The 114131-nt window shown below is 71.9% G+C and carries 98 protein-coding genes (2 of these 98 running past the window's edge); 56 read left to right on the plus strand and 42 right to left on the minus strand.

Features of this window, described 5'->3' with window-relative positions; translation table 11 throughout:
* The 6 genes from ABZ860_RS01315 to ABZ860_RS01340 all read left to right on the plus strand — a co-directional run.
* A protein-coding gene (locus ABZ860_RS01315; protein WP_357213368.1) for an acyltransferase family protein crosses the window boundary here: on the plus strand, window positions 1–140 show its 3' end. Its footprint begins 910 nt before the window's first position; only the last 140 of its 1050 coding nucleotides appear in the window; the start codon falls outside the window, past its left edge; its stop codon occupies window positions 138–140.
* A 160-nt stretch (window positions 141–300) separates the two neighbouring features.
* Entirely contained in the window at window positions 301–1236 is a 936-nt protein-coding gene (locus tag ABZ860_RS01320) for a M23 family metallopeptidase (RefSeq protein ID WP_357213372.1), read from the plus strand.
* 287 nt (window positions 1237–1523) lie between these two features.
* On the plus strand, window positions 1524–1724 hold the full coding sequence (locus ABZ860_RS01325) for a hypothetical protein (RefSeq protein WP_357213375.1): 201 nt from the start codon (window positions 1524–1526) through the stop codon (window positions 1722–1724).
* A 41-nt stretch (window positions 1725–1765) separates the two neighbouring features.
* Window positions 1766–3268: an SPFH domain-containing protein gene (locus ABZ860_RS01330; protein ID WP_357213378.1), complete on the plus strand. Its 1503-nt coding sequence runs from the start codon at window positions 1766–1768 to the stop codon at window positions 3266–3268.
* A gap of 192 nt (window positions 3269–3460) precedes the next feature.
* Window positions 3461–4657 carry an FAD-dependent oxidoreductase gene (locus ABZ860_RS01335; RefSeq protein ID WP_357213381.1) on the plus strand — a complete coding sequence of 399 codons (1197 nt, stop codon included), beginning with the start codon at window positions 3461–3463 and terminating at the stop codon, window positions 4655–4657.
* The gene (locus ABZ860_RS01340) at window positions 4657–5550 is read left to right on the plus strand and encodes an RNA polymerase sigma-70 factor (RefSeq protein WP_357213384.1); all 894 of its coding nucleotides are present in this window, start codon (window positions 4657–4659) and stop codon (window positions 5548–5550) included. The genes ABZ860_RS01335 and ABZ860_RS01340 overlap by 1 nt, the downstream gene beginning before the upstream one ends.
* Window positions 5551–5621: 71 nt before the next feature.
* Here ABZ860_RS01340 and ABZ860_RS01345 read toward each other — a convergent pair whose 3' ends face one another.
* The 4 genes from ABZ860_RS01345 to ABZ860_RS01360 all read right to left on the minus strand — a co-directional run bounded on the left by ABZ860_RS01345 (window position 5622) and on the right by ABZ860_RS01360 (window position 11293).
* Entirely contained in the window at window positions 5622–6410 is a 789-nt protein-coding gene (locus tag ABZ860_RS01345) for a hypothetical protein (RefSeq protein ID WP_357213386.1), read from the minus strand.
* Window positions 6411–6590: 180 nt separating this feature from the next.
* Window positions 6591–8123 (minus strand): MDR family MFS transporter, encoded by a 1533-nt coding sequence (locus ABZ860_RS01350; RefSeq protein WP_357213389.1) that lies wholly within the window; start codon window positions 8121–8123, stop codon window positions 6591–6593.
* 118 nt (window positions 8124–8241) lie between these two features.
* The gene (locus ABZ860_RS01355) at window positions 8242–10320 is read right to left on the minus strand and encodes a glycosyltransferase (protein ID WP_357213392.1); all 2079 of its coding nucleotides are present in this window, start codon (window positions 10318–10320) and stop codon (window positions 8242–8244) included.
* A gap of 67 nt (window positions 10321–10387) precedes the next feature.
* Window positions 10388–11293: a LysR family transcriptional regulator gene (locus ABZ860_RS01360; RefSeq protein ID WP_357213395.1), complete on the minus strand. Its 906-nt coding sequence runs from the start codon at window positions 11291–11293 to the stop codon at window positions 10388–10390.
* Window positions 11294–11408: 115 nt separating this feature from the next.
* Here ABZ860_RS01360 and ABZ860_RS01365 point away from each other — a divergent pair, with 115 nt between their 5' ends.
* Window positions 11409–11810 carry a carboxymuconolactone decarboxylase family protein gene (locus ABZ860_RS01365; protein WP_357213398.1) on the plus strand — a complete coding sequence of 134 codons (402 nt, stop codon included), beginning with the start codon at window positions 11409–11411 and terminating at the stop codon, window positions 11808–11810.
* A gap of 3 nt (window positions 11811–11813) precedes the next feature.
* Here the strand turns inward: ABZ860_RS01365 and wecB are convergent, their stop codons facing one another.
* On the minus strand, window positions 11814–12941 hold the full coding sequence (gene wecB / locus ABZ860_RS01370; protein ID WP_357213401.1) for a UDP-N-acetylglucosamine 2-epimerase (non-hydrolyzing): 1128 nt from the start codon (window positions 12939–12941) through the stop codon (window positions 11814–11816).
* Window positions 12942–13052: 111 nt separating this feature from the next.
* Between wecB and ABZ860_RS01375 the strand changes: the two genes are divergently transcribed.
* The 7 genes from ABZ860_RS01375 (at window position 13053) to ABZ860_RS01405 (ending at window position 22204) form a co-directional block, all read left to right on the plus strand.
* Entirely contained in the window at window positions 13053–14720 is a 1668-nt protein-coding gene (locus tag ABZ860_RS01375; protein WP_357213404.1) for a glycosyltransferase family 4 protein, read from the plus strand.
* A gap of 110 nt (window positions 14721–14830) precedes the next feature.
* Complete coding sequence (locus ABZ860_RS01380; RefSeq protein ID WP_357213407.1) at window positions 14831–16093, plus strand: nucleotide sugar dehydrogenase; 1263 nt, start codon at window positions 14831–14833, stop codon at window positions 16091–16093.
* Between the two features lie 14 nt (window positions 16094–16107).
* The gene (locus ABZ860_RS01385) at window positions 16108–17196 is read left to right on the plus strand and encodes a glycosyltransferase (RefSeq protein ID WP_357213410.1); all 1089 of its coding nucleotides are present in this window, start codon (window positions 16108–16110) and stop codon (window positions 17194–17196) included.
* A 112-nt stretch (window positions 17197–17308) separates the two neighbouring features.
* Entirely contained in the window at window positions 17309–19135 is a 1827-nt protein-coding gene (locus ABZ860_RS01390; protein ID WP_357213413.1) for a DUF4434 domain-containing protein, read from the plus strand.
* Between the two features lie 304 nt (window positions 19136–19439).
* Window positions 19440–20024, plus strand: coding sequence for a hypothetical protein (locus ABZ860_RS01395; RefSeq protein WP_357213415.1), 585 nt, complete (start codon window positions 19440–19442; stop codon window positions 20022–20024).
* Window positions 20025–20208: 184 nt separating this feature from the next.
* Window positions 20209–20865: an NUDIX domain-containing protein gene (locus ABZ860_RS01400; RefSeq protein WP_357036544.1), complete on the plus strand. Its 657-nt coding sequence runs from the start codon at window positions 20209–20211 to the stop codon at window positions 20863–20865.
* A gap of 109 nt (window positions 20866–20974) precedes the next feature.
* Entirely contained in the window at window positions 20975–22204 is a 1230-nt protein-coding gene (locus ABZ860_RS01405) for an acyltransferase (protein ID WP_357213418.1), read from the plus strand.
* On the opposite strand, the gene ABZ860_RS01410 is transcribed toward ABZ860_RS01405, so the two are convergent.
* Both ABZ860_RS01410 and ABZ860_RS01415 read right to left on the minus strand, forming a co-directional pair.
* On the minus strand, window positions 22183–22995 hold the full coding sequence (locus ABZ860_RS01410; protein WP_357213421.1) for a polysaccharide deacetylase family protein: 813 nt from the start codon (window positions 22993–22995) through the stop codon (window positions 22183–22185). The genes ABZ860_RS01405 and ABZ860_RS01410 overlap by 22 nt on opposite strands.
* A gap of 36 nt (window positions 22996–23031) precedes the next feature.
* Window positions 23032–25119 carry a glycoside hydrolase family 6 protein gene (locus ABZ860_RS01415; RefSeq protein ID WP_357213424.1) on the minus strand — a complete coding sequence of 696 codons (2088 nt, stop codon included), beginning with the start codon at window positions 25117–25119 and terminating at the stop codon, window positions 23032–23034.
* Between the two features lie 159 nt (window positions 25120–25278).
* Here ABZ860_RS01415 and ABZ860_RS01420 point away from each other — a divergent pair, with 159 nt between their 5' ends.
* Complete coding sequence (locus ABZ860_RS01420) at window positions 25279–25755, plus strand: hypothetical protein (protein ID WP_357213426.1); 477 nt, start codon at window positions 25279–25281, stop codon at window positions 25753–25755.
* 75 nt (window positions 25756–25830) lie between these two features.
* Complete coding sequence (gene hisC, locus ABZ860_RS01425; RefSeq protein ID WP_357213429.1) at window positions 25831–26895, plus strand: histidinol-phosphate transaminase; 1065 nt, start codon at window positions 25831–25833, stop codon at window positions 26893–26895.
* Between the two features lie 37 nt (window positions 26896–26932).
* Here the strand turns inward: hisC and ABZ860_RS01430 are convergent, their stop codons facing one another.
* The 7 genes from ABZ860_RS01430 to ABZ860_RS01460 all read right to left on the minus strand — a co-directional run bounded on the left by ABZ860_RS01430 (window position 26933) and on the right by ABZ860_RS01460 (window position 34164).
* Window positions 26933–27385, minus strand: coding sequence for a Clp protease N-terminal domain-containing protein (locus ABZ860_RS01430; protein WP_357213432.1), 453 nt, complete (start codon window positions 27383–27385; stop codon window positions 26933–26935).
* A gap of 224 nt (window positions 27386–27609) precedes the next feature.
* Window positions 27610–28611: an EamA family transporter gene (locus tag ABZ860_RS01435; RefSeq protein ID WP_357213435.1), complete on the minus strand. Its 1002-nt coding sequence runs from the start codon at window positions 28609–28611 to the stop codon at window positions 27610–27612.
* Window positions 28612–28647: 36 nt separating this feature from the next.
* A complete protein-coding gene (locus ABZ860_RS01440; RefSeq protein WP_357214711.1) occupies window positions 28648–29877 on the minus strand; it encodes a transcriptional regulator in 1230 nt (409 codons plus the stop codon).
* 277 nt (window positions 29878–30154) lie between these two features.
* Complete coding sequence (gene murA, locus ABZ860_RS01445; protein WP_357213437.1) at window positions 30155–31432, minus strand: UDP-N-acetylglucosamine 1-carboxyvinyltransferase; 1278 nt, start codon at window positions 31430–31432, stop codon at window positions 30155–30157.
* A gap of 172 nt (window positions 31433–31604) precedes the next feature.
* Entirely contained in the window at window positions 31605–32453 is an 849-nt protein-coding gene (locus ABZ860_RS01450; protein ID WP_357213439.1) for a phosphoribosylaminoimidazolesuccinocarboxamide synthase, read from the minus strand.
* 73 nt (window positions 32454–32526) lie between these two features.
* A complete protein-coding gene (gene purD / locus ABZ860_RS01455; RefSeq protein WP_357213442.1) occupies window positions 32527–33768 on the minus strand; it encodes a phosphoribosylamine--glycine ligase in 1242 nt (413 codons plus the stop codon).
* Window positions 33769–33804: 36 nt separating this feature from the next.
* Window positions 33805–34164 carry a MerR family transcriptional regulator gene (locus tag ABZ860_RS01460; RefSeq protein ID WP_357213444.1) on the minus strand — a complete coding sequence of 120 codons (360 nt, stop codon included), beginning with the start codon at window positions 34162–34164 and terminating at the stop codon, window positions 33805–33807.
* Window positions 34165–34228: 64 nt separating this feature from the next.
* On the opposite strand from ABZ860_RS01460, the gene ABZ860_RS01465 reads away from it, so the two are divergent.
* The 4 genes from ABZ860_RS01465 to ABZ860_RS01480 all read left to right on the plus strand — a co-directional run bounded on the left by ABZ860_RS01465 (window position 34229) and on the right by ABZ860_RS01480 (window position 37677).
* The gene (locus ABZ860_RS01465) at window positions 34229–34570 is read left to right on the plus strand and encodes a putative quinol monooxygenase (RefSeq protein ID WP_357213446.1); all 342 of its coding nucleotides are present in this window, start codon (window positions 34229–34231) and stop codon (window positions 34568–34570) included.
* 336 nt (window positions 34571–34906) lie between these two features.
* Entirely contained in the window at window positions 34907–36025 is a 1119-nt protein-coding gene (gene corA, locus ABZ860_RS01470; protein WP_357213449.1) for a magnesium/cobalt transporter CorA, read from the plus strand.
* 241 nt (window positions 36026–36266) lie between these two features.
* Complete coding sequence (locus ABZ860_RS01475; protein WP_357213452.1) at window positions 36267–37463, plus strand: cytochrome P450; 1197 nt, start codon at window positions 36267–36269, stop codon at window positions 37461–37463.
* 19 nt (window positions 37464–37482) lie between these two features.
* Window positions 37483–37677, plus strand: a complete 195-nt coding sequence (locus ABZ860_RS01480) for a (4Fe-4S)-binding protein (protein ID WP_357213455.1) — start codon at window positions 37483–37485, stop codon at window positions 37675–37677.
* Window positions 37678–37857: 180 nt separating this feature from the next.
* Here ABZ860_RS01480 and ABZ860_RS01485 read toward each other — a convergent pair whose 3' ends face one another.
* The 4 genes from ABZ860_RS01485 to fbaA form a co-directional block, all read right to left on the minus strand.
* On the minus strand, window positions 37858–38784 hold the full coding sequence (locus ABZ860_RS01485) for a glycerophosphodiester phosphodiesterase family protein (RefSeq protein WP_357213457.1): 927 nt from the start codon (window positions 38782–38784) through the stop codon (window positions 37858–37860).
* A 73-nt stretch (window positions 38785–38857) separates the two neighbouring features.
* Window positions 38858–40141, minus strand: coding sequence for an adenylosuccinate synthase (locus tag ABZ860_RS01490; RefSeq protein ID WP_139573839.1), 1284 nt, complete (start codon window positions 40139–40141; stop codon window positions 38858–38860).
* A gap of 168 nt (window positions 40142–40309) precedes the next feature.
* Window positions 40310–40732 (minus strand): DUF3151 domain-containing protein, encoded by a 423-nt coding sequence (locus tag ABZ860_RS01495; RefSeq protein WP_193202056.1) that lies wholly within the window; start codon window positions 40730–40732, stop codon window positions 40310–40312.
* Between the two features lie 104 nt (window positions 40733–40836).
* On the minus strand, window positions 40837–41859 hold the full coding sequence (gene fbaA / locus ABZ860_RS01500) for a class II fructose-bisphosphate aldolase (protein WP_357213460.1): 1023 nt from the start codon (window positions 41857–41859) through the stop codon (window positions 40837–40839).
* A gap of 180 nt (window positions 41860–42039) precedes the next feature.
* On the opposite strand from fbaA, the gene ABZ860_RS01505 reads away from it, so the two are divergent.
* Window positions 42040–42720: a DedA family protein gene (locus tag ABZ860_RS01505; protein ID WP_357213463.1), complete on the plus strand. Its 681-nt coding sequence runs from the start codon at window positions 42040–42042 to the stop codon at window positions 42718–42720.
* A gap of 144 nt (window positions 42721–42864) precedes the next feature.
* Entirely contained in the window at window positions 42865–43314 is a 450-nt protein-coding gene (locus ABZ860_RS01510; protein WP_357213466.1) for a hypothetical protein, read from the plus strand.
* Here ABZ860_RS01510 and pyrE read toward each other — a convergent pair.
* The gene (pyrE, locus tag ABZ860_RS01515) at window positions 43304–43858 is read right to left on the minus strand and encodes an orotate phosphoribosyltransferase (RefSeq protein ID WP_357213469.1); all 555 of its coding nucleotides are present in this window, start codon (window positions 43856–43858) and stop codon (window positions 43304–43306) included. The two genes, ABZ860_RS01510 and pyrE, sit on opposite strands and share 11 nt — an antisense overlap.
* A gap of 188 nt (window positions 43859–44046) precedes the next feature.
* Here pyrE and ABZ860_RS01520 point away from each other — a divergent pair, with 188 nt between their 5' ends.
* The gene (locus ABZ860_RS01520; protein WP_357213472.1) at window positions 44047–47859 is read left to right on the plus strand and encodes a hypothetical protein; all 3813 of its coding nucleotides are present in this window, start codon (window positions 44047–44049) and stop codon (window positions 47857–47859) included.
* A 273-nt stretch (window positions 47860–48132) separates the two neighbouring features.
* Window positions 48133–49779 carry an NYN domain-containing protein gene (locus ABZ860_RS01525; RefSeq protein WP_357213475.1) on the plus strand — a complete coding sequence of 549 codons (1647 nt, stop codon included), beginning with the start codon at window positions 48133–48135 and terminating at the stop codon, window positions 49777–49779.
* Window positions 49780–49896: 117 nt separating this feature from the next.
* Here ABZ860_RS01525 and ABZ860_RS01530 read toward each other — a convergent pair whose 3' ends face one another.
* A complete protein-coding gene (locus tag ABZ860_RS01530; RefSeq protein ID WP_357213478.1) occupies window positions 49897–50523 on the minus strand; it encodes a response regulator in 627 nt (208 codons plus the stop codon).
* 3 nt (window positions 50524–50526) lie between these two features.
* Entirely contained in the window at window positions 50527–54738 is a 4212-nt protein-coding gene (locus ABZ860_RS01535) for a HAMP domain-containing protein (protein ID WP_357213481.1), read from the minus strand.
* 225 nt (window positions 54739–54963) lie between these two features.
* On the opposite strand from ABZ860_RS01535, the gene ABZ860_RS01540 reads away from it, so the two are divergent.
* Window positions 54964–56430: a GAF domain-containing SpoIIE family protein phosphatase gene (locus tag ABZ860_RS01540; RefSeq protein WP_357213484.1), complete on the plus strand. Its 1467-nt coding sequence runs from the start codon at window positions 54964–54966 to the stop codon at window positions 56428–56430.
* 270 nt (window positions 56431–56700) lie between these two features.
* On the opposite strand, the gene ABZ860_RS01545 is transcribed toward ABZ860_RS01540, so the two are convergent.
* Window positions 56701–58515 (minus strand): prolyl oligopeptidase family serine peptidase, encoded by a 1815-nt coding sequence (locus tag ABZ860_RS01545; protein ID WP_357213487.1) that lies wholly within the window; start codon window positions 58513–58515, stop codon window positions 56701–56703.
* A gap of 109 nt (window positions 58516–58624) precedes the next feature.
* Window positions 58625–61354, minus strand: coding sequence for an AAA family ATPase (locus ABZ860_RS01550; RefSeq protein ID WP_357213490.1), 2730 nt, complete (start codon window positions 61352–61354; stop codon window positions 58625–58627).
* A 273-nt stretch (window positions 61355–61627) separates the two neighbouring features.
* Between ABZ860_RS01550 and ABZ860_RS01555 the strand changes: the two genes are divergently transcribed.
* Complete coding sequence (locus tag ABZ860_RS01555; protein WP_357213492.1) at window positions 61628–62356, plus strand: ABC transporter ATP-binding protein; 729 nt, start codon at window positions 61628–61630, stop codon at window positions 62354–62356.
* Entirely contained in the window at window positions 62350–64812 is a 2463-nt protein-coding gene (locus tag ABZ860_RS01560) for an FtsX-like permease family protein (RefSeq protein WP_357213495.1), read from the plus strand. The genes ABZ860_RS01555 and ABZ860_RS01560 overlap by 7 nt, the downstream gene beginning before the upstream one ends.
* A 95-nt stretch (window positions 64813–64907) precedes the next feature.
* Here the strand turns inward: ABZ860_RS01560 and ABZ860_RS01565 are convergent, their stop codons facing one another.
* Window positions 64908–65090 (minus strand): hypothetical protein, encoded by a 183-nt coding sequence (locus ABZ860_RS01565; protein WP_357213498.1) that lies wholly within the window; start codon window positions 65088–65090, stop codon window positions 64908–64910.
* A gap of 28 nt (window positions 65091–65118) precedes the next feature.
* A complete protein-coding gene (locus ABZ860_RS01570) occupies window positions 65119–65937 on the minus strand; it encodes a putative RNA methyltransferase (protein WP_357213501.1) in 819 nt (272 codons plus the stop codon).
* A gap of 118 nt (window positions 65938–66055) precedes the next feature.
* Here ABZ860_RS01570 and ABZ860_RS01575 point away from each other — a divergent pair, with 118 nt between their 5' ends.
* The 4 genes from ABZ860_RS01575 (at window position 66056) to ABZ860_RS01590 (ending at window position 67895) form a co-directional block, all read left to right on the plus strand.
* Entirely contained in the window at window positions 66056–66199 is a 144-nt protein-coding gene (locus tag ABZ860_RS01575; RefSeq protein ID WP_357213503.1) for a hypothetical protein, read from the plus strand.
* Between the two features lie 30 nt (window positions 66200–66229).
* Window positions 66230–66958 (plus strand): MBL fold metallo-hydrolase, encoded by a 729-nt coding sequence (locus ABZ860_RS01580; protein ID WP_357213506.1) that lies wholly within the window; start codon window positions 66230–66232, stop codon window positions 66956–66958.
* Window positions 66959–67032: 74 nt separating this feature from the next.
* Complete coding sequence (locus tag ABZ860_RS01585; RefSeq protein WP_357213509.1) at window positions 67033–67308, plus strand: DUF1778 domain-containing protein; 276 nt, start codon at window positions 67033–67035, stop codon at window positions 67306–67308.
* Window positions 67305–67895, plus strand: coding sequence for a GNAT family N-acetyltransferase (locus tag ABZ860_RS01590; protein ID WP_357213512.1), 591 nt, complete (start codon window positions 67305–67307; stop codon window positions 67893–67895). Before ABZ860_RS01585 ends, ABZ860_RS01590 begins: the two co-directional genes overlap by 4 nt.
* A gap of 30 nt (window positions 67896–67925) precedes the next feature.
* On the opposite strand, the gene ABZ860_RS01595 is transcribed toward ABZ860_RS01590, so the two are convergent.
* Together ABZ860_RS01595 and ABZ860_RS01600 are read right to left on the minus strand one after the other, a co-directional pair.
* Window positions 67926–69155: an MFS transporter gene (locus ABZ860_RS01595; RefSeq protein WP_357213515.1), complete on the minus strand. Its 1230-nt coding sequence runs from the start codon at window positions 69153–69155 to the stop codon at window positions 67926–67928.
* Window positions 69156–69252: 97 nt separating this feature from the next.
* Window positions 69253–69660 (minus strand): helix-turn-helix domain-containing protein, encoded by a 408-nt coding sequence (locus ABZ860_RS01600; protein ID WP_357213518.1) that lies wholly within the window; start codon window positions 69658–69660, stop codon window positions 69253–69255.
* A 110-nt stretch (window positions 69661–69770) separates the two neighbouring features.
* Here ABZ860_RS01600 and ABZ860_RS01605 point away from each other — a divergent pair, with 110 nt between their 5' ends.
* Entirely contained in the window at window positions 69771–70553 is a 783-nt protein-coding gene (locus ABZ860_RS01605) for an SDR family oxidoreductase (protein WP_357213521.1), read from the plus strand.
* Window positions 70554–70738: 185 nt separating this feature from the next.
* Here ABZ860_RS01605 and ABZ860_RS01610 read toward each other — a convergent pair whose 3' ends face one another.
* A complete protein-coding gene (locus ABZ860_RS01610) occupies window positions 70739–72982 on the minus strand; it encodes an MMPL family transporter (protein WP_357213524.1) in 2244 nt (747 codons plus the stop codon).
* A gap of 233 nt (window positions 72983–73215) precedes the next feature.
* Between ABZ860_RS01610 and ABZ860_RS01615 the strand changes: the two genes are divergently transcribed.
* The 4 genes from ABZ860_RS01615 (at window position 73216) to ABZ860_RS01630 (ending at window position 77629) form a co-directional block, all read left to right on the plus strand.
* Entirely contained in the window at window positions 73216–74163 is a 948-nt protein-coding gene (locus tag ABZ860_RS01615; RefSeq protein WP_357213527.1) for an aldo/keto reductase, read from the plus strand.
* A gap of 67 nt (window positions 74164–74230) precedes the next feature.
* Window positions 74231–74704 (plus strand): NUDIX hydrolase, encoded by a 474-nt coding sequence (locus ABZ860_RS01620; RefSeq protein ID WP_357213530.1) that lies wholly within the window; start codon window positions 74231–74233, stop codon window positions 74702–74704.
* A gap of 73 nt (window positions 74705–74777) precedes the next feature.
* Window positions 74778–75002, plus strand: a complete 225-nt coding sequence (locus ABZ860_RS01625) for a hypothetical protein (RefSeq protein WP_357213533.1) — start codon at window positions 74778–74780, stop codon at window positions 75000–75002.
* A gap of 185 nt (window positions 75003–75187) precedes the next feature.
* Window positions 75188–77629 carry a LuxR C-terminal-related transcriptional regulator gene (locus ABZ860_RS01630; protein ID WP_357213535.1) on the plus strand — a complete coding sequence of 814 codons (2442 nt, stop codon included), beginning with the start codon at window positions 75188–75190 and terminating at the stop codon, window positions 77627–77629.
* Here ABZ860_RS01630 and ABZ860_RS01635 read toward each other — a convergent pair.
* The 3 genes from ABZ860_RS01635 to ABZ860_RS01645 all read right to left on the minus strand — a co-directional run bounded on the left by ABZ860_RS01635 (window position 77592) and on the right by ABZ860_RS01645 (window position 79595).
* The gene (locus tag ABZ860_RS01635; RefSeq protein WP_357213538.1) at window positions 77592–78140 is read right to left on the minus strand and encodes an ATP-binding protein; all 549 of its coding nucleotides are present in this window, start codon (window positions 78138–78140) and stop codon (window positions 77592–77594) included. The genes ABZ860_RS01630 and ABZ860_RS01635 overlap by 38 nt on opposite strands.
* Window positions 78137–78328, minus strand: coding sequence for a DUF5999 family protein (locus ABZ860_RS01640; protein WP_142615988.1), 192 nt, complete (start codon window positions 78326–78328; stop codon window positions 78137–78139). The genes ABZ860_RS01635 and ABZ860_RS01640 overlap by 4 nt, the downstream gene beginning before the upstream one ends.
* Window positions 78329–78491: 163 nt before the next feature.
* The gene (locus tag ABZ860_RS01645; protein ID WP_357213541.1) at window positions 78492–79595 is read right to left on the minus strand and encodes an FAD-dependent monooxygenase; all 1104 of its coding nucleotides are present in this window, start codon (window positions 79593–79595) and stop codon (window positions 78492–78494) included.
* A gap of 136 nt (window positions 79596–79731) precedes the next feature.
* Here ABZ860_RS01645 and ABZ860_RS01650 point away from each other — a divergent pair, with 136 nt between their 5' ends.
* Together ABZ860_RS01650 and ABZ860_RS01655 are read left to right on the plus strand one after the other, a co-directional pair.
* Window positions 79732–80742, plus strand: coding sequence for a GntR family transcriptional regulator (locus ABZ860_RS01650; protein ID WP_357213544.1), 1011 nt, complete (start codon window positions 79732–79734; stop codon window positions 80740–80742).
* A gap of 167 nt (window positions 80743–80909) precedes the next feature.
* On the plus strand, window positions 80910–81371 hold the full coding sequence (locus ABZ860_RS01655; protein ID WP_357213547.1) for a PPOX class F420-dependent oxidoreductase: 462 nt from the start codon (window positions 80910–80912) through the stop codon (window positions 81369–81371).
* A 21-nt stretch (window positions 81372–81392) separates the two neighbouring features.
* On the opposite strand, the gene ABZ860_RS01660 is transcribed toward ABZ860_RS01655, so the two are convergent.
* Complete coding sequence (locus ABZ860_RS01660; protein WP_357213550.1) at window positions 81393–82220, minus strand: AraC family transcriptional regulator; 828 nt, start codon at window positions 82218–82220, stop codon at window positions 81393–81395.
* 74 nt (window positions 82221–82294) lie between these two features.
* Between ABZ860_RS01660 and ABZ860_RS01665 the strand changes: the two genes are divergently transcribed.
* Window positions 82295–82705, plus strand: a complete 411-nt coding sequence (locus ABZ860_RS01665) for a DUF2000 domain-containing protein (protein ID WP_357213553.1) — start codon at window positions 82295–82297, stop codon at window positions 82703–82705.
* Here the strand turns inward: ABZ860_RS01665 and ABZ860_RS01670 are convergent.
* Window positions 82680–83342, minus strand: coding sequence for a GNAT family protein (locus ABZ860_RS01670; protein WP_357213556.1), 663 nt, complete (start codon window positions 83340–83342; stop codon window positions 82680–82682). The genes ABZ860_RS01665 and ABZ860_RS01670 overlap by 26 nt on opposite strands.
* Window positions 83343–83486: 144 nt before the next feature.
* Between ABZ860_RS01670 and ABZ860_RS01675 the strand changes: the two genes are divergently transcribed.
* The 8 genes from ABZ860_RS01675 to ABZ860_RS01710 all read left to right on the plus strand — a co-directional run bounded on the left by ABZ860_RS01675 (window position 83487) and on the right by ABZ860_RS01710 (window position 93729).
* Complete coding sequence (locus ABZ860_RS01675; RefSeq protein ID WP_357213558.1) at window positions 83487–84347, plus strand: GNAT family N-acetyltransferase; 861 nt, start codon at window positions 83487–83489, stop codon at window positions 84345–84347.
* Window positions 84348–84530: 183 nt separating this feature from the next.
* Entirely contained in the window at window positions 84531–86165 is a 1635-nt protein-coding gene (locus tag ABZ860_RS01680) for an AMP-binding protein (protein ID WP_357213560.1), read from the plus strand.
* A gap of 65 nt (window positions 86166–86230) precedes the next feature.
* Window positions 86231–87799: an NAD(P)-binding domain-containing protein gene (locus tag ABZ860_RS01685; RefSeq protein WP_357213563.1), complete on the plus strand. Its 1569-nt coding sequence runs from the start codon at window positions 86231–86233 to the stop codon at window positions 87797–87799.
* A complete protein-coding gene (locus ABZ860_RS01690) occupies window positions 87796–88848 on the plus strand; it encodes an alpha-hydroxy acid oxidase (protein ID WP_357213566.1) in 1053 nt (350 codons plus the stop codon). Before ABZ860_RS01685 ends, ABZ860_RS01690 begins: the two co-directional genes overlap by 4 nt.
* Window positions 88842–90197: a cytochrome P450 gene (locus ABZ860_RS01695; protein WP_357213569.1), complete on the plus strand. Its 1356-nt coding sequence runs from the start codon at window positions 88842–88844 to the stop codon at window positions 90195–90197. Before ABZ860_RS01690 ends, ABZ860_RS01695 begins: the two co-directional genes overlap by 7 nt.
* A 46-nt stretch (window positions 90198–90243) precedes the next feature.
* Complete coding sequence (locus ABZ860_RS01700; RefSeq protein WP_357213572.1) at window positions 90244–91623, plus strand: cation:proton antiporter; 1380 nt, start codon at window positions 90244–90246, stop codon at window positions 91621–91623.
* Between the two features lie 100 nt (window positions 91624–91723).
* The gene (locus tag ABZ860_RS01705; protein WP_357213575.1) at window positions 91724–92413 is read left to right on the plus strand and encodes a response regulator transcription factor; all 690 of its coding nucleotides are present in this window, start codon (window positions 91724–91726) and stop codon (window positions 92411–92413) included.
* Complete coding sequence (locus ABZ860_RS01710; RefSeq protein ID WP_357213578.1) at window positions 92410–93729, plus strand: HAMP domain-containing sensor histidine kinase; 1320 nt, start codon at window positions 92410–92412, stop codon at window positions 93727–93729. Before ABZ860_RS01705 ends, ABZ860_RS01710 begins: the two co-directional genes overlap by 4 nt.
* Before the next feature lie 16 nt (window positions 93730–93745).
* Here ABZ860_RS01710 and ABZ860_RS01715 read toward each other — a convergent pair whose 3' ends face one another.
* Window positions 93746–94369, minus strand: coding sequence for a helix-turn-helix domain-containing protein (locus tag ABZ860_RS01715; RefSeq protein ID WP_357213581.1), 624 nt, complete (start codon window positions 94367–94369; stop codon window positions 93746–93748).
* Window positions 94370–94453: 84 nt separating this feature from the next.
* On the opposite strand from ABZ860_RS01715, the gene ABZ860_RS01720 reads away from it, so the two are divergent.
* A complete protein-coding gene (locus ABZ860_RS01720) occupies window positions 94454–94912 on the plus strand; it encodes a nuclear transport factor 2 family protein (protein ID WP_357213585.1) in 459 nt (152 codons plus the stop codon).
* Window positions 94913–94936: 24 nt separating this feature from the next.
* Here ABZ860_RS01720 and ABZ860_RS01725 read toward each other — a convergent pair whose 3' ends face one another.
* Window positions 94937–96025, minus strand: a complete 1089-nt coding sequence (locus ABZ860_RS01725; RefSeq protein WP_357213588.1) for a ThiF family adenylyltransferase — start codon at window positions 96023–96025, stop codon at window positions 94937–94939.
* A 211-nt stretch (window positions 96026–96236) separates the two neighbouring features.
* Here ABZ860_RS01725 and ABZ860_RS01730 point away from each other — a divergent pair, with 211 nt between their 5' ends.
* From ABZ860_RS01730 to ABZ860_RS01750, 5 genes are read left to right on the plus strand one after another with little or no spacing between them, the layout of a single operon-like run.
* On the plus strand, window positions 96237–96740 hold the full coding sequence (locus tag ABZ860_RS01730) for a hypothetical protein (protein WP_357213591.1): 504 nt from the start codon (window positions 96237–96239) through the stop codon (window positions 96738–96740).
* Complete coding sequence (locus ABZ860_RS01735) at window positions 96740–98221, plus strand: hypothetical protein (protein WP_357213593.1); 1482 nt, start codon at window positions 96740–96742, stop codon at window positions 98219–98221. Before ABZ860_RS01730 ends, ABZ860_RS01735 begins: the two co-directional genes overlap by 1 nt.
* Window positions 98218–99675 (plus strand): VWA domain-containing protein, encoded by a 1458-nt coding sequence (locus ABZ860_RS01740; protein WP_357213596.1) that lies wholly within the window; start codon window positions 98218–98220, stop codon window positions 99673–99675. Before ABZ860_RS01735 ends, ABZ860_RS01740 begins: the two co-directional genes overlap by 4 nt.
* Before the next feature lie 13 nt (window positions 99676–99688).
* Window positions 99689–100804 (plus strand): AAA family ATPase, encoded by a 1116-nt coding sequence (locus ABZ860_RS01745; protein WP_357213599.1) that lies wholly within the window; start codon window positions 99689–99691, stop codon window positions 100802–100804.
* Window positions 100801–103623, plus strand: coding sequence for a DUF5682 family protein (locus tag ABZ860_RS01750; protein ID WP_357213602.1), 2823 nt, complete (start codon window positions 100801–100803; stop codon window positions 103621–103623). Before ABZ860_RS01745 ends, ABZ860_RS01750 begins: the two co-directional genes overlap by 4 nt.
* Before the next feature lie 29 nt (window positions 103624–103652).
* Here the strand turns inward: ABZ860_RS01750 and ABZ860_RS01755 are convergent, their stop codons facing one another.
* The 3 genes from ABZ860_RS01755 to ABZ860_RS01765 all read right to left on the minus strand — a co-directional run bounded on the left by ABZ860_RS01755 (window position 103653) and on the right by ABZ860_RS01765 (window position 106583).
* Entirely contained in the window at window positions 103653–104561 is a 909-nt protein-coding gene (locus tag ABZ860_RS01755; RefSeq protein ID WP_357213605.1) for an arginase family protein, read from the minus strand.
* 201 nt (window positions 104562–104762) lie between these two features.
* Entirely contained in the window at window positions 104763–105242 is a 480-nt protein-coding gene (locus ABZ860_RS01760; protein ID WP_357213608.1) for a hypothetical protein, read from the minus strand.
* A gap of 411 nt (window positions 105243–105653) precedes the next feature.
* Entirely contained in the window at window positions 105654–106583 is a 930-nt protein-coding gene (locus ABZ860_RS01765) for a hypothetical protein (protein ID WP_357213611.1), read from the minus strand.
* A gap of 655 nt (window positions 106584–107238) precedes the next feature.
* On the opposite strand from ABZ860_RS01765, the gene ABZ860_RS01770 reads away from it, so the two are divergent.
* A complete protein-coding gene (locus ABZ860_RS01770; RefSeq protein WP_357213614.1) occupies window positions 107239–107712 on the plus strand; it encodes a hypothetical protein in 474 nt (157 codons plus the stop codon).
* Between the two features lie 136 nt (window positions 107713–107848).
* Complete coding sequence (locus tag ABZ860_RS01775; RefSeq protein ID WP_357213617.1) at window positions 107849–108217, plus strand: hypothetical protein; 369 nt, start codon at window positions 107849–107851, stop codon at window positions 108215–108217.
* A gap of 946 nt (window positions 108218–109163) precedes the next feature.
* Here the strand turns inward: ABZ860_RS01775 and ABZ860_RS01780 are convergent.
* From ABZ860_RS01780 to ABZ860_RS01790, 3 genes are all read right to left on the minus strand, one after another.
* Window positions 109164–109502: a hypothetical protein gene (locus ABZ860_RS01780; protein ID WP_357213620.1), complete on the minus strand. Its 339-nt coding sequence runs from the start codon at window positions 109500–109502 to the stop codon at window positions 109164–109166.
* A 228-nt stretch (window positions 109503–109730) separates the two neighbouring features.
* Complete coding sequence (locus ABZ860_RS01785) at window positions 109731–110744, minus strand: sporulation protein (protein ID WP_357213622.1); 1014 nt, start codon at window positions 110742–110744, stop codon at window positions 109731–109733.
* Between the two features lie 102 nt (window positions 110745–110846).
* Window positions 110847–112343 (minus strand): MFS transporter, encoded by a 1497-nt coding sequence (locus ABZ860_RS01790; RefSeq protein WP_357213625.1) that lies wholly within the window; start codon window positions 112341–112343, stop codon window positions 110847–110849.
* 247 nt (window positions 112344–112590) lie between these two features.
* On the opposite strand from ABZ860_RS01790, the gene ABZ860_RS01795 reads away from it, so the two are divergent.
* Window positions 112591–114039, plus strand: coding sequence for an MFS transporter (locus tag ABZ860_RS01795; protein ID WP_357213627.1), 1449 nt, complete (start codon window positions 112591–112593; stop codon window positions 114037–114039).
* 61 nt (window positions 114040–114100) lie between these two features.
* Here ABZ860_RS01795 and ABZ860_RS01800 read toward each other — a convergent pair whose 3' ends face one another.
* A protein-coding gene (locus tag ABZ860_RS01800; protein ID WP_357213629.1) for a DedA family protein crosses the window boundary here: on the minus strand, window positions 114101–114131 show its 3' portion. The gene runs 632 nt beyond the window's last position; the window shows 31 of its 663 coding nt (coding positions 633–663); the start codon falls outside the window, past its right edge — the gene reads right to left on this strand; its stop codon occupies window positions 114101–114103.

The following is a 114131-nucleotide window of genomic DNA, read 5'->3' on the forward strand; positions in this document are numbered from 1 at the left end:
TCGGAGCCGTCCTCGCGGCCCTGCTCTGCACGTCCCCGGTGCGCAGGGCGTTCCGGTGGGCGGTGGAGCCCGACGTCTCCTGGGCCTTCACCAGACTCCGCCGGCCCGTGAAGAGGGAGCCCGCCGCGCCGGCGCGATAGCCGTACGCGCGCGGGGCTGCCGCATCGATCGGGACCGCTCACGGCACCCGGGATTGTTTCGTTGGTGCGATCTGTGCCGCGGCCGGTGCGCACCAACGATCGTGCTCCTACAACCGGAACTCAGCCCACAGGAGGCGCACAGGAAGCAGAAAGGACTGCGATGAAAGCTTCGTCAGCAGCGGCGAGGAGCCTGATCCTGCTCGCCGCGCTGGTCGCCGGCGTGCTCGGGATCGCCGTTCCCGCACAGGCGGCCACCTACCACGTGACGGGCGCCGACGCCCAGGGCCTCGCCATCCAGAGCGAGCCCCACGTCAACCATGTGATCCGCTACGTGCCCAACGGCACCGCCCTGAACGTGAGCTGCCAGATCAACAACGGGGACCAGGTCGACGGACGGGTCCAGTACGGCCGGCCGTTCCGCACCTGGGACCGGCTCGCGGACGGAACATGGGTGTACGACTGGTACATGGACACCCCGACGGTGGCCACCGACGGCTACTCACCGGGGATCGCGCACTGCGACTCGGGATCGCTGCCGGCACTGGCGAGCGGCTGCGTCGACTGGCCGAGCTCGAAGTTCCTGCAGACCCCGCTGACCTCGGCGGCCAACGGAGGAAGCGGGTCCGTCGTCGCCAATCCGCACTACGGCACCGACTACCACGTCAACTGCGACACCACCGATCGCATGAACCAGTACTACGCGGTCGACCTGGGCATGCGGGCGGGTGACCCGGTGCTGTCCCCCGGCGGCGCCGGCACGGTCAAGTACGCCGGGTGGGCGCCTTCCGGGTGGGAGAGCTGCGGCCAGTACATCGTCGTGGACCACGGCGGCGGGTGGTGGAGCGTCGTGTGTCACCTCAGCGCCGTCCACGTCAGGACCGGCCAGACCATCACGAACAACACGATCATCGGCGCGGTCGGGGCCACCGGCACGTCCGAGGCGCACCTGCACTTCTCTCTGGTGAAGAACGCCTCCATCACCGCGGCGGGCGGGGTGTACGGCGGGCAGAGCGCGCGCCCCCGGCACCTCTACCACCTGGGCTGTGGTGGCGGCTACTACGACTGGATCTCCCAGGGCATGCAGGTCTGCTACTGACCTCCGCCGTCGCTCCGGACCGCCACCGGGCCGCCACCGAACCGTCACCGGGCCGGGCCCCGTCCAGGCCCCGGCCCGGTGGTCGCGTGCGGATCGTCACGCGTACGGCATGGCGCGGAACTTCCGGTATTACCTCCCCGTTCTTCCAAGTGATGGTGCAGAGTAGGGCGAATCGCGCGGCCGTCGGGGCTGGGTACGGAAAACGGCTCTGTCACGGCAGGGTGATACGGGGTAACCTGCGCATTCGCGGTGCAGCCAGGAGCGGTGAAAACGACGGGGTGGCGCGGGTGGTCGGCAGACAGGGCAGGGTCACGGGCAGGATCGGCCCCGGCCTTGTCGGCGAGGTGATGGTGCCCATCCGCGGGGGTGTCGAGGCGTTCTACGCCTATCCGAGCATTCCGGACGAGGAGATCTCAGTGGGGTCCATCGTCGTCGTCGTGGAGTACTCGCCCCCGCGCACCGTCTACGTCGCTCGCGCGGTCGTCTGACTCGCTCCCTCCTCCTTTCCCCCCACTACGCGGAGGCTCCCATGTCACCGGAGATCCTGGTCGTGGGCGGTGTGGCCATCGTCGCCGTCATCGTCCTCATCCTCCTGTTCAAGGCCATCTGGCGGGTGGCCGAGCCCAACGAGGCGCTGATCATCTCGGGCCTCGGCGCCCACACGAAGAACGAGCTGGCCGACAGCCTCGGCTTCAAGATCGTGACGGGCAAGGGCACGGCCGTGCTGCCCGGCTTCCAGACCGCCCGGCGGCTGCGGCTCGACAGCCGGGCCACGAACCTGCAGGTCAACTGCGTGACCCAGCAGGGCATCCCGGTCCAGGTGCGCGGCGTGATCATCTACAAGGTGGGCGACGACTTCACCAGCATCGCGAACGCCGCCCGGCGCTTCCTCGACCAGCAGGACTCGATGAACGGCGCCATCCACGAGCTGTTCACCGGCCACCTGCGCTCGATCATCGGCAACCTGACCGTCGAGGACCTCATCCTCAACCGCGAGCGGCTCACCAGCGAGACCCGCAGCTCGGCTGCCGACGAGATGAGCAAGCTCGGCCTGGTGGTCGACTCGCTGCAGATCCAGGAGATCGAGGACGAGACCGGCTACATCACGAACCTGGGCAAGCCGCACGCCGCGAAGATCGCCGCGGCGGCGCGCATCGCGGAGGCACAGCGCGATCAGGAGGCCACCGAGGCCGAGCAGGTCGCGGCCGCCAAGAAGGCCTCGGCCATCCGCGAGTCGCAGATCCAGCAGGCCGGCTACCAGGCGGAGGTGGACCAGGCGGCCGCCAAGGCCCGGCAGGCCGGCCCGCTATCGGAGGCCACCGCGCGCCAGGAGGTCGTCGTCCAGGAGACCAGGGCAGCGGAGCTGGAGGCCCAGCTCGCCGAGCAGCGGCTCCAGTCGCAGGTTCGCAAGCCCGCCGACGCCAAGGCGTACGAGACCGTCACGCTGTCCCAGGCTGAGCGCGACGCGCGCATCGCCCAGGCCGAGGCGGAGGCCAGGGAGACCGAGCTGCGCGCCGCCGCCCAGGCGTCCCAGGTGAAGCAGGCGGCGGCGGCCGACGCCGAGTCGGTGCGGGTGCGCGGCGAGGCGGCCGCGGCGGCGACCAAGGCGACGGGTCTGGGCGAGGCGGAGGCCGCCAAGGCGCGGGGTCTCGCGGAGGCCGAGGCGGCCAAGGCCAAGGGTCTGGCGGAGGCCGAGGCGGCCAAGGCCAAGGGTCTGGCCGAGGCCGAGGCGATCAGGGCGCGGTCGGAGGCGCTGCGGGAGAACCAGGAGGCCGTCATCGCCCAGCAGCTCGCCGAGAACTGGCCGCAGATCGTGGAGGCCGGCGCCAAGGCGTTCGGCAACGTCGACCACATGGTGGTGCTCAACGGCGCGCAGGGCATCGAGGAGATGCTGGCCAAGGCGCTCACGCTGGGCGGCACCGGGCTGGGCCTGGCCCGCTCCCTGCTGGCCGGCGGCACCCCGGCCGTGCCCAGTGTGAACGGCGCCGTTCCCCCGGCCGAGCCCCCGGCCAAGAGCCTCAAGGAGTCCTGACGGTCATCGGGGCCGGCCCGCTCATCCGCGGGCCGGCCCCGAGTGCCGGTGAGCCTGCCGCGGGACCGCCGGCGGATGTGATGTGGATCACATGGGCGAGGTGTCACGGACGGGCGGAGTCGTTTGTCCCATGGGCGTCAACCGGCCTCCGCATGGGAGCCGGACGGGAAACGACCGCAGGAGTGAGAAGCGATGAGCACCACCCAGCGCAGCATCGGGCACCGCGTCGTCGTGGTGGGCGGCGGCTACACCGGCATGCTGGCGGCGATCCGGCTGGCCCACCGCACCCGCCGAGCCGATGTGCGGATCACACTCGTCAACCCCTCGCCGCGCTTCGTCGAACGGCTGCGGCTGCACCAGACCGCGGCCGGGCAGCGGTTGGCCGAGCACCGCATCCCCGATCTGCTGGCCGGGACCGGTGTGACCTTTGTGCAGGGCACGGCGACCGCTTTGGACCCCGAGCGCCGCGTCGTGGTGCTGGACGAGGGCGCGGCCCGGCTGGACTACGACACCCTGGTGTACGCGCTGGGCAGCACGACCGACGTCAGCCGGGTCCCCGGCGCCGACCTGCATGCCTTCACCCTCGACGGCCCGCGATCCGCCGGTCTCACCGCCCGGTTGCGGCAGGTCGCCGCGGACGGCGGAACCGTGGCGGTATGCGGCGGCGGACTGACCGCCGTCGAGGCCGCGACCGAGATCGCCGAGACCCACCCCGGCGCTCAGGTCACGCTGATCAGCCGCGGCGAGCCCGCCGCGATGATGGGAGCCAAGGCCCGGGCCCACATGCACCGGGCCCTGGACCGTCTCGGCGTCACCGTGCGTACGGGGGCAGGGGTGGCCAAAGTGCTGCCCGACGGCGTCGAACTGGACGACGGCGAAGTCGTCGCCGTGGACGCGTGCCTGTGGACCACCGGCGTGAAGGTCCCGCCGCTCGCCGCCGACGCCGGTATCGCGGTGGACGAGCGCGGTCTGATCCTGGTGGACGCGACCCTGCGGTCGATCTCGCATCCCGAGATCCACGCGATCGGCGACGCGGCGGCGGTCCACATGCCCTGGGGGCTGATCCACGGGACCTGCCAGAGCGGGCTGCCCACCGCCCAGTACACCGCCGACACCATCGCTCGGCTGGTGCGCGGCAAGCCGGTCAAGCCGTTCCGGTTCGGCTACTTTCACCAGCCGGTCAGCCTCGGCCGCCGTGACGCGGTCATCCAGTTCACCCACGCCGACGACACCCCCGGCCGCTGGTACCTCACCGGCCGGCTCGCCGTCGCGTACAAGGAGATGATCAGCAGCAGCCCCCTCACGACGTACCGCCTCAGCAAGCGGATGAACGTCACCACGATCGTCTCGAAGGGCGGCCGCGCCACCCGCACACGTGAGATGCGGTGATGATGATGGGGAACCCCGAACCGGACCCCTACCTGGAGCATCGGCGGCTGCTGTTCGCCACCGCCTACCGCATGCTCGGCAGCGTCGCCGACGCCGAGGACGTCCTTCAGGACGCCTGGCTGAGCTGGAACGCCGCCGATCGCACCGAGATCCGCAACCCGCGGGCCTACCTGGTGCGCACGGTCACCAACCTGGCGCTGAACCGGCTCACCTCCGCCCGCGCCACCCGCGAGACCTATGTCGGCCCCTGGCTGCCCGAGCCGTTGCTGACCTCCCCGGACACCGCCCAGGAGACCGAGTTGGCCGACACCGTGTCCACCGCCATGCTGGTGATACTGGAAACCCTCAGCCCCGCCGAACGCGCGGTGTTCGTCCTGCGCGAGGTCTTCGGCTACACCCACGCCGAGATCGCCGAGGCCCTCGACCGGCCCGAACCCGCCGTCCGCCAGATCGCCCGCCGTGCCCGCGCCCACGTCCACGCCCGCCGCCCCCGCTTCGACACCGACCCCGGCCAGCGCGAGAAGCTCACCACGCAGTTCATCGCGGCCTGCTCGGGCGGCGACCTGAACGCCGTCATGCGGCTCCTCGCCCCGGACGTCACCGTCTGGTCCGACGGTGGCGGCAAGGTCTCCGCCGCCCGCCGTCCCCTGCACGGCCCCGACCACGTCGCCCGCTGGTTCCTCGGCGTCCTCGCCAAGCCCGTCTCCGCCGGCGTCGCCCTGCGGCCGGCCACCATCAACGGCGAACTCGGCATCCTGGTCACCGTCGGCGACCAACCTGTCGGCGCCCTGACCTACGACCTGGTCGAGAACCGCATCCAGAACCTGCGCTTGCAAATCAACCCGGACAAACTCACCGGCCTGCGCCCCGACACCGATCTCGCCGGCCCATAGGAAGCGCGGTGGACGGCGTCGCGGTGCTCGGGCGTCGAAGGATCATTCGCTGTAGAGGTCGGCGAGATCGATCAAATGCACGTCGTCCCTCCGCCCCGCTTCCGCGAGCAGGTCAGCCGCGAAGCCCGATTCGCTGAAGACCGCGTACTGCGCGGCCGAGACATCGATTTTGCTGATGGAGCGCATGCGGTCTCTGATCTTCTCGAGTCGTCGCAGGTCTTGTCCACTACGCGGCTCCGCGGTGCACTCGGCCTCGCCGACCTCTTCATGCTTCGCGCGTCGCGCCCCAGCGCGGCGGCGATCTTGCCGGGTTTGGTCACGCCCTGGGCGATCTGCCGGAGCACTCCCTGGTAGAGAGCTCGATGGGTGATCCGGGGGTCCTCCCGCAGCAGTCGGTCATGCTCCTGGAACAGCATGGACGCTGGGTTGAGCACAGTCGCGATCACCCACTCGTCCAGGTCGCTCGGAGAGTGGAATCCCGAGGTGGGATGCACGGCTTCGGACAGCATCCGATAACCGGGCACTCCTCCCACGATGGCGTGCAGTCGCAGGGCTGTGGGGCGATGCGTGGCGTTCCAGAACCGGGCGGCGACACGGTGGTCGAAAGGCCGGATGAGTCTGCTCAGCGCTGCTCTTCCGTACAGCGGCTTGTCACCGGCGAGCAGGTTGGCCATCAGGGAGAAGGCGGACCCGCACAGCACGATGCGGACGGTGCCATGCCGGTCGCGTTTGTATCGATCGAAGGTGTTCTGGATGTAGGACGACAGGGCAGGTGTTCCGGAGACCAGGTACGAGTACTCGTCGATCACCATGAGCGCCGGCCTGCCGGTCTCAACGGAACGCCGGGTCATCTGCTCCACGGCGGCCTCGATCGCGGAGCTTCCAGTCCTCGAACCTCAGCGGCACGGCCAGGCCGAGCTACTCGGCCAAAGATGAGGCGAAACTGTCCAGTGCCGTACGCGGATCATCCTCCGCGGCCACGTGATAAAGCCCGCTGTACCGCCTGGCCAGGTGGTCGAGGAGAAAGCTCGTGGGACCGGTCAGTCGAACGTCAGCTCGGTCGTACGGCGGGGCATCAGCAGCAGCGCGGCGACGCTGAGCACGGCCACGACGACGAGCGCGATGAAGATGTGGTGGACGGCGTCGTAGAGCGCGCCCCGGACGAAGGAGGCGGTGGCCGAGTGCGCCGCCGCGCCCTGGGCCCTCAGCACCAGGCTCGTGGCGTCGAGGCTGTCCGGCAGCCGTCCAGCGACGTCGGCGGGCGGGTGGGCGAAGCGGTCCGACAGCGTCGCGTTGGAGATGGCGCCGAGCACCGCGGCCCCGACCGTGCTGCCGATCGAGCGGCAGAACATGTTCGTCGCGGTGACCACGCCGCGGCGTTCCCAGCCGACGACCGACTGCACGGCGACCATCGTGGGGCTGGCCGAAAGCCCGAGGCCGACGCCGACGACGAAACAGGCGGCCGCGACCTGCCAGACCATCGCGTCCTGCCCGAGCAGCGCGCACAGCACGGTGCCGGCCACCACCACGACGATGCCGATCAGCGCGGTGTCGCGGAATCCGATGCGCATGTAGAAGCGGCCGGAGAACGTCGCCGCGAGGGGCCAGCCGACGGTGAGGGCGGCCAGGGCGAAGCCCGCCACCAGCGCGCCGGTGCCCAGCACCCCCTGCGCGTACGTCGGGACGTACGAGGTGAGCCCGATGGTGAGGGCGCCGATGCCGAGGGAGGTCAGGTTGCCGCCGGTCAGCGTGCGGCGGCGGAACACCCACAGGGGCAGCACCGGCTCGGCCGCGCGGCGCTCCACGAGCGCGAAGGCGACGATCAGGAGGAGGCCCGCCGCGAAGATCAGCAGGCTGGGCGCCGAGTTCCAGTCCCAGGCGACGCCGCCCTCCAGCAGGCCGAGGATGAGCAGCGAAGAGCCGCCGGTGAGCAGCGCGGCGCCCGTGTAGTCGATCCGGTGGGAGCCCCGCTTCACCTGCTCCTTGAAGCGCCGGGCGAGCATCCAGGCGGCCACCGCGCCGAGCGGCAGGTTGATGAAGAAAATCCAGCGCCAGGAGACGTACTCGGAGAACACGCCGCCGAGCGTCGGGCCGACCACCGCCGAGATGCCCCACACGCTGGCGAGGTAGCCCTGGACGCGGGCCCGCTCCTCGACCGTGTACAGGTCGCCCGCCATCGTCATGCTGATCGGCTGCACCGCCCCGGCCCCGATGCCCTGGATCGCGCGGAAGGCGATCAGCGCCGGCATGCTCCAGGCCACCCCGCACAGCACCGACCCGAGCAGGAACGCCCCGATGCCGAAGAACATCACCGGCTTGCGCCCGAACACGTCGGCGAGCTTGCCGTAGATGGGCACGGTCACGGCCTGCGTGAGCAGGTAGATCGAAAACAGCCAGGGGAACTGGGAGAACCCGCCGAGGTCGCTGACGACGGAGGGCACCGCCGTGGCGATGATCGTGCTGTCCAGCGCCACCAGAGCCGTGCAGAGCATGATGGCGGCGAGCACGGGACCGCGTTCCGACCGTAGCCCGATGCCTTTCGATGTCGTCGTGGTGGTCGACTTCGTGGTCACGTGTGGGGCTCCCCTGTCCGGCGTGCACGTACACGGGACCCGCCCGCCCGAAGGCGGGAGGGTCCCGGAACAGGGCAACCGTGGCACCGCCCCGGACATTCCGGGCGGTATGGCGATTTCAGATGAGTACGTGCGGCTCGGGGTTGCCGGCGAAGCAGAACTGGGCGTTGCGGGTCAGCTTGTAGTCGGCCGCCTGCCAGGTGTGGGCGGTGGCGTCCGAGCCGCGCATGTAGATGAAGTTGTACCGGTCGGCCGAGTAGATCCGGACGCCCTCCTCCTTGCAGCGCCGCACGAGACGGGTGTCCTCGCCCGCGTTGACCGCCTCGAACGGGAACGCCCGCAGCAGGTCGGTCTTGGCCAGGATTGTCGCCCCCTGGATGAGGTGGGCGTAGCGGTGCTCCAGCCCGGGCAGGCGGAAGATCGTGACGTTCTGGTCCGGGAAGTACGTGTAGTGGGCGCCCTTGCCGACCATCTCGGCGTCGGCGTAGTCGAAGGCGCGGACCAGGTCCGACAGGTAGTGCTCGCCGTAGATGTTGTCGTCGTCCATCTTGGAGATCAGCTCGCCCTCGGCGTGGGCGATGCCGTGGTTGAGCACCTCGCCCAGCGTCCAGGACGGGTCGGCGGTCAGCACCTTCACGGCCGGGATGCCCGCCGCGAGGGCCTTGTCGCGCACCACCGCCGGGTCCTCCGACAGGCCGTGCATCACCAGCACGAGCTCCAGGTTGCGGTGCCGCTGCCTGGCCACCTGGCTGATCGCGTGTTCGAGCTGGCCGGCCCGGTTGGTCGGCAGCACCACGGAGATCGACCGCGACCGCGCGACGACCGGCAGGCCGAGGTCGGTGAGGATCTGGTCGACGCGGTGGGAGAACAGGTGCTTGTCGAACACCTCGCGCATCGCCAGATGGCCCTGACGCGCCCGCAGCTCCGGGCTGTTGATCAGGTAGATCGCCCGGTTGTACGCCTCCTCCTGCGAGTGCGCGACCGGGATGAGCGGGCCGAACGTCTCCTCGATGGCCCGCGACCACCCCGACAGCACCGTGGTCGAGCAGGCGGACAGCTCGAAGACCCGGCGCGCGCACATGGTCGGCGAGTCGATCACCGAGTTCACGTTCAGGAAGACCTTGTACATCTTGTACGCGGCCAGCATCTGCTCGTACGGCAGCTCGCCCACGATGTGGGGGCGGTACTCCTCCGGCCAGGCGTACTTGTCGGCCACGGAGGCGTTCCTGGCGTAGATGTGCAGGCCGAGCGGGCGCACGGGCGCGAGGATCGTCTCCATCTGCTCGCGCCGTTCGGGGTGCTTGTCGCGGAAGTACATCCCCGCGAAGACCACGTCGTACGGCCGGCCCTGCTTGGTCTGGATCGGGTTGTGGATCCGGGGCTGGGCGGCGAACTGCAGCACGCCGACGCGGTCATGACCCAGCATCTCGCGATATTTCGGGATCATGTCGCCGTCGCACGTGTACACGTAGTCGAACAGCTTGGCCGTGTCGATGAAGAAGTCGAAGTTGGGCGGGTCCTCCTTGTTCCAGAAGACCGTGGGGATGCCCTCCTCGCGGCACCAGGCGATCAGGTCGCGCAGCTCCTGCTTCGGCGCGTTGGTCCCGGTCATCTGGTAGCGCCAGCGGCCCTGGTTGCCGTGCCAGGCCGACTCGCAGAACAGCATCTCCGGCCGCTTCTCCGCGAAGATCTCGCGCCAGTCCTGCAGGCCGAACTCGATCTGGTCCCACTCGTACTTGAACGCCATGCGGGAGAAGTCGTCGAGGATCACCGCGACCCGCAGGTCCGGCCGTACGACCGGGCCATCCGGCCACTTGAGGCCCGGGATCTTGACCTCGGGACCCCGCGCCTCGGCGGCGGCGGCGACCTCGATGGCGGAGGGCGGCGCCTTCGGCGCCTTCTTGCCGTCCTTCATGGCCTTGCTGAGGTCGCGGGGCAGCCGGACGATCTTCTTCGGCTTCGCCGCGTTCGTCAGCACCTGCGCGACCCGGTAGGGCTTCTGGGTCTGGGTGGCCTGGAGCCTCCAGAGGGCGTAGTCGGCACGGGCCTCCTGGTAGGCGAGCCGGTTCTCCAGGTCGCGGATCCGCTGCTCGTACTGCTCGACGTGCTTGCGCTCCTCGGGCAGCCAGTTCACCGGCCCCAGCCGCTGGAAACGCGGGCCTTCCGAAGTCTCAGGAGTCTCGTCGCTCTCAGCCATGCCTCTCCCCCTTACGGACAAGCCATCGTAAAGGGGCTGCAGGGACCTTTGTGCCGATATAGGGGTTTCAATGGGCCGGGCCGGCGGGATCGCTCATGGCGAGGGTGGTCAGCACCGAGCGGAAGCGCTCGACGAGGGGATTCCCGTCGTTCGCCCGCCAGACCATGTGGAGGGTCGTGGAGGTGCCCTCCAGAGGCCGGGCGCGGACGCCGACGCGGCGGAGCGCGCGATGGGAGTCCGACATCACGGCCGCGCCGAAACCGGCCGCGACCAGGGCCAGCACCGTCTGCACGCTCCGGCCCTCCGCGCCGATACGGGGTGTCACGCCGGCGTGGTCGCACAGTGCGATGATCTCGTCGTAGGAGTGCGGGGAGACCTCCCGCGGCCACACGACGAGCGGCACCTGGCCGAGCGCGGTCAGGGGCGCGGCGCCGGCCCCGTGCGCCAGCGGATGCGCCGCGGGCAGGAACAGGCTGAGCGGCTCGCGCCACCAGGAGCGCGCCACCAGACGCGGGTCACGGGTGGGCAGGCGCTGGACGGCGATGTCGAAGCGGCCGTCCAGGACGCCGCCGGACATCTCGGTGTCGTTGAAGCTCTCCACCAGGCGCAGCTCGACGCGGGGCATCTCCCGGCGCAACCGGCCGAGCGCGCCGCCCAGCGGGCCGTTGATCCCCGAGCCGGCGAACGTCACCGTCAGCTGTCCGGCCAGCCCCTCGGCCGCCAGCCGGACGTCGTCCAGCGCGGCCCGCGCCTCGGCCAGGACCGTGGTGGCCCGGGCGACCAGCGCACGGCCCGCCGACGTCGGGACCATCCCCCTGCCCTCGCGTTCGAACAGCGGCGTCCCGAGCCGCCGTTCCAGCTCGTGCACCTGACGGCTGAGCGTCGGCTGCGTCACGTGCAGGCGCCGCGCCGCCGCACTGATGCTCCCCTCCTCGCAGATCGCCACCACGTACTCGAGCAGTCTCAGGTTCATCCATACCTCCGAGGCATAGGAGATGCAGATTCCCACGCCTGCCGAGCGGGACAGGAGGCGGGAGGGGCGAGGCTGGTCGCAGCGGAGAGGCTTCCGCCAGGAAGAAGGAGAACCGATGAACCGCGAAGAGCGCTACGAGTACGGCCTCAAGGTGCTGAACGAGGTCGACGGCGAGGCCGGGCAGCGTGTCGTCGCGTCCCTCGCCGACGTCTCGCCCGAGCTCGGCCACCAGGTGGTGGCGTGGGCGTTCGGCGACATGTACGCCCGCCCCGAGCTGTCACCGCGGGACCGGCAGCTCGTCACCCTCGGCGTCCTGACGGCCCTCGGGGGCTGCGAGATCGAGCTCGACGTGCACCTCAACGCCGCGCTGAACGTAGGACTCACCGCCACCGAGATCGCCGAGGCGCTCCTGCACTCGGCGGTCTACGCGGGCATGCCGAGGGCGGTCAACGCCACGCTGGTGGCGAAGAAGGTCTTCGCCGAGCGCGGTCTTCCCCCCGTCCAGAACCTGTCCTGAGCCCTAGCGCAGGACGCCCTTCGCGGCGGGGGAGAGGTTGTCGCCGCGGAGCCAGGCCTCGATGACGCGGGCGATCCGCGGGCCTGCGGCGCCGTCCCACAGCGGCGGGAGCTCGCCGCTCGGGGTGACCGCGCCGTCCGCGAGCGCCTTGGACGCCGCGGCGGGGAGCGCGGCGGGGGTGACGAGCCGGTTGGTGCCGTGGGTCACGGTGATCGGCCGCTCGGTGTTGGGCCGGACGGTCAGGCAGGGGACGCCCAGCATGGTCGTCTCCTCCTGGACGCCGCCGGAGTCGGTCACCACCAGGGCGGCGCCACGCACCAGGGACAGGAAGTCCACGTAGCCGAGCGGGTCCACGATCTTCAGATGCGGCCGGTCCACGAGACCGGCCTCCGCCAGCCGCTGCCGGCCGCGGGGGTGCAGGGGCACGACGACCGGCACCTGCTCGGCCACCCCGAGCACGGCGTCGACCAGTTCGCGGGCCGCCTCCGGGTCGTCCACGTTCGCCGGGCGGTGCAGCGTGGCCACGGCGTACCTGCCGTCGATCCCGAGGCGCTCCTGGACGGGCGCGGGGTCGAGCTTCGGCAGCGCGGCGAACAGGCTGTCGATCATCGGGTTGCCGACGAGGTGCACCTTCGCCGGGTCCACGCCCTCGTTGGCCAGGTGCGACAGCGCCTCCGGCGAGGTGGCGAACAGCAGGTCCGACAGCGCGTCGGTGACGACCCGGTTGACCTCCTCCGGCATCTCCCGGTCGAAGGAGCGCAGGCCCGCCTCGACGTGCGCGGTCGGCACGTGCAGCTTGGCGCAGACGAGGATCGCCGCGAGCGTCGAGTTCACGTCGCCGTAGACCACCACGAGCGCCGGGCGGTGTTCGAGCACGACGTCCTCCAGCCCCGTGAGCAGGGCGGCCGTCTGCCGGGCGTGGGTCCCGCTGCCGACGCCCAGGTTGGCGATCGGCTCGGGCAGCCCGAGGTCGGCGAAGAACACGTCGGACATCAGCGCGTCGTAGTGCTGGCCCGTGTGGACGATGCCCTGCCGGATCCCGAGCTCGGCCAACCCCCTGACGACCGGGGCCGCCTTGACGAAGTTGGGCCGGGCGCCCAGTACGTGCAGGACGAGGGGATTGTCTCTCATCTACCTCGCCTTTCTTCCGGACCCCTGGTCGTGCTCAAAAGCCATGCCCTACTACGGGCAGCGCGTTTTCGCACTCCCTTGGGCAAACGTTGCCTATGGTACGGTCGCGCCGTGGAAACCGAGGCCAACAAGCCCGCAAAGGCCGTGTCCGCCGCGTCCGCGAAGGCCGGCCTCGGCGGCTTCCTCCGGGGGTTCGCGAGGAACCCGGTCCTCGTCTCCCGGATCTTCGTGAGCAAGGTCAAGTCCGACCCGATGCGGGTCGCCCAGGCCGCCGCCGACGCGATGCCCGCCGGGGTGCGCCCGGTCGTCGGACGCGTCGCCTGGCCCGCGGCCCGGTTCGTCAAGGTCAGGACCCGCAAGATCCTGCAGCGTGCGGCCAAGGGCCCGCTGCGGGACGCCAAGGCCCACTTCGACGCCGGCCGGATGTCCGACGCGGTCAGGGCGCTCCAGCCGCACGCCCGGTGGCCGTTCGTCCGCCGGAGGATGGCCTACTACGAGGGTGAGAAGGCAGCGCTCGGGCCGAACCCGATCCCGCCCAAGCCGAAGATCATCATGGGCGAGCGGGTGCCCGGCCGGGTGCTCCACATGGTCACCAACGCCCTGCCGTACACGCAGGCCGGCTACACCGTGCGCACCCACCGCATCGTCACCGCGCAGAAGGCGGCCGGGCTCGACCCCCACGTCGTGACGAGCTGGGGCTGGCCCATGCTCCAGGGCCACACCGACGCCGAGCCGTACGAGGAGATCGACGGCATCCCCTACTACCGGCTGCTGCCCAAGGACGAGGTGCCGTTCGAGAGCCAGGGGCGGATGATCCGCGGCGCCGCGGACGTCTCCGAGCTGGTCAGGACCCTCCGCCCGCAGGTCCTGCACGCGGCGACCGACCACCGCAACGGCTCGGTCGCGCTCGCCGTGCGCGAGCGGACGAACACGCCCTTCGTGTACGAGGTGCGCGGCTTCCTTGAGGAGACCTGGGTCTCCCGCGACCCCGCCAGGATCGGCAGCGAGCGGCACACGTTGCAGCGTGAGCGCGAGGCGCAGATCATGCGCGAGGCCGACGCGGTCGTCACGCTCGCCGAGACGATGGCCGCCGAGATCGTCGAGCGCGGCGTGCCCAGGGAGCGCATCTTCCTCGCGCCCAACGCCGTGGACGACTCCCTGCTGACGGCCGACTACGACGGCGAGGCGTTCCGCGACCGGTTCGGCATCGGCCGGGACGAGATCGTCGTGGGCTCGGTGTCGAGCATCGTCGCCTACGAGGGCTTCGCCACGCTGCTGAGCGCCGCCGCGCTGCTGCGCGAGGCGGGAACGCCGGTGAAGGTCCTGCTGGTCGGAGACGGGGCCGAGCGGCCCGCGCTGCTCGAACAGGTCGAACGGCTCGGCCTGAAGGAGGCGATCCTGCCCGGCCGGGTGGGCCCGGACGAGGCGTTGCAGGCGCAGGCGGCCATCGACATCTTCGTGTGCCCGCGCGAGGACCTGCGGGTGTGCCGCCTCGTCACCCCGCTGAAGCCGGTCGAGGCGATGGCGCTCGGCAAGCCCGTCGTGCTGAGCGACCTGCCCGCGCTGTCGGAACTCGTCGGCGGCGAGGGCGCCGGTCTGCTCGTGCCGCCCGGCGATCCGGCCGCGCTGGCGAAGGCGCTCGCCGCGCTGCGCGACGATCCGGAGCGCCGGCGCGTCATGGGCGAGGCCGGTAAGGCCGAGGTCGCCGCGCACCGGACCTGGAGCAGCCTGGCCCGCACCTACCAAGGGATCTACCAGTCGTTGACCGAAAGCCGATAAACAGCAGAAAGTCGGATGTGTTGCATCAGGCATGCTTGGTTCCGAGTTGAGATAACCTTTGCCACCATGAAGTGTTGTTTCCGCCCCCAGGTTCCCCCCAAGGCCTCGTCGTGACAGCCTTCGATCTCACGATCATCGGGCTGGGATACGTGGGCATGCCGCTGGCCAAGGAGGCCACGGCGGCGGGCCTGCGGGTGGCTGGTCTGGACGTCGACCCCCGCAAGGTCGAGGCCCTGAACGCCGGCCGCTCCTACATCGACGACCTGACCGACGCCGACCTCGACGCGATGATCAACGGCGGCTTCACGGCCACGCTGGACGCGTCCGTGCTGTCGAGGTCGCGCACGATCGTCATCTGCGTCCCGACGCCGCTGGACGAGGACCACCGTCCGGACCTGTCCGCCGTCGAGGGCGCCACCCGGGCCGTCGCAGAGCACCTCCAGGCGGGCACGCTCGTCGTGCTGGAGTCCACCACGTGGCCCGGCACCACCGACGAGCTGGCGCGGCCGATCCTGGAGCAGTCCGGCCTGGTGGCCGGCGAGGACTTCCACCTGGCGTTCTCGCCGGAGCGGATCGACCCGGGCAACCCCAAGTTCGGCCTGCGCAACACCCCCAAGGTCGTCGGCGGCTTCACCCCCGCCTGCAAGGAGCGGGCCGTCGCCTTCTACTCCCAGTTCGTCGAGCGGGTCGTGCCGGTCAGCGGCACCCGCGAGGCGGAGATGGCCAAGCTGCTGGAGAACACGTACCGGCACGTCAACATCGCCCTCGTCAACGAGATGGCGATCTTCTGCGACGAGCTCGGCGTGAACCTGTGGGAGGCCATCGAGGCGGCCTCCACCAAGCCCTTCGGCTTCCAGAAGTTCCTGCCGGGTCCCGGCGTCGGCGGGCACTGCATCCCCGTCGACCCGTCGTACCTGTCCTACACGGTGCGCAAGCTCGGCTATCCCTTCCGGTTCGTCGAGCTGGCCCAGGAGATCAACGAGCGGATGCCGTCGTACGTGGTGGCCCGCGTGCAGCGCCTGCTCAACCGGGCCCGCAAGCCCGTGAACGGCTCGCGCGTGCTGCTCCTCGGCGTGACGTACAAGCCGGACATCGCCGACGAGCGGGAGACGCCGGCCATCCCCGTGGCCGAGGCGCTCCTGGAGCTCGGCGCCGATCTGTCCTTCTGCGATCCGTACGTGAAGGAGTGGGCGGTCGAGGGCACGCGGATCCCCCGCGAGGAGGACCTGGCCGAGGCCGTGGCCGCCGCCGACGTGGTGGTCCTGCTCCAGCAGCACTCCGCCTTCGACCTCGACGTCGTGGAGGAGCGAGCCCCTCTCGTCCTGGACACTCGCGGCGTGCTGGCCACGAGCGAACGCGTCGAGCGGTTGTAGGAAGGGTTTCGCGCGTGCACGTGCTCGTCATGACGGTGGTGCATCACCCCGAGGACGCCCGGATCCTGCACCGGCAGATTCGGGCGCTCGTCGACGCCGGTCATGAGGTCACGTACGCCGCGCCGTACACCGCGCGGGGGGTCGTGCCGCGTTCGTGGGTGACGGGCGTGGACCTGCCCAGGGCCGCCGAGCGGCGCCGCCTGGCGGCGGTGCGGGCGGCCCGCAAGCTTTTCAAGAGCATGCGCGGCAAGGTCGACCTGGCCCTGATCCACGACCCCGAGCTGCTGTTCGCGGTCGCCGGGGTGCGCGGCCGCCCGCCGGTCGTCTGGGACGTCCACGAGGACACCCCCGCGACGCTGTCGCTCAAGCCGTGGCTGCCGGCGTTCCTGCGTCCGCCGATGCGCTTCCTCGCCCGGCTCCTCGAAACCACCGCCGAGCGCCGGCTGCACCTGCTGCTGGCCGAGGCGGCGTACGCGGGCCGGTTCAAGCAGCAGCACCTCGTGGTGCCGAACGAGACGTGGGTGCCCGACCGGGTCAGCCCGCCCGGCGACGACCGCGTCGTCTACCTCGGCTGGCTGTCGGAGGCCCGGGGCGTCCAGGAGGCCGTCGAGGTGGCCCGCCTGCTCCAGCCGCACCGGGTGGCCGTGGAGCTCATCGGCTACGCAGACCCGCAGAGCCGCCCCCTGCTGAACGAGGCCGTCGCCCAGGGCGTGCTGGAGTGGCGCGACTTCATGCCGAACGACGAGGCGCTCAAGCGGCTCGACGGCGCGCTCGCCGGGCTCTCGCTGCTGCACGACGAGCCCAACTACCGCCACTCGATGCCCACGAAGATCGTGGAGTACATGGCGCACGGCATCCCGGTCATCACCACCCCGTCGCCGCGGGCCGTGGAGCTCGTGGAGCGCTACCAGTGCGGTCTCGTCGTCCCCTGGCAGGACCCCCAGGCGGTGGCGCGGGCGGTGCTCCAGCTCAGGGACAACCCCTTCGAGCGGATCGGCACCGGCGGACGCGGCTACGCGGCCGCGCGGACCCACCACCACTGGCCCAACTCCGCACGCCGGTTCGTCACCCAGTTAGAGGCGTGGGCGGGCGTCAAGAGCTGAACGCGCGATGAACACTGCCGCAGGCGGCTCGTGACGCCGCCGGGCAGTGTGAACATCCGGGTAGTCTGGGCGCGGCAAGATCATTTGAACGACGGGCGGTAGTGTCCTGAAAGTGCGCTGGCTCACTCTGATCCTGGGCGTGGCGATTCTCGCCGGCGTCGCGTCAGTGGTGATCGTTCTCCGTGACGGGAGCACCGGCTCCGGCACCGCCAGCGCCGGGCAGACCGCCCCCTCGACCCCCGTGGTCGGGTCGCCGACGCACAGTGAGTTCACCGACCCCTGCGGGACGTTCGAGACCGCGGCGACCACGCCGTACGCCGTGAGCGGCTACTGGCTGATCCCGACCTCCGATCCCTGCACCTGGCGGCGTCAGCTGGAGGCCATCCACCGCCTCGGCGGCGACACGGTCGTGCGCCTCGGCTTCGGCCTGTCGCCGCGCGAGACCGACGACGAGGGCCAAGTCCTGGAGGCGTCGACCCCCGAGGGGAAGGACCCCAAGCCCGACGCCAGGTACGCCCGCTGCGTCGAGAACGGGCTGTCCTGCATGAAGGCGGCGGAAAAGGAGCTCCAGGCGGCCAACGCGGGCAACAGCATCACGAGGACGTACGTCTACCGCACCGACGAGCGGTTCGGCCCCGGCATCTTCCGCTGCCCGCAGATGGAGCACGAAATCGTCGTGGGGGACGCCGTCTTCTTCCGGCTCATCGCGCCCGAGGACGGCTCCGACGACCCCACCTGCGACTTCACCCGGGAGGGGCGCGGCTACCACCTGATCCTCGTCTCGGCGGGCGCCAAGGACAGCCTCAGCGAGCTGCTCGGCCTCGGCGACCGGTTCGGCATCAAGGTCTTCCCCGCCCTGCCGCTCGCGCCGCGCGACCCCGAGGAGTCGACCCGGGCCGACCCCCGCCACATCGGCACGCTCACCACGCTGACCCGGCGGATCCTGCAGGACTACGGCGACCGCTTCAAGGGCCGCGAGTCGCTGGGCGGCGTCTATCAGCCGTTCGAGCTGCAGCTACGAGACTGGCCCGACCCGAGCAAGGTCCAGACGCTCCAGGTGTACGCCGAGCAGCACCTGATCGTCGAACAGGAACTGCCGGACAAGCCGATCCTCGTGAGCCCGTACATCGACAGCCGCAGACGGGTGAAGTACACCTCCACGCCCAACCAGGTGGCCGAGGGCTTCAAGGCCCTCGCGCGCACCGGAGTGGAGATCATCGCGCCGCAGGACGGCCGGGGCACGGGCAAGGTCGGCCTGTTCTGGCCCAACTGGAAGAACAAGCCGGTGGACGACAGCCTCAAGCCGGTGGTCGGCGAGAGCACGTACGCCACGGCCTACTACGGCGGCACCCGCGACTACTACCGTGCGATGTCGCTGGCCCGCCAGGAGCTGGTCCAGGAGGGCGTCCAGGTGGAGCTGTGGGCCAACGTCGAGGCGTTCGAGCCGTCCACCTCCACCGAGGCCTGCGGCCGTCAGGGCACGCGCGGGCGCACCGACAAGCCCAGGCTGGACACGCAGGTGACGCTCGCCGCGCCGTACGTGTCGAAGATCATCTCGTACATGTGGAGCGACTTCTTCACCTGCGGCTCGCCGTCGCTGTCGGAGGAGATCGCGGCGGACTGGGACCGCCCGATCCCGATCGAGGCGCAGCGGCGCGCGCGGCAGATTCAGGACGGCCTGGAGATCCGCGGCTACTACCTCGACGCGGCCAAGGTCACGCTGAGCTGGCCGGGCCTGGACACGCCGCGGGTCGTCGACTCGGCCACGGTGGGCTGGCACGACACCACGCCGATCCAGGGGCTGCCGGCGGGCACGGAGAAGATCTGGATCCCGGTGGACTGGGCCACGGTCCCCGGCGACGTCTGGATACGGGTGGAGGTCACCTCCGCCGACGGCAGGAAGTCCGCCGAGCCGGTCTACTACCGCAACACCGGCTGACCGTCCCCGGATCGAGCCGCTCCGTGTCCCCGGACCGTCGCGGTCCCCGGGTCGTCGCGGTCCCCGGGCCGTCGCTGTTCCCGCGCCGTCGCTGCTCCCGGGCCGTCGGGCGATGCGCACGGCCGGGGCAATGTCCGCGCAAGGAACGGGCAATGCCGCGGCGGGGCGTCCGTCCGGCCTGTCCCGCCCGCTGATCTCCTTTGCCTGCTCCGCCGCCGAAGGCGGAGTGACGGTTGACCCCGTCCACGCCGGCATCGAGATGCCCGCCGCACAGGGCATCCGACGATCGACAAGGAGACCGCCCATGAACCGACTCCGTCACCTGCCCGCCGGTCTCGCGGCGGGCGCGCTGGTGGCCGCGACGGCCCTGGCCGTCCCGGCCGCCACCGCCGCCCAGGCCGCGAGCGAGCGTGCGTACGTCGTCACCGCGCTCGACTACAACAGCACGGGCTGGACCTACCGCCAGGTGCCCGCCACGACCCAGGTGCCGGGCTTCGCCCAGCCGGGATTCGACGACAGCGCCTGGCCGACGGGACAGGCGGGCTTCGGCACCACCAACGGCACCTGCTCGTGGAACAACCAGGCCAGCGTCAAGACCCCGTGGGCGGTCAACACCGACATCCTGGTGCGCCACTGGCTGCACCTGCCGCGGGACGCGCAGGCGGTGCGCATCCAGGGCACGGTGGACAACGACGCGCAGGTCTACTTCAACGGCCAGCTCGTGCAGAGCGTCAAGAGCGGCAAGTGCGCCGCCGGGGCGATCGACGTCGTCGTTCCCGCCACCTACCTCGACTGCTGCAACCTGCTCGCCGTACGCGGCCACGACGCCGGCGTGGCGGCCTACCTGAACCTCCGGGTGACCTACGTGAAGCCCACGCAGGCGCTCTGACGATCCCTGTGGTGCGTCGCCCGGCACCGGCCGCGCTGTATCCGTCGGGCCGTGCCGGGCGACGTCCGGGGACGCGCATTCCCGGTTACGGAGATGTGGAGCGACGGTGAAGCTCCCGCACGCGGCCGGGCCGGCTGACTCCGGACGGCCCGAGCCGCGGCCCGCGTCCTGTAGCGTGCTGGACATGATCCCGCGCATCCCGGTCAGCGTGGATCTGGTCGTGCTCACCGTCAGGTCCCAGCAGCTCAGCGCCCTCGTCTGGCGGCGCGACCGGCCGCCGTACGAGGGCCGGTGGGCGCTCTCCGGCGGCTTCATCAAGCTGGAGGAGGACCTTCCCGCCGCGGCGGCCCGCGTGCTGGCCGAACGGGCCGGCCTTCCCGGGGCTCCGGTCCACCTGGAGCAGCTCCAGACCTACGGCTATCCGGACCGCGATCCGCGCCAGCGGGTCGTCAGCGTGGCCTACCTGGGCCTCGCCCCCGATCTGCCCGCGTCCACCGAGGCCCACATGAGCTGGCAGCCGGTGGCCGAGCTGACGCAGATGGCCTTCGACCACCGCAGGATCATGCTCGACGGCGTGGAGCGGGCCAGGGGCAAGCTCGAATACACCTCGCTCGGCGCCGCCTTCTGCCCGCCCGAGTTCACCGTCGCGGAGCTGCGCCGCGTCTACGAGATCGTCTGGGGACGCCCGCTCGACCCGCGCAACTTCCACAGGAAGGTCACCAAGACGGAGGGCTTCCTGGTGCCCACCGGGCGCACCACGACCCGGGACGGCGGCCGTCCCGCCATGCTCTACCGCCGGGGCCCCGCCGTGCTGCTGCACCCGCCCATGCTGCGCACCTGACCGGCCGCCCCCGTTGGGGACGGGTCCTTGACCGGGGAGACGCACGCTCCACAACCAGCGCGGGTGAATGCCCCGACTCACAGGGATCTTTCAGGATATATTCCGGCCTATGCTGGCTGCGGCCCCCCGCATCACCGATGCGCCGGCCATTCCTCCCGGACCGTCCCGGCTGCGCGTGCTCGACCTTCTGCGGTTCTGCGCGGCCCTCGGCGTCGTCCTCTTCCACTTCGGCGAGACGCGGGCCTGGGGCACGCCCAACGCCTTCCCCGGGCTGAGCACGGTGACCGTGTTCGGCGTGTACGGCGTGCGCCTGTTCTTCCTGATCAGCGGATTCGTGATCCTGATGAGCGCCTGGGGCCGCACGCCCGGCCACTTCGCGGCGTCGCGGATCGCCCGGCTGTTCCCGGCGTACTGGGCGAGCGTGCTCGTCCTGGGGGGCCTGGCCGTCGGCGGGCTGATCACCGACCACCGGCCGAGCCTCACCGAACTGCTGGCCAACATGACGATGCTCCAGCACGGCTTCGCCGTACGCGACCTGGAGATCGTCTACTGGACGCTGTGGCAGGAACTGGTCTTCTACGCCCTCATCGCGTGTCTCGCGGCCGTGGGGATCACCTACCGCCGATGCCTGGCGTTCATGGGGGCGTGGGTGCTGCTGCTGGCGATCGCCCACCGGGTGAACGCCGACCTGCTGCAGGCGGTGCTCGTCCCGTTCAGCGCGCCGTACTTCATCGCGGGGATGGCCCTGTTCCTCGTCCACCGCTTCGGCGGGTCGCTGTTCCCCTGGTTGTTCGTGGGCGTGGGCTGGACGCTCGCGCTCTACACGGAGCTGGACATGGAGACGACGGCGTCCCGGAGGTACGGGCAGGCGCTGTGGTCGGCACTCGTGGTGGGCGTCATCTCGCTGATCTTCCTGGTGATGATCTTCGTGGCGGTCGGCGCGTTCGACCGGATCGACTGGCGGTGGCTCACCTTCCTCGGCGCGCTGACCTACCCGCTCTACCTCTTCCACCACCACGTCGGGTTCCTGCTCATCCAGTGGCTCCACCCGGTGCTGGGCAACCGCCTCACGCTCCCGCTGGCCGTGGCCGCCGCGCTCGTGGTCGCGTACGGCGTGCACCGGCTGGTCGAGCGGCCCCTGCAGCCCCGGATGCGCGCGGCCCTGGAACGCTCGCTCACGGCCGACGCCGGCCGCGTCCCCCTGACGGAGACGGCGGTCGTCTCTCCCGTGTCCTCGATACCCGCGCCGGCGCCCGCGGCGGTCCCCCTGCCGCCGGGGGCGCCGGCGCCGTACGCGGAGACGACGCCCGGGGCCGGTTACTTGCCGCGGGGCGGGTAGATCTCGCCGGGGCGCAGTTTGCGGCCCTGCAGCAGGGTCGTCAGCGTGACGAACTTGTAGTGCTGCTTCTCCAGCGCGGTGAGCACGCCGGGCATGGCCTTGACCGTCTCGGGGACGATGTCGTGCAGCAGGATCACGCCGTTGCGCTTGGCGAGCTTCAGCGTGCGCTGGGCGATCACCTTGGTGTCGCGGGCCTGCCAGTCGAGCGTCGACCCCGTCCACAGGATCTGCGGCAGCCCCAGATCGGCCATGAGACTGGCGACCCTGGAGTTGGTCGCGCCGTTCGGCGGGCGCATGTAGTCCGGCCTCTTGCCGATCGTCTGATTGATGATGTCCGACGTGCTCGAGACCTCTTCGAGCACCTCACCGTCGGACAGCGTGGTGAGCGAGGGGTGGGTCCAGGTGTGGTTGCCGATGTCGTGCCCCTCCTCGTAGATCCGCCGGGTGAGCTCGGGGCGGTACGCCACCTTCCTGCCGAGCAGGAAGAAGGTGGCCTTCGCCTTGTGCTTCTTCAGCGTGTCGAGGAGCGCCGGGGTGTAGGGCCACGGGCCGTCGTCGAAGGTGAGGGCGATGCACTTGTATCGGGCGCAGTAGGGCTCGTCCTTCTTCTCCGCCGAGGCGGGGGTCCTCTTCGCCGAGGCGGGGGCCCCGGCCTTCGCGGTCAGGGCCTTCGCGGTCACGGCCGTCGCCTCGGGGGTCGCGGCGGTCGCGGGTACGGCCGCGGGGGGGACGACGCACACGCCGGCTGCCGCGCAGGCGCCGGCCATCACGATTCTTGCTTTCCGCCACATGTCGCGGGATCTTAGTGAAACCCGGCGAGATGGTCATCAGAGCGGCGGAACGGCGTCCTTGGCCCGCTGGAGGGCGAGCTCGGGCCACCACGCGCCGCCGTAGGGCGGGACGACGCCGTACACCGGGTCCGTGGGGCCGCCCTCGCCGCGGTCGCACCGGTCGTCGGACATGCCGGCCGGCCGCACCCACAGGTACGCGTCGACGAGCGCGTTGCCGGTGCGGGTGGTCGGCCGTACGCCGGCGCCGCGTCCCGGCGGGTTGCACCAGTCCTGGGGGTCCTTGTACCTGCCCTCCGGAGGGGTCCACTCGCCCCTGCCGTTCCTGCTCGTGTCGATCACGAAGTGGGGGAGCCCGGCCGTCCCCGTGTCCGTGCCGGCGTCGGCGCAGGCGCGGCCGCGGTCCGACGACTTCATCTTCACGCAGGCGGCGAGGCGGCCGCCGTACGCGACGAGCTGGTCGGTCTTCTGGAATCCGGACACGTTGAGATAGAAGCCGTCCGCGCCGGAGATCCCGGCGTCGACCAGCCGGGTCGCGGCGACCTCCGGCGACGGCCAGCCGTCCAGGCTGCCGTCGAGGTAGACCGCGGTGTTCGGCAGCGCGCCGAGCCGCTTGGCCGCCGAGGCGAGCATGCGCAGCCTGGCGCGCTGGTCGGCGGCGTCGCCCAGCGAGCAGTCCGGCGAGCCCGGCAACTCCGCCAGGCTGTTCGGCTCCAGCACGAACACCGCCTTGTGGTCGCCGACCGCCGACGCGAGCGCGTCGATCCAGGCGAGATAGTCGGCCGAGTCCGCCGCGCCGCCGTCCTCGTTGCACGCGCGCAGCGGGATGTGGTCGGTGACGAAGACCGGAACCGCGTCCTGCCGCGCCGCGGCCTCCACCGCGGCGCTCGCCGTGCGGACGGCCTCGCTCGCGTTCGCCGGGCCGAGCCAGACGGCCCTCGGCACCTCGGCCAGCTTGCGCATCAGCGCGGCGTCGCCGGCCCGCCCCGCCGCCTGCCAGACGTCCGCCTGGTGCGCCTCGTCGCCCGTGGGGCTCGCGTAGAGCCGTACGGCCTGCCCGCGCAGCGGGTTGCCGCTGGAGGCGCTCGCGGTGGCACGCGCTGGCGGTGTCGGGGACGGCTCGGAGTCCCCGGACGACGCGGCCCGGACGGCGACGACGCCCGCGGTGACGACGACGGCGGCGGAAGCGGCGGCGATCCCCGCGGCCAGGCGCGAGCGGCGGCCCGACCCGCCCGCCCCACCCGCCACGGCGGTAGGCGCCCCCTGCACGCTCGCTGGCGCGGGCTCGATGGGCTCGATGGGGTCGATGGGTTCGTGGCCGGTCAGCATCTCGACCAGCCGCTGCGCGCTGGGCCGATGGGCCGGGTCCTTCGCCAGCGCCAGGTCGACGATCGACCGCAGCCGGGCGTCGAGGCCGGAGATGTGCGGGGGCTCGTGCAGCACCCGATAGAGGACGCTCGGGATCGACCCGCCGCTGAACGGCGCCCGGCCCGAGGCGGTGTAGGCCACCAGGGCGCCCCAGGCGAAGATGTCGGACGCCGGGGTCAGCCGGTCGCCCTTCGCCTGCTCGGGCGACATGAAGGACGGCGTTCCCGCGACGATGCCGCTGATGTCCGCGGTGGCGTCGGCGACGTGGGCGATGCCGAAGTCGATGACCTTGGGGCCGACCGGCGACAGCAGCACGTTCGACGGCTTGAGATCGCGGTGGATCACCCCCGCGCTGTGGATCGCCTGCAGCGCCACGGCGACGTTGACCGCCACCGCCTCCAGGCTCGACCCCGACAGCGGCCCACGCTCCCGTACGACCTCCTGCAACGTGGGCCCGGGGACGTACTCGGTGGCGAGGTAGGCCACGTCGCCGTCCAGCCCCGCGCCGAGCACGGCGGCGGTGCAGAAACGGGCGACCCGCTGCGCGGCGGCGACCTCGCGCTGGAACCTGCGCCGGAAGTCGGGATCGGCCGCCCACTGCGAATTGATCACCTTGACCGCCGCGTCGCGGCCCTCGGTGTCGCGGCCGAGGTAGACCGTGCCCATGCCACCCTGGCCGAGCCTGCCGAGGATGCGGAACGGCCCGATCCGCCGGGGATCGCCGTCCCGCGGTCCGTCGCCCGCCGCGCCGCTCGTCATGCTCTCCCCGCTCGCCGGTTACCGCGTGATCCTAACGACGCGATCCCCGGCCCACCAGGCGATGGGCCGGAGGCGAAGGGTGCGGTACAGCGAGCGTCAAGGGCTTTGAAAGCGTCCCCGGACAAGCTGCACGCAACGACGGAGGAAAGGACCCCAGTAATGACCCTCACCCGCTCTCTCGCAGGCGTCACGCTCGCTGCCGGCATCCTGGCCCTCGCTCCGCTCGCCACCGCCACGGCCGCCCATGCCGCCGCTCCCAAGCCCTGGGGCCCCTACTACGCGGCCGGGTCGAAGGCCAAGGTGAGCGGCTCGCTGACCGCCGCGGCCAAGGACGACCCGAGCCTGCCCGCGCCGTACGTCAAGGTCGCCGGCAGCGTCACCAGCCTCACCCACAAGGCGTCCACCTGCGGCTGGGCCCTGTTCCGCGTCAGCTACTTCGACGCCGCCAAGAAGCCGCACCTGGCCTACCGCAACTACCGCACCTGCTCGTACGGCGCGAAGAAGACGTTCGCGTTCACCGTCAAGAACGTCGGCGAGGTCGAGCTCAAGGTCTGCTCCGAGACCAAGGCCGCCAAGCCGTCCCTCAACTGCCAGTACGCCGGCACCTGGAAGACGCTCTACGCCTACTACAAGTAGGGGCGGGGCCCGCGGGTCATCCACAGGGGGCGTGCGGGGTGCCGCCCGAGCAGGCGGATCTCCTATCGTTAGGACATGCCTCGATTCCGCTCGATCCTCGACACCATGCCGGCCTACAAGCCGGGCAAGGCCGTGGTCTCCCCGGACGGCCGGTCCTACAAGCTGTCCTCCAACGAGAGCCCCTTCGGACCCCTGCCGTCGGTGGTGGAGGCGATCGCGCGGGCGGCCACGGAGGTCCACCGCTACCCCGACCCCGGCGCGGTCCGGCTCACCGAGACGCTCGCGGAGCGGTTCGGCGTGCCGTACGACCACATCGCCCTGGGCGCCGGATCGGTGGCGGTCGCCCAGCAGATCCTGGAGGCGGTGGGCGAGCCCGGCGCCGACGTCGTCTACGCCTGGCGCTCGTTCGAGGCCTACCCGCTGCTGGTCGGCCTCTCGGGCGCCAACGCGGTCGAGGTGCCGCTGCGCGACGAGACGCACGACCTCGACGCCATGGCCGAGGCCATCACGCCGGAGACGCGCCTGGTCTTCGTGTGCAACCCCAACAACCCGACCGGCACGGTCAACCGGGCCGACGAGCTCACGCGGTTCCTCGACCGCGTGCCCGAGAACGTCACCGTCGTCCTCGACGAGGCCTACCGGGAGTACGTCAGGGACGCGGACGTGCCTGACGGCCTCACGCTCTACCGTGAGCGCCCCAACGTCGCCGTCCTGCGCACCTTCTCCAAGGCCTACGGCCTGGCCGGGCTGCGCGTCGGCTACCTCATCGGGCACGAGCCGGTGGCCGCCGCGGTCCGCAAGACGCTGCTGCCCTTCGCGGTCAACCATCTCGCCCAGGCCGCCGCGATCGCGTCCCTGCAGGCCGAGGACGAGCTGCAGGAGCGGGTGGAGAACGTGATCAAGGAGCGCGCCCGCGTCAGGGAGGCGCTGCTGTCCCAGGGCTGGACCGTCCCGCCCACCGAGGCCAACTTCGTCTGGCTGCGCCTCGGCGAGCGGACGATGGAGTTCGCCGGGACGTGCGCGGGTGCGGGCGTCGCCGTGCGCCCGTTCGACGGGGAGGGAGCCCGGATCTCCATCGGCGATCCCGAGGCCAACGACGTCTTCCTCGCCGCCGCCGAGGCGTTCCGGCGGTCTGCCTAGCGCCCCTTCCTACCGCACCCTTCCTGGCGAGCCCTTCCTAGCGAATCGGGTAGTACTGCCGGACGAGCTCCTCCGTGGCCCGCGCCGCGTGGTCGAGGTCGGCTCCACGCCTGACCAGGACCTGGGCCGCCGCGCTCTCGCGATCGCGGAGGAGCGCGAGCAGGATGTGCTCGGTGCCGACGCGGTCATGGCCGCGCTGCAGGGACTCCTGGACCGCCCCCTGGAGGACCGCGGCGGCCGCCGGGGTGAACGGAATAGGCTGCCCCGGCGCGGCGGTCGGGCCATGCCCGACGATCTCCTTGACCTGGAGGCGCACATCCTCGAGGCTCAGGCCCAGGCTCACGAGAACCTGGGCGGCGATGCCGCCCCCCTCACGGAGCAGACCGAGGAGGATGTGCTCGGTGCCGATGGAGCCGTGGCCGAGCGTCCGAGCCTCGTCCTGCGACAGGACGACGACCTGTCGCGCCCGGTCGGTGAGCTTCTCGAACATCCCGCGGCTCCTTCGCAAAACAGTGTCGGCGAACCCGTCCGGGTCCTGGCGTGATCTGGTTGTGGCTGTGACGGTAGTGGATCTCTGCGAATTGCGCAGACGCCCGCCCACCCGCTGAGGCCGCCGCGAGGCGCGTGAGCCCTTCGCATTTCTTTGTGCGAATACCGCGGGATAATCGGCGGATCGCAGCGAAATCGATCGGCTGATTCGGTCGCGGCCTCGAATTACCGGTTCCGCTCTCGTGCTTCGTCGAGCCGCGCGGTTTCCCGGTTCTGAGGTCTGCCGGGACGCCGTGACGCGTCAAGGACCGTGGCGTTCTTCTCCACCGGCGGTGTCGCGGCGCGGCCACGGCGCTCGGTGGAGACCACCAGCGCGACCCCCACGACGATCAGGGCTCCCGCCACGAGCATGGCCGCGGTGACCGGTTCCGACAGGACCGCCATTCCGAGGATCACCGCCACGACCGGGTTCACGTACGCGTAGGTGGACACGAGCGAGATCGGCGCATGGCCGAGCAGCCAGATGTACGAGGTGAAGCCCACCAGGGAGCCCACCAGCACCAGGTAGGCCAGGGCCGCCCACGACTGCCAGCTCACCGCGCCGACGTGCAGTCGCTCGCCCTGCACGAGACCCATGACCAGCAGCGCGCTGCCGCCCACCGCCATCTCGACCGTGCTGGCCACGAAGGGGTTGGCCGGCATCGCGATCCGCGGGGAGATGAACGACCCCACCGACCACGACAGCGAGCCGAGCAGCACCACGGCGATGCCCACTCCGTTGCCGGACGCGCCGCCGCCCCGGAGCGAGAGGAAGGCGACTCCGGCGAAGCCCACCAGCACGCCGGCCAGCGTCAGCACGTGCGGCCGGTCCCTGAAGACCGTCCTGAGCACGATCAGCCACAGCGGGGTCGAGGCGACGAGCAGCGCGGCCAGGCCGCTGGAGATGTGCTGCTCGGCCACGGCGACCATGCCGTTGCCCCCGGCGAGGAGCAGGAGCCCGACCAGCGCGGCGCCCCCGAACTCCTTCCACCGCATGCGGAACGGCACGGCCCTGACGAGCAGGACCGTGCCGAGCACCAGCGCCGCCGCGACGAAACGGAGCCCGCCACTCGTCATCGGCGGAAGGGTCTGGATGGCGATCGCGATGCCGAGGTACGTCGAGCCCCACACCACGTACACGGCGGCCAGCGCCAGCCACACCCGTACGTCATGACCGTTTCGTTCCATGGGTCATGACAATAGACCGTCGCTTTTGGACGGTGATTACCGGTTCAGCTTCTCCACAATCAGCCGGTAGAGCTGTCGCGGCCGGCCCGGCTGGGGGGTGCGGTTGGGCGGAAGCGGCCACGCGAGTCCCTCGTCAACCAGCGTGCGCAGCAACCGCCTTGCCGTGCGCGGGGTCACCCCGAGCATGCGCCCGGCGCCCTCCGCGTCCACGACCGTGTCCCCACCCTCCAGTTTGGCGGCCAGGCGCGCCAGCACCTCGACCCCCTTGGGCTTGACCGGCCCACCCGGCTGGGGCGGCATCCGGGGCGGCGGCACGAGTGCCCGGCCCTCCCGGTCGACCGCGAAGCCCTGCGGCTGCTTGCCGCCCTGGGTGCGGGCGAGCGCGCCCCTCGCGTGCGTCTCGGCCTCGTGCGTGGTGCGGCCCATCCCCACACCCACCTCGACGGCCAGGCCCAGCTCCTCGCGGATCCGCGCGGCGAACGGCAGCACCCGGAAGCCGTCCGTGGCCGACGCGATCGACCCCTTCGTCGCCACCACGAGGTAGCTGTGGTCGTCGATCGGCCACACGCTCGCGTTGATCCGGTTGGCCTCCTGCACCAGCAGGCGGTGCAGCGACAGCCGAAGCTCGTCGCGCCAGTAGCGCGGCGCGGCCCGCCGTACCGGCTCGCGCAGCGTCGGCACCTCGACCAGCACGACCGTGAGCTGTGACTCCTCCAGCCGGTGCCGGGCGCCGAGCAGCGCCGCCGTGTGCATCGCCGTACGGACGGCCGCGGAGGTCGGCCTGATCGGCACCACCGGCACCCCGGCGGCGGTCAGCCGGTCGGCCACGCCCTGGACGCACGTGAGCGCGCCCGTCGTGGCTCCCTGGCGGAACAGCCGCTCGTGGAAGGCCGTGATCGTGCCGACCGGCCCGGGCTCGTCACGGCTGTGCACCTCGCCGGAGGAGAGGTTGAGATCCGTGTACGCCTCGTCGATGTCCGGCCGGCCGAGCACGTCGAGGCTCACTCGGCGCGGATCGATCCGCTCGTCCAGCGCGGCCCGCGCGATCGCCGCCACGAGCGCGGCCCCGCCGAGCTGCACGTGCGTGGCGGGCATCGTCAGCACGCCGGCCCGCCTGGCGAGCTCGAAAGGCACCGGACTCGCGAACAGGCACGCGTCCACACCCGGACCCAGCCGGGTCACCTTGTCCGCCGCCTCCTGCTCATCCCGGTACGCGGCGGCGACCAGCCGGCAGGGCACCGGGGCAGCCGAGTGCCCCATGAGCATCACCCGTTCGACCAGATCGTGCGACCCCACCACGCCGATGGTGAGGTCGGGTGTCACCGTGCCCAGACGTGACCCGCGCGGAGTGTCTTCCGTGCGCTCGACCAATGTTCGTCCCATCCCACGTCGCCCTCGTTGTTGTGGCTTCTCTTTGGAACGATCGCTGGTTAAGGCCGTAATGTCACGCCCAGATTTGCCGGAATACCATTCTGGGTGGTCCGGGCGGTTCCGTAAATCGGAAGATCCCCGCTGGTCAGGGCATTAGTAAAGGTTTCCGGACTCAGCCCTCGTCCGAAGTGGAAATTTCACGCACCACATCTGCACCAAGTGCCTGCATACGCTGTGCGAGCGCGGCGTGACCGCGGTCGATGAGATATCCGGACCCGATCGTGGTCTCGCCCTCCGCCGCGAGACCGGCGAGCACGAGCGCGATTCCCGACCGCAGGTCGTGGGCCGTCACCTCGGTGCCGTGCAGCGGCGTCGGACCGTGCACGACCGCCCGGCTGCCCTCGACCTCGACGTTCGCCCCCATCTTGTTCAGCTCGCCCGCGAGCGCGAAACGGCCGTCGAAGATGCGCTCGTGGATGTAGCTGGAGCCCTCCGCGAGGCAGGCCACGGTCATCAGCGGCGACTGCAGGTCGGTCGCGAAGCCGGGGTAGGTGTCGGTGATGACGTTGATCGGGCGCAGCGGGCGGTTGCGGCGGACCTGGAGCACCGCGCCGTGGTTCTCGAACTCGACGCCCATCTGCTCCAGCTTCCACCGCACCACGCCGAGGTGCTCGAGGGAGGCGCCGACCAGGCTGACCTCGCCTCCGGTGATCGCCGCGGCCATCGCGAACACGCCCGCGTCGAGCCGGTCGGGCATGACCGTGTGCTCGACCGCGGTCAGCTCGTCCACGCCCTCGACCGTGATGAAGCCCGTGCCGCCGCCGCGGATGCGCGCGCCCATCCGGGTCAGCATCGTGATGACGTCGAGCACCTCGGGTTCGAGGGCCGCGTTCTCGATGACGGTGGTGCCCCGCGCCAGCGACGCGGCCATGATCAGGTTCTCGGTGCCGGTGTGCGACGGGGTGTCGAGGTACAGCGGGGCGCCGATCAGGCCGCCGGCCTTGATGTGGATGACGGCCTCGCCCTCGTCCACGATCGCGCCCAGGCGCTTGTAGCCCAGGTAGTGGAAGTCGAGGTTGCGGCTGCCGAGGTTGCACCCGCCGATGCCCTCGATGATCGCCTCACCGAGGCGGTGGAGCAGCGCGGGGACGAACAGCACCGATCCCCGGAACCGGCGGGCGATCTCCGCGGGCAGGACCGGGCTGGTCAGACGGGAGGCGTCGATGACGAGCGTCCGCTCGCTCTCGTGGAACTCCACCTTCGCGCCCACAGCCTGGGCGAGCTCGACCGCCCGGCGCACGTCCTCGATGACGGGCACGTTGCGAAGCACCGTGCGGCCCTCGGCCGCGAGCAGCGCCGCCCCGATCATGGGCAGTACGGCGTTCTTCGCGCCCTGGATGAAGGCGGTTCCACGCAGTACGTTGCCACCGCGCACGCGGTAACGGACCATGAATTGCTCCTATTTCGGGGGAAGGGTGGGGGACTCCCGTCAGCCGGCAGCCGGGTCGTCGGCGAGACGATCGGCCTAGAGTAGCCGCTGTTCCAGGAGTTTCGGGGAGGAACTACCCCCAGAACGCGTGGGGGAACGGGTCACTTGAGACTACTTATGTGACCTGTGTGATTCAGCCGCGGAAGCGCTCGCCGGTGAGGCGCTCGTACGCCTCGACATAGCGGCTGCGGGTGCGCTCGACGATCTCGTCCGGCAGCGGCGGGGGCGCCTCGCCCGACGACCTGTCCCAGCCCGACTCGGGGGACAGCAGCCAGTCCCTGACGAACTGCTTGTCGAACGACGGCTGGGAGCGGCCCGGCTCCCACTGGTCCAGCGGCCAGAAGCGGGAGGAGTCGGGCGTCAGCACCTCGTCGCCCAGCGTCAGCACGCCGTCGGCGTCCCAGCCCAGCTCGATCTTCGTGTCGGCCAGGATGATGCCACGTTCCAAAGCGATCTCGGCCCCGCGGCTGTAGACGTCGAGGGTGATCCGGCGCAGCCGCTCGGCCACGTCCTCGCCCACCTCCGCCGCGACCTCCTCGTACGTCATGGGCTCGTCGTGCTCGCCCATGGGGGCCTTCGACGAGGGTGTGAAGATCGGCTCCGGCAGCCGGGACCCGTCGGTGAGCCCCTCCGGGAGCCGCACGCCGGAGACGACCCCCTCCCTGCGGTAGTCCACCAGCCCGGAGCCGGTGAGGTAGCCGCGGGCGACGCACTCGACCGGCACCATCCGCAGCCTGCGGCACAGCACTCCGCGGCCGGCGAACTCCGCCGGGACGTCGGTCGAGACCACGTGGTTGGGAACCACGTCCTCGAGCTGCTCGAACCACCACAGCGACAGCCGGGTGAGGATCTCCCCCTTGTCGGGGATGCCGGGTTCGAGCACGTAGTCGAAGGCCGAGATGCGGTCGGAGGCGACCATCAGCAGCAGCCCGTCGGGGGTCTCGTAGAGGTCGCGTACCTTGCCGGAGTGCAGGTGCTTCACGGTTCCATCTTCCCAGCTCTCCACCGCGCATTGAGCAAGGGAGCGCACGGGGAGAGCCGAGCGTCAGGAGGCGTCAGGACGACGCGGCGGCCAGGGCGATGTCGGCGCGGTAGTGGGAGCCGCGCATGGTGATCTGGTCCAGCGCCTCGTAGGCCCGGGCCCTGGCCTGGGCGACGTCGGCGCCCGTGCCGACCACGTTGAGCACCCGGCCGCCGTTCGACACGAGCCGGTTGTCCTCGTCGAGGGTCGTGCCCGCGTGCAGGACGTACGCGCCCTCGACCGTCACCGGCAGTCCCGCGATCGGGTCGCCCTTCACCGGGTCGGCCGGGTAGTTCTCCGCGGCGAGCACCACGGTCACGGCGGCGCCTTCATGCCACCGCAGCGACGGATGCCCGGCGAGCGTGCCGGTCGCGCAGGCGAGCAGCAGCTCTCCCAGGGGGGTCTCCAGCCGGTCGAGCACGACCTGGGTCTCCGGGTCGCCGAAGCGCGCGTTGAACTCGATCACCCGGGGGCCGTCCGCGGTCAGCGCCAGCCCGGCGTACAGCACTCCCGTGTACGGCGTGCCGCGCCGCGCCATCTCGGCCACGGTCGGGCGCACGATCTCGGCCATCACCCGCTCGGACAGGCCCTCCGGCGCCCACGGCAGCGGGGTGTAGGCCCCCATGCCGCCGGTGTTGGGGCCCTTGTCGCCGTCGTAGGCCCGCTTGAAGTCCTGGGCCGGCTGCAGCGCCACCGCGCTCGTCCCGTCGCACAGCGCGAACAGCGACACCTCGGGGCCGTCGAGGTACTCCTCGATGACGACCCGCCCGCACGCCCTGGCGTGATCGAGGGCCTCCTCGCGGCTGTCGGTCACGACCACGCCCTTGCCCGCGGCCAGGCCGTCGTCCTTCACGACGTACGGCGCGCCGAACGCGTCGAGCGCCGCCGCGGCCTCCTCCTCCGTGGTGCAGGTGTAGGCGCGCGCGGTCGGCACCCCGGCGGCGGTCATCACGTCCTTCGCGAACGCCTTGGACCCCTCGATCCGCGCCGCCTCCGCGGACGGGCCGAAGCAGGCGATCCCGGCGGCCCTGACGGCGTCGGCGACGCCGGCGACCAGCGGCGCCTCGGGGCCGATCACGACGAGGCCGGCGCCCAGCCGCTCGGCCAGCGCGGTCACGGCGGCCCCGTCGGTCGGCGTGACCTGATGCAGGGTGGCCACTTCCGCGATGCCCGCGTTGCCGGGGGCGCAGTGGACTTCTACGACGGCGGGGTCGAGCCGCAGGGCCCGGCACAGAGCGTGCTCGCGACCCCCGGAACCGATGACAAGTACGCGCACCCGTCCATTGTCGCAGTGGCCGGCCGCCTTCCGTTCTCAGGCGTGGGCGAGCGCCCGGGTGGAGGCGTCGAGGATGTCGCGCAGAGCCGTACGGGCCTGGGCGAGGTCGGCCATACGGGAGTCCAGCTCGGCCAGCTGGGCGGTGAGGTGGCCGAGAACGCATGCCTGGAGCTTTGTGCCGTCGCCGGCGAAGCAGGGCATGAGGTCGCGGATGACCCTGGTGGGGAGCCCGGCGGCCAGCAGGGTGCGGATGCGGGCGACGGCGGCGGGAGCCTCGGGGCCGTACTGGCGATGGCCGCCCTCGGTGCGGCGAGAGGCGAGCAGCCCCTGGTCCTCGTAGTAACGGAGAAGCCGTACGGCCACGCCGGTCTCGCGGGACAGCTCCCCGATCTTCATGTGACCCACCTCATAAGAGAGCGGCTTGAATCTCACATAGGTGTCACATCCTACGGTCGCTGACATGACGACGACATCGACGGCACAGACCCCCGTTTCGCTCTACGGATTCCTGACTCCCCGGCCCGGACATGCCGGCACACTCAGGAAGCTCCTGCTGGACCTGGTCGAGCCGTCCCGCGAACACGAGGGCAATCTTCAGTACCACCTCCACGAGCAGGAGGACGGCAGGTTCTTCCTCTACGAGGTGTGGCGCTCCCGGGAGGACCTCGACCGGCACAACGCGACGCCGCTGCTGCGCGCCTTCATGGCCGAACTGCCCGAGCACGTCGACGGCGCGGTGGAGGCCTACTCCGGCGCGATGAGGAGTCCCTATCCAGACAGCGGGGCGTCTTCCACCGGCTGAGCGCTGCCCGGTTATGCATGGAGATACACACCGATGGCCAGTTTGTTCGGGCTGTTTTTGGCAAGAAGTGCATGATCGGTGGGACTTGACGCGGGTACCCTGGAACAGGTGTCCAACGGCCGTGTGGTAGGTTGGATAGGCTTCGCGCTGTCTCGTGGCGATTGGAGGTGGTCTGGGATGAATTCTGGTGATCCCGTCAGTACGTGCTCGCGCACGTACGTCGTGCGCATTCCCGACCACTCCGAAACTGAAGCCCGAGGGGCAGCTCACGCCTGCATGAAGGGGTGACATCACGTCGCGCGTAGAGCGTGCCGGCTCGGGCGGGAAGGGACCGCCATGCGCTCCTCTCTGCTCTTTCCCCGCATCAACAGGCACACCCGCGTCATGTCCACGCACCTCGGCGCCGCGCCGATGAACGGCGAGCCGGTCGTCCGCTGCGTGCCGCCGAGCAACTCCCTCGTCGAGTTCGGCGCGTACATCGGCGGCAGGAAGGTCGACGCCGGCGGCATTCCCGAGGCCGTGCGCCTGGTCCGCGAGCACAACGAGGCCAACGAGGTGCCCGACGCGTACGTCTGGGTCGGTCTGCACGAGCCCGCCGCGCCCGAGGTCGAGTGGCTCGCCGACGTGTTCGGCCTGCACCCCCTCGCCGTCGAGGACGCCATCAAGGCCCACCAGCGGCCCAAGGTCGAGCGGTACGGCGACTCGCTGTTCGTGGTGCTCAAGACCGTCGCCTTCCTCGACCACGAGGTGTCGGCGGCGAGCAGTGAGATCATCGGCACCGGCGAGATCATGGTGTTCGTCGGGCCCGACTTCGTCGTGACCGTACGGCACGGACGGCACTGTCCCCTCGGCGACGTCCGCGAGAAGCTGGAGTCGAAGCCGAAGCTGATCGGCCGCGGCCCCACGGGTGTCCTGCACGCCATCGCCGACCACGTCGTGGACAAGTACCTGCAGGTCGCCGACCTCATGCAGGCCGAGCTCGAAGAGGTCGAGGCGGCCGTCTTCGCGGAGGTCAGCTCCCGCGACATCAACAGGATCTACCAGCTCAAGCGCGAGATGCTGGAGCTCAAGCGGGCGGTCGGACCGCTCCAGACCCCCTTCAACGCCCTTCCCCAGCGGCGCAGCATCCCCTCCGAGATGCGCGAGTACTTCCGCGACGTCAGCGACCACCTGTCCCGCGTGTGCGAGGCGGTCCAGGCGTCCAACGAACTGTCCGACTCGATCCTCCAGGCCGCGCTGGCGCGCTCCAACGCCCTCGCCAACGAGGACATGCGCAAGATCTCCTCCTGGGTGGCGATCATCTCGGTCCCTACGATGATCGCCGGCATCTACGGGATGAACTTCGACCACATGCCCGAGCTGCACTCGGCCTACGGCTACCCGGTCGTCATCGGCCTCATGGTCGTCGCCTGCACGCTCCTGCACCGCGCCTTCCGCCGCAACGGCTGGCTCTGACCGCCCTTCCCCCCGGGACGCCGCCCCGACGCGCGTCCCGGAGGGCGTCACACCTCCTCACAAAGGCCTGTTCGGAGGCCTCCCGGCGTCCTGCCGGACGAGTGCCCGAGCATCCGGACGCGTACGCTTCGTGACCGGAATCATGAGCAATCAGTCATTGCGATATGTCAGATGATGTTGTTAGGTGGGGTGAGCGGGCCGCTCGACACATCGACCGTTTCCACTCTCGCAGGAGCGTGTCATGACAGAGGCGACACCCCGGCTGGCGACTTATCCCCTTGCTCGGGAACGTGCCTTCGATCCGCCGGACGAACTGGCACGCCGCCGCGCCGAGGCGCCGATCCAGCGGATGACGTACGCGGACGGGCACGACGGCTGGCTGGTGACCGGTTACGCCGAGGCGCGCGCCATCCTGGCCGACAACCGCTTCAGCACCCGTCCCGAACTGCTGCACTCGCCGATCCCCCAGCGCGGCGAGTTCCGCAGTGAGCCGCTGACGCCGGGGTTCTTCCTCCGCATGGACGCCCCCGCGCACACCCGCTACCGCCGCCTGCTGACAGGGCAGTTCACCGTGAGGCGGATGAAGCAGCTCGAACCGAGGATCCAGGAGATCACCGAGAGCCGCCTCGACGCCATGGAACGCGAGGGCGCTCCCGCCGACCTCGTCGAGTCCTTCGCACTCCCCATCCCCTCGCTGGTGATCTGCGAGCTGCTCGGCGTGCCGTACGAGGACCGGGAGAAGTTCCAGCGCGACTCGGCGGTGCTGCTGAACCTGGACTCCTCGATCGAGGACATCCGGGCCGCAGTGCAGGACCTCTACTCCTACCTGCATGGCCTGGTCGTCCTGAAGGCGAGGGAACCCGCCGACGACATACTGAGCGGCCTGGTCGCGGGCGGGGAGCTGACGAGCGAGGAGATCGGCGGCGTGGCGCTGCTGCTGCTCATCGCGGGGCACGAGACGACCGCGAACATGCTGGGCCTCGGCACGTTCGCGCTGCTGACGAACCCGGACCAGCTCGCCGTCGTGCGGGACGACCCGTCCGCCGTCGAGAACGCGGTGGAGGAACTGCTGCGCTACCTCAGCATCGTGCACATCGGGCCGACCCGTACGGCCCTGGAGGACGTGGAAGTCGGCGGCGCCCTGATCAGGGCCGGTGAGTCGGTGACGCTGTCGATCGGGGCGGCGAACCGGGATCCCGAACGGTTCGAGGGCGGCGACGCCCTCGACGTGAGCCGGCCGGCGCACGGGCACCTGAGCTTCGGGCACGGCATCCACCAGTGCCTGGGCCAGCAGCTCGCCCGGATCGAGATGCGCATCGCCTATCCTGCTCTGCTGCGCCGCTTCCCGAACCTGCGCCTGGCCGTGCCGGCGCGGGAGGTGCCGCTGCGGTCCAATATGGCGATCTATGGTGTGCACCGGCTGCCGGTGCTGTGGTGAGGAAAGTCGTGGGGGAACGATGAAGATCAAGGCGGACACCGGACGGTGTATCGGCGCGGGGATGTGCGTGCTCACGCTGCCCCAGGTGTTCGACCAGAGCGAGGACGACGGGACGGTCGTGGTGCTCGACGCCGAGCCTCCGGCCGGCCTCGCGCCCGCCGTGAACAGGGCCGTGCAGCTCTGCCCGTCCGGCGCGCTGTCGGTGGAGGAGTGAGCCCGCCGGGCCGTGCGACGGCGACACGCTGGGCCGGGTGACGCTCAGCTACTTGACGCGCACGGTCCGATGAGCTTGGCTGGTAACCGGCTGTGAAAGCCGTTCTTGTGGGTGACCCTGGAGCCCCGCCCCCGGTCGTTGAGAAAGCGCCTCGGGCGGGGCTCCGCCATGTCCGAGCGGTCAGGCTCCCACCGGGCGGAGCGGGGTCACCGGGTCGGGCAGCGGCAGGCCGCGGGCCTTCCAGAGGCGGCGCATGCGGTCGGGGTAGTCGGTGACGATCCCGGCCACTCCCATGTCGATCAGGCGGGCGGCCTCGTCGGGCTCGTTGACCGTCCACACCACGACCGGCAGTCCCTGCCGGGCCGCCCCGGCCATCAGCGCCTCGTCGACGAGCACGCGGTCGGGGGACAGCGTCGTCGCCCCCACCGCCGCGGCCGCCGCCGCGAGGTCGCCGCCGACCTCGCCCAGGCGGATGCCGTTCATCCAGGCGGGGGTCATCGTGTCGCGCTCGACCAGGGCGTACCGCCGCTCGGCCATCGGCCTGGCGATCTCCAGGATGCGCCAGTCGAAGCTGAGCAGGGCCGCCCTCGACAACCGGTCGTGCCGGTCGAGCTCGTGGACGACCTCCTCGACGAAGCGGCGCGGGTCGGCGCACAGGCCGGGACGGGTGGGGTCGGACTTCAGCTCGACGTGGAGGCGCACGTGGTCGGCGCCGAGGGCGCCGATCAGGCCGAGCACCGCCCCGAGCGTCGGCATCCGCGTGTCCGGCAGCGGCACCTGCGTGAGCGCGAAGCGGTCGTCCGGCCGCTCGGGCAGCCGTACGCCGACGTCGAGGGTGCGCAGCTGCGGCAGCGTGAGCGCGATGATCGGCTTGCCGACGTAGGGGAACATCTCGTCCCCGGGAACGGCCATGCCCGTGTCGGCGCTGGTCACCGCGGACACGTGCAGGTCGTGGGTGAGCACGAGCTGCCCGTCCGCGGACATGGCGACGTCGAACTCGAGTGCGTCGACCCCCAGCTCCAGCGCGAAGGCCAGGCCGGGCAGGGTGTTCTCGGGCCTCAGGCCCCGCGCTCCACGGTGCCCGTGCAGCTCAACGTATCCATGCACAGCGGCGTACCCTACCGCCTCGCCCGTCCGCGGCCCGGAACCCTCCGGTTCCGGGCGCGTACGCCACCAATCATCAGATAAGGGAGCGGATCTGGATGGTCTGGGTGCGGCCCGGGCCGACGCCGATGGCGGAGATCGGGGCGCCGCTCATCTCCTCCAGCGCCCTGACGTACGCCTGCGCGTTCGGCGGCAGGTCCTCGAACGTCTTGGCGCTGGTGATGTCCTCCTGCCAGCCGGGCAGCTCCTCGTAGATCGGCGTGGCGTGGTGGAACTCGGTCTGCGTCATGGGGATCTCGTCGTGGCGGACGCCGTCGACGTCGTACGCCACGCAGACCGGGATCCGCTCCAGCCCGGACAGCACGTCGAGCTTGGTCAGGAAGAAGTCGGTCACGCCGTTGATCCGGGTGGCGTACCGCGCGATGACCGCGTCGAACCAGCCGCAGCGGCGGTTGCGGCCGGTGGTCACGCCGTACTCGCCGCCGGTCTGGCGCAGCCAGTCGCCCTGCTCGTCCAGCAGTTCGGTCGGGAACGGCCCGGACCCCACGCGGGTGGTGTACGCCTTGAGGATGCCGATGATCCTCGTCAGGCGGGTCGGCGGGATGCCCGAGCCGGCGCAGGCGCCGCCCGAGGTGGGGGAGCTGGAGGTCACGAAGGGGTAGGTGCCGTGGTCGATGTCGAGCAGCGTGCCCTGCCCGCCCTCCAGCAGCACGACCTTGTCCTGGTCGAGCGCCTGGGAGAGCACGAGCGAGGTGTCGGCGATGTGGGGGCGCAGCCGCTCGGCGTAGCCGAGGTACTCCTCCAGCACCTTCGCCGGGTCGAGCCCACGGCGGTTGTAGATCTTGGTGAGGATCTGGTTCTTCTCGCCCACCGCGGCCTCGATCTTCTTGCCGAGGATGCCGGGGTCGAGCAGGTCCTGGACCCGGATGCCCATGCGGTAGATCTTGTCGCCGTACGCCGGGCCGATGCCGCGGCCGGTCGTGCCGATCTTGGCCTTGCCGAGGAACCGCTCGCTGACCTTGTCGATGGCCTTGTGCTGGGGCATGATCAGGTGCGCGCTGGCCGAGATCAGCAGCCGGTCGCAGGAGATGCCCCGCTCGGCCAGCCCGTCGATCTCGCTGAGCAGCACGCCCGGGTCGACGACCACGCCGTTGCCGATCACCGGCACCACGTCGGGCGACAGCACCCCCGTCGGCAGCAGGTGCAACGCGTACTTCTGGTCGCCGATGACGACGGTGTGGCCCGCGTTGTTGCCACCCTGGTAACGCACGACGTAGTCGACGTCACCGCCCAGCAGGTCGGTGGCCTTCCCCTTGCCCTCATCGCCCCACTGGGCGCCAACGAGAACGACAGCCGGCATGGTTTAACTCCCGCACCAAGACGAAAGCCCCTGACGCAAGCGCGGCAGGGGCCTCTTGCACACAGAGACTACCTGAGGGGCATGCCGACGGTGAACGGAGTCTTAAGTCGCGAGACGAGTACGCCGTGCCGTGTAAGGCCCCGTTCAGGCAGTTCGTCCGGGAGGTGTTCAGGAGTTCGCGGTGAGCGCCTCCGCCGCGGCCTGGCTGCTGTCGCGCAGGAACTGGGCGCAGCGCTCGGCCTCGTCCTTCTCGCCGATCGCCTGGGCCGCCCGGGCGAGGGCGTTCAGGCAGCGCAGGAATCCCTGGTTCGGCTCGTGCTCCCACGGGATCGGGCCGTGCCCCTTCCAGCCCGCCCTGCGCAGCTGGTCGAGACCCCGGTGGTAGCCGGTGCGCGCGAACGCGTACGAGGTGACGGCGTGACCCGCGGCGAAGTAGTCGTCGGCGAGAGCGGCCCAGGCCGCCGAGTAGGCGGGGAAGCGGGCAGCCACGTCTGCCGCCTTGGCGCCCGACTCGAGCATCTGCCGCGCCTCGGGGGTGTCGGGCAGCAAGGTGGGCGGCGGGCCGGCAAGGAGGTTCTCGTGCGATTCCATGGGGACAGTCTTACCTGTCACGAGCCCGAGGGGTATGGGCCGCCCGGCGGGAACAGAAGATCGATACAAGAATGGATCTTCCGGTTTCCCGCCGGGCCGTTCCCTTACTTGATCTTGGTGCCCGCGGACTTGAGCTGCTGGCACGCCTCGACGATGCGCGCGGCCATGCCGGCCTCGGCGGCCTTGCCGTACGCACGCGGGTCGTAGGCCTTCTTGTTGCCGACCTCGCCGTCGATCTTCAGCACGCCGTCGTAGTTGCGGAACATGTGGTCCACGATCGGGCGGGTGAAGGCGTACTGCGTGTCGGTGTCGATGTTCATCTTCACCACGCCGTACGAGATCGACTCGCGGATCTCCTCCAGAGTGGAGCCGGAGCCGCCGTGGAAGACCAGCGAGAACGGCTTGTCCTTGCCGTACTTGGCGCCGACGGCGTCCTGGATCTCCTTGAGCACGCTCGGGCGCAGCTTGACGTGGCCCGGCTTGTACACGCCGTGGACGTTGCCGAAGGTGGCGGCCACGATATAGCGGCCACGCTCACCGAGGCCGAGGGTCTCGGCGACGGCCAGCGCGTCCTCCGGCGTCGTGTAGAGCTTCTCGTTGATCTCGCCGACGATGCCGTCCTCCTCACCGCCGACCACGCCGATCTCGATCTCGAGGACGACCTTGGCGGCTGCGGTCTTGTCGAGCAGCTCGCTGGCGATCTGGAGGTTCTCGTCCAGCGGCACGGCGGAGCCGTCCCACATGTGCGACTGGAACAGCGGGTCCTGGCCACGCGCGACGCGCTCGGCGGAGATCTCCAGCAGCGGGCGGACGAACGAGCCGAGCTTGTCCTTCGGGCAGTGGTCGGTGTGCAGCGCCACCGTCACCGGGTACTTCTCGGCGACCACACGGGCGAACTCGGCGAACGCCACCGACCCGGTGACCATGTCCTTCACGGTGGTGCCGGAGAGGAACTCCGCGCCACCGGTCGACACCTGGAGGATCCCGTCACTTTCCGCCTCCGCGAAGCCGCGCAGCGCGGCGTGCAGGGTCTGCGACGAGGTCACGTTGATCGCCGGGTACGCGAAGCCGCCCGCTTTGGCGCGGTCGAGCATCTCGGCGTAGACCTCTGGAGTCGCGATAGGCATGCGAAGTCATCTCCTTCTGACGGTATGCGGCGTGGCAAGTATCCCGAAGGCACGGCCGATCGGGAAAGCCGGGTGGGTATGCGGGGCACCGGGAAAGTCGCGGTCAATCCGCGATTCACGGTTTTCCACAGCCCTGCCGCTTCTCAGTCTGATCTCATTCGGGACAGGTAGGCTCGCCCCGTGGACGTGCTCTTGGACCTTCTTGACCCGAAGTGGTGGCTGAGCATGCTCGGCGCCTTCGCGACGATCGGCGTCATCGCCATCGTATTCGCCGAGACGGGGCTGCTCGTCGGGTTCTTCCTGCCCGGCGACTCGCTGTTGGTGACCGCTGGAATTTTCAGCACCGCCGCCGCCGCGCAGGGATTCGGGATCGCACCTCTGTCACTGCCCACTCTGCTGATCTGCGCGCCGCTGGCGGCCATCGCGGGAGCGCAGCTGGGTCACTTCCTGGGGGCGAAGGTCGGCAGGAGGATGTTCGACAAGCCGGACTCCCGGCTGTTCAAGAGGGAGCACGTCGAGAAGGCGGAGTTCTACTTCGAGAAGTTCGGCCCGGCGAAGGCCGTGGTCGCCGCGCGGTTCATGCCGATCGTCCGCACCTTCATGAACCCGGTGGCCGGCGTGCTGGAGATGGACGCGCGCCGCTTCTTCGTCTGGAACGTCCTCGGCGGAGTCGTCTGGGTCGAAGCCCTGCTGCTGCTCGGCTATTTCCTCGGCAGCAAGGTCGAGGGCATCGACAAGTACATCCTTCCCGGGGTCTTCGTCGTCGTCCTTCTGTCGGTGATCCCGATCGTGCGAGAGGTCATGAAGAACCGCCGGGCCGCCTCCGCCGTCCCCAAGGGCCGCCACCACGCCCCCCGGTAGGCCGCCGGCGGGACGCGCCTGCCGTGAGCCGGCCGTGGGCCCGCGCCTACGGGGAGCCGGCGGATGACCTGCGGGAAAGTGCTGCCGCACAAGAAGTGACCGGTCAGTACTGAGATATGCCTCACACCCGCTACTCTCCCGAATGTGGGACGCCACAGGTCTGATCCCCTCGGCATCGCCAGGCTGGCGCTGGTCGGTCTGGTGGTCGTGCTGCTGCTCGCCGTCATCGTGGTCGGCGCGAGAGCGCTGCTGTCCACGTTCGGCTCGGAGGAGTCCGCCGCCGGCGCGACCTCCACCCCGTCGGCACGGCCCTCCGCCGAGCCTTCCGCCGAGCCCTCCACGCCTCGCGTGCCCACCGTCCGCGTGGTCTGCCGGGCCGACCGGTGTCCCGTGTTCGTCCGCGTGCCCGGCGGCGACGTGCTCATCGACCGGGACCTGGCCCGGGGCGAGCAGGCGTCCTACTTCCAGCCCGAACTCGACGTCGTCCTCGACGACGCGAGCACGGTCCAGATCTTCGAGAACGGAACCGCCAGGTCCCCCGGGCCGGCCGGCGAGCGGCAGGCGTTCAGTGTGAAGCGACCCGCTAATCAGTGAGCGACAGATCAGTGAGCGACAGATCGGCGAGCGAGTAGGCGGAGCGGTACGGCACGCCGGTCGCGGCCAGCGCCTCGTCGCCGCCCCGGTGCACGATCGTCGCGATGCCCACGACCTGCGCACCGGCCTCGCGCAACGCCTCCACGGCGGTGAGCACGGACCCGCCCGTCGTGGTGGTGTCCTCCACGGCGAGCACCCGGCGTCCGGCGACGTCCGGACCCTCGATCCTGCGCTGCAGGCCGTGGGCCTTGCCCGCCTTGCGCACCACGAACGCGTCGAGCGTGCGGCCGCGGGCCGCCGCGGCGTGCAGCATCGACGTCGCCACCGGGTCGGCGCCCAGCGTGAGACCGCCGACCGCCTCGTAGTCCAGGTCCTCGGTGAGGTCCAGCATCACGCGGCCCACCAGCGGCGCGGCCACGCCGTCCAGGGTGATGCGGCGCAGGTCGACGTACCAGTCGGCCTCCTTGCCTGAGGACAGCACGACCCGGCCGTGCACGATGCCCTTGTTCTTGATCTCGTCCAGCAGTCTCTCGCGGTCACTCATGAGGCTCAGCGTACGGCCGGTCCCGCGGTGCGGGCCGTACGGGCCCGGCGGCCGCGAGTGGCGTGCGAAGACTACTGAGAGTAAAGAGGCTCCAGCGGTTTAGCCAGGACATGGACTGCGGAATGTATCGCCGTGCAACTCATCGTAATCGCGAGGTCGCAATGCGTAGAGAAGTCCGGCATACCGACATGGAGCTGCTTGAGGCCGTGCGGGGAGGCGACACGGCGGCCTTCGGGGCGCTCTACCGGCGACACTCGGCCGCCGCGCGGTCTTTGGCCCGGCAGGTCGTGCAGAGCGAGGACGCGGTCGAGGACCTCCTCGTCGAGACCTTCGCGAGGGTGCTCGAGGTGGTGCGGCGCGGCGGCGGGCCCACCTGCGCGTTCCGGCCCTACCTCCTCGGGTCGGTGCGCCGCTACGCCGCCGCCGGAGTGGTCGATCTGGCCGACGGCGACTCCCTCTACGTGGATCCCGAACTGACGGGGCTGGAGCGCTCGCCGCTCGCCCGGGCCTACCGCTCGCTGCCGGAGCGCTGGCGCACGGTGGTGTGGCACGTGGAGATCGAGGGCGGCAGGCCCGCCGACACGGGCCCGCTGCTCGGCCTGTCGGGCAGGGCCGCGGCCCTGCTCGCCCGGAAGGCCCGCCAGGGTCTGCGGGAGGCATACCTGCGGCTGCACCTGGAGAACGGCCCACGCGCCGAGTGCCGGCCGATCCTGTCCATGATCCTTCGCTATGTCGAGAACGGCCTGCCCAAGCAGGAGGCCGGCGCGGTCGACGCCCACGTGGCCGAGTGCATCGACTGCCGGTCGGTCTTCCTCCAGATGGTCGATCTCACCCAGGAGTTGCGGGCCGTCGTCGGCCAGCTCGTCGCCGGGCCGGCCGTGGACGACTACCTCGCCGACCTCGCCATTACGACCGCCACGGGCTCACGGTCGTACGGCGGTGGCATGACGAGCGGCACGAGCGGGCGCGGACCGAACGGCAGGGCGGGTGGCACAGCGGGCGGCAGGGTGGCCGGCAGGATGACCGGCAGGGTGCGCGCACGGGCGCGGGCGCGGCTCGAAGCCGTGCGCCAGCACATGGGGGCGTTGACGAGCCGCGCGGACCGCCGGATGAGGGGGGCCGTTCGTCTCGCCCAGGACGGGACGGGCCCGGCCGGGCGTGCGCGCGGACGGGCCGACGCGCTGCTGCGCGGGGCGTACGGCACGGCCCGGACGACGGCCCGGCGCGCGTGCGCGACGGTGAGTGCGGTGCCGGGGGCGGTGTACGGCCGTGCGCGGGCGATGGCCAGGCGCCTGTGCGCGAAGGCGGGCCCGAAGGCGGGCGGGGCGCCGCGAGTGGCGTTCGCCCGGGCCCGGGCGGCGCTGGCGCGGCTGTCCGCGCTGGTGCGCAGCGTGCCGACGCCGCATCGGGCGGTGCTGGGCGGCATCGCCGTGGCCGCCCTCGCGACGGCCGCCTTCCTGCTCGTCGCCCAGCCGACAGGCGTGCTCTTCACCGGCGGCTCGGGTGGACAGGACGGGACGCGGGCCCTGGACCGCCCGCAGTCCCCGGACGGCGCCGCCTCGCATTCGCGGGCCGCCACCGGCCAGGCCGGACCGGCGGGCGCCCCGTCCTCGTACGACCCGCCGAGGACGAGCGCCCGGACGTCCCCGACGGCCGGCGCCTCGACGCCGGAGACCGCGGACGATCCGGTGGCCGGGGACGGTGCCGACGAGCCGAGCGCGGGCATCGCGCTCGGCGTGCCCGAGATCACCGGCAGGGTCACGCCCGGTGCCGATCGGCGGTCGCCGCGGGAGGAGCCCGGGGCACGGGAAGACACGGCACGGGAAGACACAGCACGAGAAGACACGGCACGGGAGCCTGCGCAGGAGGCGACGGGGGCGTTGCCCGGCCGCGGCAGGGCGGGCGAGAACCATGCGGTTCCAGGTCGCGAGGGCGGACTACCGGCGGCCTCCGGCGCCCGAGGCGGTGCAGGCGGACAGCACGCGGGCACCGGCCGTCTCACGGGTCCCGGAAAGGACAGCGGGGGACAAGTGAGCAGGCGTCCGGTGAGCGAGCCGGACACGACGACCGTCCTCGCCGATCGGGACCAGGCCTCCCGGCACGCGGACGCCTCACGGGCCCCGGCTCCGGAGCGGCAGCAAGTGCGAGGTCGGCTCTCCCGGCACCCCTACCAGGACCATCGTGCCCAGGCCCCCGCGCGGGACAGTGCCCAGAGCAGTGCCCGAAGCAGTGTCCAAGGCAATGCCCAGGCCCGCGCGCGGAGCAGTGTGCAGGCCCGGGCGCAGGCCGGGACGCGGCAGACGCCGGAGCGGGCTCGTGAGCGGCGCGATTCGCAGGCAGGCCGCCCGGCCATCGATCGCGCCCCAATCGCGCGGCCAGGAACCGCACAGGGCCGCCCGCAGGCCGGGGAGCGCGGACGTGAGGCCCGTGAGCATGCCCTTTCGGGCCGGAGCGGCACCGGAGCCCGGAAGACCGCGGGGAGCGGGAGGAAAACGAAGGAGGCGCTCGTCGTCGCCGTCGATCCGCTCGGCGCCCTGCTGCGTGGCCAGCCCGGGCTCGTCGCCGTACGGCTGCGCAACGCGGGCGACGCGGCCACCGGCGAGGTCACCGCGACGGTGACCCTCCCGCCCGGCGTCCGCTACCTGGGTCAGGACGGGCGCGGAGGCCGGGGCCGCGCGGCGGGCGGCGGTACGCGGCAGGGCCGCGAGCCGGAGCCGGGCGCGGTGGGGCAGAACGGTGCCGCGCGGGACGACCGCGTGCCGAGCGGCGGCGCGGGTCAGGGGCCTGCGGCGGGCGGGCGCGCGGAGCGTGCGCGGACAGGAACTGGCGCGGGCGACGGCTGGTCCTGCGAGGCGCCGGGCCGCCCGGTGTCGAGCAGCCGGGCGTCGAGCAATGGGGTGTCGGGCGGTGAGGTGTCGAGCAGCCGGGCGTCGGGCGGTGAGGCGCCGAGCAGCCGGGCGTCCGGAAGCCGGGTGGCGAGCAGCCAGGTGCGCTGCGTCCGGGGACCGCTCGCCGCCGGTGAGGTGACGGCGATCTTCCTGAAGGTCGCAGTGGCGGCGGACGCGCCCTCGGGCCGGGCCTTCACGGTGCGGGTGCGGTCGGGGCGGATGGAGACCACCGCGCGATCGGCCGTGGGGGTGCGCGCCTCGGGCGCGGCCGCGCGTTTCGCCGCGGACGGCCGCCTCCTCGCCCGGGTCGTCGGCAACACGCTCGTGAGTTCCGCCGCGCCGGCCGCTCCCTGTGGAGCCGCCGCGGCCGGCCGGGGCCGCGATTCGGGTGCGAGCGTGCCGGTCGACCTCGACAGGGACCCCTCGACGCGTACGTCCAGTTGCGCCGATCTCGACCTGCCCGCCGGAGGGCAGGTCTTGTGGGCGGGCCTCTACTGGTCCGGCGGCGGCCGGGGGGCGGTTCCCGCGGAGGACATCCGGGTGCGCGCTCCGGGGATGCCGGGATACGCGACCCTGCACGCCGCCGAGGTCGCCCGGCGGGACCTGCCCACGGGGTCCGGTTATCAGGCGTTCGCCGACGTGACCTCTCTCGTCCGTACGGCGGGCGGGGGCCGCTGGTGGGTCGCGGGCGCTCCGGCGCGTACGGGAACGGTCAGGCACGCGGCCTGGGGACTGGTGGTGATGGCCGAGGACGCGCGGCAGCCGTACACGCGGGCCGTGGTCCTGGACGCCGCGGCGGTCATCGGGAGCGAGGAGAAGGCCCTGCGGCTCCCCCTCGACGGCCTCGCCCCGGGCGGCGCTCCCGCGCGGATCGACCTGATGGTCTGGAACGGCGAGGGGGTCAGGGCGGGAGTCGTCACGATGAGTGATCGCGTCCGCGGGGACCGGGAGGACCGGAGCCGGGAGGGCGTCCTGGGCCGGGAGGACGCCGGAGGCGTCGCGGTCGACACGCTCCACGCCCTCCTGGGACCTCACCCCGCACTCCAGCTCGCCACCCGGCGCGATCCCGTCTTCTTCGGCGTCGCGGTCGTGAGCGCGAGAACGTGGTCTTGACAGCTTCCCCTCACTGCGGGGAGGGGAGCCCAGCCGTCGCCGGTTCTGTTTCCTGCCTCGTCGCCGGTCGTCCCTCGCACGTTATCCATACCAAATTGGTGGGAGGCGATACCTGGACAAACTGGTACGGTCGGCGTGAACGCTTCCGGTCCCAGGGTCGTGGGCGTCCCGATCCCCCCGACAGGCGGGCGAGGGCTGAATCGCCGGGAATCACCCTCGCGGGAAGACACGCTTGACTACCCTGAGAGAGCCACGTAGGAAGGGCGGTGTCGCGTGGATCGCTGCGCGCTGTTCGTTGACGCCGGCTACTTGCTGGCAGACGGCGCGATGGCCGTCCATGGGACCCGCCATCGCGAGGCCGTCTCCTGGGACTATCCGGGCCTGCTGCAGTTCCTGACGAGCCTGTCAAGAGAGCGTACCGGCCTGCCGCTCCTGCGCTGCTACTGGTACGAGGCGACCGTCGAGGGCCGCCGTACGCCGGAGCACGACGTGCTCGCGGACATCCCCGGGCTCAAGCTCCGCCTCGGCCGGATCCGGCCGGGCCGCCGGGAGGGCGTGGACGCCCAGGTCCACCGCGACCTCATGACGCTGGCGCGCAACAACGCGGTGTGCGACGCGGTGGTGGTCAGCGGAGACGAGGACCTCACCCAGGTGGTGAGCGACGCGCAGGACCTCGGCATCCGCGTCACCGTCATGCAGATCGCCGCCGACGGCGCTTGGTCGGCGGCCCGCACCCTGCGCCAGGAGTGCGACGACCTCGTCGAGATCGCGAGCGGCCATCTCCGGCCGTACGTCACGATGCTCACCGGGGCGGATCCGGGCCCCGGCCTCGGCAACGGCCACTCCCACGGCAACGGCCTCGTCCCCCATGGAAACGGTTCGCTGTCCAACGGAAGCCACGTCAACGGCTCCCAGCAGAACGGGACACAGCAGAACGGATCACAGCAGAACGGCGCCCAGCCGCAGGGAGGCCATGCCGCCGGCCTCTACGGCGGGGCGACCCCGGTGACGGGATCGCACGGCACCCCCTCGCAGAGCGCGTCGCACGACCTGGGCGCTTCCGACGCGGGGCCGAACGTCACCCAACCGCACGCCACCATGGGGACACCCGGCACGGGCACCCACAGCGGCGGATCGCACGGCACGGGCGCCCCCGGGCGTGGCACCCACGGAAGCGACGCCTACGGCACCGACGCCTACGGCGCCGGCGCGCACGGCACGGGTTCTCAGGGCGCCGGCTCCTCGGGCACTGGCGCTCAGGACACCGGCTCCTCTGGCACTGGCTCTCAGGGCACGGGCTCCTCCCAGGGAACTGGGGCGCACAGCGGCGGGCGGTCCTCCGCCGCCCACGCGCGCCGGGCCCTTCCCGCGCAGCCGTCCCCGCCGGTCTACAACGGCTACTCGCCGGAGTCCCAGCAGCCGCCCGCCCAACCGTCTCAACAGCAGCGCCAGGCGCAGCCGCCCGGAAGCACCGCTCAGCCGCCCGGAAGCACTCCGCTGCCGGCTCCGCCGGCGTCCACCCCGCCGCCGTCGCCGCCCTCGGGAGTCCAGACGCCGCCGAGCAGCCCGGTACAGAGCCAGTACGGCTCCAGTCCCGCCGGTTACTCCCCCTCCCAGCTGGGGCCGTACACGGGCCCGCAGCCCGCGCCGGTGCCGGTCCATACGGGAGGCACCACGACCCTCGCCGAGGCGGTGAAGGCGGCGCACAAGGAGGGCCACGACTTCGGCGAGTCGGTCGCCCGGGACGCCCCCGCGCTGTGGCTGGAGGCCGTGCTCGCCCGCAAGCCCCGGATGCCGTCCGATCTCGAGGCGCGCCTGCTGCAGGGGTCCTCGCTGCCGATCGACTTCCTGCTGCACGACGAGGTCAGGCACGCCCTGCGCCGCGGCTTCTGGGACGCCCTGGAGCGCGCCCGCCGCTGACCCGGCCGTGCTCGACCCGGCTTCCGTGGCCTCGCCCTGGCCTCGCCCTGGCCTCGCCGGGGCGCCATTCCTACCGGCCGCGCCTGGCCGTGCCTCAGCCGGTCGCGGTGCGCGGTGTCAGCCGAGCGCGTCGAAGCCGGCCCGCAGGTGGGCGACGCGCTCGTTCAGCTCGGTGACGGCGCCGTTCAGGGGCGCGTCGCCGGACTTGTCCGCCAGTTCCCGCACCCGCCGTAGCTCGTCCTCGACGGCGGTGACCCGGCCGGCCAGTTCGGCCAGCACGGAGGCGTGGTCGCCGCTGCCCGGCAGCTCGTTCGACAGGCGTTCGCGCAGCAGCGCGGCCTGCTCGGTGAGCCGCCGGTTCATCGTGTAGAGCTCCACGAACACGGCGACCTTGGCGCGCAGCACCCAGGGGTCGAACGGTTTGGTGAGGTAGTCGACGGCCCCGGCGGCGTACCCGCGGAAGGCGTAGTCGGGGGCGCTGTCGACCACGGTCAGGAAGATGATCGGGATGTTCCTGGTGCGCTCTCTCCGTTTGATGTGCGCGGCGGTCTCGAAGCCGTCCATGCCCGGCATGCGCACGTCGAGCAGGATCAGAGCGAAGTCGGTCGACAGGAGTGCCTTCAACGCCTCCTCTCCGGACCGGGCCCGTATGGGCACGACGTCGAGCGAGCTGAGGATCGCCTCCAAGGCGATCAGGTTCTCCTCGCGGTCGTCGACCAGCAGGACCCTGGCGCGGTCGGGCATCGACTATGCCTCCTGGGAGTCTCGGGCCTCTGGGGACGGCACGCCCCTCGTTCGTTCTGTGCCCCCGTTGCGACCGCGCATGAGCCATCCGCGCAGCCGTTCGAGCAGCCGGTCGACGTCGACGGGCTTGGGCACGTAATCGGAGGCGCCCGACGCGATGCTCTTCTCGCGGTCTCCCCGCATGACCTTCGCCGTCAGCGCGATGATCGGCAGGTCGGCGAACTGCGGCATCGTGCGGATCGCCGAGGTCGTGGCCCAGCCGTCCATCTCGGGCATCATGATGTCCATCAGCACGAGCGCCACGTCCTCGTTGCGTTCGAGCTGCTCGATGCCCTCGCGGCCGTTCTCGGCGTACACGACGGTCGAGCCGTGCCGCTCCAGCACGCTGGTCAGCGCGAAGACGTTGCGGATGTCGTCGTCCACGATGAGGATCTTGGCCCCGGACAGCGGGTCGTCCCCCTGCCAGTCGTGGCTGTCCACCAGCGGCGCGTACTGGGGGACCGGCAGGTCGGTCGGGAGGGGGATCTCCGGGAGGATGTCCCTGATGTGCAGGTCGGGCACCTCGTCGTCGCGGCCCTCCGGCTCGACGGGCGTGGCGATCGCGCCGCCGTCGGGTGCGGCGAGCGGTCCCGAGTAGTTCGGCGGCAGGTACAGCGTGAAGGTGCTGCCCTCTCCCGGGGCGCTCTGGACGTGGATCTCGCCGCCGAGGAGGCGGGCGATCTCCCGGCAGATCGACAGGCCGAGGCCGGTGCCGCCGTACTTGCGGCTGGTCGTCCCGTCGGCCTGGCGGAACTGCTCGAAGATCACTTCGAGCTTGTCCGGCGCGATGCCGATGCCGGTGTCCACGACCCTGAAGGCCAGCATGTCCTCCGGGGAGCCCTGCAGCTTCTCGTCCACGTACGGCACGTCGGCGGGCGCGTGGATGACCTCCAGCCTGACCTCGCCCTCGTGGGTGAACTTGACCGCGTTGGACAGCAGGTTGCGCAGCACCTGCTGGAGCCGCTGCTCGTCGCTGCGCAGGTCGTTGGGCACGGAGGGATCGACCTGGACCGTGAACGACAGGCCCTTGTCCTGCGCGAGCGGCGCGAAGGTGGCCTCCATGTAGTCGACCAGCGCGGACAGCGACATCGCCTGTGGGTGGATGTCCATGCGGCCCGCCTCGACCTTGGACAGGTCGAGGATGTCGTTGATCAGCTGCAGCAGCGCGGAGCCGGCGTCGTGGATCGTCCGGGCGAACTCGACCTGCTGCGGCGTCAGGTTGCCCTCGTTGTTCTCCGTCAGCAGCTTGGCGAGCACGAGCAGGCTGTTCAGCGGGGTGCGCAGCTCGTGGGACATGTTCGCCAGGAACTCGGACTTGTAGCGCGAGGACACCGCGAGCTGCTCGGCCCGCTCCTCCAGCGTCCGCCTGGCCTGCTCGATCTGGAAGTTCTGGATCTCGATGGCGCGGTTCTGCTTGGCCAGCAGCGCCGCCTTGTCCTCCAGCTCGGCGTTGGACCGGCGCAGCTCCTCCTGCTGGCGCTGGAGCTCGTCGGAGCGCTCCTGCAGCTCGATCGCGAGCCGCTGCGACTCGGTGAGCAGGTCCTCGGTCCGGGAGTTGGCCATGATCGTGTTGATCGTGACGCCGATGGTCTCGACGAGCTGGGTGAGGAACGCCAGGTGCACCTCGCTGAAATGCCTGAACGAGGCCATCTCCAGGACGCCGAGCACCTTGTTCTCGAAGAGGATCGGCAGCACGACGATCTGCGCCGGGTTCGACCGGCTGAGCCCGGTCTCGACCGTGATCGAGTCGACCGGCACGTCCTCGAGGATGATCTGCTTGGCCTCCAGCGCGGCCTGGCCGATGATCCCCTCGCCCAGCTCGAAGCGCGGCTTGGGGGTGGAGCCCGGCTGGATGCCGTACCCGGCGATGAGGTTGAGCCGGCCGTCGTCGTAGAGGTAGCAGGCGCCGTGGCTGGCCGAGACGAGCGGCGTGAGCTCGCTCATGATCAGCCGGGCGACCTCCATCAGGTCGCGGTGGCCCTGCATGAGGCGCGAGATCCGGGCCAGGTTGGACTTGAGCCAGTCCTGCTCCTGGTTGGTCTTGGTCGTCTGGCGCAGGGTGGCGACCATCGTGTTGATGTTGTCCTTGAGCTGGGCCAGCTCGCCCGGCGCCTCCACCGTGATCGACCTGGTGAGGTCGCCCCTGGCGACCGCGCTGGTCACCTCGGCGATCGCGCGCACCTGGGTGGTCAGGTTGCCGGCCAGTTCGTTCACGCTCTCGGTGAGCCGCTTCCAGGTGCCCTCGACGCCCTCGACACGGGCCTGGCCGCCGAGCTGGCCCTCCGAGCCGACCTCGCGGGCGACGCGGGTCACCTCGGAGGCGAAGGACGACAGCTGGTCGACCATGGTGTTCATGGTGCTCTTGAGCTCGAGGATCTCGCCCTGGGCGTCGACGTCGATCTTGCGGGTCAGGTCGCCGTTGGCGACGGCGGTGGTGACCTGGGCGATGTTGCGCACCTGATAGGTGAAGTTGTTCGCCATCGAGTTGACGTTGTCGGTGAGGTCCTTCCAGACGCCCGACACGCCGGGGACGCGCGCCTGGCCGCCCAGCCGTCCCTCGGTGCCGACCTCGCGGGCGACGCGGGTCACCTCGTCGGCGAAGGCGGACAGCTGGTCGACCATGGTGTTCATCGTGTCCTTGAGCTCCAGGATCTCGCCCTGGGCGTCCACGGTGATCTTCTTGGACAGGTTGCCCTGCGCCACGGCGGTGGAGACGACGGCGATCTGACGGATCTGGGACGTCAGGTTGTTGGCCATGAAGTTGACGTTGTCGGTGAGGTCCTTCCAGATGCCCGACACGCCGCGCACCTGCGCCTGGCCGCCCAGCCGTCCCTCGGTGCCGACCTCGCGGGCGACACGCGTGACCTCGGAGGCGAAGGACGACAGCTGGTCGACCATGGTGTTCATGGTGCTCTTGAGCTCGAGCATCTCGCCCTGGGCGTCGACGTCGATCTTGCGGGTGAAGTCGCCGTTGGCGACGGCGGTGGTGACCTGGGCGATGTTGCGCACCTGGTAGGTCAGGTTGTTGGCCATCGAGTTGACGTTGTCGGTGAGGTCCTTCCAGACGCCCGACACGCCCTTCACCTCGGCGCGGCCGCCCAGCTTGCCCTCGGTGCCCACCTCGCGGGCCACCCGGGTCACCTCGTCGGCGAACGCCGAGAGCTGGTCGACCATCGTGTTGAGGGTCTCCTTGAGCTCCAGGATCTCGCCCTGGGCGTCCACCGTGATCTTCTTGGACAGGTCGCCCTTGGCCACGGCGGTGGAGACGACGGCGATCTGCCGCACCTGTGAGGTCAGGTTGTTGGCCATGAAGTTGACGTTGTCGGTGAGGTCCTTCCAGACTCCCGACACGCCGCGCACCTGCGCCTGGCCGCCCAGCTTGCCCTCGGTGCCCACCTCGCGGGCCACTCGGGTGACCTCCTCGGCGAACGCCGAGAGCTGGTCGACCATCGTGTTGACGGTGTGCTTCAGCTCCAGCATCTCGCCGACCGCGTCGACGGTGACCTTGCGGCTCAGGTCGCCGCGGGCGACTCCGGTGGTCACCTCGGCGATGTCGCGGACCTGGGCGGAGACGCGGTCGGACATGGTGTTGACGGCCTCGGTGAGGTCGCGCCAGCTTCCCGACATGCCGCGCAGGTTGGCCCGGCCGCCCAGCTTGCCCTCGGTGCCGAGGTCGCGGGTGACCCGCGTCACCTCGGAGGTGAACAGCGAGAGCTGGTCGACCATGCCGTTGATGGCCTTGCCCAGGCGGCGTACCTCGCCCCGGGCCGCGCGGTCCACGTCGATCCGGCGGGACAGGTCGCCCTTGGCCACCGCGTCGATGACGTCGGCGGCGCCGCTGACCGGTGTCACGATGGCGTCGATGAGGTCATTGACCGAGCCCACGCTCTCCGCCCACGCGCCGACGCCCGGCCCGGGGCTCAGCCGTTCGTTGAAACGGCCCTCCTTGACGATCTCACGGCGCACCCGGGCCAGCTCGTTGGCCAGATGTTCGCGCCGGTCCGCGACCTCGTTGAGCAGCAGCCGGATCTCGCTGAGGATTCCCGGTGGGGCGTGGGAGACGCGGCGGCGGAAGTCGCCGTCTCGCCATGTGATGAGCGTCTCCAGGAAGGGAACGAGATCGGATTCGCGGTAGACCCGTTCGGTCCCGGCCAGCTCGGCGTTGGCGGGCGACATTTAGCCTCCTTTACCCCGACGGGGCTGACGCGACCAAGGCGTGGGGCCTCGTACGGCCTGTCCAGCCGCGGACTCCATGCCAGTCTGTCACGTTCCGTGGGGTGCGGGGCCCCCTTGCTTGACCCGAGGTCAGGCGGAAGTGTGGTAAGCACAATGGTGGTGACAACTACCCCTCGAGCCGTCCTGGCGGCGTCATTCACGCCGGGTGAGACGGCCGTACCCGAAGTGAAGCGGTTCACGCGTGAGGTGATGACGGCGTGGGCCGCGATGTCCGTGTACCCCGAGGCCGAGCGCCTGGTGGGCGAACTGGCCGCGGAGACGGCCGGCGCGCCCTTCGAGGTCGTGTGGCTCCACCACGGCGAGTCCATTCAGGTGGAGGTGCGGGAGAAGACGGACGGCCAGGACTTCGGGCCGCCGGCCGACGCCACCACATGGGGTGTCACGTTCACCTCGTCGTTGCGCACCCGCTGGGCCCGCCTGGAGCTTCCTGGCGGGGAGCCGGTGCAGAGCGACGAGTGGCTGCTCGAGGCCGCGCACGGCCCGGGCTGGCTGGGCTTCCTCGCGGACGCGAGCGATCTGCTCGCCGGCACGCTCAACCCGGAGATGGTCCCGGCGATCATCGCGCAGATCGTGGTGCCGCGCCTGGCGAGCTGGTGCGCCGTCTACACCGACCAGGACGGGCTGGGGGAGCTGCGGCCCGCCTACTTCTGGCACGCTGACGAGACCCAGATCGACACCATGCGCGACGAGCTGGAGGAGATCGCGCTGCCGGCGGACGACGACCCCGCCGTACTGCCGATGAGCGAATGGCAGGCGCTGGCCTACCCGCTGACCGCCCGGGGGCGGCGGCTCGGCGTGATGTGCCTGGGGCGGCGCGACCGCTTCCCCGACGAGGCCATGCAGATCGCCGAGGACCTCGGCCGGCGCGCGGCGCTCGCGCTCGACAACGCCCGCCTGTACGCGCAGCAGGCGGCGGCCAACCGGGCACTGCAGCGCAGCCTCCTGCCGCCCGACGAGCCCACGACCCCCGGGCTCGACTTCCACGTCATCTACGAGCCGGCCGGGGAGAACAACGAGGTCGGCGGCGACTTCTACGACCTGTTCCCGATCGCGGAGGGGGTCTGGCGCTTCGCGATCGGCGACGTCTGCGGCACCGGGCCCGAGGCCGCGGCGGTCACCGGGCTGGCCCGTCACACGCTCCGGCTGCTCGCCCGCGAGGGGTACGGCGTGGCCGCCGTCGTGGGCCGGCTCAACCAGGCCATCCTGGAAGAGGGGGAGCGCGCCCGCTTCCTGACGCTGCTGCACGGCCAGATCACGGTCGTGCCGGAGGGACTCGACATCCGCCTCGTCTCGGCCGGGCATCCGGAGGCCCTGCGGCTGCGGCCGAACGGCGTCGTCGAGGTCGTCGCCTCGCCGCAGTCGCTGCTCGGCGTGTTCCCCGAGGCGAAGTTCCAGGAGGACAACCTGCGGCTCACCCCCGGCGACGTGCTGCTGGGCGTGACCGACGGGGTGACCGAGCGCCGGTCGGGCAACCGGCTGCTCGACGACGACGGCGGGCTGGCCAAGCTGCTGGCGGAATGCGTCGATCTGTCCGCCCGTGCGGTGGCCGAGCGCATCCGCCGCGCCGTGCAGGACTTCGCGCCCGAGCCGAGCGCCGACGACCTGGCCATCCTCGTCCTCCGCGCGCCCTAGACGGCACCGAGCCCCGAGCCGGCCGCCGGCGTCCGGCTCACGGCCGGATCGGGAACCCCGGAATCATGGCGCCGGTGTCCCATGGCCCGAGTCGCTCCAGCGCCCGGGCCGCAACGTCATCACCATCACTGCGTCGGGCCGGGATCGGCCGCCCTGCCGGCCCCGGCCGAACGCGCCCACCGCCTGGAGCGGGCTCACCCGGGCAGGTGCGGGTGAGCACGCCACGACGTCACCCAGGGCTCCGCCCGAGCGTCTGCACGCTGTGGTGACTCAGCCGCCGCTACCGCGGGCGGCCAGGGCGCGGACGGCGAAGTCGATGGACGCCGCCATCTGGTGCACCCGCTCCTCCACCGTCGGCGTGCCCGGTCCGGCGTCGTACCGGTAGACGGACGCCTCCCTGCCGTGGTCCGCCAGAACCCGCACGTAGTGCTCGACCTGCCGGGCCGGGCAGCGCGGGTCGTTCGCCCCCGTGAGGATCAGCAGCGGCGCCTCCACCATGTCGGCATAGGTGATCGGGGAGGACGCGGCGTACCGCTCGGGCACCTCGGCGGGGGAGCCGCCCAGCAGCGCCCGGTGCGCCGCGCGCAGGCATTCGGCCTCGTCCTCGTACGCCGCCGCGTGGTCGGCGATGGGCACGGCGGCGATCCCCGCCGTCCACGACTTCGGCTGCGTGCCCAGCGCCAGCAGGGTCAGGTAACCGCCCCACGCCGTGCCCGCGAGCACGAGGCGGTCGGGGTCGGCGATGCCGCGCTCCACCGCCCACTCGCGCACCGCCGCCACGTCGGCCAGCTCGATGTGGCCGACCTCGCCGCGCAGGGCGTCGCGCCAGGCCGAGCCGTACCCGGCCGATCCCCGGTGGTTCACCCGGATCACCGCGAAACCGCTGTCGACCCACGCCGCGACCTGCGGCTGGAACGAGTCGTCGTCCTGGCCGCCCGGGCCGCCGCCGAACCCCGGCAGTGTGCTGCGCAGGAGGAACACCGTCGGGTACGGCGCGGCCCCCCGCTCCGGCCGGGAGACGAGGGCGTGGATGCGCCCGCCCGGGCCCTCCACGTCGATGTCCTCGAGCGGCACGGATGGCGGAGGCGTGCGCCCGGCGCTGAAGACGACGTGGCCGTTGCTCGACTTGACGACCGGTGGGTGGGCGGCGCTCGACCAGGCGTACTCGACGGTGCCGTCGGGGCGCGGCGCGGCCGCCTCGATCACCCCGTGCGGGCTCTCGATCGGGGTGAGGCCGCCTCCGGCGAGGTCGTAGCGGAGCAGTTCCGTGCGTCCCCGCTGGTTGTGGATGATGAGCAGCGCCCGGCCGTCGTCGTACCAGTCCGCGGAGATCTCGCCGCGCACCCGCAGCCAGATCTCCCGCTGCTCGCCGGTCACCGGGTCCCACACGAGCGGTTCGCGGCGGCCCCGGCGTTCGTGCAGGACGAGCAGGCGCCGATCGCCGGGGACGGGGGCGAACCTGCCGCCGGTCACGCCCCTGCCCGGTCCGTCGTTCAGTTCGGCGACCGTCGAGCCGTTCGCCCTGATCACCCGTACGGCCGGGTGCAGGACGTCGCCGTGCTCGCTGTGGTTGACGGCAATGAGCGAGCCGTCGAGCGACATGTCCGCGACCGCGGCGTACTCGTCGTGGCGATGCAGCGTGACCGGCTCGTTGCCGGGCCTGGCCAGCAGGATCTCGAAGCCGTCGCGGGAGGAGCGGCCGACGGCCGCGGCGCCGTCCGAGGCGAGCGCGAGCCCGCAGGGGTGGCCGGGCGGCATGGCCAGGGGCACGTCAGGGCCGCCCTGGAACGGCTGGCGCGACCACACGCCGTGCCCGTCGTCGCGCCCGTCGCCGTCGGCGTCGCCGTGCATGTCGCCGAACCACCAGATCCACTGGCCGGTGGGGTCGATCGCGCCATATCGGGTGCCGTGGGGGCGGTCGGTGACCTGGCGGGTCTGGCCGCTCGACCGGTCCCAGGCGTAGATCTCCCAGGAGCCGGAGGCGTTGCCGCGGTAGACGGCACGCTGCGGCGCCTGGCGCGCCCACGTCGGCAGGGTCACCCGCGGTGCCCGGAACCTGGCCTGCCAGCGTTCCTCGGCCTTCATGCCGGCCCTCCCCTGCGCTCCTACGGGGTCGGGTTCAGTATGTCCCGCCAGACGCGACAATGCCTGACAAACAGGCGATGTCGGGCCACGAGTTCGGACGGCGCACCGGTCAGGACAGGTCCAGGCCGGCGAGCTGGGCGCGGCTGGCCACGTTGAGCTTCGGAAACGCCCGATAGAGGTGGTAGCTGACGGTCTTCGGGCTGAGGAACAACTGCGCGCCGATCTCCCGGTTGGTCAGGCCCTTGGCGGCCAGCCGCACGATCTGCAGCTCCTGCGGGGACAGCGCAGGCAGCGCTTCCGTGCGCGCCGCCGGAGAGCTGGTGTCACCGGTGGCGCGCAGCTCGGTGCGGGCGCGCTCGGCCCACGGGCGGGCGCCCAGCCGCTCGAAGGTCTCCCACGCCGCCCGCAGGTGCGGCCGGGCGCTGCCCTTGTCGCGCTCCCTGCGCAGGCGCTCCCCGAAGGCGAGCCTGGTGCGGGCCGCCTCCCAGGGACGGCCGCTGCCGGCGTGGAGCCGTACGGCCGCGCCGAAGTCCTCGTGCGCCCGCTCCCAGTCGGTCTCGAGCAGGGCGCGGCAGCGGTGCAGGACGGCCAGCGCCCAGTCCTGCCCCGAGGCCGTCGCCCACTCCTCGAACCGGCGCAGCGGCTCGCGCGCGGGCAGCCCGAGCCGTACGGCCGCCTCGATCTGGTCGGGTGCGAAGTAGACGGCCTGGATCTGGTGGCGCACCGGGCCGGTCACGGCGGCGTCGAGCCGGTCGAGAGCCTCGGCGAACCGGCCCTGGCCGAGGTCGAGCAGGGCCAGCGCCCATTCGGCCCACGCCAGGCCGTTGACGATGTGATTGGCGTCGAAGCGGTCGCGCGAGCGGGCGGCCAGCTCGGCGCATCGGTCCGCCTCCCCGCGTACGCCCGCCAGCCACGCCAGCGTGCCCTCCAGGTAGCCCGCACGGTTGCGCTGCCCGGTGTCGGAGGTGAGCCGCAGGCCCTCGGCCGCGGTGGCCTCGGCGTCCCTGAACCTGCCCAGATACAGCTCGGCGGCGGCGAGCGTGACGTGGACCAGGGGGAGTTTGCCGATGTCGCCGGCGGCCCGGCACTCCGCGGCCATGGCGGCCGAGATGTCGTGCCCGGTCCTGAAGTCGCCGACGAGCGGGGCGACGAAGGCCGCGTTGATCCGGAACGTGTGCGCGCCGGAGGCGATCCGGGCGCCCCTGGCGACCATGTCGCGCATGATGGGCAGCCCCTCCGCCGGTCCCTGCCGCAGCAGCACGGCCGCGCCGGTCACGGCCTGGACGGCGGGGTCGAGGCCGTCCTCCGGACGCAGGCCCAGCTCATGGAGGCGCTCGGCCGCCTCGGCGACCCTGGCAGGATCGCCGAGCTGCCAGGCGTTGCGTGCGGCGTCGGTCAGCATGAGCCCGGCCGCGATCCGGTCCTGCCGCGCCTGCCCGCCGGAGCCCTCCGCATCCGCCGCCGCGAGTGCCGTCAGCTCTTCCGCGCCCGACATCAGCAGGTCGTGGGCCAGGTGCGGGGCGCCCTCGTCGAATGCGATCCTGGCCCGCAGGTCGCACAGCCGCGCGCGGGAACGCGGGTCGGTGACCAGCGCGGCGGCCCGCTCGACCAGCTCCTTGGCCCGGACGGCCTGGCCCGCGTCGGCGGCGGCGACGGCGGCCTCGGTCAGCCGCCCCGCCCTGAGCGCGTGGTCCTCGGTGAGCTCGGCGGCCCGTTCCAGCGCGGCGCAGGCCCCGGCGTTGCCGTCGCGCTCCCGGGCACGCCGGGCGGCCTGCTCCAGTGCCAGCGCCGCCGTCTCGTCGGGGCCGGTGGCGGCGGCGGCCAGGTGCCAGGCCCGCCGGTCCGGCTGATGCTCGAGCAGCCGCGCCAGGATCGCGTGGACCTCAAGCCGCAGATCGTAGGTGCCGTGCCGGAAGGCCGCCGCGCGCATGAGGGGGTGGGTGAAGGCCACCCGCCCGCCGTCGATCCTGACCAGGCCGGACTTCTCGGCCACGCCCAGCGCGGCGGGCGTGATCCCGAGCTCCCGGCCCGCCCGTACGATCACGTCCAGGTCGCCGCCGTCGGTCAGCGCGGTGACCAGCAGCGCCTTCTGGGCGTCCGGGGGAAGCCCGGCGATGCGGACGGCGTACGCCTGCTGGATACGGGCGGGCAGCGGCAGCGGGCTCCTGTCGTAGGCGGGCAGGTCCGTACGCGGGAGTTCGAGCAGGGCGAGCGGGTTGCCGCAGCTCTCCTCGATGACGCGGTCGCGCGTGCCGGGGGCGAGCCCGGGGGCCGCGTGGGCGAGCAGGGCGGCGGCGCTGCCCTCGTCGATGCCCGACAGCCGGTGCTCGGGCAGGCCCGAGGGGTCGAAGCCGTCGCGTGCGGCGAAAATTATGACGATGCTCTCGGCGTGCAGCCGGTGGGCCGCGAACCGCAGCGCCTGCGCCGACTCCTGGTCGAGCCACTGCGCGTCGTCGACCAGGCACAGCAGCGGGCCGCCCTCGGCCAGCTCGGCCAGCAGCGACAGCACGGCCAGGCCCACCAGGAGCCGGTTGGTCACCGGGGCCAGGCCGAAGGCGCCGCGCAGGGCGGCCGCCTGCGGCTCGGGCAGCGTGTCCAGCCGGTCGAGCCCGTGCCCGAGCAGCAGGTGGAGCGAGGCGAACGGGATCTCCGCCTCGGTCTCGACGCCGACGCCGCGCAGCACGCGCATGTCGCGGGCGCGTTCCCCGGCGTAGGTCAGCAGCGACGTCTTGCCGATGCCCGGATCGCCCCCGACCACGAGCACGCCGGAGCGTCCGGCACGCGCCCGGTCGAGCAGGCCGTCGATCACCGCTTGATCCGTCGCACGCCCCCACAGCACCCCGGCATCCTAGTGTCGCGACCGACGAGATTCGCCCGGACGGAGCGGTGACCAGAGTGGTGCATCGCAAGGCGGAGGAGGAGCTCGTAGCGGAGCTACGAGCGACCTTCCCGGGCCCCGCGGAAAGTCCGAGCTTGCGAGGAGTTTTCGTGGGTGGGGCGACAACGTAGCGAGGTGCCGCTCTGGGCGACGCGACGGGGCGAAGATCGGAGGGAGGGGCACTGGTCATGTGTCCGATACCGCCCGGACATCGCGATTCCTAGCGTTCTCAGGGTGAACACCACCCAAGCGGTCGATCTCATCGGGGTCACCAAACACTACGCACACGGCGTCACGGCGCTGGACGACGTCACGATCGGCTTCGGCGCCGGAACGTTCACGGCCGTGATGGGGCCCTCGGGGTCGGGCAAGTCGACGCTGCTGCAGTGCGCGGCCGGGCTGGACCGGCCCAGCGTGGGCCGGGTGGTCGTGGACGGCCGCGACCTGGCCGCACTGGGCGACCGGAAGCTGACCTTGCTGCGCAGGGACCGGATCGGCTTCGTGTTCCAATCGTTCAACTTGCTGCCCTCGCTCACCGCGGAGCAGAACGTCGGCCTGCCGCTGCGGCTCGCCGGGCGGCGCCCCGACCGGGAACTGGTGCGGCAGAGCCTGGGCGCCGTGGGCCTGGCCGAGCGCGCCGGGCACCGGCCCGCCGAGATGTCGGGCGGTCAGCAGCAGCGGGTGGCCATCGCGCGGGCGCTGGTCACCCGCCCCGCCGTGCTCTTCGCCGACGAGCCGACCGGCGCCCTTGACGCCAACACCAGCCGCGACGTGCTGCGCCTGATGCGCACGCTGGTGGACCGGCAGGCCCAGACCATCGTCATGGTCACCCACGACCCCGTGGCGGCCTCGTACGCCGACCGGGTCGTGTTCCTGGCCGACGGCCGCGTGTACGGCGAGCTGCATGAGCCCACCGCCGAGCTGGTCGCCACCCGGATGCTGCAGCTGGAGGCGTCGTGCTGAGGATCGCCTGGTCCACGCTGCGTACGCGCTGGATCTCTTTCGCGGGCACCTTCGCCGCGCTGGCGCTGGGCGCCGCGTTGATCGCCGCGCTCGGTCAGGTGCTGGCCTCCAGCGTCACGTCGCCGCCGCGGGGGCCGCAGCGGTACGCCGCCGCGCCCGTCGTGGTCGTGCCCGACGGGAGACTCACCGTGGACACCTGGCGGGGCGGCAGCAGCGCGCCCCTGGCCGAGCCGCGCGGTCTCGGGGACGACCTGGTCGCCCGACTCCCCGGCGCGGTGGTGGACCGGGTCTTCCCCGCGCGGCTCTCGGACGGGCCTGCGGCGGTGGGCAGGCCGTGGTCGGCCGCCCGCACCGCTCCGCAGACGCTCGTCGCGGGCCGCGCGCCCTCGGGGGACGGCGAGATCGCGATCAGCGCCGGGACCCAGCCCGGGCGGCGCCGGGTGTCCGCCGCGGCGCGGGCGCTGGTCGGGACGCGGGCGCCCGTGGTCACCGCGACCGGGATCGAGACATACCGGGTGGTGGGCGTCACGACGGCGGGGCCGCAGCCCACCGTGTTCTTCTCCGACGCGCACGCCGCCCGGCTGTCGCCGCGGGTGGACGCGCTCGCGCTGTGGCGGCCGGCCGCCGAGGTGACGAAGGCGGTGGCGGGGGCGGCGCGGGTGCTGACCGGGCAGGACCGGGCGCTGGCCGATCCCTCCCGTGAGGCCGACGAGCGGGCGCGCAACAACGCCGACACGATCGTGGGCATCGCCGCCGGGTTCGCGGCCTTCATCGCGATCTTCGTGGTCTCGTCCACGTTCGCGTTCGCGGTGGGGCAGCGGCGGCGGGAGTTCGCCCTGCTGCGGACCATCGGCGCGACCGCGGGCCAGGTCAGGCGGATGATGTACGGCGAGGCCGCCCTCGTCGCGGTGGCCGCCTCCGCGGTCGGCGCGTTCCTCGGCCCCCTGGCCACCCGGCCGATCCTCGACCGGCTGGCGGCGCTCGGGATGGCGCCGGAGTGGCTGACGCCGTCACGGTCGTCCGCGCCCGCCTGGGTGGCCTTCGGCACCGGAGTGCTGGTCGCCCTGGCCGGCGTGGCCGTGGCCGCGCGACGGGCCGGGCGGGTGCGGCCCGCCGAGGCGCTGCGCGAGGCGGCGGTGGAAACCCGCGCGATGACGTGGGGCCGGTGGATCGCCGGGCTGGGCCTGCTGGGCACGGCGCTGGTCAGCATGGCGGTGAACGCCATCGGCGATCCGGGGTCGGCCACGAACAACAAGACCTTCATGCCGATCGTCATGCTGCTCATCGCCGCGCTGGGCCTGCTCGCGCCGGTCTTCGTGCGGCCCGTCGCCCGCCTGCTCGTCGCGCCGCTGGAGCGGCTGCGCGGCGCCGGCGGAGTCGTGGTCGCGGGCGGGACGGCGGCGTCGGCCGGGCGCACCGCCGCCACGGCCGCGCCCGTCATGGTCACCGTGGCGCTGGCGGCCTCGCTGCTGGGCGGGGCGGCGATGACCGACGCCGCCAAGTCGGCGCTGCAGACCCGGCCGGTGCGCGCCGGCTACCTGGTGCTCCCCGACGGGGACGCCGGACTGGACCGGCAGCTCGTCCAGCGGCTGCGGGCCATCCCCGGCGTCGACGTCGCCACCGAGACCGAGACCAGCGTGTACACGCTCGAAGGCGACACCCAGCTCATCCGCAGGCCCGCCCAGGCCGTCGAGCCGGGCACGCTGTCCACGGCGCTGTCGGTCCCGCTGGTCGCCGGATCGGCGGCCGGGCTGCGCGACGACACGATCGTCGTCTCCCGGACCTGGGAGCTGAGCCTGGGACAGCGGGTGCGCATGTGGCGCGCCGACGGCAGCCCGGTCACGCTGACGGTGACCGGCGTGCTCGGGGACGATTCGCCCGCCGACGCCTATGTCACGCCCGCCCACGCCTTCTCCGCCCTGCCCTCCGTCGCGTACGTGACGCCGCGCCCGGGGGTGGCCACCCCGGCCGTACGCGCCGCGCTGGAGCAGGCCGTACGCGGCCACAACGCCCGCGCGGTGAGCAGGGCCGAGTGGGTGCGGGAGTCCGGCGACCGGCGGGCCTCGGCCAGCCGGCTCGGCCTGCTGGCCGTGCTGGGGATCATGCTCTGCTACACCGTGATCGCGCTGGTCAACACGCTGCTGATGGCGGCCTCCGACCGGGCGGCGGAGCGGGGCGGCCTGCGGCTGCTGGGCGCGACACGGGCGCAGGTGCTGCGATACGTCGTGGCCGAGGCGCTGGCGGTGGTGGCGGTCGGAGTGGTGCTGGGGTTCGCGGCCACGGCGCTCGGCCTGCTGGGGCTGGAGGCGGCCCTGCTGCGCCTGGCCGGGCTGTTCGCCTTCGACGTGCCGTGGCAGCCGGTCGCCGCCGTGATCGCGATCTGCTTCCTGCTGGGGGCGGTCGCGGCGGTCGCCCCCGCGATCCGCACCAAAGGCGTGGCGATCCCGCGCTCGTGACGGCGGCCGATCCTCCCGGTTCGCTCGCCGGCCTCGACGAGGGTCACCGCTTCACCCCGTGCATCCCTTCGCCGGCCGGCGTTCGGCTCACCGTGCTAGCTGATGCTCCGGAGTGCGGGCCACATCGAGGTCCACGGCGCCTTCAGGCCGCTGCACACCGAGACGGCCTTGCCGCGCTCCCCGTTCGGGATGCCGAGGCCGTTGTCGATCCGGGCCACGTCGTGGCAGCCGACGAAGAAGCTGCTCCAGTCGGCCGGCCGCCAGTCGCCGACGTGCACGACGACTGTTCGCGGGGCCAGGAGCGTCTCAGCGGGTGAGAGCGGTCCATCGGGTGATGTGGAAGGACGCGGTCACCGGCATGGGGCCGGGCAGCGCGGCGATCTTCGCGGCCAGTTCCCCCGGGTGGGTGTGCCAGGCGCTCGGGCCCATGCCGACCACCGCCTCGATCTCATCGTGGCCGAGCGAGAGCGTGATCTCCTCCGTCTCCTCCGCGACGCGGGCGAACCGGCCGCCCAGGGTGTCCTCCAGGCGGCGGTCCTTGTCCTCGTCCACGGTGAGCAGGCCGAGACGCTCGACGAGCGGGCTCAGGTGGCCGGGGCCGGGCGTGACGACGACCAGGGAGCCGCCGGGCCGCAGCACGCGGGCGAACTCCTCCGCGTTGCGCGGCGCGAAGACGTTGAGCAGCACGTCCACGCGGTGGTCGCCGACGGGGATCGGCCGCCACACGTCCGCCACCACCGCGCCGATGCGGGGGTGCGCGCGGGCGGCCCGTTTCAGCGCGTGCTTGGACACGTCGAGCGCGATGCCCACCGCGTCGCGGCCGAGCGCGGCGGCCAGGTAGTAGCCGGTGCCCGCGCCGGCGTCGGCGACCACGGCGGCGCCCTCGCACATCCGGGCGAGGCGGCAGGCCAGCGGGGCGTAGTGGCCCGCCTCCAGGAAGCGCGCCCGCGCGGCCACCATGGCGGGCGTGTCGGCCGTGCCGGCCGGGCGGGTGAGCATGTTCACATACCCCTGCCGCGCCACGTCGAAGGAGTGGCCGCGCTCGCATCTGACCGACCCCTCGGCCAAGTGGATCGCCGTACGGCAGGCCGGGCAGACGAGGTGGTCGATGACGTCGGCGAGCACCCGTCCATCATCCACCCCGCGCGGGACTGCGAACCGGCGGCAAGTCGCCTGCAGGAGTACGGCAAGCCGGCGGAGGTTCCATGAACGCGCAAGGAACTTCTCGAAGGGGGAGACCGCGATGACCCGCACCCGCCGCCGCTGCCCGCGCTGCCGTACCGAACTCGACGAGGGCCCGATCCTCTACCGCTGCGCCCGCTGCGAGCGCGCCGTCTACGCGGCCGACCTCGACGTCGACTACACGCCCGTCCCTGCCGCCCGCTGACGCCCGCATTCTTTCTTCTATCGTGGTGCGATGTCGCATGAGCCGAGAACCGTCGCCGGTGTCGAGATCGTCCCGCTGTGCGATGCCGTGGGTCCCATGAAGGAACCGGTCCGCAAGCCGCTGCCCGAGATGTTCGCCGGTGCGACGTTCGCGCCCGGTGAGGAGTGGGTGCTGCACTTCCACTGCTTCCTGGTGCGGGCGGCCGGCCGTACGGTCCTGGTGGACGCCGGGATCGGCGGCGCCGGCTCGCCCGCGACCTGGGCGCCTCTGCCCGGCCGCCTCATGGAGGAACTGGCCGCCGCCGGGACCGCTCCCGCCGACGTGGACGTCGTCGTGCTGACCCACCTGCACAGCGACCACGTGGGCGGCGCGCTCGTGGACGGCGCTCCCGCCTTTCCGAACGCCCGCCACGTGGTGCAGCGGGCGGAGGTCGAGTGGGCCGCCGGCCCGGTGCGGGAGCTGATCCTCGATCCCCTGCGCGACCTGCTCGATGTCATCGACGGCGACGCGGAACCCGTGCCCGGCGTCCGGGTGCTGCACGCGCCCGGCCACACGCCCGGACACCAGTGCGTCGAGGCGGGAGACGTCGTCATGAGCGGCGACTGCCTGCACCATCCCGTCCAGCTGGCCGATCCGGCGATCCGCTACGTGTACGACGAGGACCCCGGCCTCGCCGTACGGACGCGCAAGGACATCCTCGCCCGGGCCGCCGTCCTCGCCCCCTCCCACTTCCCCGAGCCCTTCGTGCACATGAGGTAATCAGACGGTCGCTCTTCGCTCATGCCCTTGTTAAGCTCTTGGCTATGGGTGCACAACGTACGTACGCTCTGGTCGTGGGTGCCAAGGAGGAGCGCATCAACCTGCGCGTGGACGCGGAGACCAAGCGGCTGCTGGAGAACGCGAGCGAGGTGGCCGGGGACACCGTCTCATCGTTCGTCCTCGGTGCGGCTACCACGGCCGCCCGCGAGTTGCTGGCAGATCGAACGGTTTTCCGGCTTGCCGAGGAGCAGTGGCAGGCCTTCGACGCGGCCCTGTCCCAGGAGTCTCGCGACGTGCCGGGGCTTGCCGATCTCATGAGGACCCCGACGATCTTGGATGAGAACCCGTGAAGCTGTCCTCGGTGTCCCCTCTCACCGGGGACGACGACCTCGACGGCTTCGACTGCGGTTCTCCCGCCCAGAGCGATTGGCTGACGCGCCATGCGCTACAGGCGCACGCGAGTGGAGGATGTCGCGTCTACGTCGCGCGCGACATCAGGGCCGGCAGGGTTGCGGGTTACTACGCACTCGCGGCCGGGAGCGTCGGTCCGGCCGCGGCTCCAGCACGGCTGCTCAAGGGGGCCGGACGTCACGATCAGCCCGTGGTCATCCTGGCTCGGCTGGGTGTGGACAGAGGCGCGCAGGGCATCGGGCTGGGACGGGCACTCGTGGTGGACGCTTTCCGGAGAGTGGCGCGGGTGGCCGACCAGATCGGTGTTCGAGCCGTGCTCATCCACTGTGAGAACGAGACGGCGCGGGCCTTCTATCTGCGGCTCGCCGCGTTCGAGCAGAGCCCGAGCGATCCTCTGCACCTCCTCCTGCTGATGAAGGACCTGCGGAGGGCGCTTCCGGGCGGCGCTTCGGACGGTGTGATCGGTACGATCCCGGGTTTCCCGGAAGCGGTGGACGTGGAGAGCCGGCGCGACAGCCGGCGCTGAATCTGCTCCGACGCAGGCGGGGCTGTCTGGTCAGGCGGGGGCCGGGGCGAGGGTGGGGCGAAGGGCGGCGCGGCGGCGGGCGCGGGCGCGATAGCGGATCACCTGTACGGCGCCGAGCAGCCAGATCGGATACTGCACGGCGAACGCCCAGCGGAAGTCGCCCTGCAGGTCCATGACGATCCCGACGAGCGCGATCAAAGACATCGAGGCGGCGAAACCGCCGCCGTTGACGATGCCGGTCGCCACGCCGATGCGCTCGGCCGGGTTGAAGGTGCGGGCGTAGTCGAAGCCGACCATCGAGCCGGGGCCGTTCGTGGCGAGGGCCAGCATGAGCAGCCCCAGTGTCCACAGCGGGGCGGGACCGGGCCACAGGAGGACGAGCGTCCACGCGCCGGCCGTGGCGGCGATGACCGTGAGCACCATCCGGGAACGGCGCAGCGGGAAGCGTCCGGCGAGGTGGCCGAGCAGCGGCCCGCAGCCCATCGCGAGCAGCGTCAGCGTGGTCAGCAGCACGCCGGCCGTACGCGGGGACAGGCCCTGGCCCTGCACCAGGAAGGGATAGCCCCACAGGATCGTGAAGGCCGCGGACGAGCACTGGGTGGCGGCGTGGGTCCACATCCCGAGGCGGGTGCCCGGCTCCGCCCAGGCCGCCCGCACGCCGAGCGCCGTGGGCGCGCGTTCCGGCCGCCGGTCGCGCAGGAAGAGGCCGACGGCGGCCAGCGCCACGACCCCGAGGCCCGCCGCCCACAGGAACGTCGGCGTCCATCCGTACGCGTGCAGCGAGGTGATCAGCGGCACGGCCGACACGACCGCGCCGAACTGGCCGAGGATGCCGGTGAGCTGGACGATCAGCGGGTTGCGGCGGGGCGGGAACCAGACGGTGACCACCCGGATCACGCTGATGAACGTCATCGCGTCGCCGCAGCCGACCAGCACCCTTCCGGCGACGGCGGCCCCCAGGCCGGTGGCGACGGCGAACAGGAGCTGGCCGAGGGCCATGACCGTCGCGCCGGCGAGCAGCATGCGCTTGGAACCGAGGCGGTCGACCAGGACGCCGACAGGGATCTGCATGGCCGCGTAGACGAGCAGTTGCAGCATGGCGAGGGTGGACAGCGCCGCCGACCCGACCCCGAACCTCGTCGCCGCGTCGATCCCCGTCACGCCGAGCGACTGGCGGTGGAAGACCGCGACCATGTACGCGAGCACACCGGCGGTCCAGTAGATCAGGGGTTTGCGACTGTTCTCACCCGTATGCACCACGTAGACGAATTTTACCGTTATGTGCTTCTTGCCCCTTGCGTGGCCCCCACCACCCCAGTGCCGGAAAGGCGTCGGGTGACGATCGCCACGACCTGCTTCACGAACCCGACATCGCCTGACCCGCAGGATTCGCGCTGTGGTCATAGCGCTGCTGGGCCGCGACGACCTCCGGGGTGTGCGCCGAAATCCAGCGGACCAGTTGGGCGAACGGGCGGGACAGGCCCTGGCCCAGCTCGGTCAGCTCATAGCTGACCTGCGGCGGGGTGGTCGGCTCCACGGTGCGCGCCACCAGCCCGTCACGGACCAGGATCCGCAGTTTGGCGGAGAGCATCTTCTCGCTGATGCCCTCGATGCGCCGGCGCAACTCGAAAAAGCGCATCGGCCCAGGCGCCAGGGCGGCCAGGATCAGCGGCACCCACCGTCCGGTGACATGTTCCATCACCTCCCGCCCGGGGCAGTCGCTGTGAAACGTGTCACTGATCCACCGCGCGTCGCTCTCATCCACGTGCCCACCTACTGCGGTCTCTGGGGCTTACCTCACGGTACGTACTTACAAAGAGTAAGCCCACAACCTAGTGTCTCCCGCGTCTTCGTACGGTGAGTCAGGAGAGACAGATGAACAGCACGCAGGTGGCGCTTGTCAGCGGGGCCGGCCGGGGAATCGGGGCCGCGACCGCGCGCGAGTTGGGCCGGCTCGGCTACCACGTGATCGTCAACTATCTGCGCGACGCCGAGTCCGCGGAGCTGGTGGTCGAGCAGATCGGCGCCGCGCAGGCGATCCAGGCCGACGTGACCGACGAGGCCCAGGTCGCCGCGCTGGTGGACCGGGTGGTCGGCGAGCACGGGCGGATCGACGTGCTGGTGGGCAACGCCCACACCGCGGTGCCGCCCTTCGGCCCTCTGGAGCATGTGCCGTGGGAGGCGTTCGCGGCCAAGGTGAGCGGTGAACTGGCCGGCGTCTACCACCTGACCCGGCGGGTGTTGCCGGTCATGCGCCGACGGCGGTCCGGCCGGATCGTCTACGTCTCCGCCACGGCCGCCGAGCTGATCATCGGCAGCGCCGCCCACTCCACCGCCAAGGCCGCCGTGAACGCCTTCGCCCTGCAGGTCGCCGGCGAGGCCATAGCGGACGGCATCACCGTCAACGCGGTCGCCCCTGGCGCGGTCGGTACCGATGCCACCGCGGGGGTGTTCACCGATGGCATCCGGCGCCACTTCGGCGACCGATCGGTGACCGGCACGATGCTGCGGCCGCAGGACCTGGCTCGCCCGATCGCCGCGCTCGTGGACGGCGCATTCTCCACGGTCACCGGCCAGGTGATCCGCGTCGACGGCGGATACCCGCTGCTGAGCCAGGTGCTGGACGGCCTGCCGGCCCACTTCCCCGCGGCTTCGTGAGCCTCGGAACAGAGAGTGCGGCTCGAGCCCTAAGGTGACAAGCCGACCAGGGCACGCAGCTCGGGGGATGCGCTGATGAGGTGGGCATACTCGCCTCCGAGCTCCGCCGGCCCGACCGGAACGGCGCCGGTGTCATGAACACCGGCGCCGTTACGGCGCACGGGCCGCAGCGACGGGCCGGAGCGTCAGACGAGGGCGGGGACCCGCTCTTCCGGGGCCTCCTCGGGCTCGTCGTCGCCGTGGGACAACCGCGGCAGCCAGTCGAGCCAGCGCGGCAGATACCAGTTCCAGCCGCCGAGCAGCTTCATCGTGGCGGGCAGCAGCACCGCGCGGACGACGGTGGCGTCGATGAGCACGGCCGCCGCCAGGCCGATGCCCAGTTGCATGAACGTCAGCAGCGACAGCGTGGCGAACGTCGCGAAGACCGCCACCATGATGAGCGCGGCGCTGGTCACCACGGCCGCCGTGCTCCTGATCCCGAACGAGACGGCGTCCTCGGTGCTCATGCCCCTGTCGTAGGCCTCCCTGATCCGGCTGAGGATGAAGACGTGGTAGTCCATCGACAGCCCGAAGAGGATCACGAACAGGAACAGCGGCAGCCAGTTGGTGATCGTCCCGGTGGAGTGGAAGCCCAGCAGGCTCTCGCCGTACCCCTTCTGGAAGACCAGCACGAGCACGCCGTACGCGGCGGCGACGGACAGCAGGTTGAGCACGATGGCCTTGACCGCCACGACGAGTGAGCGGAACGAGACCAGCAGCAGCACGAACGCCAGCAGCAGCACGAACCCGAACACCAGCGGGATGCGCCGCATGAGCTGCTCGTTGAAGTCCATCGAGCCGGCCGTGTTGCCGGTGACGTGGGCGCCGGGCAGCGTGGCGGGGACGACCTTCTCCCGCAGGGTGCGGATCGCGTGCTCGGAGACCTCGTCCGCGCCGGTGCCCTTGACGCCGATGCTGATCTTGGCCACCGTCTTGTCCGGGTTGACGGCGACGGCGAAGGGCTCGTTGGCCTCGCCCGTGGCGAGCGCCCGCCGCCTGAAGTCCTCGATCTTCCCGGTGAACGCCGGCGTCGTCACGTCGGCCGCCTTCACCACGATCACCGCCGGTTCGTTGCCGCCGGGGAACGCCTTGTCGATCCGCTTGAACGTCTCGGCGATCTGGTAGTCGCCCTGGAGGTCGTCGATGGTCTGGGCGCCGGTCTTCAGGCCGAAGGCCGGGACGGCCAGGGCGGCGAGCAGACCGCCGGCGAGGACGACCGAGATCAGCGGGTGCCGCAGCACCGGCCTCATGATCGCGCCCCACACCCGGCTCTGGCCGCCGCGCACGCCGAGGACGCGCCGCCAGGTGAGCCGGCCGCCGGTGAGGACGCGCGCCGTGCCGTGGATCAGGCGGGCGTCGATCTTGTCGCCGATCAGCGAGAGCAGCGCGGGCAGCACGGTCAGCGAGCCGACGACGGCCGTGAGCACCACGAGGATCGTGCCCTCGGCGAAGCCCATGAAGATCCCGTTGCCGGTGAGGAACATGCCCGCCATGGCCACGATGACGGTGATGCCGGAGATGAGCACGGCGCGTCCCGACGTGGCCGCCGCGATCTCGATGGACCGCTTCTTGTCGCGGCCCTTCGCCCGTTCCTCCCTCGCTCTCATGATGAAGAAGAGGCTGTAGTCCACCCCGACGGCGAGGCCGATCAGCAGCATGACGTTGCTCGTCGCCGAGTCGACGTGCAGGAGATGGCTGGTGAGGGCCAGCAGGCCGGTGGCCGCGAAGATCGCCGTCATCGCCAGCGCGACCGGGACGACCGCCGCCAGCAGCGCGCCGAACGCGGCGAGCAGGATCCCGAGCGTGATCGGCAGCGAGAGCTGCTCGGCGCGGACGAAGTCCTCGTCGATCGCCTCGCCGATCAGCTTCGCCGAGCTGGCCGCGCCCGCCTCCTCCACGCGAAGGCCGGGGTGCGCCCCCTGCACCCTGGCCACCGCGTCGAGCACCGGCTGGATCCGCTCCTCCGCCGTGCCGCCGTCGCCCTTCATGTCGAACTGCACCAGCGTCGTGCGCCGGTCCTGCGTCACCGGCGAGGGCTTCTCGTCGTACGGCGTGCGCACGTGCTCGACCCGGCCGGTGGCCTCGACGGCCCTCTTGACGTCCTCGACCGCCCGGCGGAAGGCCGGGTCCGTCACCGTCAGCGTCCCCGTGCGGGCCTGGACCAGCACGACCTCGCCGGCGACGTCCGGGAAGCGCGCGCCGTCGAGGATCTGCTCGGCCTGGCGCGAGTCGCCGTTCGCGGACTCGTAGCCGCGCATCTCCGCCGTGCCCACGGCGTTGCCCGCGACCGTCGCGACGGCGACGAAAGCGACCCAGACGAGCAGCGCCCACCACCGATGACGTGCGCTCCAGCCGCCGATGGTGGCGGCGATGTTCCTGCGGCGTCCCATGACCTCCCCTTTTCCGTCCGCTTCGACGGTAGGGAGCGATCACGGGCGGGGCATCGGACGTGCAGACCAGATCGCGCGTACTGCCCGGGGCGTACGCCCTCCTCCGCGCGATGTAGGGGACATCCCCTACTGGGGATTCGCACTCCCGGAGGCCGGGCCGGTGGCGAAGGTGTTGACCTTGAGCTCACTCCAGCTACCAGACTCCTGACTGTTTCGGTCGAAGGGAGCACGACATGGCACAGGTGAACCTCGCCCTCGGAGCGATGGGCTTCGGCAGCCAGGTGGACAAGCGGACCGCGTTCGACCTGCTGGACCGCTTCGTCGACGGGGGCGGCACACTGATCGACACCGCGAACTGCTACGCGTTCTGGTCCGACCCGGACGGCGCCGGCGGGCACAGCGAGAACGTGATCGGTGAATGGCTGGCCACGCGTCCCGGCCTCCGTGACCGCGTGCGCCTCAGCACGAAGGCGGGCGCGCAGCCGGTTGGCGGCGGACAGTGGCCCGCCAACCGGGAGGGGCTGTCGGCCACCGCGATCAAGACGGCGGCCGAGGACAGCCTCCGCCGCCTGCGCACCGATCACGTCGAGCTGTTCTGGACGCACATGGAGGATCGGTCGGTCTCGCTGGAGGAGACCGCCCACGCGCTGGCGCTGCTCGTCGAGTCGGGAACGGCCGGTCGCCTCGGCGCCTCCAACCACCCCCTCTGGCGGGTGGAGCGCGCCCGGCAGATCGCCCGGGCCAACGGATGGCCGGGGTACACCGCCTTGCAGTTGCGCCACTCCTACCTCAGCCCACGCCCCTGGGCGAAGGTGCCGGACCAGACCCACCGCTTCGGCTGGGTGACGGACGAGATCCTCGACTACGTCGCCGAACACCCCGAGGTCGCTCTGTGGGCCTACACTCCGCTGCTCAACGGCTCCTACACGCGCGACGACCGCCCCCTGTCCGAGGCGTACGACCACCCGGGAACGAGCCGGCGGCTGGCCGTGCTGACCGAGGTGGCGGCCGAGCTCGGCGTGACCCGCAACCAGGTGGTGCTCGCCTGGCTGGCCGGGGGCGTCCCGCCGCTGACGCCGATCGTCGGCGTCAGCAACGCCGCTCAACTGGACGAGGCCCTGGCGGGCGTCGCCCTGACACTCCCCGGGGAACTGCGCGCGCGCCTGGACGCGGTGGCCTGAGCGGCGCCGCAGACCTCACCGCCTGTCCGGACACGATCTAGGCTCAGGGCATGAGATCGGAGCTGCGATGATCCCGGCGGACGCCTTCTACGCGGGGCTGTTCAAGGTGGCCGCCGCCGCGGCCGGTTTCCTGACCGACTCCTCCGGGCGGGTCCTGCTCGTGAAGCCGGGCTATCGCGATCACTGGGGCTGGCCGGGCGGCCACATCGACGAGGGCGAGTCGCCGGAGGCGGCCTGCGGCCGGGAGCTGGCCGAGGAGCTGGGCCTCACCCGGCCGGTGGGCCGTCTCCTCGTGGTCCAGTGGGTGCCACCGCTGGACGACCGGCCGATCCCGCTGGTGCACTTCCTGTTCGACTGCGGGACGTTCGAGGACGGGACGGGCGTGGTCCTCCAGGAGGAGGAGCTGGACGACTACGGGTTCTTCACGGCTGAGCAGGCCGCCTCTGTCATGCCGGCCTACCTGGTGGCGCGGCTGACGGCCGCACAGCGGGCCCGTGCGACCGGCGAAACCGTCTACCTCCCTGCGGCCGTCGCCGAATAGTTTCCCGTCCCCGTGGAATGGGGTGGACGAACGCGCCATGGCGAACGCGAGTGACGCAACGGGACGGTGAGGCATGGACGATCCGGAGCTCAAGAAGGAGCTCGACGAGGTGGACGCCCAGATCGAGCGCCTGCGCAAGGAGACCGCGCAGATACGCGAGGAGATCGGGCAGAGCTGGGACGCGCCCACGGACCCGGCGGAGAAGGCCACCCTGCTGACCAACGTCGAGCAGCAGGAGGCGCTCATCGACGACCTGCAGCTCAGGCGCGAGCAGATCCTGCGGCGGATGAAGGGCTGAGCCCACCCCGGGGTGCCCGCCCCGGGGCTGCCCGGCCGGGGCGGACGCCTCGGCGCGTGGACCCGGCCGGGCGGAACGCCTCGACGAGTGCGAAGCGTGCGGCCGGAACCGCGTTTGTACGCTGGTATGTGCCACGACGTGGTGGCGTACCGGACGACGGGGGCGGCGTGGACGTCATGACCGCTATGCGAACGAGAGTTGCCAAGGGGGAACCGGCCGGGCTGCCCGCGGAGGTGACCAGCTTCGTGGGACGCCGGCACGAGCTGGCCGGGCTCAAGCGCCTGATGGGGACCTCGCACGTGGTCACGGTGATCGGCGTGGGCGGGGTGGGGAAGACCCGCCTCGCGCTGCGGGCGGCCGAGGAGGTCCGCAGGAGCTTCCCCGGCGGCGTACGGCTGGTCGAGCTGGCCGCGCTCGAGGATCCCGCCCTGCTCGCGCAGGCCGTGGCCGAGGCGCTGTCGGTCAACGAGCACTCGACCCGGCCGCCGCTCGACGCGCTGGTCGAACGCCTGCGGGGCAGGCAGATCCTGATCGTGCTCGACAACTGCGAGCACGTCCTCGCCGAGTGCGCCGTGCTCGTGGACACGCTGGTCCGCGCGCTTCCCGAGCTCCGGGTCCTCGCCACCAGCAGGCAGGCGCTCGGCATCGACGGCGAGCAGATCGTCGAGCTGGCGCCGCTGTCGATGCCCACCCCGGACGGCGACTCGGCGGTGCCGCTCGCCGAGTCGGACGCGGTCCGGCTGTTCGCCGAGCGGGCCGCGTCGGTCGTCCCCGGGTTCGAGGTGACCGAGGACAACGAGGAGGCGGTGGCCGAGATCTGCCGCCGGCTCGACGGCCTGCCGCTGGCGATCGAGATGGCCGCCGTACGGCTGCGCGCCCTGTCGGTGCGGCAGGTCCTGGAGCGGCTGGACGACCGGTTCCGGCTGCTCACCGGAGGATCGCGGGCCGCGCTGCCCCGGCAGCGTACGCTGCGCGCGCTGTTCGAGTGGAGCTACGAGCTGTGCACCGAGCAGGAGCGGCTGCTGTGGCAGCGGGTCTCGGTCTTCGCCGGGGGCCTTGACCTGGCGGCGGCCGAGCAGGTGTGCGCGGGCGACGGCATCGCCCGCGAGGACGTGCTCGACCTCGTCGCGGGGCTGGTCGACAAGTCGGTCCTGCTGCGCAGGGAGTCCGACGGGACGCTCCGCTACTGCCTGCTCGACACGGTGCGGCAGTTCGGCCGTGAGCTGCTGGCCGCCTCGGGTGGCGAGGCGGCGCTGCACCGGCGGCACCGCGACTACTACCGGAAGATCACCTCACGGGCCTGGGCCGAGCTGTTCAGCGCCACCCAGCGGTCGTGGGTGGAACGCCTGCAGCGCGACCACGCCAACCTCCGCAAGGCCCTGGACTGGTCGCTGCGCGAGCCGGGGGAGGCCGAGACGGGCCTGGCGATGACCGCGGAGCTGCTCTACCACTGGAGCGGCTACCACCTGTCGGAGGGGGCCGGCTGGTTCGACCGGAGCCTGATCGCCGCGACGGAACCCGGCGAGGTGCGCGCCCACGCGCTGTGGGCGGGCGCCTGGATCGCCCTGCTCAGGGGCGACTGCCCCACCACGCTGGCACGGCTGGAGGAGGCGAGGGCGATCGCCGGGCGGCTCGGGCTGCGGGTGACGCTCGGCTACATCGCGTTCCTGTCCGGCATGGCGGCCGTGTCCGGAGGCGACCTGGAGGGCGGCATACGGCGATACGAGGAGGCGGCGGCCGCCCACCGCGCCGTCGGCAACCCCATCGGTCTCGCGCTGGCCCTCAACCGGCTCGCTCTGGCCAACGCGTTCCTCGGCCGTCCGGCCGCCCGTGATCTCGCCGAGGAGTGCGTGGCCCTGTGCGACCTGTACGGCGAGGGCTGGCACCGGGCCTACGCGCTGCTGGCGCTGGCGATCGACGCCTGGCGCCGGGACGACACGCGCGCGGCCTGCGAGATCGACAACGAGAGCCTGCGCTACAACATGGCGATGGGGGACCAGCTCGGCATGGGAATGAACCTGGAGGCCCATGCCTGGTTCGCCGCCGGAGAGCAGAAGTACGAGCGGGCGGCCCGGCTGCTCGGCGTCGTACAGACCTGCTGGCAGGCCGTGGGCGCGCGGCTGGCGGAGTTCCGTTACATGGGCCGCTGTCACGACGAGTGCGAGGCGGCCACGCGGCAGGCGCTGGGGGAGCGCGACTTCCAGGCCGAGGTGTCCCGAGGCGCGGCCCTGACGCGGGAGGAGGCGCTGGCCTACGCCCTGCTCGAGCGGGCGCCCGCCGCCCGCGGGCCCGCGCCGTTCGAGGGCCGGATCGCACCGCTGACGCGCAGGGAGACGGAGATCGCGCACCTTGTCGCCGAGGGACTGAGCAACAAGGACATCGCCGGCAGACTGGTCATCTCCCAGCGCACCGCGGAAGGCCACATCGAGCACATCCTCGACAAGCTCGGGTTCAAGTCGCGCGCCCAGGTCGCCGCCTGGTTGAAGGAACGGCTGAGCGAGCGAGGGGACGGCCCGGCCGCCGACGGCGCGAACGGCGCGATGAGCGGCCCGATGAACGGCCCGATGAACGGCCCGGTGAGCGGGCCGGTCAGCGACGGGCGTACGCCGGCATCTCGAACCACATGATCTTGCCTTGGCGGGTGCGCTCCGCGCCCCAGCAGCAGGCCAGCATCTCCAGCAGCCGCAGCCCGCGCCCGTGCTCGTCGGCGTCGGACGGCCGGGCCATCTCGGGCATCGCGCCGTCGCAGTCCTCCACCTCGCAGCGCAGCAGCCCCTCGACGAGCGACAGCCGTACGACGAGGTCGCCGCAGCAGGTGTGGCACACCACGTTCGTGACCAGCTCGCTCACGAGCAGCCGCGTCTCGTCGGACAGGTTCTCCAGGCCCCAGGCGCTCAGGCGCTCGCCGACCAGCCGCCTGGCCCGCCCGACGGAGCAGGCGTCGGCGGGCAGCCGCCAGGACGCCGTCTCGACGTCGGGGTCGTCCACGAGCTGGATCGCGAGGTCGCCGACCCGCTGCCGCAGCGTCTCCCAGCGGTGCCGTACCGCGGAGTGCCGGCGCTGCGGGGCGGCGGGCGCGTCGCCACCCTGGGCGGATGACACTGATTCGTCCCGGACGGGACAGTAGAGCAGACTCATGCGGCACACCCCAGAGACGCGCGAGCCGGGATGCTGCGACCGTCGGGCATGAGCTCACCGCTGTCGTCGAAGAGCACGACGCCGTTGCAGAGCAGTCCCCATCCCTGCTCAGGGTGGAAGGCGATCAGACAGGCCGCGTCGCGGTCGGGTGCGTCCGCCGACGGGCACTGAGGGTGGTGCTGGCACATGATCGGTCCCCCTGACTCTCATGCACTCTTTGAGACGTTTTCAGCCTGCCTTCTCGCGCCATGGGGTGGGGAGGGGGAAAACACCCGTATCAATACCTGTTCGAGGCATACGTACGTAGTGGGTGGTGGCAGGGTCGACGGGGGGTAAAGCGCCGCGGGGCCCTCACTCGTCCAGGGAGATCGCGTCCTTGGCCCGATCGACCGACTCCTGGGAGGCCCCGCGGCCCGGGTTCTCCGTGGCCAGCGCCTGGTTGAGAGCCACGAAGGGCCGCATTCTCCGCTCGTAGCGGGCGAAGGCCGCCTCGTACGCGCCTCCCGCCGCCGCCAGCTCGGCGGCCAGCACGTACGCGCCCACGAGGGCGAGGCTCGTGCCCTGGCCCGAAAGAGGGGAGGCGCAGCAGGCGGCGTCGCCGACGAGCGCGATCCGTCCCGACGACCACCGGTCCATGTGGATCTGGGCCATCGAGTCGCAGTAGAAGTCGCTCGCCTCCTCCATGCCCTTCAACAGTCTCGGCGTCTCCCCGCCCGCACCCGCGAACGCCTCGGCCAGGGCCGTGCGCAGCCGGGCGGGGTCCCGGTGGTCGAGCGGCTCGGACCGGAAGCCGAGCGTGACCCGCAGCTCGGTGTTCCCCCGCACCGGGAAGACGCCGTATCCACGCTCCCCGTCCTGCATCCAGACCTGCCAGTCCTCCAGCCCGAGGAAGTTGTCCATGCCGAAGACGGCCAGGTAGGTCCCCAGGTGGTGGACGAACTCCCGTTCGGGCCCGAAGGCCAGCCGCCGGACCGTGGAGTGCAGGCCGTCCGCGCCCACCACGAGGTCGTAGCGGCGCGGCTCGGCGCGCTCGAACCGGGCCAGCACGCCCCGCTCGTCCTGCTCCAGCGCGGTGATCGAGTCGTCGAACAGGAACGCGACCTCCCCACGCGTCCGCTCGTACAGCAGGCGGGTGAGGTCCTCGCGCAGCAGCTCGATGTCGTCGTTGTCGAGACGGCCGCTGCTGTAGGTCATCTCCTCCGAGCGCATGATCTCGTTGCCCTCGCCGTCGTACACGGACATGCCGCGGTGGCCGGTGCGCAGGCGCCGCGCCTCGTCCAGGACGCCGGTGCGGCCGGCGACCTCCAGCGCGACGCCGCGTATGTCGATCGCCTGCCCGCCGGCGCGGAGGCCGGGCGCGCGCTCCACCACGGTCGGGGCGAAGCCGTGGCGGCGCAGCCAGTGGGCGAGCGCGATCCCCGCGACACCGGCGCCGGAGACGAGCACGTTGGTCATCGAAGCTCCCTTGAGGGTGTGGATGCCGTATGCCCAGTGAATGTACGGTGTAAGCAAGAGGCGCGCAAGCTGGGATTTTGGCGAAGTTATGTACTAGAACAGCTAGGTTCTGTCCTAGTACAGGGAGGAGATCGACGTGACGCCGCCGTACGCGAGGATCGCCGCCGACATCAGGCGCAGGATCGCCGAGGGCGAGCTGGCGCCCGGCGACCGGGTGCCCTCGACCCGGCAGGTGGCCGCGCAGTGGGGGGTCGCGCTCGCCACCGCGACGAGGGCACTCGCCGAGCTGCGCAGGGAAGGGCTGGTCCGGGCCGAGCCCCGTGTCGGCACTGTCGTCGCCGAGCCGCCCCCGGCCCTCCCGCCCGCGCCGGGAGCCGCCGCGCAGCCGGGAGATCGGACCCGCCTCGCGGCGCCCTCGCGTGCTGCGGAGGCGGCGCGGCGGCGGCCGGGCGCGGGGGCCGAACGCGAGCTGACCCGCGAGCGGGTCGTGCGGGCGGCCATCGAGATCGCCGACGCCGAGGGGCTGCCCGCGCTGTCGATGCGCGGTGTGGCGGCCCGGCTCGGGGTCGCGGCCATGTCGCCGTACCGGTACGTGGGAAGCAAGGACGACCTGATCCTGCTCATGGCCGACGAGGCGTTCGGCGAGCTGGGCTATCCCGCCGATCCCCCCGAGAGCCGGCGCGAACGGCTGGAGATCGCGGGCCGGACGCTGTGGGCGATCTTCCGGCGGCATCCGTGGCTGGCGCAGCTCAGCCCGCTCGGCAGGCCGCTGGCGCTGCCCGGGCTGACCGTGCACGCCGACTGGGCGCTGGCCGCCCTCGACGGCCTCGGCCTCGACCCGGCGACCGTGCTCGACGTCCACATCCTGCTCTACAGCCACGTGCAGGGCCTCGCGATCAACCTGGAGCGCGAGGCGCAGATCGCGGCGGCGACCGGACTGTCCGAGGACCAGTGGATGGACGTCCAGGGGCCGGCGCTGACCGCCATCGCGGGGTCGGGCCGCTACCCGGCCTTCGCCAAGGTCATCGGCGAGCTGGGCGAGGACGGGTACGACTTCCGCCTCGACGACCTGTTCGAGCTCGGCCTGCGGCTCCTGCTTGACGGCGTCACCTGCCTGGTGGAGCGGAGCCGCGCCTCCGGACGGTGATTAAAGTGGCCGCATGAGTGAGCGTAGCGAGCGAATCGATAGGCACAGCGTCTGGCGCATGCCGCTGCGAGCCGGAGGCGAGGAGCGAGCATGAGTGAGCGTAGCGAGCGAATCAATAGGCACAGCGTCTGGCGCATGCCGCTCCGAGCCGGAGGCGAGGAGCGAGCATGAGCCCCAGGATTGCGACCGCGGAGAAGGTCTCCCGTGAGCAGCTGCTCGATTTCGTCCGTGATCGCCACCGGGCGATCCTGATCACGACGAGACGCGACGGCGGCCCCCAGGCGTCCCCCGTGACCTGCGGAGTCGACGCCGAGGGCCGCATCGTCGTGTCGACCTACCCCGAACGCGCCAAGACCCGCAACGCCCGCCGCGACCCGCGTGCGAGCGTGGTCGTGCTGTCGGACGACTTCGACGGGCCGTGGGTGCAGGTGGACGGCACCGCCGAGGTGCTCGACCTGCCGGAGGCCCTGGAACCGCTGGTCGACTACTACCGCTCGATCTCCGGGGAGCACCCCGACTGGGAGGAGTACCGCGCGGCCATGGTCCGCCAGGGCAAGTCGCTGGTGCGGATCACCCCGACGTCCTGGGGGCCGGTGGCCACCGGCGGGTTCCCGCCGCGCCTGGCCTGAGGCACGTGCGCGGCGCCGGGGTCAGACCGCCACGGCCGCCCGGTAATCCCCCGGGCTTATGCCGTAACAGCGGACGAACCACCGGGTGAGGTGGCTCTGGTCGGTGAACCCCGCCTCGGCCGCCGCCGCGCTGAGTGAACGGCCCTGCGCGATCAGCCGCCGGGCCGTACGCAGCCGGAGCAGGCGCTGGTAGTCGCTGGGCGCCATGCCGTACACGGCACGGAACGCGCGGTAGACCGCGAACCTGCTGTGCCCGGTCGCGGCGGCGAGGTCGCCGGCGGTCGTCTCCGCGAGTGGAGCGTCCCGAAGGCGGCTTCGCACCCGCTCGGCGATGCGGCGGGCGTCCGCGGAGGTGGCCTCCCGCGCCCGCACCGGCCGGGTGGCGGCCCGCCGGACGATCGAGGAGACGACGACGGTCAGCAACTCGTCCCGCCTGAGGGCGCCGGCGCCCCCGAGCAGGGCCTTGTGCAGCGCACCGAGCCCCGCCGCGAGCGCCGCGTCGCGTACGACGGGGCGGGGAAACAAGGGCGGTCCCGTCTCCCGCCCGGCCAGGTCGCCCAGCACGCCGGTGACCAGCTCCGGCCCGATGTGCACGATCCGGTAGGTGAACCCGAGGGCGTCGGCGGCGTGCCCGTCGTGCGGGTCGTCCGGGTTGAACGCCATGACCATGCCCGTCACGCTGGTGTGCGCGGCCCCGCGGCAGGTGAACGCCTGGTTGCCCTCCTCGGTGACCCCGAAGGAGTACGTCTCGTGGCTGTGCCGGTGGTAGACGTGCCGCGCGAAATGGGCGTGCATCGCCTCCAGCGACCGGTCGGGGGAGCGCCAGTAACGGGACCAGTCCTGTGCCACGGCACCATTGTGCGCGAATCGGCGGCGCACGAGCGTACAAGACCGCCCGTCCGCGCGCGGGCACGCTGGGGCGCATGCGTTTCGACACCAAGATCGGCGTCGTGGTCCGGGAGGACCTGGCCGTGTGGCAGAAGCTGAACGTGACGGCGTTCCTGGCGAGCGCGGTCGCGGGGGGAGTCCCCGAGGTGATCGGGGAGCGGTACGAGGACGGCTCGGGCACCTCCTACCTGCCGATGTTCCGCCAGCCCGTGCTCGTCTACGCCGCGGACCCCGCCGGGCTGGCCCGGGTGCGCGCCCGTGCCGTCGAACGGGGGCTCGCCGTGGCCGTCTACATCGAGGAGATGTTCAAGACCGGTGGCGACGTGGACAACCGGGCCGCCGTACGGGCCGTCACGGCCGAGGAGATGCCGCTCGTCGGGCTGGCCGTGTACGGCCCGAGGAACGCCGTGGACAAGACGCTCAAGGGGCTCCCCCTGCATCCGTGATCCCGTCCGAGGTTCCGAACAGGGGGAGACAGGGTTCGAGGCCGTGGATCTTGAACCCGTCGGGGGCCGCCCACTCGTCGCGGGACAGCCGCAGCCGCTGCTGCAGGGCGGCCTCGCCCCTGCGCTTCTCCACGGCGAGCCCGTCGTCCCGGTAGCCGAGCCGCCGGGAGATCGCCAGCGACCGCGGATTGTCGAGGAAGGCGGACGACGTCGCGTACCGCGCGCCGAGGCCGGTGAAGGCGAGGTGCAGGACGGCCGCGCGCATCTCGGTGCCGATGCCTCTGCCCTGGAAGCGCTGCCCGAGCCAGGAACCGGTGGCGACCTCCCGGGTGACGGCGAAGTCGACGGCCCGCATCTCCTGCACGCCGACCACCTGGTCCTCCCACACCGTCACGAACGAGCACGCCCAGTTGCCGGGGGACCAGGTGCCCCACTGCCGGAAGTGGATCTGGACGGTCGACCGGGCGCGCTCGTGCGGCTCGGCGTCCGTCCAGGGCTCGCCGAACGGCATCTCGCCGGGGTCGTGGACGCCCTCGGCCGCCCGGTCGGCGAGCGCGTCCAGGTCGTCGAGGCCGGGCAGGCGCAGCTCCAGCCGGGGGGTGGTCAGTCTGAGCGCGAAGAGCGGCCAGTGTCGCATGCCCCGATCGTGACAAGACCGGCCGCCCGTCGGACAGTGGTTTTCCCTGGGGAAAATCGGTATCCGCGGGATCGGGGATGCGGTTAGCCTCGGGTGCCGCCACGAGCGCCGGGGCCGCGAACCGGCGCGGACAAGGAAGAACGCATGCCCGACCCGCTCACCACCCCGGCCGCCGAGCTTCCCGTACGACGACTCGGGCCCGAGGACCTGGATCGGTGCCTCGCCCTGAGCGCGGACAGAGCCTGGGGCCGGGAGGAGCGCAAGTGGCTGTTCCTCCTGGAGAACGCCGAGGTCTACGCGATCGACGCCCCTTCGGGAGAGCTGGCGGGCACGGTCACGCTGACCCGCTACGGCACGGCCGCGGCGGGCATCGGCATGATGCTCGTCGCCACCCGGTACGGCGGACGCGGGCTGGGCCGCCGGCTGATGACGCACGTGCTCGACGCGGCAGGTGAGGCGACCGTCTTCCTCTGGGCCACCGAGCTCGGCCGGCCGCTGTACGAGAAGCTCGGGTTCGAGACGCTGGGCGTGACGGAGGCGCGCGTGGGGCGCCTGCGCGCCGGGGACGACCCCGTCCTGTCGAGGCCGGCCGACCTCGGCGCCGATCTCGGCGCCCTGCTCGCGCTCGACGGGGAGGTCTTCGGCGCCGACCGGGCCGCGCTGCTCGCGCGGCTGTTCGCCTTCGCCGAGGAGGTCAGGGTCGCCGAGGACGAGACGGGGCTGACCGGCTACGCCGTGTCGTGGCGCAGCATGGGCACCCTGTTCATCGGGCCGGTGGTCGCCGCGGGCGAGGCGGTCGCCCGCGCGCTCGTCACCGACCTCGCGCGGAAGGCCGACGGCCTGGTGCGGATCGAGGTCGAGCGCGCCCGGCCGAGCCTTCTGGCCTGGCTGGGCGAGCGGGGCGTGTCACAGGCGTTCTCGACGTCCTTCATGGTCCACGGCGGCAGGCCGCTCCCCGGCGACCGGACCCGCATGTTCGCTCCGATGATGCTCGCGATGGGCTGAACTCCGCGACTCACGGGGCTTCCCGGCTCACGGGACCGTGCTGATCCTGCTCTGATCCGCCTCTGATCCGGCTCTGATCTGTGCCGCCTACCGTCGCGACAGCCGGTGGGACACCGGCGCCCGCGCCGCAGCCGGTCGTGCCGTCGCTGCGGGCAGGTGCCTCGCGAGACGAAGGAGCCGGACATGCACGATCCCGTCACCCCCGCCACGCACCACGAACGCCCAGAATCCTGCACCGAGCCTCGCACCGCGCTCGCGGACCCCGGCGGGCCGCCCGGGCACGACGGCGACGCGTTCCCGCACCTGCTGCTGGAGGCGCTGCGCGCCTCGCCCGGCACTCCCGCCTTCGAACAGGGCGCCAGGATCGTCTCCAGGGGCGAGGTGCTGGAGCTCATCGGGCGCATCGCCGTCGCGATGCGCGATGCGGGCCTCGGCCCCGGCACGGGCGTCGCCGTACGCACCGGCCTGTCACCGGAAGGGTTCGCCGCCCAGATGGCCGCCCACGTGCTGGGCTGCCGCGTCGTGAGCGTACGGCCCGGGTACACGCCCCGTCAGCTCGCCGACGTGCTCGGCGCGGGAGCCGACGCCGTGGTCCTCGACCGGTCGACGGCGACGCCGGAACTGCTCCACGCCGCCGGGTCCGCCACGCTGCTGTCGCTGGGGCCCGTCCCCGGGGCAGCCGAGGCAGCCGGGGCGGCCGACCTCCTGGCCCATCCCGGCGGCGACCGTTTCCCCGCCGTCACGGCGCGCCCGGACGACGCGGCCCTGCTGACCTTCACCAGCGGCAGCACGGGCCGGCCGAAGGGCTGCGTGCTCACCTATCGGGCCCTGGCCGCGCACTGCTCCGCCCAGCTCGCCTGGTCGTCGATCGCGCCCGGCTTCGCCGCGTCCTTCCAGCGCTACCTGCTGTTCGGCACCCTGTCCAGCCTGGTGGTGCTGGACTTCCTGGCGCCGTGCCTGCTCAGCGGCGGCACCGCGGTGATCCCCGACGAGGACGGCCGGCCGCTGTTCCCGTACGCGATCGAGCGGCACCGGATCACCGGCGCCATCGTCACCGTGCCCCGGCTGTGCCAGATGCTCGACCTGCTCCGCGAGGAGCAGGTCGACGTCGGCAGCCTGCGCGCGCTGACGGTCTCCGGATCGCCCGTCAGCCCGCATCGGCTGCTCGAGGCGTTCGACCGGTTGGGCCCCGTCGTCTACGTGGCGTATGGCGCGACCGAGGCCGGCGTCATCTCCATGCTCACTCCCGGCGAGGGCCACGCCGCGCCCGGCTCGGTCGGCCGCCCGCACCCCAGCGTCGAGGTCAGCGTCCGCGACGAGGAGGGCCGCCCGGTCGCGACGGGCCGCACCGGCGAGATCCACGTGCGCAGCCCCTTCCTCATGGCGGGCTACTGGGATCAGCCGGAGGAGACCCGCGACGTGCTGCGGGACGGCTGGCTGCGCACCCGCGATCTCGGGCACCTCGACGAGACCGGCCTGCTGTACCTGGCCGGCCGGACCAGGGACGTGATCATCGTGAACGCGATCGTCGTCTACGCCGGTCCCATCGAGCGGGCGCTGACCGGCCACCCCGACGTGGCCGAGGCGTACGTGACCGGCGCGCCGGACGAGCGCACCGGAGAGGCCGTCCATGCGTTCGTCGTCCCCGCTCCGGGCCGCACCCCCGACCACGCCGCCCTGTCGGAGCTGGTGCGCGCCGAGCTCGGGGCGGACAGCGTCCCCCGGACGATCACGACGGTGTCCTCCGTGCCGATCGCGCCGAGCGGCAAACCGGACAAGCGTGCCCTGGTGGAACGGCACCTGTCGTCGGCGCTCTGATCCGTCTCTGAGAATCGCCCGCCAACACTGGTGAAACTTCAACCACCCCAGTGAGGGAGGCGTCAGTGCCGGACAACATCCTGGACTACCTGGTGATCGGCGCCGGACCGGCGGGCCTGCAGATGGGTCACTTCCTGCACCGGGCGGGGCGCGGCTACCGGATCCTCGAGGCGGCGCCCGAGCCCGGCTCGTTCTTCCGGACCTTTCCCCGCCATCGGAAGCTCATCTCGATCAACAAGAAGCACACCGGATGGGACGACCCGGAGCTCAACCTCCGGATGGACTGGAACTCGCTGCTGTCGGACGACCCCCGTCTCCTGTTCACCCGCTACAGCGACCGTTACTTCCCCGCTGCCGAGGACATGGTCCGCTACCTGGAGGACTTCGTCGCCTCTCAGGGCCTGCACGTCACCTACGACGCGCGGGTCGCCGAGGTCGCGCGCCCGGACGCCGAGGGCCCGTTCCTGGTGACCGACGAGTACGGCCGGACGTACCGGGCACGGCGGGTGATCGTCTCGACGGGGGTTTCCCGGCCCAACATCCCGCCCATCCCCGGCATCGAGACCGCAGAGCAGTACAGCACCCACTCGACCGACCCCGCGGACTACACGGACATGCGGGTGCTCGTCATCGGCAAGGCCAACTCGGCCTTCGAGACCGCCGACAATCTCCTCGAGACGGCCGCGGTCGTCCACGTGGCCGGGCCGCACTCGGTGCGCCTGGCCTGGCGGACCCATTTCGTCGGGCACCTGCGCGCGGTCAACAACAACTTCCTCGACACCTACCAGCTCAAGTTGCAGAACGCCGTGCTGGACGGCGACATCAGGCGCATCGAGCGCCGGGCCGACGGCTCCTACCTGGTGACGGTGGCCTTCGTCCGCGCCGACGAGGTCACCAAGGACATCCCGTACGACCGGGTGATCGTGTGCACCGGATTCCGGTTCGACGCCTCGATCTTCTCGTCCGAGTGCCGTCCCGAGCTGACGATCGGGGACAGGTTCCCGGCGCTGACCCCGGCCTACGAGTCGGTCAACGTGCCCGATCTCCACTGCGCCGGGACGATCACCCAGTCGCTCGACTTCAAGCGCGGCACCAACGGGTTCATCCACGGTTTCCGCTACGGCGTGCGCGCCCTGCACCGCATGCTGGAGAACAGGCATCACGGCGTCCCCTGGCCGGGCCGCGACCTCCCCGCCGATCCGGACGCGCTCGCGGCGGCCGTGCTCGAACGGGTCAACCGCAGCTCGGCGCTGTGGCAGCAGTTCGGGGTGCTGGCCGACGTGATCGTCCCGGACGGGCGCGGCGGCATGCGCTACCTGGAGGAGCTGCCGCTCGACCTGCAGGGCCCGCCGATCGGCGACGCGGGCCACTTCGCGATCACTCTGGAGTACGGCCCGCACCACGACCAGATCGACCCCTTCGACATCGCGGTGGGGCGGATCAGGCAGAGCGACGCGGAGCGCGCGCACGAGGGCCACTACCTCCACCCGGTCGTACGCCGCTATCGGGGCGGCGTGGTGGAGGCCGTCCACCACGTCACCGAGAACCTGGAGAACGATTGGACCTCGGAAGAGGTGCACCTGCGCCCGCTCCGGGACTTCTTCAAGCGCCAGAGCCTCCCGGTCTCGGCGTGACGGCCGTGCTGCCGGCCGTCAGGGACTTCGAGGCGGCGGCCCGCGCCCGGCTGGACCCCGCCCACTACGACTACTTCGCGAGCGGGGCCGGCGACGAGGTCACGGTGAAGGCCAACGAGGCGGCGTTCGCCCGGCTCGCGCTGCTGCCGCGGGTCCTTCGCGGCGCGGGGAGTCCGCGGATCGGGGTCACCCTGCTGGGCAGCCGCGCGGCGATGCCGGTGCTGGTGGCACCGACCGCGTTCCACCGGCTCGCCGATCCCGAGGGGGAGAAGGCCACGGCCCGCGCGGCGGCGGCCGCGGAGACGATCATGATCGTGAGCATGGCCGCCACCGTCGCGGTCGAGGACGTCGCGGCCGCGGCGCCGGGCGCCACCTTGTGGTTCCAGCTCTACGTGCAGCCCGACATGGCCTTCACCGAGGCGATCGTCCGGCGCGCGGAGGCGGCCGGGTGCGCGGCGCTGGTCGTCACCGTCGACTCCCCCGCCCGGGGACGGCGGGACCAGGACGTCCGCAACGGCTTCGACGACCTGCCCGAGGACATGCGCTGCGAGAACCTGCGCGACGGCGACCGCGAGGCGGTGCGGCCGATCGTCATGTCACCGGCGATCTCCTGGGAGCACGTCGATGCGCTGAGGCGGATGACGCGGCTGCCGATCGTGCTCAAGGGCGTCACGCATCCCGCCGACGCGCGCCTCGCCCTGGACCACGGCGTGGCGGCGGTGTACGTCTCCAACCACGGCGGACGGCAACTCGACACCGTCCCGGCCACCGTCGATCTGCTGCCGGAGATCGTGGCCGCCGTCGGAGGGGCCGTGCCGGTGCTGGTGGACGGAGGGATCCGGCGCGGCACCGACGTGGTCAAGGCGCTGGCGCTGGGCGCGTCCGCCGTCGCGGTCGGCCGTCCGGTGATCTGGGGCCTGGCGGCGGACGGCGAGTGCGGCGTGGCCCGCGTGCTCGGGCTGCTCCGGGACGAGGTCGAGCACGCGCTCACCCTGTGCGGCCTCGCCTCGCTGCGCGAGCTGGAGCCGGGGCTGGTGCGGCGATGCTGACGGCGGTGTGGGTGGCCCTGTGGGTGGCCGCGGCCATCGTCGTGATCAGCCTGCCCCGGTGGCTCCCCGGGCGCGTCGTCGCGCTGCGCGGGTGGGTGTTCACGAGGATCAACGGCGAGGAGAGCATCGCGGTGCCGGGCGAGCTGGTCGGCGTGGACCGGTTCAGGGAGGTCTACTCCCACCCGGCGGCCTCCGGCCGCAGCGAGGGCGCCGTCCTGTCCGACCTGTTCTGGTACTGGCTGTCGCCGGGGCCCGAGCTGCACCAGGAGCACCTGGAGGCGGGGGAGCGCTACGACGCGGTCGCCCTGGCCACCCGCCGCATCCTGTCTCAGCCGCGGGAGCAGGTGGAGGAGCTCACCCGCCGGTGCGTCGGCCGGGCGCTGGAGGGCAGGCGCGGGGTGGTCCGGCTGCGCGATCTGATGATGCCGGCCTGGGCCGAGTTCGCCTACGGGCTCGTCTTCGGCGAGCCCTGTCCCCCGCACGCCCGCGACCTCATCGTCGGCAACGCCGACGACGTCGTCACCGCGCTCAAGTGCTGCGGGCTGCGGCACATGGACCGGCGCGACCGGCTGACCGCCTATCTCGTCGAGTCGCTGCCGCGGGTGAAGCACGGGCTCCCGGCGGGCCTGACGGCCCGGGAGCGGGCGCTGTATCTCCAGGGCGCCTTCTTCAACACCGCGGTTGTGCAGATGTCGGAGGCCACGGCCCACGTGCTGATGGCTCTCGCCCAGCACCCGGACGTACAGGACAGGGCGCGTGCCGGAGACGACCGCTTCCTCGACCAGGTGATCGCGGAGACGCTGCGGCTCTACCCGCTCTTCGGCATCGCCCACCGCGTCACCAAAGGCGACATCCCTCTCGGCGAGGGCGTCGCCATCCCGGCCGGCTCGGTGCTGTGCTTCGACTACCCCGCCTTCCACCGCGCGGGCTTCCCCGACCCCGAGCGCTTCGATCCAGGACGCTTCGCCCCCGGGCACGCCCCGGTCAGAGAGCTCAACCACATCCCGTTCGGCATGCCGGCGAACCGTCCCTGCCCGGCGTGGCGGCTCGCGCCGCTCGCCATGCGGGTCGCGGTGCGGGAGGTCCTCCGTTCGTACGAGCTCGACTCCACCGCCGCGCACACCCGGTCGCTCCCCAACCGGGGACCGTGCCTCCTCACGCCGCCGGCCGCGCGGCGCGGGGCGGGACGGCGCCTGACGCTGCTGTCCATGCGGCTGCGGGACGGCTGGGAGGACGTGTGGCGCAGCCTCGTGCAGCTCGTCCTCGGCACGTACATGGTGTGGGACGCGCGCCGGCTGCGGCTGTGCGAGCGCCACTTCTCCGGCGAGGCCCATTCAGAAAGCACGTAGACCACCGGCCGATCCCAGGTCCCGACCACGAGCGGAGGCACATGCCATGCCCGTTCCGGCCCTACTTCCGGCTCTTCTCCCCGCTTCTGTCCCCGCACAGGCGTCCGCCGCCGACCCCAACCTCGAACTGGCCCTCAGGGTGCTGCCGGCCCTGGCCGTCATCCTGCTGGCCGCGGCGTTGTGCGGCCGGCTGGCCACTCTGGTGATGCAGCCGCGCGTCGTCGGCGAGATGGTCGCCGGCGTCCTGCTCGGGCCGACGCTGCTCGGCGCGCTGTTCCCCGACGCCCAGGCGGCCCTGTTCCCCGCCGAGGTCAGGCCGGTCCTGTACGTGCTCAGCACCCTCGGCCTGACCTTGTACATGTTCCTGGTCGGGGCCGGGATGGACCACGACGCCCGGGCGCCGGGCGAGCTGCGCAAGGCGAGCGTGCTGGCGGCGTCGGGAATTGTCTCTCCGCTGGTCCTCGGCGGCGCCGCCGGTCTCGTCCTGTGGGACCGCCTCTCCCGTCCGGACGTCGGCCGAGTGGAGTTCGCCCTGTTCCTCGGGGGAGCGCTGTCGCTGACCGCGTTCCCCATGCTCGCCAGGATCCTGTACGAACGCGGGCTGCAGAACACCCGCATCGGCCGGATCGCCCTGCTGGCCGCCTCCATCGACGACGCCGTGGCCTGGTGCCTGCTCGCGGCCCTGTCGGCGGTGCACCTGGGCGGCGGAGCCGGCGACACGCTGCGCACCATCGCCCTGGCGGGGGTGTTCGCGGCGGTGATGCTCGGGGTGGTGGCTCCGCTGCTGCGCCCCCTGGGCCGCCGCGTCGCGCGTACCGGGCGCCTCGGCGCCGGCGCCGTCTACGTGATCGTGCTGGTGCCGCTCGCGGCCGGGTGGATCACCGACGCGATCGGCGTCTACTCGGTGTTCGGCGGCTTCGTCGCCGGGTTGTCCATGCCGCGCGACCCGGCGTTCCGCGCCGCTCTGCACGGCCGGATGATGGATCTCGTATCGACCCTGCTGCTGCCCGTCTTCTTCGCGTTCTCGGGGCTGAACACCCATCTCGGAGGCATCACCGGCGGTTTCGCGCTGGTGGCGTTCGCGCTGATCCTGACCCTGGCCTTCTGCGGGAAGTATTTCGGCTGCTCGCTGGCGACGCGGGCGCTGGGATTCGGCTGGCGCGAATCCTGGGCCATGGGCGCGATGATGAACGCCCGCGGGCTGATGATCCTCATCTTCATCAACATCGGGCTGGCGCAGGGAATGATCACGCAGGAGGTCTTCGCGATGCTCGTCCTCGTGGCCGTGCTCACCACCGCGGGAGCCCTGCCGCTGTACAAACTGGCGCTGCCCGAGCGCCACGAGCCGGCCGGTGCGGGAAGCGCGGGAAGTGCGGGGAGTGCGGCCCCGGTGGGCGCGGCGGCGGGAGAAACCGGTTTCATCTAATTTCATGTAGAGGCTCGGACATTCGCAGAGTATGGCGGAGGTTCCCGGGGCGGAATTCCGAACTCTGGAAATTTCCCAATTGCGGTGCCACGGTTGTCCGGTGGCACGGATATCGGGGACATCCGACCCGCGCTCCTTGCGCCTGCTGCTCGTGGAGGACGACCGCGAGCTGGGAGACATGCTGGTCGAGGTGTTCACCGATCAGGGATACACGGTCGACCTGGCGCTGGAGGGCCAGCGGGGCCTGCATCTGGCGCTGAGCCGCGGCTACGACGCGATGATCATCGATCGCGGGCTGCCCGTGGTCGACGGGCTCGATCTGCTGCGGCGGCTGCGCCGCCAGGCGGTCACCGTGCCGGTGCTGATGCTCACCGCCTTCGGCGCCCTCGCCGACCGGGTCACCGGGCTCGACGCGGGCGCCGAGGACTACCTGGTCAAGCCGTTCGAGATCGACGAGCTGCTGGCCAGGGTGCGCGCCCTGCACCGCAGGAACCTGGACCAGGCCGCGCTGCTGCCGCTCGGCGCCGGCTGGCTCGACTCCGCGTCCTGCATCGTACGGCTCCCGTCCGGGGAGCAGGTCACGCTGTCCGGCCAGGAGTGCAGGCTGCTGCACGCGCTGGCGGCCCGCCCCCGGCAGGTGCACACGCGCACCTCGCTGCGGCAGCGGATCTTCGACGGCGCCAGGACCGAGTCGATCGTGGACACCTACGTCTACTACCTGCGCACCAAGCTGGGGCCCGGCGTCGTCCGTACCGTGCGGGGCGTGGGGTACCGCCTGGGTGAGCTGTGACGACGGCACGGCCCTTCGACCCGGAGCGGCGGCTGCTGATCCGGACCCGCCGCCGGGTCACCGCGCAGGTGGCGGCCGTGTTCTCGCTGGCGATCGCCCTCCTGGGCACGCTGGTCTACTGCGTCGTGGTCGCCGAGCAGGACGCCACCGCCCGGCGCGACCTGGCCGTGGCCGCGATGTCGGCCCCGATGGACCACCCGCCGCCCTGCGTATGGCTGTTCGAACTCCGGGCCGGCACCGTGCGGAGCTCCCCGGGGGCGCCGGAGAGCCTGCCGGTGCGCGAGACCCTCGACCGGGTCGCCGCCGACGGCCGCACCCGGGTCGACGTCGCGGAGGTCGGCGGGCACACGTACCTGGTCCGCACGCAGCGGCGCGGCGACGTGTCCGTGCAGGCGGTGAGGGACCTGTACTACCCGATGACCGAGCGGCGGCGGCTGCTGCGCACGCTCTGCGCGGCCGAGGTCGCGGCCCTGCTGGCGGCGCTGCTGATCGGCCAGGTCCTCGCCCGCCGGGCGATCGCCCCGCTGGGCGAGGCCCTCGACCGGCAGCGCCGGTTCACCGCCGACGTCAGTCACGAACTGCGCAGCCCGCTGACCCGGCTGCACGTCCGCGCGCAGCTCGCCGCCCGGCGCCTGCGGCGGGAGCCCGATCCTCTTCTCGTCGTGGGCGACGTCGACCGGCTGGTCGCCGGCATCGGGCAGCTGGGCGAGGTGATCGAGGATCTGTTGCTGTCGACCCAGCTCAGGCAGCGCCGCCGGCCGTTCGGGCCGGCGGACCTGGCCGCGCTGGCCGAGGAGTCGGCCGACGCCGAGGCGGCCCGCGCCGGGCAGCGCGGGGTGACGATCGACCTGCGGCGGGGTCCGGGCGATCACGTCGTGCGCGGAGCGCCGTCCGCGCTGCGCCGGGTGATCTCCGCACTCCTCGACAACGCGCTCCGCCACACCTCCGCGGGCGGCCACATCTGGGTGTCCGTGTGCTCGGGCCCGGAGACCGTCCAGCTCAGCGTGCGGGACGACGGGGTGGGGCTGGACCCGCGCGACGGCGACCGCCTGCTCGCCAGACATGCCGGCGCGCCCCACACCGGAGGTCTCGGCATCGGCCTGGCCCTCGTGAGCGAGGTGATGGACGCGCACGGCGGCACGATCGACGTGGACGGGCGGCCGGGAGCCGGAGCCACCTTCACCATCTCTCTCCCTCGGGCGGCGCCGGACCCCGCTCCGCGCCTGTCCCGGATCTTCCTGCCCCCGCAGGCGCGGAGCGTGACGAACAGAACGCCCGAGGCGACCGCCTCCGGCCCCGGCGACGCCTCCCTGTAGTCCTCCGGGGGCATGCTCAAGGGCGCGGCCGCCGCGAGACGAGGGCGTGACCGGGGGCGGTCGCGGCGTCGAGCAGCGCCCGGGCGGCGGATCCGGCCCGCTCCGCGGGGCCGGTGGCCGTGCCCATCGCGGCGGCGACGATGGCCCCCTCCACCAGCAGCAGGAGCTGGTCGGCGAGCGCGTCCGGGTCGGCGGCCCCCGCCTCGGCCGCGAGTGTGCCGAGCCGTTCCCGCAGCGTGCGCTTGTGCGCCCGCGCCGCCGCCGCGACGGGCGGGGACACCGGGCCGAGCTCGCCGAAGGCGTTGATGAACGAGCAGCCGCGGAAGTCGGCCGTCCCGAACCACTCGGCGAGGAAGCCGAAGACGGCCGTCACCCGCTCGCGAGGCTCGGCGACGCGGCCGACGTGCTCGGCCAGGGCCCGGTTCCATCGCCGGTCGCGATGCTCCAGGTAGGCCTCCACCAGCGCGTCCTTCGACGGGAAGCACTGGTAGAGCCGCTTGAGCGAGACCCCGGCCGCCTCACGGATCTGGTCCATGCCCACGGCCTGGATGCCCCGGGCGTAGAACAGCCGCTCGGCGGCGTCGAGGACGCGACGGCGCGCCTCGTCGCCGTCGATCCGATCGCGCCGCGTAGCTTCCACCGGCCCCTCCTCCTTGGGGAAAACGACCGTTCTCTACGATACGTATGGAGAACGAGCGTTCTCTCATGAGGAAAGGAGAGCACGATGAGCACACGTCCCCCGCTTCCGCCGTTCACCGAGGAGACCGCGAGGCAGAAGGTGCAGGCCGCCGAGGACGCCTGGAACACCAGGGACCCCGAGCGCGTCGCGCTCGCCTACACCGAGGACTCGGTGTGGCGCAACCGCTCGGAGTTCCTGACCGGGCGGGAGGAGATCGTCGCCTTCCTGAGCCGCAAGTGGGAGCGCGAGCGCGACTACGCCCTGCGAAAGGACCTGTGGACCTTCGGCGGTGACCGCATCGCCGTCCGGTTCCAGTACGAGTGGCACGACGCCGAGGGCCGGTGGTGGCGCAGCTACGGCAACGAGCTGTGGGAGTTCACCGCCGACGGCCTGATGAGCCGCAGGGAGGCGAGCATCAACGACGTGCCGATCGAGGAGAGCGAGCGGCGCATCCGCGGCCCGCGTCCCGAGTCGGAACGCGGGGCCGGCCTCCCGCTCGCCTGATCGGCGGGGGCGGCCGGAGGCCTGTCACCCGGCCATGCTGCCGAGGGACTCGGCGCGGAGCGCGTCCGGCGCGCAGGCCGGGCAGTCCGGCGCCGCCGGATGGCGTGTGTAGACGTGCTGGTCGGGGGCGACGAGGTTGATCCCGGTGACGTAGCTCCCCGAGGTCGTGGGGATCCCGGTCAGGAACGCGATGACCGCCTGGGCGGTCAGGTGGCCCGACACCCCGGCGGAGGGCGCGATGACGTCCGGCCCGCCGAGGTCGAGGGGGATCCCCGGCGCGAGGGGGGCGTCGACGCTCGCGGTCAGGCACTCGTAGCACGGGCCGCCGGGTGTGAACGCCGCCACGCTCACCAGCGGGCCGTTGTAACCGCCGAGCGCCCAGGGGATCTTCTCCGACAGGCAGGCCCGGTTGACCCAGATGCGGATGCCGCCCCGGCCGGCCGGCTCGTCGGCGCACATCGCCACCGCGTCGAACCCGCGTACGAGGTCGAGCATGTCCTCCTCGCACTCGACCGCCCGGGTCTCCCCGGTGACGCGCACGGTGGAGTTGACCTCGGCGAGCCGGGCGACGGCCACGTCGACCTTGGGACTGCCGATGTCGGCCTCGCGATAGAGGGCCTGCCGCGTCAGGTTGGACAGCTCGACGAGATCGCGGTCCACGCAGTGGATCTCGCCGACGCCGCACGCGGCGAGCGCCCAGGCCGTGTGGCTGCCGGTGCCGCCCAGCCCGAGGACGAGCACGCGCGAGCGCTTGAGGCGCACCTGGGCATCCCAGCCGTGCTCGCGCGGCGCGAGGCCGCTGCCGCGGAAGAACGCCGCGTTGCGCGAATAGCGTTCGAGCTCCCGCAGGCTCAGCTCATCAGGCCGCGGGCCGGCGGCGTCCTCCACGTATCCCGACGTCAGCAGGAGATCGACGACGCCGGTCGCCTCGGCCTCGGTGAGCGCGGGGAACGCACGGCGCAGGCGGGCGACGACCTCCTCCGGGGTCCTCGTGCCGTCCATCGCGTTCAGCGCCGCCCAGATGTGGCCGTCCGGGTCGCTGATCTCCCGGGCGGCCCCGCCTATCCGGATCCGGTCGTTGCCGTACCTGTGGGGGCGGTGCTGGGCTTTCACACGGGGCAACCGCAAGGCGACCTCTCGGCATCGCGAGCGGGACAACAATCGACAGGTGGATCTTTCTGGAAGTGTCCACCCATGTCAAGACGAATGCCGAAGCGGCATCGTCCTTGGATGACGCGGGCGACCGGTGCCGTGACCGTGAGCCGGCGGTCCCGGGCGGGCGGCGCCGGTCGTTTTGTCGTACGGCTCGGCTACGTTCCGGATCATGACAGACCGTTCCCCCAACGGCGCGACCGTGTGGGCGCGAAACAGCAGGCTGCGCGTGGTGCCGCCGGTCCAGCCGCGCAAGCTGGCGAAGGTTCCCTTCGTCGAGCTGGCGGACGGCCGGCTGCAGGGCGTGGTGTCGAGCGGCTCGGACATCGGCCGGGTCTACGTCTCCTCCATCGCCGCCGGCACCCACAACTACAACTGCAGCACCAACAACAACCGCCCCTGCGGCGGCCTGTACGGCTCGCCGTGCAAGCACCTGCGGGCCCTGGTCGCCGAGGCCGTCGTGCAGTACGGCGCCGACCGGGTGTCCCGTTACCTGCGGGTCGAGGTCCCCGAGGGCGCGGACCTGGCCGACTGCCTGGGCGGCGTCCACGAGCCCGCGCCTGCCGCGGTCGTGTTCAGCCGGTTCCTGCGCCACCTGGCCTACCTGGAGGTGCCCGACACGACTCTGCCGATCCCCGAGCTGCACTGGTTCCCGGCCACGGGGACGGTGGGCTGATGCTCGCCGTACAGCTCGCCGCCCTGCTCGGCGGCGACCCGGGAAACGCCGGTGAGGGGGCCGAGGAGGCGCTCGCGCTGCTCGACGGCTTCGACGACGCCCTGGTGCACGGCCTCGCCCGGCTCGCCGACGAGCGCGCCGACGCGGTGGCGGCGCTGGCCGCGGCGTTCGCCGCCACCCCTCTCGGCGATCGGATGGCGGAGGCGGCCGACGCGGTCGTGTCCGGTTCGATCACGCAGGAGCATCTCACGGCCCTGGCGGGCGGCCGGGTCGCGCTGTCCGGCGCCGTGCACGACGCCCTGCTCGAGAGCCTGGACACGGCCCTGGGACGGGAGCGAGCGGAATGGCCGCCGGCGCCCGGCGAGCCGGGGACGGTGAGCGGCGCGGCTGCTCAATCTGCCGCCCAATCGGCCGCCCAATCGGCTGCTCAATCTGCCGCTCAGCCGGCTGGGAACGTGCTCGGCGGCGTCCGCTCCTGGCTGCGCGAGCTGGCCATCACCGGCTGGCGCGGCGTCGACCACGACCTCGTCGCGGCGGCGGATCAGGTCGTCGAGGCCCTGCTCGCCGCACCGGATCTGCGCAGGCTCGCGGTGCTTCTCGACGGCTTCGCCGCCGAACTGCGCGCCTCCTGCCCGATCGGCTCGGCGGATCATCTGCCGGTGCGGCGCTGGGCCGACCTGTGGACCCGGGCCCTGCTGCTGTCGCAGGACGGCGTCCTGACCGGCGAGCCCCGGCCCGCCGCCGCGGTGTCGGGCCGGCTGCTGGTGCTCGGCGTCGACGTGCACGAGCACGGCACCGCCGTCCAGTTCCAGGTGCACGCCGTCCTGGAACCCGCCGACGGCGGCACGCCCCGGCTGGTGCGCACCTCCGTCACGACCGCCAAGGTCGACACCATCGTCGGGCCCGCGCTGTGGAAGCTGCCGCAGCGCCACAAGGTGCTGCTGGCCGCGCTGGCCGACCGCCGCAGCGTCGAGATCGCGGACATGCCCCTGCTCGACAGCGGTGACCTCGTCTGGGACGACGACCGCGCCTTCGTGAGCAAGCCCGCCGACCCGTTGGCCACCGCCCGGCTGTGCCTGTCCGGCGCGCTCGCCCCGGCGGTGCCGCCCCTCGACCGCGTTCCCGTGCGGATCGCGGAACCCGTGCTGGTGGAGGGCTACAAGGTCACCGAGGACGGCTCCTTCGACCTGGGCGGCACCGTGCTCGCCGTGGACGCGGAACGGCTGCCCGACTGCGGCCCGCTCACCCCCAAGCTGGTGGCGGCCTCGACGGCGTGCGTCGGACTGGTCCGGTGGGACGGCGGCCGATGGACGCTGCAGCCGCTCGCCGTGCAGGCGAAGGTCAAGCGCGAGGCGGTGGTGGTCGCCACCGGCGACTGGGCGCTCGGCCCCACCGACCCCAAGGCGGCCAAGGCCGAGGCCAGGGCCGCCGACGCGGTCACCGTGCTGCGGGAACGAGCCGGACGGTTGCTGCGACGATGAGCGACGACATCTCCACGATCGGCGAAGACGGTCTGACGAGCGCCGACCGCAACCGGCGTCAGGTGCTCTACTGGCGGCTGCTCGCCCGGCTGTTCGACCACGAGGAGCAGCCCGCGCTGGAGACCGCCGGCGTCGCGGTCGTCGGCGACCTGGGTCTGCCCGCCGGGCTGCTCGACCCGGGCGTGTCGGTCGACTCGCTGGTGCAGCGCTTCCCCGGGCTGGCCGCCGAGTTCGAGACCCTGCTCACGCCCGGCGAGCACGTGCCGGGGGGCGAGGTGCGCCGGGCGGCACTGGTCTCGAAGCTGCTGCTCAACGTCTTCGGCACCGGTTCGGGCGACGTCAGCGCCACCCGGCTCGCGACCTGGCAGCGCGACGCCGCCTGGCTCAAGTGGGCCCTGTGCGCCGGGCAGGCGCCCGGATCGGGACCAGGATCGGGAACGGGCGCGGCGCCGGGAGCGGCGGGCGGCGAATCCGCGGCGGAGGCCGGCACCGGCCACAGCAGCGGCCACGGTGCCGGGCCCACGGCCGGGTCCGGGCCGGGCGCCGGCTTCAGGATCGGCGACGACGACCTGGCCAAGGCGCTGGCCGGCATCGAGGCCGACCTGGTCAGCCGCATGCGGCTGCGCGAGGTCCTGGCCGACCCGGCCCTGGCGCGGCAGCTCACGCCCAGCATGTCGCTGGTCGAGCAGTTGCTGCGCGACAAGGCCAACCTGTCGGGGGTGGCGCTGGCCAACGCCAAGGCGCTGATCCGCAGGTTCGTCGACGAGGTCGCCGAGGTGCTGCGCACACAGGTCGAGAAGGCCAGCGTGGGCGCGATCGACCGGTCGGTGCCGCCGAAGCGGGTGTTCCGCAACCTCGACCTCGACCGGACGATCTGGAAGAACCTCACCAACTACAGCCCCGAGGACCAGCGGCTCTACGTCGACCGCCTCTACTACAAGCGCACCGCGAGGCGTACGACGCCGGCCAGGATGATCGTGGTGGTCGACCAGTCGGGTTCCATGGTCGACGCGATGGTCAACTGCACCATCCTGGCGTCCATCTTCGCCGGGCTGCCCAAGGTCGACGTGCACCTGGTCGCGTACGACACCCGCGCCCTCGACCTCACCCCGTGGGTGCACGACCCGTTCGAGGTGCTGCTGCGCACTCAGCTCGGCGGCGGCACCGACGGCACCGCCGCCCTGGCCCTCGCCCAGCCGAAGGTCGCCGACCCCCGCAACACGGTGGTCGTGTGGATCTCCGACTTCTACGAGTGGGATTGTCCCGCCGTCTACGCCGGGATGGAGGCGCTGCACCGATCCGGCGTACGGCTCATCCCCGTGGGCTCGGTGGACAGCGGCGGCCAGCAGAGCGTCAACCCGTGGTTCCGGCAGAAGCTCAAGGACCTGGGCACGCCGGTGATCTCGGGCCACATCCGCAAGCTCGTGTTCGAACTCAAGAACTTTCTCGCCTAGGAGACCCCCTCACATGACCAACGAGATGCTCCGCGCGCCCGCCGAGGTGAAGTACGCCGAGGAGCTCGACTGGCTGGAGTCGATCGACGACGGCCCCAAGCCGTTCTCCTGGCGGCTCAGCCCCCGGATGGTGCGGCTGTTCGTGCTCGGCAGCGAGCGGTCCGACGGCCTGGACCGCGAGATCCCGCAGAAGTGGTTCGGCGACCGGAGCTTCGTCGAGCGCAGCATCGTGACGCTCGCCTCCGACCGCGGCCTGCTGCTGATCGGCGATCCGGGCACCGGCAAGAGCTGGCTGGCCGAGCTGCTGTCCGCCGCCATCTGCCGCAACTCCACCCTGGTCGTGCAGGGAACGGCGGGCACCACAGAGGACCACATCAAGTATTCGTGGAACGTCTCGATGGTGATCGCCAAGGGCCAGTCCCGCGAGTCGATGATCCCCTCCCCGATCATGACGGCGATGGAGCAGGGCATGATCGGCCGCTTCGAGGAGCTGACCCGCTCCACGAGCGACGTGCAGGACGCCCTGATCTCGATCCTCTCGGAGAAGTACGTCTCCATTCCCGAGCTCGAGACCGACAACACGGTGTTCGCCAGGCCCGGGTTCTCGATCATCGCCACCGCCAACAGCCGGGACCGGGGCGTCAACGACCTGTCGTCCGCGCTGAAGCGGCGGTTCAACTTCGTCCGCATCCCGGTGGTGACGAGCAAGGCCAGCGAGGCGGAGATCGTTCGCTTCCGCACCACCGAACTGCTGCGCCGGCACCGCATCGAGCTGGACGTTCCGCCCGCGCTCCTCGACATCCTGCTGCAGAGCTTCGCCGACCTGCGCGCCGCGGCGGCGTCGGCCACGAGCGAGGACGAGAAGCTGGAGTCGGCGCTGTCCACCGCCGAGCAGATCGGCGTGCTGGAGGACGCGATCCTGCACAGCCACTTCTTCGGCGACCGCACGCTGCGCGCCGAGACGCTGGCGGGCGCCCTGGTGGGCTCGCTCGCCAGACGCGCCCCGGAGGACCTGGCCATCCTCAACAAGTACTGGCACGGCGTGGTCGAACCCCGCAGCAAGAACGACGGCGGGGAGTGGACGCGGTTCCTCGACGGCGGCCGCCAGGCGATCTCGACGCTGTCATGAGCGCCTTCGACCCCCTGCGCGAGCAGCTTCTCGACGCCGCCGCGGCCTTCGCCGGCGGCGGAGCCGCCCTGCCCGGCATCCTGACGGGCATGGTCGACGACGTCGACCGCATGCTGCGGGAGGAGCTGGAGATCTTCCCGGTGTGCCACCACTCGCCGGCCTCCGCCCTGGCCATGACCCGGCGGCTGCGCGACAAGCGGCCCAAGGTCGTCTACCTGGAGCTGTGCGAGGACCTGCGCCCGCTCCTCGACGAGCTGCGCAACTGCCGGCTGCCGGTGGCGCTGCAGGCGTTCGCCACCCAGCTCGACGGGTTCCCGCCCGGCTCCGGACCGCTCAGCGTGATCGCGCCGGTCACGGAGGCGTCGGCGGAGTATCAGGCCATCGCGTACGCGCTCGACACCCCCGGCGTGGAGATCGTGCTGGTCGACCGCTCGGTGGACCACGTCTTCCAATGGCTGCCCCAGGAGACGGACGAACCGGCTCCCCAGGAGCCAGGCTCGATCGAAGACGCGCAGGGCGAGGACGCGGCGTTGCACGGGGACGCCGTGGGGGTCGAGATCGGCGACCTGCGGCCGCGCTTCGCCGAGCTGGAAAAGCACCTGCTGCACCACGGCAAGGTGCGGCACTGGTCGGAGTGGTGGGACCAGTACGTCGAGCAGCCGCTGACCGGGGCCGACTACGACACCTACCGCCAGGCGATGGCCCTGGTCGGCAGCCTGTTCCGGCGGCTGCGCCCCGACGGCGACGACCGCCTGGCCGTCGACGAGGAACGCGAGCGCTACATGTGGACGCGGATCCGCGAGCACCTCGCCGCGTCGGGCGCCGACCCCGCCGACTGCCTGTACGTGTGCGGCGCCTTCCACGCCGTCAGCACGGTCGCCGAGTTCGGCCTGCGGTCCGAGGCGCCGCCGTACGCGATCGGTCCGCGCACGGGCACCCGCTGGCTCTACGGGCTGATCCCCTCCAGCCATTCCGCCATCGAGGCGCAGTTCGGCCTTGCCCAGGGCTCGGTGTCCATCGCCGCCACGACCTGGGCCAAGGCGGTCAAACGCGGGGGCGTCACGCCCTACCGGCTGGAGGGGCAGCAGGACGGACGCGGGAAGCGGGCCACCAAAGCCACCAAAGCCGCCAGGGCCACCAAAATCACCGAGGCCGCACCGCCCGTCGCCGCCGAGCCCGCGGCCGACCGGCTGTCGGGGTTTCTCGCCGGCCCGCCCGCGCTCGACGGCCTGGACGAGGACGAACTGCGCGGATGGTGCGTCGACATCGTGCGACTTGCCCGCCGCAACGGCTATCTGGCCAGCACGGCCGACGCCATCGCCGTGTTCGAGACGTCGATCCTGCTCGCCGGGTTGCGCGGGCGGGCCAGGCCCACGCCGTACGACTTCGCCGACGCCGCCGTCACCTGCATCGAGAAGGACGTGGTGCCGGGCCGCCGGGACGTCCGCCGGCTGTGCGAGATCCTCCTGGGCGGCGACAAGATCGGGATGGTCGGCTACGACGCGCTGCCCCCGCTGGTTCGCGACGTGTACGACCGGTTGGAGCCTCTCGGGCTGGACCTCACCAGGCGCACCCAGCAGCGGGTGCTGCTCGACCTCAAGGCGGATCCCGAGCTGGAGCCGTGCTCCGACCTGCTGTGGACGCTGCGTCACCTGCTGCCCGACGGCGCGGTCCGGCCGATCATGGGGGCGCGCCGTCTCGGCGAGCGGCCGATCCAGGAGAGCTGGGACGTGGCGCTCGGCCGGCACCAGCGGGAGATCATCGAGCTGGGCTACGAGGGCGTCACGGTCGAACAGGTGCTGGAGCAGCGGCTGCGCCGCACGGCCTGGGACCCGCAGGCCACGGCGGGAGTCGCGCTCGCGGCCGTCGAGGACGCCATCCTCTACCTGGGCGGCCGCCGCCTGGCCGGCGAGCTCGGCGCCCGCGCGGTCGAGCTGCTGGCCGCCGAGCGCACGGTGGACGACGCACCCGAGGTGCTGCGCCGGATCAGGCGGCTGCTGGCCTACTACCGGGCGAGCGAGCCGGAGCTGCCCGCCTGGTGCGAGGACTTCGTCACGGCCGGATACGCCCACTACTGCACGCTGCTGCCCACCGCCTTCGCCGACGACGACACCGGCGTGCGCCAGGTCGGCGCGATGCTCGGCTTCCTGTTCACGCTGGAGAGCCTCGCGCTGTCGCTTGGCTGCGACCGGGCCCAGCTCGAACTGGCCGTACGGCAGTCGCACCCGCGGGCCCCGGCCAAGGTCGCACTGCTGTGGGCGGCGCAGACGCAGCTGGGCCTGCTGACCAGGGAGGAGCTGCGCGCCCGCTGCGACGAGCTGCTGGCCAACCCGCTCGTCGTCCCGGCCTACCCGCTCTACGTGAGCGGGTTCGTCCAGGCGCTCGAACCCGTCCCCGGCCTCGCGCCGTTCGTGGTCGAGGCGCTGTCGAAGGCCTTCGCGCGGCTGCCCGACCCCGTCCTGCTGCCGTGGCTGCCGACGTTGATCACCACGCTGCGCCGGCACGCGCCGGAGCTGGTTCCCGTGCTCGTCCGCGAGGCCGGCCGGACCTTCCCCGGCGCTCTGGCCGAGCTGGACTCCTGGACCCCGCCATGGGAACGGCCGGCCGGGCCGGCGCGCAGGACCCGCGCGGCACCCGCGCCGAGCGGACCGGTGGCCGCGCTGCTGACCCGGCATCCGCAGGCCTGCGACGCCGTGTCCGCGCTCCTCGGCTGCACGGCGGAGTGGGGGAGCGCCGAGCGGGAGAACGGCGAGGTGGCGGCCCTGCTCGCCCGGCACCCGGCGACGACCGGTGCGGTCGCGGCCCTGCTGCGCCTTTGACGCTGCTGCGCCTTTGACGCTGCCCGCCTTCACCCGGTGGCGGCGCCGGCGAGCAGGGCGGGGACGAGCGAGGCGAGGACGGCCTGGTCCTCCTCACGGCGGGGGGCGTACTCGGTGATCCCCAGGCCGGCCAGGGGAAAGCGGGCCGTCAGCGCGCGTACGGCGTCTCGCAGCGTCGCGACGGACAGACCGCCGGCCTCGGGGTAGCTGAGCGACCCGAACTCCTCGGGGTCGAGAACGTCGAGGTCGATGTGGATGTAGACGGCGGTGCCCCCGGCGGCGGCGACGGCCGGGACCAGGACACCGGGGTCGGCCGTCAGCTCGGGCACGGTGTGCCAGGCGAGGCCCGCGTCGGTGGCGTAGGCCAGCTCCGCCGGATCCAGCGCGCGGACTCCGGCGAGGACCACCTGAGAGGGCCGCAGCGCCCGCGGCGGGACCAGATCGGGATGCCCTTCGCCCAGCAGTGTGCGCAGGACCATGCCGTGGAAGGCGTGCGAAGGTGAGGAGCCGGGCGTGTTGAGATCGCCATGGGCGTCGAACCAGACGACGACGAGTCCGTCGCCGTGTCGCTCCAGGGCGGCCGACACCGGCTCCACCTCCACCCCGCAGTCGCCGCCCACGGTGACGACCGTGGCCGCGCCGCACTCGGCGAGCGCGGCGCGGGTGCGGGCGGCGACGGCGGTGAGGACGTCCAGAGCCCGGACGCCGTCCCCTTCGGCGCCCGCGGTGTCCGGTACGGGCACCCGTACGGCCCTCGTGGACGATTCGGCGGACTGCACGGCGGACTGCGCGGCGGACTGCGCGGCGGACTGCGCGGTGGACGTCAGTGTGGACGTCACCAGGGAGGTCAGCCGTTCCGCGCCGAGGGAGAGAAGCCGGGCGTCGTCGACGCTCGACCCCTGCCATTGGGGCACCTGGACGACCGCGGTCGGAAGCATCGTCCGATCATCGCACGCCGATGCCCGTCCGGGCAGGGGCGCACCCCTGTGCCCGGATCCCCACCGGCGGCCCGGTCAGCGGACACCGAGGCCCCCGCGGGTGCTCGGCGACCCTGCCGTGCCGTCAAGCGGACCGCTGCCCTCCGCTCGTTCCCCCTACGGGGTCGCCGCCCCCGAGATCAAGCGACCCTTCGGGCGTCATCACCCGACGGTTCCGGGACGCCGGCGAAACCGGCAGACCGGAGGCGTGCGCCGCCCCGCCAGTTCCTCCAGCACCGCGTTGAGCCGCTGCCGGCACCTGTACGTCTTCGCGTGCCGCAGGCGCCCGTCCCGCCTGCCTCCGCTCGCCTCGGCCGGCGCGTCCGTCATCAGCCCCCACTGCCAGTACCACTTCTGCACGCCGTGCAGCACGCACACATAGAGGGTGTCGATCTCGCTGGAGCACTGTGCGGCGTACGTCGTGATCTGGTCCCAATCGGCGACGAGCGGCGTGGTGGTGGTGGTTCCTCCGGTGCGGACGTGCGTCAGTACGTAGAGGCGTGTGTGCTGGTCGAACTCGGCTTCGGCGACGTCGCTGAGCAGGCGCGGCCGCCGCCGGACAAGGCCGGTTCGGTGCGGGGGCCAGGCCGAGACCGTGAGCAGGCCCAGCAGTGCCACCTCGATGCACCAGTCCAGAGTCATCGGGAGGGGTTCCCTTCGTCGGAGGCCGTACCGGGATTCGTCCCCGGGCGAAGCCCGGGCGCGGGCCGTCACGCCGGCCGTGTGGGGGGCGACGGAGCCGGGACGCGGATACGGGCCCACGGGTGAGACGAGAAAAGGGAGAGCGGCTGCGACGATGCCGGTCGCAGCCGCTCTCTCGCGGCGCGTCTCCATTCACGCCCCTGCCCCAGGTAGCGGGGCGCGAATGGAAACGATCATCCGGTGACCCGGAAGGCGACTCCGCCGCGAACCGGACGAGGGACGTCCACTAGTTACCCCCACGCCCCTCGCCTTTCTCGGCGGTGGCGCGCACTCGCCGAGAGCATTTCGGTGCTGTCGTCGCCGGCGCCGCGGCGTGTCCGCTCACCGCGCCGGCTGACACGAGGCGACCGGTCAGCGGTGGCCCCAGCCGCCGAAACCGCCGGGCCCGCCGTGGCCGGGACCACCCTGACCGGGACCACCCTGACCGGGGCCGCCCTGGCCCGGGCCGCCGGGGCCCCCGTGCCCGGGACCGCCCTGACCGGGTCCGCCGGGACCGCCCTGACCCGGGCCGCCCGGACCGCCGTGACCGGGGCCGCCCCAGGGGCCGCCGCCGGGACCGCCGTGGCCGCCCCAGCCGCCCGGACCACCGGGGCCGCCGTGGCCGCCCCAGGTGCCGTTGCCCCAGTGGCCGCCCCAGTGGTTGCCGCCCCAGTTGTGGCCCGGGTTCCAGAACCCGCGGCCGGGGAGGCCGTACCAGCGGCCGGGCAGGCCGATGGACGAGTCGCAGCCCCAGCTGCCGGGCAGGGGGTACCGGCGGCCGTCGACGATGTAGACGGGGGTCGTCAGGCCCGCCCCGCAGGACGGCGAGACGTAGACCCCGCCGTTGACGACGTACTGGCAGCTGGGGAGGACGTAGGTGCGGCCGGCCACGACGTACTCGTGGATTCCGGTGCCGAGCTGGTAGCCGGGCAGGCCGTACCAGCGGCCGGGCAGACCGCTGACGGCCTGGTCGCACCAGTCGCCCGGCAGGGTGTAGGTGCGGCCGGCGAGGATGTACACCGGCCGCGTCAGGCCCACCCCGCAGGACGGCGAGACGTAGACCCCGCCGTTCACGACGTACTGGCAGCTGGGGAGGATGTAGGTCTTGCCCTTCAGGACGAACTGGTGGACGCGGATGTCCGCCCGCGGATCCGGGCCGCGCCTGGAGGCGTCGACTGGGCGGGAGACGCTGCTCGTGGCCTGCGACGCCGTGCTCGCCGCGCTCGCGGCTTCGGCGGCCAGCACCACGGGAGTGATCAGGGCAGCGGTGGCCAGTGCCCCCGTGAGGAGGGCTTTCTTCATCGTCAAGAGACGATTCCTTTCGTGAGGTGTGCTGCTGTCGGATCGGACACATCCCGGAGGCCGGCGGTGTGGCGACGGCGAATCGGGATGCGCGGGACTGCAGTCGAGACGGTTCGAGCCGGACTCCCCGCGAAAGCCTCCGCCGAGAATCAGGGGTGACCCCGGATCGGAAACGCGTAACGCGATCACGAGTCCTCGCTTCTGTCAGCAGATTTTGACGACACGGAGGGCCGGAACAGGTCGAGAGTCCGCACCCCCGCTGCTGCCGCGATGGCGTCCGCCGTGGTGCGGCGGCACGTGCCTCGTTTGAGCAGGCCGTCGATGCACTGTCTGGTTAGGGCTGCCCGGCGAGCGAAATCGGCCACGCTGTGACTGCGACCGATCATCAAGGCGCGCAAGAGCGCCACGCTCCGAAGATGCATCTGTGGCTTTCCCGCCATAGCGAACCTCTCCGATGGAAACTTCATCATCAGATTCTGCTGACGTCCCGACTGCAGGTCGCACTCTAATCCGACCGAGCGCGCGGCTGCACGTGAAAACGGAAGGTTTTCGCGAATAAATCTTGTGCGCGTCGGCGTTTTATGACGCATCTTGTTGACACAACTGGTCCCCGGCTTCGTCGGGGTTTGCTCCCTGTCGTCAGGATCTAGCGGGCATGATGGTGGCGATCGCGGCCGGAAAGATTCGAGGAGCTGACAACCGAATGCCGTCGCAGCGCGTGACACCCGACCAGCCCCCCACCCCCCTGAGCGACTGCATCCGCGACTACGTGGCGGACAAGGGGATGAGCATCCGCACGCTCGCGCTGAGGTCGGTGAGCAAGAGCGCAGGTCAGAGCCTCACCGCCCAGTGGATAACCGACGTGCTGAGCGGCCGGGTGTCGCGGATGCCTGATCTGTGGCGTCTGGAGGCTCTCGCGGCCGGGCTCGAGATGGATCCGGACAGCGTCAAGGCGCTGGCCATCAGTCAGTGGATCGGGTGGGACATCGCCGATGTCCGGACCGGCCCCGGAGAACGCCTGATCTTTCGCGTGCCGGCGGGTTATACAACTGAACAGTGCGCACGCCTCGCCGACGAACTGATGCAGGTGATCAATAGCGCGGCCGAGCCGGAAAGGGAGGAAAGGTGATTTTCCGGATGCACGGTCGCCTTCTCTGGTGCTGATGCGTCACACTTTCGTGGCATCGAGCAGCGAAACGATCGGGGACGTGATTGCACAGAAAGGATATGGTGGATGATTCGTGTCATCACCGTCGCAACCATCAGTGGAATTCCGTCGCGCCCAGTTGCTGCATAGCTCCCCGGCAGTAATCCACCACGCACTTCACGGCAACCGGATCATCGCCTACGTCGACGAGAGCCAGTTCGCCCCCGAGCTGACCGTCCCCATGGACGAGATCGGCACGGCGACGCTGAAGCTGCTTCAGCCCGTCGAGGACGCGCGCCCGATGCCGGCGCTCCGCGTCCGCATCAGAAGAAGCGGAGATCTCGGCCATGAGCTCGCCGTGGCCGAGTTCGCGACAGAGGAGATCACGGTCGTCGTCGAAAAGACCCTCATCACCGAGGATCTGGCCGCCTTCCTGAGCGACGCCGGCACCGCGGTCACCCGCGCCTTCGTCCGGCGGGCGACGTGACCCCCAGCACATCTGGAACGTGCCAGGCGGACATGCCGGAGCCGATGGGCGGCTGCCGTCGTTGCGCCGGCCGATGCGAGGAGGCCGAAGGCAGCGCCGGGGAGACGGCACGGCCCTGCAGTCCGGCCGACGGTGAGGCGGGAGGAGGCGGCGGACGTCAGGACGTGCGCGGGTGGGGGCGTGCGGCGGGAGGCCGCGCGTGCCTCGATGAACGAGCGGGGTCGTGGTGCCGCCGGGTCCGCGTCGGCAGGCCCGTCCCGCCGTGCCGTGAGTGGAGCCGGCGGCCGGGGGACGGCTGCGCGGGGCCCGGCGGAGCGGCGCTGGACCGGGCCGCGGCATCGGGGGCGGGGACCGTCGTGGCCACGGTGCCGGGAAGCGGGGGTGAGCCCGGCGCAGGACGGGCGGTGTCGGCGCTTGCCCAGACGCTCACAGCGGTCAGGACCGCGGCCCCGGTCACGACCACCGAACGGATCAGCTTGGGCCGCGACAGGGAGCGATGGCGTCCGGCCTTCGGTATCGGGGAGGGCTCGGGTTCCGGCTCGCATCGGCCGAGAGGTTCGTCGCCGGTGCTGTCGCGCCGGGGCGACACGTGCGGCGGCGGCTTGGGCCGGGCCGTGCGGCCCGGGCCGTAGGGTGTTCGCCCGGCGCGCCGGGGAGAGCGAGGTCTGTCGTGGCCGTTCATCGGACGCTCCGGATCGAGGAAGTCGCGGCATGCACGAAGAGAGACGGAATGGCTACGAACGGTATCCGAAGATCTGGATGGTGCGGCCGACTTTGGCCCCAGGTTGTCAGCAAAATCTGCTGACAACCTGGGGTTTTAAAATCCCTCGCCGAGTCCATGCTCGATCGAGGGTTGTGCCTGCGATCTCAGGCGGGATCTCTCATGAGCTCCCCGGTCGCCGCGGCTCGGCCGTGGCTCGGTGGCTCGGCCCTGGCTTCTCGCGGCTCAGTCGTCGCAGGGGGTGACGTAGTAGTCGGCCCCGCAGTCGTCGCCGTAGAGGCCGTCCACGAGGACTACCGGCGTGCTCCAGTAGCCCAGCGGGCGGCTCCAGTAACCGAGTGGGCGGCCCCAGTAGCCGCTGTGCCAGGGACGACCCGAGGGGCGGCCCCAGCCACCGTGTCCCCAGCCGCCGTGTCCCCAGTCGCCGGCGTGAGCCGGAAGGCCGGCCTGCGTGGTCGCGGCCGACTGCCGCGGGGCCGCCGTCTCCGCCGAGGCGGCGATCGGCGCCATGACGACGAGTCCGGCGGCGCAGGCCGCGCCGGCCAGGATCAGTCGACGGATCATGCGTAACCTCCTGTTTGCGTGATGTCACTTCCTGTGACCGCTGTCACGCTACAACCCGGCCGATCACGCGTATGGACGGCGACACATCAAGCGACGGCAATGTCGCGGGCCCTCGCCGCCGTGCCGGTCCGCCGAGCACCGGCCCGGTCTCCGGGTCACCTCGTGTCCCGGAGACCGCGGCCGGCGCTCGACCCGGACGAGGTCGCCCCTCTCACCTGCGGGCCGGGGTCACCAGTCGCCGTCGCCGCCCTCGTCCTCGTCGCCCTCGAAGATCTCTTCGACGATCTCGCCGGCCACCAGGCCGCCGACGATCCCGGCCGCGCCGGCCGCGGCCACCGCGCCCCAGCCGGGCCCGCCGTGGTGCTCGCGGTGGCCCTCGTAGTGACCGCCGTGCCCATAGCCGTGCCCATAGCCGTGCCCGTAACCGTGCTCGTGGCCGCCGTGGTGGCCACCGTACGGTGCGCCGTGGTGGGCGCCGTACTGGGACAGCCCGGTCAGCCAGCGGTCGATCTCCCCGGGCCAGTCCATGCGCGCCGCGTCCTCGTGGCTGACGCGGAAGCGGCCGACGGCGTCGCCGGAGTAACGGCCGGCTCGCTTGTCGGCCTCCAGGATCACCTCCAGACCCGCGGGGTCGGCCACGAAGGTGAGCTCGACCTCCCCCACCACACCGGCGTGCCGCGGAGGCGGGTAGAACTCGATCTCCTGGTAGAACGGCAGCTCCTGGCGTACGCCGTACAGGTGGCCGGCCTCCAGGTCGGCCGACGTGAAGGCGAAACCGAGCTGGAGGAACGCCTCCAGGACGCGCAACTGCGAGGGGAGCGGCTCGACGGCGATCGGATCGAGGTCGCCCTTGTCGACGGCCTTCGCGATGGACACCTCGGTGCGTACGCCGAGCGCCATGCCGGTCAGGCGCTGCCCGCCGATCTCGCTGATCGGGGTCTCCCACGGCACCGGGATCCGGAAGGCGACGCTCCTGTTCTCGCCCTGGCGCAGGATGAACGGACCGGACACCCGGGCGCGGGAGAACTCGCCGAGCCCCAGGCTCTCGCCGTCGCCGTGCTCGATCTCCACCCCGGCGACCAGGCCGAGAGTGATGTCCTCGATCTCGGCGTCGAAGTCGCCGCCGGACAGTCTCACCTCGCCCGTGAGCACGCCGCCCGGCCGGACCCGCGGGGTGGTCAGTACGGTGTCCACCGAGGGGGCGCCCACCCCGAGAGCGCCCAGCATCCGCTTGAAGACCACGTGTCTCTCCCTGTCAACGATCGATGAGGTGTCAGCCGCCCACCTGAACGATCAAGCGCCGTGTCCGGGTTCCTGCCGCCGGCGGAGATCGCCCAGCGGTGATCACGATCTCGCCGGCACGGCGCGGACGTCCGGGACCCGCAGCCGCCGCACCCCCGGGAAGAGCACGGCCAGCATGGAGACAAACGCCACCATCGCGCCGCACCCGATCAGCGCGGGCTGCGGGCCGATCGTGACGGCCAGCGGACCGGCCAGCAGCATGCCCAGGGGGCCGAGCATCAGGGAGCCGAGCGAGTCGTAGGAGCTGACCCGCGACAGCGACTCGCCCGGGATCTCCCGCTGGACCGTGGTGTTCCACAGCACGCCGTAGATGTCGAAGCAGACGCCGGCGACGAGTGCCCCGCTCACGATGGACCACAGCGGCGCGCCGGCCCCGAGCAGCACGTACGGCAGGGCGGTGGGCAGGGTGAGAAGCGTGGCGACCATGACGGGCCGCCGGGGACGAAACCGGAGCGCGAGGGCGACTCCGATGGTCATGCCGACGGCCTCGCCCGCGAGGACCGCCGACCAGGCGGGAGCGCCGCCCATGCGCTGCCTGGCGACCAGAGGCCCGAGCACGCCGTACGCCGCCTGCACGGCCATCATCAGGATCGAGAACTGCGCCACCGCCACCCAGAGCCACTGCCGGGAGACGAACTCGCGCCAGCCGGCCCGCAGGTCGGCCAGCACCGAGTGGGCGCCGCGAGCGCTCTGCGCGGGGGAGCCGCGAAGCATGGTGATCAGCACGGCGGCGACGGCGAACATGACGCCGCTCGTCATCAGCACCCAGCCGCTGCCCAGCAGGACCACGGCGCCGCCGCCGAGCACGAGGCCCGTCATCTTCGAGACGTTGGTCCCCATCCCGAGCAGGGCGTTGGCGGTCTGCAGCCGGCCGGGCGGGACCACGTCGCGGATGATCCCGGTCAGCGCCGGGAACAGCATCGCGCCGGCGACGCCGCTGACGGCGCTCGCCGCCAGGAGCGGGAGGAGCGGCGCCCACCTCGTGAGCATCATCGCGGCCAGGCAGATGTGGGCCGCCGCGTTTACGGACTCCGCCGCCGTCATCACCCGGTGCCTCGGCATCCGATCCGCGACGACCCCTCCGAGGAGCAGGAAGGCCACCATCGGCAGCGCCTGGGCGGTGAGGACCGCCGACAGCGTCGTCGCCCTGGCGCCGGGCAGCGCGAGGACGCCGAAAGCGAGGGCGACGGGAGCGAAGCCACTGCCCAGCACCGAGACGGTGCGTGCGGCGAGTAACAGGGCGAACCGTCGTTCCCTGACCATGGACAGATCAGCACCGAGCCCGTGGGCGTCGCCGATCCGGACCGGTGGCGAGCTCAGCGCGGGCCTCTGCCGTCCCCGGCCGCCCCCCGCGGCAGAGAACCGCCCCCGGTCGGCGTCCGCGGGTGAGAACCGCCCCCGGTCGGCGTCCGCGGGAGAGAACGGCCCCCGGTCGGCGTCCGCGGGTGAGAACCGCCCCCGGTCGGCGTCCGCGGGAGAGAACGGCCCCCGGTCGGCACTGCCGGCCTCGGCGACGTCACGAAACGGTGCCCTGTCCATCGGCGGCCCTCCGCGCACGACCATCACGCCCTGGGCGCCCACCTCCCGCGACCGCCGTCCGGCGCCGCGGCTGTGGATCCCTCCTCCGGCGGTGCCGTCCCGGATCAGGACCCGGCCCCGCCTGTGCGCCCGAAACCCGCAGGCCCCGCTCGGACGCCGAGGCCCCGAGAGGGACTTGCTGCCCCACATACCCCGGCACTCCTGATGAAGGCAGATGCAGGCGTCATATCCTGCGAAAGGGGGTGACATGTTCGGGCAAGTCAGCACCGACATCCCCGCACGGCTGGACCGGCTTCCCTGGGTTCGCTGGCACTGGATGGTGCTTCTCGGTCTCGGCACCGTCTGGATCCTCGACGGCGTCGAGGTCACGATCGTCGGGGTCATCGGCCCTCGGATCACCGAGCCGGGCAGCGGACTCGGGCTCACCGAGAGTCAGATCGGGATCGCCGCCGGGATCTACATCGCGGGCGCCTGCGCCGGTGCTCTCCTCTTCGCCCATCTGACGGACCGCTTCGGGCGTACGAGGATCTTCCTGGTGACGCTCGCCCTCTACCTGGCCGCCACCGTGGCCACCGCGTTCTCCCGTGACGCGTGGTACTTCTACCTGTGCCGTTTCCTCACCGGCACGGGCATCGGAGGCGAGTACGCCGCGGTCAACTCGGCGATCGACGAGCTCATCCCGTCGCGGGTGCGCGGGAGGGTCGACCTCGCGGTGAACGGCTCCTTCTGGGTGGGCACGATTCTCGGCGCCCTCATCGCGATCCCGGTGCTCAACATGAGCATGCTCCCCACCGACCTCGGCTGGCGCCTGCTGTTCGGTCTGGGCGCGCTGCTCGGTTCGGCGATCCTGCTGGTCCGGCGGCTCGCGCCGCCGCCGGAGAGCCCGCGCTGGCTGTTGATCCACGGTCGCGTGCGGGAGGCGGAGGAGAGCGTCGGTCACATAGAGGCGACGGTGCGGGAGCAGGCCGGCCGGAGGCTCGAGCCGCCGCGGGGGAGGATCAGGATCACCCCGCGAAGGTACACACCGCTGACCGAGGTGGCCGCCACCCTGTTGCGCCGTTACCCCAGGCGGACGGCGGTCGGCCTGCTGCTGTTCGTGGGCCAGGCGTTCCTGTACAACTCCATCTTCTTCACCTACGCCCTGGTCCTCTCGACGTTCTTCACCGTGCTGGACGACGACACGCCCTGGTATCTCGTCCCGATCGCGATCGGCAACTTCCTCGGCCCGGTGCTGCTGGGCCGGTTCTTCGACTCGGTCGGCCGCCGCGCGATGATCGCCGGCACGTACGTGACGTCCGGGGCGCTCCTGCTCGGTACGGCCGCGCTGTTCCAGGCGCACCTGCTGTCGCCGGAGTCGCTCACCGCCTGCTGGATGGCGGTGTTCTTCTTCGCCTCGGCCGGGGCGAGTGCCGCGTACCTGACGGTCTCGGAGATCTTCCCGATGGAGACGCGGCCGGTGGTGATCTCGTTCTTCTACGCGCTCGGCACCGGCCTCGGCGGGATCGTCGGCCCGGTGCTGTTCGGCCATCTGGTGGAGAGCCACCGCGTGGGCAACGTGGTCGTCGGATACCTCGTCGGGGCCGTGCTGATGATCGCCGCCGGGCTCGTGCAGTGGTTCATGGGAGTGGAGGCGGCCCGCCGTTCACTGGAGGACGTCGCCGAGCCGCTGGGCGCGCAGGGCCCGCGAGCGCTCTGACCGGCGCCCCGCGGCGCCGGCGCCCTGGCCGGGCGTGCGGGTGGGTGAGGCGGTCGCGGCGCTACCTTTTCGCCGGACGGCCGGAGGGCGTG

This window comes from Microbispora sp. NPDC046973 (assembly GCF_040644495.1).
Classification (GTDB): Bacteria; Actinomycetota; Actinomycetes; order Streptosporangiales; family Streptosporangiaceae; genus Microbispora.

What these genes read in the sequence shown, in the direction of transcription:
- ABZ860_RS01320 (WP_357213372.1), top strand. Translation starts at nt 301, where the DNA reads ATGAAAGCTTCGTCAGCAGCGGCGAGGAGCCTGATCCTGCTCGCCGCG.
- ABZ860_RS01330 (WP_357213378.1), top strand. Translation starts at nt 1,766, where the DNA reads ATGTCACCGGAGATCCTGGTCGTGGGCGGTGTGGCCATCGTCGCCGTC.
- ABZ860_RS01335 (WP_357213381.1), top strand. Translation starts at nt 3,461, where the DNA reads ATGAGCACCACCCAGCGCAGCATCGGGCACCGCGTCGTCGTGGTGGGC.
- ABZ860_RS01340 (WP_357213384.1), top strand. Translation starts at nt 4,657, where the DNA reads ATGATGATGGGGAACCCCGAACCGGACCCCTACCTGGAGCATCGGCGG.
- ABZ860_RS01355 (WP_357213392.1), bottom strand. Translation starts at nt 10,320, where the DNA reads ATGGCTGAGAGCGACGAGACTCCTGAGACTTCGGAAGGCCCGCGTTTC.
- ABZ860_RS01360 (WP_357213395.1), bottom strand. Translation starts at nt 11,293, where the DNA reads ATGAACCTGAGACTGCTCGAGTACGTGGTGGCGATCTGCGAGGAGGGG.
- ABZ860_RS01365 (WP_357213398.1), top strand. Translation starts at nt 11,409, where the DNA reads ATGAACCGCGAAGAGCGCTACGAGTACGGCCTCAAGGTGCTGAACGAG.
- wecB (WP_357213401.1), bottom strand. Translation starts at nt 12,941, where the DNA reads ATGAGAGACAATCCCCTCGTCCTGCACGTACTGGGCGCCCGGCCCAAC.
- ABZ860_RS01395 (WP_357213415.1), top strand. Translation starts at nt 19,440, where the DNA reads ATGAACCGACTCCGTCACCTGCCCGCCGGTCTCGCGGCGGGCGCGCTG.
- ABZ860_RS01400 (WP_357036544.1), top strand. Translation starts at nt 20,209, where the DNA reads ATGATCCCGCGCATCCCGGTCAGCGTGGATCTGGTCGTGCTCACCGTC.
- ABZ860_RS01405 (WP_357213418.1), top strand. Translation starts at nt 20,975, where the DNA reads ATGCTGGCTGCGGCCCCCCGCATCACCGATGCGCCGGCCATTCCTCCC.
- ABZ860_RS01410 (WP_357213421.1), bottom strand. Translation starts at nt 22,995, where the DNA reads ATGTGGCGGAAAGCAAGAATCGTGATGGCCGGCGCCTGCGCGGCAGCC.
- ABZ860_RS01415 (WP_357213424.1), bottom strand. Translation starts at nt 25,119, where the DNA reads ATGACGAGCGGCGCGGCGGGCGACGGACCGCGGGACGGCGATCCCCGG.
- ABZ860_RS01420 (WP_357213426.1), top strand. Translation starts at nt 25,279, where the DNA reads ATGACCCTCACCCGCTCTCTCGCAGGCGTCACGCTCGCTGCCGGCATC.
- hisC (WP_357213429.1), top strand. Translation starts at nt 25,831, where the DNA reads ATGCCTCGATTCCGCTCGATCCTCGACACCATGCCGGCCTACAAGCCG.
- ABZ860_RS01430 (WP_357213432.1), bottom strand. Translation starts at nt 27,385, where the DNA reads ATGTTCGAGAAGCTCACCGACCGGGCGCGACAGGTCGTCGTCCTGTCG.
- ABZ860_RS01435 (WP_357213435.1), bottom strand. Translation starts at nt 28,611, where the DNA reads ATGGAACGAAACGGTCATGACGTACGGGTGTGGCTGGCGCTGGCCGCC.
- ABZ860_RS01440 (WP_357214711.1), bottom strand. Translation starts at nt 29,877, where the DNA reads ATGCTCATGGGGCACTCGGCTGCCCCGGTGCCCTGCCGGCTGGTCGCC.
- murA (WP_357213437.1), bottom strand. Translation starts at nt 31,432, where the DNA reads ATGGTCCGTTACCGCGTGCGCGGTGGCAACGTACTGCGTGGAACCGCC.
- ABZ860_RS01460 (WP_357213444.1), bottom strand. Translation starts at nt 34,164, where the DNA reads ATGAAGATCGGGGAGCTGTCCCGCGAGACCGGCGTGGCCGTACGGCTT.
- ABZ860_RS01465 (WP_357213446.1), top strand. Translation starts at nt 34,229, where the DNA reads ATGACGACGACATCGACGGCACAGACCCCCGTTTCGCTCTACGGATTC.
- corA (WP_357213449.1), top strand. Translation starts at nt 34,907, where the DNA reads ATGCGCTCCTCTCTGCTCTTTCCCCGCATCAACAGGCACACCCGCGTC.
- ABZ860_RS01475 (WP_357213452.1), top strand. Translation starts at nt 36,267, where the DNA reads ATGACAGAGGCGACACCCCGGCTGGCGACTTATCCCCTTGCTCGGGAA.
- ABZ860_RS01480 (WP_357213455.1), top strand. Translation starts at nt 37,483, where the DNA reads ATGAAGATCAAGGCGGACACCGGACGGTGTATCGGCGCGGGGATGTGC.
- ABZ860_RS01490 (WP_139573839.1), bottom strand. Translation starts at nt 40,141, where the DNA reads ATGCCGGCTGTCGTTCTCGTTGGCGCCCAGTGGGGCGATGAGGGCAAG.
- ABZ860_RS01495 (WP_193202056.1), bottom strand. Translation starts at nt 40,732, where the DNA reads ATGGAATCGCACGAGAACCTCCTTGCCGGCCCGCCGCCCACCTTGCTG.
- fbaA (WP_357213460.1), bottom strand. Translation starts at nt 41,859, where the DNA reads ATGCCTATCGCGACTCCAGAGGTCTACGCCGAGATGCTCGACCGCGCC.
- pyrE (WP_357213469.1), bottom strand. Translation starts at nt 43,858, where the DNA reads ATGAGTGACCGCGAGAGACTGCTGGACGAGATCAAGAACAAGGGCATC.
- ABZ860_RS01520 (WP_357213472.1), top strand. Translation starts at nt 44,047, where the DNA reads ATGGAGCTGCTTGAGGCCGTGCGGGGAGGCGACACGGCGGCCTTCGGG.
- ABZ860_RS01530 (WP_357213478.1), bottom strand. Translation starts at nt 50,523, where the DNA reads ATGCCCGACCGCGCCAGGGTCCTGCTGGTCGACGACCGCGAGGAGAAC.
- ABZ860_RS01535 (WP_357213481.1), bottom strand. Translation starts at nt 54,738, where the DNA reads ATGTCGCCCGCCAACGCCGAGCTGGCCGGGACCGAACGGGTCTACCGC.
- ABZ860_RS01545 (WP_357213487.1), bottom strand. Translation starts at nt 58,515, where the DNA reads ATGAAGGCCGAGGAACGCTGGCAGGCCAGGTTCCGGGCACCGCGGGTG.
- ABZ860_RS01575 (WP_357213503.1), top strand. Translation starts at nt 66,056, where the DNA reads ATGACCCGCACCCGCCGCCGCTGCCCGCGCTGCCGTACCGAACTCGAC.
- ABZ860_RS01580 (WP_357213506.1), top strand. Translation starts at nt 66,230, where the DNA reads ATGTCGCATGAGCCGAGAACCGTCGCCGGTGTCGAGATCGTCCCGCTG.
- ABZ860_RS01605 (WP_357213521.1), top strand. Translation starts at nt 69,771, where the DNA reads ATGAACAGCACGCAGGTGGCGCTTGTCAGCGGGGCCGGCCGGGGAATC.
- ABZ860_RS01610 (WP_357213524.1), bottom strand. Translation starts at nt 72,982, where the DNA reads ATGGGACGCCGCAGGAACATCGCCGCCACCATCGGCGGCTGGAGCGCA.
- ABZ860_RS01615 (WP_357213527.1), top strand. Translation starts at nt 73,216, where the DNA reads ATGGCACAGGTGAACCTCGCCCTCGGAGCGATGGGCTTCGGCAGCCAG.
- ABZ860_RS01620 (WP_357213530.1), top strand. Translation starts at nt 74,231, where the DNA reads ATGATCCCGGCGGACGCCTTCTACGCGGGGCTGTTCAAGGTGGCCGCC.
- ABZ860_RS01625 (WP_357213533.1), top strand. Translation starts at nt 74,778, where the DNA reads ATGGACGATCCGGAGCTCAAGAAGGAGCTCGACGAGGTGGACGCCCAG.
- ABZ860_RS01630 (WP_357213535.1), top strand. Translation starts at nt 75,188, where the DNA reads ATGCGAACGAGAGTTGCCAAGGGGGAACCGGCCGGGCTGCCCGCGGAG.
- ABZ860_RS01635 (WP_357213538.1), bottom strand. Translation starts at nt 78,140, where the DNA reads ATGAGTCTGCTCTACTGTCCCGTCCGGGACGAATCAGTGTCATCCGCC.
- ABZ860_RS01640 (WP_142615988.1), bottom strand. Translation starts at nt 78,328, where the DNA reads ATGTGCCAGCACCACCCTCAGTGCCCGTCGGCGGACGCACCCGACCGC.
- ABZ860_RS01645 (WP_357213541.1), bottom strand. Translation starts at nt 79,595, where the DNA reads ATGACCAACGTGCTCGTCTCCGGCGCCGGTGTCGCGGGGATCGCGCTC.
- ABZ860_RS01655 (WP_357213547.1), top strand. Translation starts at nt 80,910, where the DNA reads ATGAGCCCCAGGATTGCGACCGCGGAGAAGGTCTCCCGTGAGCAGCTG.
- ABZ860_RS01665 (WP_357213553.1), top strand. Translation starts at nt 82,295, where the DNA reads ATGCGTTTCGACACCAAGATCGGCGTCGTGGTCCGGGAGGACCTGGCC.
- ABZ860_RS01670 (WP_357213556.1), bottom strand. Translation starts at nt 83,342, where the DNA reads ATGCGACACTGGCCGCTCTTCGCGCTCAGACTGACCACCCCCCGGCTG.
- ABZ860_RS01675 (WP_357213558.1), top strand. Translation starts at nt 83,487, where the DNA reads ATGCCCGACCCGCTCACCACCCCGGCCGCCGAGCTTCCCGTACGACGA.
- ABZ860_RS01680 (WP_357213560.1), top strand. Translation starts at nt 84,531, where the DNA reads ATGCACGATCCCGTCACCCCCGCCACGCACCACGAACGCCCAGAATCC.
- ABZ860_RS01695 (WP_357213569.1), top strand. Translation starts at nt 88,842, where the DNA reads ATGCTGACGGCGGTGTGGGTGGCCCTGTGGGTGGCCGCGGCCATCGTC.
- ABZ860_RS01700 (WP_357213572.1), top strand. Translation starts at nt 90,244, where the DNA reads ATGCCCGTTCCGGCCCTACTTCCGGCTCTTCTCCCCGCTTCTGTCCCC.
- ABZ860_RS01720 (WP_357213585.1), top strand. Translation starts at nt 94,454, where the DNA reads ATGAGCACACGTCCCCCGCTTCCGCCGTTCACCGAGGAGACCGCGAGG.
- ABZ860_RS01730 (WP_357213591.1), top strand. Translation starts at nt 96,237, where the DNA reads ATGACAGACCGTTCCCCCAACGGCGCGACCGTGTGGGCGCGAAACAGC.
- ABZ860_RS01735 (WP_357213593.1), top strand. Translation starts at nt 96,740, where the DNA reads ATGCTCGCCGTACAGCTCGCCGCCCTGCTCGGCGGCGACCCGGGAAAC.
- ABZ860_RS01740 (WP_357213596.1), top strand. Translation starts at nt 98,218, where the DNA reads ATGAGCGACGACATCTCCACGATCGGCGAAGACGGTCTGACGAGCGCC.
- ABZ860_RS01745 (WP_357213599.1), top strand. Translation starts at nt 99,689, where the DNA reads ATGACCAACGAGATGCTCCGCGCGCCCGCCGAGGTGAAGTACGCCGAG.
- ABZ860_RS01750 (WP_357213602.1), top strand. Translation starts at nt 100,801, where the DNA reads ATGAGCGCCTTCGACCCCCTGCGCGAGCAGCTTCTCGACGCCGCCGCG.
- ABZ860_RS01755 (WP_357213605.1), bottom strand. Translation starts at nt 104,561, where the DNA reads ATGCTTCCGACCGCGGTCGTCCAGGTGCCCCAATGGCAGGGGTCGAGC.
- ABZ860_RS01760 (WP_357213608.1), bottom strand. Translation starts at nt 105,242, where the DNA reads ATGACTCTGGACTGGTGCATCGAGGTGGCACTGCTGGGCCTGCTCACG.
- ABZ860_RS01765 (WP_357213611.1), bottom strand. Translation starts at nt 106,583, where the DNA reads ATGAAGAAAGCCCTCCTCACGGGGGCACTGGCCACCGCTGCCCTGATC.
- ABZ860_RS01770 (WP_357213614.1), top strand. Translation starts at nt 107,239, where the DNA reads ATGATGGTGGCGATCGCGGCCGGAAAGATTCGAGGAGCTGACAACCGA.
- ABZ860_RS01780 (WP_357213620.1), bottom strand. Translation starts at nt 109,502, where the DNA reads ATGATCCGTCGACTGATCCTGGCCGGCGCGGCCTGCGCCGCCGGACTC.
- ABZ860_RS01790 (WP_357213625.1), bottom strand. Translation starts at nt 112,343, where the DNA reads ATGGACAGGGCACCGTTTCGTGACGTCGCCGAGGCCGGCAGTGCCGAC.
- ABZ860_RS01795 (WP_357213627.1), top strand. Translation starts at nt 112,591, where the DNA reads ATGTTCGGGCAAGTCAGCACCGACATCCCCGCACGGCTGGACCGGCTT.